This window comes from Jeotgalibacillus proteolyticus, assembly GCF_002926065.1.
In the GTDB taxonomy this organism is placed as follows: Bacteria; Bacillota; Bacilli; order Bacillales; family Jeotgalibacillaceae; genus Jeotgalibacillus; species Jeotgalibacillus proteolyticus.
On the sequence record NZ_PREZ01000006.1, the window covers coordinates 173,015 to 288,357 of the forward strand.

Sequence of the window (115,343 nt, forward strand, 5' to 3'; positions counted from 1 at the left end):
AAAAATACAGAACAATGATAATTTACTACCCTAAGTAAGCGTTTTCATATTGAATTGTGATGCTATATTTACCATGTGTTAGGTAATTACATTCTCGAAAGGGGTCTAATAACAATGGGGAAACGATCGAAAGCATTGGGGATGCTTGCTGCTGCGTGTTTAACAGTGGGGATGGCAGGCTGCGGAAATGATGGCGGATCAGGCAGCGGAGGGTTGGATGTAGGAATTGTCCTTCCGACGAAGGATGAAACGAGATGGGTCCAGGATGAAACGAGGTTCCAGGAAGCATTAGCTGATTCTGATTACTCAACCGAGATTTTATTCAGCCAGGGGTCATCAGCGAAAGAAAAAGAAAATGTAGAAACGCTTATCAGTAAAGGAATGGATGTCTTAATCATTGCACCTCATGATGGAGCTGCTGCCGGGGCTGCTGTAGAAGCAGCTAAAGATGAAGGAATTCCGGTCATTTCCTATGACAGACTCATAACCGATACTGACGCACTTGATTATTATGTCACTTTTGACAGTGTTGCGGTAGGAGAAGCTCAGGGGCAGTACCTAGTGGATAATGCTGAAGGAGACGGCATCCCGCTTTACCTGTATGCAGGAGCCGCTTCTGATAATAACGCCTTCCTATTTTTCGAAGGTGCCTGGAAAGCGCTTCAGCCAAAGATTGCTGATGGAACATTTGTCATCGCCAATTCAAGTGCTGCAGAAGGACTGAAGGATAAAGCGGAATTAGATCGTCAGGAAATTGGCAGCATCGTGGGTCAGCTGACAACGAACTGGGATCCAAACGAAGCAAAAAATAAAGCGGAAACGCATCTTACTTCTGCCGGTCCTGACCTAAAAGGTGATGTATCCGTTCTTGCACCAAACGATGGAACAGCGCGTGCGATCTCTGATGTTTTCGCTTCAGATGGTGCCGTTACAAGCTATACGATTACAGGTCAGGATGCAGATATGGCGTCAATTCAATACATTATTGACGGCAAGCAAACGATGACTGTATTTAAGGATGTTCGTACGCTTGTTGAAGATGCAATGGGCATGGCCGTTGATATCATCGACGGCAATACACCTGAGACAACTGCAACCTACGATAATGGCAGCATGGAAGTAAAAGCAAAACAAACTGACGTCATCGTCGTTGACCAGGATAACGTAAAAGCCGAGCTGATCGATTCAGGCTACTATGAAGCAAGTGATTTTACAGGGCTGGAGTAATTTCCTTTTATGATGGAGCAATCGTGCCGGTGATCCTGCTGTCACGATTGCTCTGCATTTCATTAAACTCTTGCCATAAGGAGGTAACAGGATGAGCGGAACGATTTTGGAGATGAAAAATATTTCAAAGGAGTTCACCGGCGTAAAGGCGCTCTCCAATGTCAATTTCAAAGTGGAAAAAGGAGAAATCCATTGTCTTGTCGGAGAAAATGGGGCCGGCAAATCAACACTGATGAAGGTGTTAAGCGGCGTCTACCCTTACGGAGAATATGACGGGGATATTATTTTTGAAAATCAGGTGCAAAAGTTCAGCAAAATCAGCGACAGCGTTGATACAGGGGTTGTCATCATTTATCAGGAATTAGCCCTATTCCCTGACCTCACCATTTATGAAAATATTTTTGCCGGAAATGAATTGCATCGCAAGGGCGTCGTGGATTGGAATGAAGCTGTCACACGATCAAAGGAATTGCTGGACAAAGTAAACCTCCACATTAATCCTGAGACTTTAATTAAAGACATCAGTATCGGAAAACAGCAATTGGTTGAAATCGCTAAAGCACTGAGTAAACGAGTGAAGCTGCTGATTTTAGATGAACCGACTGCTGCTTTAAATGATACAGACAGTGAAAATCTTCTTTCCCTTTTAAGAGAGCTGAAAAAACAGGGTATTACCTCGATCATGATTTCTCATAAATTAAATGAAGTCATTTCCATCGCAGATAAAGCCACCGTTCTTCGTGACGGCAAAACCATTTGTACACTGGACGGTGCGAAGGGTGAAATAACAGAAGGCGCCATCATTAAAAACATGGTCGGCCGGGCGATTGAAGACATCTACCCAAAACGAAAAGTGCCGGCTAAGGGCGACAAACTGCTTGAGCTGACTAACTGGACCGCACATGATCCAAGAATCGGCAGAAACGTAGCCGAGGATATTAATCTCCATGTGAACTACGGAGAAATCGTCGGCATCGCCGGATTAATGGGTGCAGGCAGAACTGAATTGGCGCTAAGCATTTTTGGCAATTCAAAGAAATATAAAACCGACGGAACGATTAAAGTGGATGGAAAGCCGGTAAAGCTTGCTCATACAAGTGATGCGATCAAAACAGGAATCGCCTACGTTACAGAGGATCGTAAGGGAGACGGATTATTTTTACTGCAGGATATTAAAAATAACATCTCCATTTCCAATCTGAAGGAGCTCTCAACCTATGGGGTTGTGAATCAAAACGAAGAAATACGGACAGCGGAGAAATACAGAATTTCTCTCGGCATTAAAACCCCTTCGATTCAGCAAAAGACAGGCAATTTAAGCGGCGGAAACCAGCAGAAGGTATCACTCGGTAAATGGCTGTTTGTTAATCCAAAGCTGCTAATTTTAGATGAACCGACCCGCGGGATTGATGTAGGGGCAAAGCTTGAAATTTATACAGTGATGAACAAACTCATTGAAAGCGGCATGAGTATTATTATGATTTCCTCAGAGCTTGGCGAAGTACTCGGCATGAGTGACCGGGTGTATGTGATGGCAAAAGGCCGGATTAGAGGCGAGCTTTCAGCCACAGATGCCAATCAGGAAAAAATAATGGAACTCGCAACGCAATAGGAGTGAAAAAAATGAATTTATTGAAAGAAGCGAAAGCGTTACTCAAACATAATATCCGTGATTACGGCATGTATATTGCTCTTCTTGTGATCATGCTGATCTTTACAGTGATGACAAATGGTTTATTTATGTCCTCACGAAATATCAGTAACTTAATTGACTCGGCCGGCTATATTGCTGTACTGGCTGTTGGGGTTATGCTTGTTATTATTATCCGTCACATTGACTTGTCTATCGGATTTCTTGCAGGTTTCCTTGGAGCAATTGCTGCGATATTATTAATGCAGTTTAGTATGCCTGTTTATCTTGTTATTCCAATCATTTTACTGCTTGGTATGCTTGCAGGCTCGGTTACTGGGTTTCTTGTGGCAAAGGTCGGGATTCCCGCTTTCGTTGCGACGCTTGCAGGTTGGCTGATTTACCGGGGTGCCCTGCTTCAGGCCACGGAAAAGTCAGGCACCATTAACGTCACCAATGACGCCTTTAACGCAATCGGCAATGGGTACATCCCTTCGATTGCTGAGGTTGGAGGCCTTCACCTGCTGACGCTGCTTCTAGGAGCAGCAGCCATCATCTACTATATTTTCAATGCGATCAAAAATCGCAAAAACAAAATCCGGTATAATTTTGATGTTGTCTCTTTTCCTCTTTTTATTATCCAGCTTGCTTTTGTATCCTTCCTAATGGGGTATATTACCTGGATTCTTGCAGGGTACAACGGCTTCTCCTGGACGTTGATTATTATTCTTCTTGTCTTAATTATTTATCATTTTGTCACGACCAAAACGGTGCTTGGCCGTCATATTTATGCGGTTGGGAGTAACCCTGAGGCTGCTCATCTATCCGGAATTAATGTCAGTAAAATCACTTTTATTGTTTTCGGTTCGATGGGAATGCTTTCAGCACTGTCAGGGATTCTTTTCACCTCCCGACTACAATCTGCCACGACAACAGCGGGTACGCTTTTTGAGCTTGATGCAATCGCTGCTGCCTTTGTCGGTGGTGTATCAGCTGCCGGCGGTGTTGGGAAAGTAACAGGTGCGGTTATTGGAGCGGTGGTAATGGCGACGCTTGTAAATGGGATGAACCTTTTAGGGGTTGGAATTGCGTCCCAGTACATGATCCGTGGAGGCGTACTGGCATTAGCAGTTATTTTTGATGTGATGACGAGAAGACAAAGAGCTTAATAATTTAACGCCCGGCTGAAAATAAAAGCCGGGTTTTTTGATTTTCGTCTCCCCCTCTAACTCCGTTAAATGAGTGCCCCCAGCAGTTTTCTCCCTATCATCCGTGACATGAATAAGCGGATATGTCATAATAAAAAGTGTTTTAATATGCAACAGGTTAGGAGTCGAACTGCATGAAAGCAATGTTAATTGCACCCTACAGCGGTATGGCGGAAGTAGTAAGACAGCTCACCCTGCCGCCTGATGTGACCCTTGAGATCAGGGTAGCAAATTTGGATGAAGGCGAAGAGTTTGCCCGGCAGGCGGAGCTTGAGGAATACGATGTGCTGATCAGCCGGGGAGGCACCGCGTTAACGATTGAAAAGACGGTCTCATTGCCCGTCATCCATATTGGCATTACCGGCTATGATATGCTCCGAATTTTTACATTAATTAAAAATATGAATAAAAAAGTTGCGATGGTGGGGTTTTCTTCTATTACACAAGGAGCCGCCACTCTTTGCAGCATTCTTGAATATGACATTGAAGTCAAAACGGTTCATACACGCGAGGAAGTAAAGCCGCTTCTAGAAGAGCTGAAATCACAGGGCTTTCAGGCAGTAATCGGGGATGTTATTACTGTACAGACAGCAGAGTCAAGCGGGATCCAGGGCGTTTTAATTACGTCAGGAAAAGAAGCCCTGCTAGAAGCTCTTGAAGAAGCAAGGCGTGCATTTATGCTCTCGAGAAAAGTGAAGCATGATTTTTCACTTCTTCATGAAACTTTTACTCAATTCCCTTACCCCATGTCGGTAATAGATCAGGAACTGAAGATACGGGAAAAGAATCATGCATTCACGCAACTGGTGGACGGAAATGAGCTTTCGTTTACGTCCATAAAACGGACGATTTTCAATACGGTCAATGATAAAAAAGCAAGATGGACGTCACTTTCCGTTGGCAGGCGCACTTATATGCTTCAGACTTTCAGGGTCAATTCCTATTTAGCCGGATTATTGTTTTACCCAATTGGAGGCTACGGAGATAACAAAGCCATATCCATCCACTATGATGTGAAGCCTATGGCTTTAATTGGCGACAGCACTTATACAAAATCTTTGAAAAATCAGCTGAAAAAGCTTGCTTCCCAGCACAAGCCAGTCCATATTATCGGCGCGCCCGGAACCGGAAGATCAGCAGCCGCTTTATTGTTGCATGCAGAACGATGTAAAGAAGCGCCGTTAATCTCGATTGATGGTGAATATATGGATGATAAAAGCCTTGAGACACTGGAGCATATCCTTCGACCACTTCACCAGGGAACCTTACTCATCAATCATTTACAGATAGCAGACGAGAAGATTACAAAGAAAATCGATCAACAGCTCAGATATTTATCTGCTGATATACAAATCCTTTATATTGATAACCCTCCCTACACAGAGCATAAGGAGGCTGAGGCCATCCACCTTCTGCCACTGACACAAAGAAAAGCGGATATCCCTGCTTTTGCGCATTATTTTTTAACCTCTTTTCATATGGAGGCCGGCAGTGACACGCTTGGGATAAAACCGGAAGCAATGGAGCTTCTCAAGCAGTACAACTGGCCGGGCAACCTGAATGAACTTAAGCAGACAATTCATGAACTAAGCCGGCAGGCATCCAGCTACTACATTGAAGAGGAAGCAGCTAAAAGTTTGCTTGAAGCGAAACAAGTACAAACCACCTCAAGCCCGCTTCAAACCGAAGGAACCTTAAAGGAAATTGAAAAGCGGATTATTGACCAGGTGCTCCAGGAAGAAAACGGAAACCAGTCACGGGCTGCAAAACGGCTTGGCATTAACCGTTCAACGTTATGGAGAAAATTAAATGATTAGCAGATGACTTTGGGACATATATCAATAATGTTTAAAACGTGAGGTGAACAAAGCGGATGTGGCGACTCCAGCGCAGTGAACCGAACGAAAGAGGATAAGACAAACAGTTGTCTTATCCTCTTTATTTTATGGTTTTTGTTTATTTATGCAACACTTTATAAAAATAAAATTTTTCCATCTAATTATCTGTTGCAAAAAAGCGCTTACAGGTTTAACATAAATAATTGAAAGCGCTATATAATTTAATTTTTCATAAAAAATGAACAAAGGGGATAGAAAAATGAAGATTAAAGCTACACTTGATCGTATTCCTGGTGGTATGATGGTAGTACCGTTGTTGCTTGCTGCAACACTTAATACCATCGCACCTGATTTATTGCGAATTGGAAATTTTACACAAGCATTGTTTGTGGATGGAGCAAGTACATTAATTGCCCTTTTCCTTTTATGTACCGGCGCCCAGATTAATTTTAGAAATGTCGGGGTCAGCCTTGGTAAAGGGGCCACACTTTTAACAGTCAAATGGATTGTCGGGGCAGCTGTTGGTTTGCTTGCCTATATGTTCGCCGGTGAAAATGGGCTTTGGCTCGGACTGGCGCCAATTGCCGTTATTGCTGCAATGACAAACAGCAACGGCGGACTTTATGTAGCACTTGTTGGCCAATACGGCGATAAAACCGACCGTGCAGCTTATTCACTTCTTGCATTAAACGACGGGCCATTCCTCACGATGGTCGCTTTATCAATCTTTGGGGCAATGGGCTTTGTAGACGGACTATTCTCCGTAACATCATTTATCTCTGTCCTGCTTCCAATTGTAATCGGGATGATTTTAGGAAATCTTGATGAAGAAATGAGAAGCTTTTTAAATAAAGGAAGCTCTATGCTGATTCCGTTCTTTGCCTTTGCTCTTGGGATGGGCATTAACTTCGGGGCCATTATTGAAGGCGGTCTTGCCGGAGTTGTGCTTGGACTGTTAACGGTTTTTGTTACAGGTACAGCAGGCTACTTTGTGTTTAAAGCGATGAAATGGAATCCGATCGTTGGAGCAGCGGAAGGATCAACAGCCGGGAATGCCGTGGCTACCCCTGCTGCGATTGCTGCAGCAAGTGCCGGATTTGCAGCGAATGTGGAAATTGCTACTGTTCAGGTCGCTGCATCTGTTGTAACAACTGCCATCCTCCTGCCTCTCTACGTGGCTTTCCTTGTGAAAACCCTTGAGAAAAAAGGAGTCAGACTGCCTGAGGATTATTTAACAGAAGAAGAACCGAAAAACGCATCTTAAACGTAGAACGAGGGATTTTAATGGAAAAAAGGATCGGAATTATAGCAGATGATTTAACAGGTGCGAACGACAGCGGTGTACAGCTGACGGAAAAAGGAATACCAACCTCCGTGCTGTTTGATCTGCCTGACCGGTCGCACCACCTTGACAGCGGTCTGGTCATTGATACCAATGCCAGAGCGCTGGTTCAGGAAAAAGCATATGAAGAGACAAAAAAAGCCGCTCTTTATTTAAAGGAAGCCGGCTATCAGACCATTTATAAAAAAATGGACTCCACACTAAGAGGGCATATTGGAACAGAGCTGAAAGCAGTGAAGGAAGTATTCAATCCGGAATTTGTATTCATCTCCCCTGCTTTCCCTGCTCTGCATCGCACAACAAAAGATGGTATACATTATATAAAAGGTCAGCCATTAGCCGAAACCGAGATTTCAAAAGACCCGAAGCACCCCGTCACAGAATCCTCTATTCCCTGCCTCATTAAGCAGGAAATCGGAGAAAAAGTCGGGCTGATAACAAAAACTGAGGCAGCAGATGAGCACTCTTTTACAGATCGGATTCGCTCTTTAAAAGAACAGGGTATTGATTACATTGTTTGCGATGCTGAAACGGAAGAAGATTTGCGTCTGTTCGCACAACGAATGAACAGCATTTCCTCAAATGTTATTTGGGCAGGGTCTGCAGGACTTGCAGAGGTGCTTCCTGAGGTGTTACATTTTCACACTAAGCCTGAGGTACGCCACATTCAGCCGGCAGATCAGGTAGTTACCGTCTGCGGCAGTCTGTCTGGTGTAACGCAGGAACAGGTTCGCTACGCTGCAGATCAGGAAGATGTCGTAGGAGTGGAAATTAATACACTGAGTATTTTCTCCTCTGAATGGAGAGAAACAAGGGTTCTTTATATAAAGCAATGTGAAGAAGCAATAAAAAGCAAGCTGCATCTGGCCATCTTTGTTCCTTCAAATTCCGATATTAGAGAAACGGTGAAAAAGCGCGGACAGGAGCTCGGGTTAACCAGCTATGAAATCGGTGAGCGTATCTCTACTGCTCTCGGGGAAATAGTAAAAGAGCTTGCCCTACGCTTCCCCCACCTCCAAAGTTTTGTTTTAACAGGCGGCGATACGGCTAAGGAAACAGCAAAGCTGCTTGGCGGAAATGGCATCAGGTTAATTAAGCAAATCGAAGCGGGCATTCCTGCCGGCGAACTAATTGGACCCGACAAAGCAATGACCATTGTGACAAAAGCCGGTGCGTTTGGCGATAAACAATCGATTTACCGAGCAATGCGTGAACTGAAAGGAGCAGCGATTTATGAGTAAAAAACCGATTATTGGCATTACAATGGGTGACGGCGCTGGAGTCGGACCTGAAATTATTATAAAAAGCCTGCAGCATAAACATTTGTACGAGGAGTCTCATCCGGTTGTAATTGGAGATGCATCACGTCTTGAAAAAGCGGCTGCATTACTTGATATGAACGTCACGATTAAAAAAATCAGTGAACAGGATTCGCTGACTTCAACCTCTTACGGGGAGATTCATTGTCTGGATCTCCATCTGCTGTCAGCTGACCTTCCATTTGGACAAGTATCTGCTGAAGCAGGAAATGCTGCTTTTCACTATTTAAAAAAAGCCATTGAACTTGCGAATGAAGGGAAAATTGATGCCATCTGCACAGCTCCTTTAAACAAAGAAGCGCTTCATAAAGGCGGCCACCAATACCCGGGTCACACAGAAATCCTAGCTGAGTTAACGGGCACGACTGATTTTTCGATGATGCTTTCTTCACCTAAGCTGAAGGTCATTCACGTTACGACGCATGTAGGGATCATCGATGCCATCAATATGATCAAACCGGAGCGTGTCCTGAAGGTCATTGAGCTTGCACACGAGACCCTTTCAAAATCAGGCATCCAATCACCAAAAATCGGTGTGTGCGGCATCAACCCGCATGCCGGAGAAAATGGTCTCTTTGGCTACGGCGAAGAAGAAGAAAAAATTATTCCAGCCGTTGAAAAAGCACAGGAAAACGGAATCAATGTAGAAGGTCCCCTTCCGGCTGATACCTTATTCTTCCGTGCCCAGCGCGGTGATTTTGATATCGTCGTCGCTATGTACCATGACCAGGGCCACGGCCCAATCAAGGTACTCGGTCTTGAAGCAGGTGTTAATATCACCGTCGGCCTGCCGATTATCCGCACAAGCGTGGACCACGGAACCGCCTTTGATATTGCAGGAAAAGGCATTGCTGATGAAGGAAGCATGCTGGAAGCTCTTCGTCAGGCAGTTGAACTGGCTCCTGAGAAGTAAGAATGAAGCACCCCGGGAATGAATACGGGGTGCTTTTCGTTTCACGTGAAACAGATGGGAAGACGATTAAAAAAATGATGGGTGCAAAAAAGCACCAAAGCCTTAGAAGCCCTAGTGCTTTTCCTATTGTGGTTTAAAGAATCTGAACTTCTCGGGCTTAACTACTATACCCTAAACCTGCTGCTCAGCCTCCCACAACTCAACCTCACTCCGAACAATCGGTGCTACTTCCTTCCCTAACAGCTCGATCGCTTTCATGACATCCTCATGCGGCATGCTGCCTACTGGAACGTGAAGCATAAAGCGGGTGATGCCGACTATTTTTCTGAGATGGATGATCTTTTCGGCGACTGTTTCAGCATCACCTACGTAAAGCGCTCCCTCGAAGCTGCGCGCTGAATCAAAGGTAGAACGGTCATAATGGCCCCAGCCCCGCTCTCTTCCCAGCACATTCATGACCTGCTGGGTTGGCGGGAAGAATTTATCCGCTGCGATTTCCGTGCTTTCTGCTACAAAGCCGTGGGAATGAGAAGCAACCGGCAATTTTGACACGTCGTGGCCAGCCTGTGCTGCTGCTCTTTTATACAGCTGAACGAGCGGAGCAAACTGACGCGGACTGCCGCCTATAATCGCAAGAACGAGCGGCAGACCAAGCAGACCTGCACGAACGACGGATTCACTGTTTCCGCCGCTTCCAATCCAAACCGGCAGCGGGTCCTGCACAGGACGAGGGTAAACACCGAGGTTAGTAATGGATGGACGGTGCTTTCCTGACCAGGTCACTTTTTCAGATTTTTGAAGCGTAAGAAGTAAATCAAGCTTTTCATCAAAAAGCTCATTATAATCCTGTAAATCGTAGCCAAACAACGGGAAGGATTCAATAAACGAACCACGCCCTGCCATGATTTCTGCCCGGCCGTTTGAAATGCCGTCAAGCGTGGCAAAGTCCTGAAATACACGAACAGGATCAGCAGATGAAAGAACCGTCACGGCGCTCGTCAGTCGAATCCTAGTTGTTTGAGCAGCCGCAGCAGCCAGTACAACAGCCGGTGAAGAGGCTGCAAAATCCTCACGGTGATGCTCTCCGACTCCAAATACGTCCAAGCCTACCTGATCTGCAAGCACAATCTCCTCTACAACCTCGCGTATTCGCTGCGCGTGGCTGATAACCTCTCCTGTTTTAACGTCAGGGGTTGTTTCCACAAAGGTACTGATGCCAATTTCCATTCCTGCTCACTCCCGGGTTTTATGTATGTAAGTAAATTTTATCAATCCGTTTTGTAAATAGCTAAAAAAGAGCCTCAAGGGCTCTATTTACTAACACAGCTTTAAATGTAAAATGTGCTGTGGACCCTTGGGCCCTATATAAATTTCGTTATGATCCACAAAACCTAATTTCTTGTAAAGATTGATAGCAGGACCGTTTCTTTTGTTCACGCCAAGAACAACTTCATTTACATCCGGGAGTATTCCTGTAATAAATCCAGGCAAAAGCTTGAGTGCTGCCTTTGCAATTCCTTTCCCTTGATATTTCGAATTGATTGAAAAAGAAGTGAGAAGGATCGCCCTCTGATTTTGACTGTACTTGGCAAGTTTTTCTCCTTCCTCCAAAGCAAAATAACCAACCGGTATACGATTGTCAAGAATGACGATATGCTTAGCGTTAGCTGAAAGCTTTGGATGGTTCAACTTCTCCAAAGGCATACTCGTAAATTGATGCTGCTCCTCATTTAAATGAAACGCTGCTAGTTGGTCGTCATATACGGGATTGTATTGGGCTAATTCCACCTGAACCTCTGTCTTCTTCAATTCCATTTCAGCACCTCGTTCTATCCTATTTACTGTTAAACAAACGTTTGATTACCTGGTTCTTTAATTGTAGTCCTAGGTTTAGAATAACTAATACGCTTCTTCATTTAATGCCTGCACGGTTGCACAACCCCTTCAACTAGATCAGAGGAACTCAGCCCCCTGATAACACGATCAAAATAGGTATTTCTTTCTTCAGAATTATACATATTTATCCACCCTCGGGAACCGTTCTTGGGTTCATTGGTATATTCCTTTCGATCGGTGCCTTGACTACTTCAAAGGAAAGCAAATCAAAAAAGATTTCCATAACGGCTTTGTCTACTTCACTAGCGCTAATCGTATTTAGTACGTTATTTATGCTCTTACTCGTAAATGTCAGTAACTAAAAAATAGACTGTGACAAAACAATTATTTTATAAACGTGAGGTGAACGGAGCGGAAGGGGGCGACTCCTGCTTAGAGGAAGCGGGAGCTTGAGATCCACTTGCTGTAAGCAAGTTAGCTCAAGCCCCGCCCCGCGGAAAGCGTCCCCCTGAAGCGCAGTGAACCGGGTTTAAGAGGGTGAGATACATTTGTCTCACCCCCAATTCTTCCTTATTTTTCGCTCCATTACCTTAAGTCAAACATCCCTTTTCCTGTATCCATATTAATGGGAAGTGAGGAGTGTTCATGTGAGATGAGCCATGAGTCATTTTGTTTTTTCAAACCGAACGTAAAGCGGTTTGTCATTTGACGGCTTTTCTCTCCGGACTGTTCAGTGTAACCGGCGAACGTAACCGCACAATGGACGAATGCGAGATCATTATTTTCTTCAATTGTTACATCAGTAAACTCTACTTTAAGCAAGTATCCTTCTTCCTTTAATCCATTAAACCACTCGACCACATTATCTTTCCACAAAGAAATACCCTTCCACTCCCAGTGTCCCCAGCTGTCATAAATATGTACATCATCACTATAAGAAGATATGAATTTCTCTACATCCCTTTCGTAAATGGCACTTTTATAATTTTCGAGAACGTCCTGAACTTTATTCATACCACTGTTCATAAAGTCATCTCCTTAATCTTGATATTTATAATTCTTTATTTATCATTTTTAAAGAAATGAACCGGACGGATTTCAGTGCGCCACCCAAACTCTTCTCCCTTATCTACTTGTGTGGTCGGATGGATGGAGGCAAGTTGGATCGCCTCTTCCATGTTCTCAGCTTCCAAAATAAACACGCTGCCAATCAACTCGTTCGTTGCTGCAGGCGGCCTGTCTGTTACCATCACTTTTTCTCCCACACGACGCAAGCTCTTAACCTCTGACTCCAGTCCCGCATCAAGGAGCACCTTACCGCTTTCATATAGTTTATCCGTGTACGGCTGGCATTCATTCATCAACGCTTCTACCTCTGCCCCTGGCAGTGCATGCATTTTTTCAGCGTTAAAATAACCCATACATAAAAATATCATTGTCATCTCTCCTCTATCATTTATAGAATTAACGGTAAACAAAGTTTGGTCAGTTCAATTAATACTTCGTTTTGATATTTGAATATTCAGTAAAATTATTGGAGTTTCCTTCCACCTGTCTTTAGTTAAATATAATCCATAAGAACAAGTGGTACAAGCTAAAAAGAAGCAGTTCAAATGTTTGTGTCAGCCTCTTTTGCCCGGTTCACTGCGCTTCAGGGGGATGCTTTCCGCGGGACGGGGCTTGAGCTAACTTGCTTTCAGCAAGTGGATCTCAAGCTCCCGCTTCCTCCCGCAGGAGTCACCCCCTTCCGCTCCGTTCACCTCACGTTTCTAAAATTATTATTATGTCCCAGCCTCCAAATCCTTACACACGCTCTCCCTTTTTTCCTAAAATGACAGCCAGTCCAAGAAAAATATATGGGTAGGCTAAGAGGATTAACTCCATCAAGCCCAAATTAAACAATACGGATGAGTATCCGTCTTCATGATATCCCCCATCTGAATAATAGCCTGCTCCGGTCATATACAGGGCGACAATTACATAACCAGCCAGTGAAATGGCAGCAAGGATGATGCCTATAAAGGTAAATTTGAATCTCATAAATGCTCCTGCAAACACTGGTATATAAAGTAATCCCAGTACCAGCAGGTAAAAGAATAAATACATTGGCTGGTAAACCCCCATAGCAAACTCCCCTTTTGATAACTTCAGTTTATATCCACTAGTTATCTCCACATCTACTATATAGGAATTCTTTCCATAAAAAAATACCAAAGGCTAAAACGCCTTTGGCAGATAGATTGTTAGCTGCATTAGTTAAATTTATGCAGTTCTTACGTTAAAGCTTACATCCACATTCCCGCGTGTAGCGTTTGAATACGGGCACATTTTATGCGCTTCGTTTACAAGGTTTTGGGCTGCATCCTGATCAAGGCCTTTTACAAGGACATCCATTTCAACCGATAGCACATAGCTTCTATCGTCTTTATTCAGCGATACATGCGCTGTGGTTTCAGAGCCGCCGTGCTCGACCTTGCTCATCATGGCCACCATATTAAGCGCTGAGTCAAAGCATGCTGCATAACCCGCTGCAAAAAGCTCTTCCGGATTGCTTGCCTCTTTACTTGCGTTTGGTCCCGGCATAGCAAGTGCTACGTCGACGACTCCGCTCTCTGAACGAACATGTCCTTCACGGCCGCCTACTGCTGTTGCTGTTGATGTAAATAGTTTTTTCATCATCCATTCCTCCTGTAAGTAAAATGTTTTTATGCTATAATTATGTTGTGCACAATTTAATTTTACACAATACAAACGAAAATACAATTTTTTTGACTCTCAGGGGGAGGAATTTTATGAACCCTTTACATTTATCCAGTCAGCTCTGCTTTCCGTTTTACGCAATTTCTAAGGAAATTATTAAGCGGTACCGACCTTTACTGGAGCCATTAAACCTTACGTATCCTCAGTATTTAGTCATGCTTGTTTTGTGGGAGAAGGATCATGTCACGCTAAAATCAATCGGCGAGCGGCTCAAGCTCGACTCAGGCACCCTGACCCCTGTTGTAAATAAGCTGATCTCGATTGGCTATATTGAAAAAACAAGAAACCCCGAGGATGAACGGCAGCTCGTGATCCGGCTTACAGAACGCGGACAGGCGCTTGAGAAAGAAGCTGAACAGATACCGGTCAAAACGCATGAAATTTACGGTCTGAGTGAGGAAGAGTATGAACAGTATAAAGGCATGCTTGATGCTTTGTCCTTAAAGCTTGGTATTTCTTCTGATGAGCGTGAGTGCAAAGAGCATTAAAAAATGCCATCACTGCGAATTGCAGAGATGGCTTTTTTAATTACTGTGCTTTCCTCTGCATAGAGCTGATATTTTCAATTTTCTGCTGCCTGTCCCTGTTCAATGCCTTCATGAGTGAAACGCTGATGAAAATTAAGATGAAGGTAAAAGGAAGTGCTGATACTAAGGATGCGGTCTGCAGACCCTGCAATCCGCTGCTTACGATTAAAACAGCTGTGATGGCGGCCATTAATACCCCCCAGATGATTTTGACCGTATTAGAAGGATTCTGACTTCCATCTGATGACATCATGCCAAGAACAAAGACGGCTGAGTCAGCTGACGTGACAAGGAAGATCACAATAAGAATAATCATGATAACAGATAATAATGTGTAGAAAGGAAATTCCTGCAATAAAACAAAGACAGCAGTTGTTGTATCCTGTGAAACCGCCTCTGAAATCGCGGTACCCGTAAATAAGTCCATGTACAGGCCGGTTCCTCCAAAAATGGCCATCCAAATAAATGCAATCACCGGCGGCACAATCATGACACCAAGGATAAATTCACGGATCGTTCTGCCTTTTGAAATACGTGCAACAAACGAGCCGACAAATGGAGACCAGGCAATAACCCAGGCCCAGTAAAATACGGTCCAATTATGAACCCATGCATCTCCTGTGTAAGGCGTTAGGAAAAAGCTCATTTCCACGAAGTTCTGAACGTAATCCCCGATTCCAAGCACAAAACTCTCCAAAATAAAAACAGTCGGTCCGCTAATGAGAAAAACAACCATTAAAATGGCAACGAGAAGCATATTCGTAAGACTCAAAAATTTTATTCCTTTATTAATTCCGGTAGTAGAAGAAATCAGGTAAAGCACCATAATGATACCGACAATCGCAATTTGCATCCAGGCATTATTGGGAGTTGCAAAAACATAGTTTAACCCCCCATTAATCTGCATAATGCCCATGCCAACGGAAGTGGACACGCCGATGACTGTAGCAATTACCGCAAGAATACTAACGGAAACCTTTAATGTACTTCGTCCTCTTTTAGGCATGACGCTTTCAAGCGTTTCACTGATCAGCCCTTTTTGTTTATGACGATATTGAAAGTAAGAAAGTGCTAACCCGACGATTGCAAAAACAGACCACTGATGAATCCCCCAGTTAAAAAATGAATAGCGCATCGCAACCCGGGCAGCTTCTGCCGACTGGGGCTCCACACCCTCAAGCGGCGGGACAGCAAAATGAGTGAGCGGCTCGGCAACACCCCAAAACACGATCCCGACCCCAAAGCCTGCACTGAATAACATACTAATCCATGAAAATAAGGAGAATTCCGCTTTTTCATTGTCTTTGCCAAGCCTGATGCTTCCATATTTACTAAAGGCCAAATACAAGCAGAAGAAAACGAAGATGGCTACACTAAATAAATAAAACCAACCGAAGGCATTACTCGTAAAATTAAAAACCACTCCGGCGTAGTTTGCGAGACTGGCAGGAGAAAATGCCCCCCAAATGGTGAATAAGCCAATAATTACTGCCGATACGATAAAAACTGTATTGGTAAACGACGCTTTCTCAGGCTTTTCTTTCATTACATGTCCCCCTATTAATCTATTTTTTCTCTTAGTCGCTTCATAGATTACGAGTCTTAAATAAATAGAAATTAAATGAGGCCGGAAGAAAAAAGCGCAGACAACAGCTTTTTCCCTCCTGGCAGAATGCCTTCTGTTTAATTTAATAAGTTGGAGCAATCCATCTTTGGCTCTGTCATTTCCTGAATGGAAAATTTGATTCCTTCATGCCCAAGCACTGATTGCTTTACTCCGCCAAATCACGATGCAGGGAGAATTCCCGCTTTAAACATTTAATTGCCGTTTGTGAGAGAACCGCTGTCCCAATTGGAAGACAGTCTTCATTGATATCAAAAATGGGTGTATGTAAATCCCGTTGAAGACCATCCTGCCGCGCACAGCCAAGAAAAAACATGGCACCGGGAAGCTTCTGCGTCACATAGCCAAAGTCTTCTCCACCTAATCCAAATGCACGATTTGTAAGATGAAATCCGGGATAAAGCTCAAGCATCGTTTCTGTTAACCATCTGTTAACCAGCGCGCTATTATTAAGGGCTGGTTCTCCACGTTTCATCGTCAATGAAAAATCTCCCCCAAGATGGTGAACGATTGAAAAGGCATTCCTTATTTCTACTTCAAGTAAATGCCGGACCTCCGGGGAGTAGCTGCGGAGAGTGCCTTCGATTAAAACCTCGGTCGGGATAATATTACTTGCTGTTCCGGCATGAATTTGTCCGATGCTCACAACCGCTGAGTCAAGTGCTGATATCTTTCGCGCAACGATTCCGTGAATAGCCTGCATCACAGGGCCAAGCATCCAGATCGGATCTGTTCCAAGCTCCGGATAGGCTCCATGTCCGCCTGTTCCAAAGATTTTTCCTTCAAACACATCTACATTTGCCATACTGAATCCGTCATTTACCTGAGCCTGGCCAACAGGAAGCCAGGGACACATATGAAGCGCAATTGCCGCCTCCACCCCGTTATAAACACCTGCCTGCAGGAGATAAGGAGAGCCGGAAAGACCCTTCTCATCTGTTTTTTCCTCTGCAGGCTGAAAGACAAATTTCACTGTTCCTTTGATTTCACCCTTTTTAAAGGCTTTAGAAAGGATTGCCGCCACTCCAAGCAAAATCGCAGCGTGAGCATCATGTCCGCAGGCATGCATAATGCCGTTATTTCTTGAGCGGTAGCTGATGGCGTTTTCTTCGTTGATCGGGAGGGCATCAATATCCGCTCTGATCGCTATTACCGGTCCTTCCCCTGAGGTTAAGGTCCCGACAACGCTTGTTTCCAGACCGATTCCTCTTTCGACGTTCACCCCGTCCATTTTTTCCAAAGCACCAGCAATAATGCGTGCTGTTTCATATTCCTGAAAGCTGAGCTCCGGACATTGGTGAAGTGTGCGCCGCCATTCTTTTAGCTGAGAGGCTAATTGGTCTGCCTGATGTTTGATCGGATGATCATTTGGCATTTATCGTTCACCTCTTGTCTAAACGTATCCATTACACCTCTAAAGCGCTGTTGATATGATTAAACGCCTGCTCAAAGTCAGCCAGTATATCCTCAATATCTTCAATTCCGCATGATACGCGGATCAGCCCTTCAGGAATTCCCATCGCTGCGCGCTCCTCAGGAGTGCACTCCACATGACTTGTCGTACGGGCAGGACCGACTGTCGTTTCAACCGCACCAAGATTTGCTGCCCGGTTTGCGTATTCAAGCTTAGGGAGCAGGTCTCTGACTGTGTCTACTCCACCCTTAACAGCGAAGCTCAGCATGCCGCCAAAATCCTTCATCTGTTTTTTGGCAATATCATGATTCGAATGGGTTTCAAGACCCGGGTAATAAACCGCCTCAACAAGTTCTTTTGTTTGCAGGTATTTAGCAAGTGCCATCGCATTTTTTCCCTGCTGGCGCACGCGCAAATGAAGGGTCTTCATGCCGCGAAGGGTCAGATACGCCGCCATTGGATCCATTGTGGCCCCGTTAATTTCGCGATAATGGTAGATTTTTTCTACAAGCTCCTCTGCCCCGCATACAACACCGCCCAATGCATCCGCGTGTCCGCCAAGGAACTTAGTCGCGCTGTGGATGACCAGGTCAGCCCCGAGTAAAAGCGGGTTTTGATTGATCGGTGTCCCGAATGTGTTATCGACAATGACGAGCGCTCCTGCCTCGTGTCCGGCTTTTGCCATCCGCTCAATATCTGTGATTTTCACAGTTGGGTTGGTTGGCGTTTCGAGGTACAGGATCTTACAGCCCTTTGCCACTTCTTCTTCAATTGCTTCGTGATTGCCTGTCTCACAAAGAGCTACCTCAATTTGCTGGCGGGGTAAAAACTCGGTGAAAATTTTATTTGTTCCGCCGTACGTATCCTTTATGGAGACGATTCGATCCCCCGGCAGCAGAAAAGTGGCGAGGGTATTGCTTATGGCAGCCATTCCCGTAGAAAAGCTTGTGGCTGCCTCTGCCTCCTCCATAATTTTCACTTTATCCTCAAAAGCCTGAACAGTAGGATTGGTATTTCGCCCGTAAATATGGCCTTTTTTCTTTCCAATTGCTACATCGTACCATTCGTCCATATCGTCATAGCCGTAGGCAACACTCAAAACGACCGGCACCTGTGTGGCTCCATGCGCCAGGTATTCTTTTTCTCCTGCCCATACTGCCTTTGTTCCTGCTTTAATGCTGTTGCCTGTCATCTGACCACTCCTCATCCGTTTTTTAGTGATAAAGATTTATTCTCTACATTTACACCTGAATTCCGCTTGACCATTTCGTCGTAGGCGTACAGGGCAATTGCTGTATCCTGAACGCCTGTACCGGTTAAATCACATACCGTAATCTGCTCCTCATTGTCCCGGCCGGCCATCTCACCTGATGTCAGCTGACCGAGCTCAATAACGGGGGTCGCTTCTGTTACAGCACCGGTTTTTAATGCGTGATGCAGCTCGCCAAGCCTTGCACATTGCGCCTTCGTATCACATACAAGCTTATCGGCCCGGGCAAGCACTTCGCCTTCAAGCTCCTGCTTATGCTCAGCATCCGAGCCCATGGCGGTGATATGAAGTCCCGGATGCAGCCATTTCGCTTTAATAAGCGGCTCTGTTGAAGGGGTTGTCGTGATGACAGCATCGCTGCCCCGTACGACCTCCTCTGCGCTTTCTGCCACCTGGACATCAATACCCAGCTCCTGTTCCATAGCCTCTGCGTATTTTTTGGCCCGGTCAGCGGAACGGGCATACACAAGAACCTTTTTAAAATCCCGAACGAGCTTTAAGGCCCTTATCTGGTATCGCGCCTGGCTTCCGGCTCCGATCACGCCTGCTGTTTCGATCTTTTTTTTAGCAAGAAGGTTTGCGGCAATGGCCCCTGCTGCTGCCGTTCGCACCTCTGTTAAATAACCATTGTCTAATAGGATGGCCTGAGGTACCCCCGTTTTCGTGCTAATTAAAAGCATCAGTCCATTCCCGCTTGGGAGCCCAAGCTCGTGATTATTAAAAAATCCAGATGATACCTTTATCGCAAACATGTCTTTTCCTATAACGTAGGCGGTTTTTACGTCCACTTCGCCATTTTGATCATGAACATCCACACGCATAATCGGAGGCATGACGGCTTCATTTTTTGCCAGCCTTGAAAACCCGTCCTCCACGATGTTTAGTGCTTCATGATTTAATTTCACATAGTGCTTCAGCTCCTGCTCTATCACAATAAGCATGAGATTACCAACCTCCCGTCATCCTGTTAACTTATTTGACATGCCGTCCTTAATGAATAATTCACGCGGAAGCACCGCAAAGGTTTCGCACCCTGTTTCTGTAATGCGAATCGATTCACTCGCTTCAAAGCCGTAATGATCCAGCCAAATGCCAGGGATGAGGTGGAAGGTCATATTAGGCTGCAGAATCGTTTTATCCCCTTTTCGAATGCTTGCGGTGTGCTCGCCCCAGTCAGGCGGATAGTTGAGTCCCGTTGGATAACCAAGCCGCGAGTCCTTAGTGATTACGCTTTTTTCAATAGATTTTTTCCAGGCTTCCTCAATCTCTTCACAGGCGATCCCCGGCTTAATCATATCGAGGCAGGCATTTAAGCCTTCAACCACTACTTTTGAAAGATGCTCCATTTGAGGAGACGGCTTCCCGATATTTACCGTTCTTGCAAGCGGTGAGTGATAGCGTTTATAGCACCCGGCTAATTCAAGGATTACCGTGTCTCCGTGTTTATAGCGCTCATCTGTCCATGTTAAGTGCGGTGTCGAGGTTTTCTCACCGGAAGGCAGCAGCGGCATTATAGCAGGATAATCACCGCCAAATGCTTCTGTTCCTGTTATTTGGGTATGGAGAACCTTCGCTGCGACATCACATTCACGTACACCTTCATTAATAATTTCAATGCCATCGAGCATCGCTTTTTCCACAAATAATGCAGCGCGCTTCATGTACTCGATTTCAGTACTCGATTTCACAAGCCGGACCCAATTCACTAAAAGAGTGGCATCGTGAAATACTGCATTAGGCAAGCCTTTTTTCAGCCTCTCGTAGCATTTTGCGGTGAAATAATAATTCTCCATCTCCACACCGATCGACCGCTTATCCTGACCGATCTGCCTTAAAATTTCAGCGACAAAGTCCATCGGATGCCTTTGATCCGTCTGAACGTAGCTTTCAGGGTAAGGAATGATATTTTCGTGATAAAGCCAGCTTGTCAGCTTTGCCCCGTTTGAATCCTGCTCTCTGCCAATCCAGATTGGCTGATCCTCATCATTAATGACCACAAGCATTTGATGCACATAAAAAGACCATCCGTCATACCCGGATAAATAGTTCATATTCGCCGGGTCCGTAATCAGAAGCACGTCAATTCCCCTGGCAGCCATTCTCTCCTTTGTTTTGCGGATTCTCTCTTTATACTCTGCCGTTGCAAAAAACATTGGACCATCACTCCCTGTTTTGCTTCTAATCCTTCCCTTTCATTTTTTTGGAAGGTTACAGCCATTATAAATCCATGTCAGAAAATCTATCATCTGCTAAAATGTATGAATATTCAAATAATTTTGTAGTCAATTTAGCTAAACCCTTTTACATATAGTAAAACCGCCAGGAAGATCCAGTACAGATGGATTTTCCTGGCGGTTTCGCTAAATGATGTACGTTCTCTCTTACACTATTTTATCGGACACACCCATTTTCCAGGTCTTCACGCTTAGGTCCAGTAAAAACAAATCATCCGGCTCAATAAGCGAAAGCCCTGTCAACGATTCAATTTTTCTCAGCCGGTACAAAAGCGACTGTCGGTGTAAATTCAGGGATCTGGCTGTCTGGCTTACATTTCCGTTGTATTGATTGTAGGCACTGAAGGTCCCGATCAAATCCATATTGCGCTGTTCATCGTACTTAATAAGCGGCTGGATCGTTGACATGATGACCTCCTTCATTTCCTCATTTTGAGCAAGTGTCAAAAGCACACGTTCAACCCTTGTGTTTTCATACAGCATTTTATACCCTTTTCCTTTTTTGCGCCGGCCGATCGCTAAAGCAGTCACAGCATTTTCACAGCTTTCTTTAAGCCCGATAAATCCTTCATGGCAGCCTCCAATCCCCCACGAAATGATCACCTCAGGCGGAAGGTTCCCAAGCCGCCGTTCAATGACATTAAGGAAATCTGCCGCATTTTCCATTTCATTTTCAGCGGAAACCTCAATAAAAATCATCAGCTGCACTCCCTGAAAGGTCATCATTACCTCCCTCTTCAGCGACTGGGCAGCGTAAAAAACTTCTTCTTCTATATATAAAAGCATGTTCTCGAGCCATTGCTCATAGGAATGAACGCTTTGATGCTGCTTTTCAAACAGTTCCTTTAAATTCTCAGGCATGCCTGCCACACAAACATAAGGCAGCTTTAAATTATACCCAAGTAATTTCGCCCGCGTGTAAGCCTGCTCATCTGAAACAAACGCTCCCTTAGCAAGCTCCTGTACAAAATCGCTTCGAAGACGCATCTTAGTTTCCTCGATGGCATTTTTTCTTGAAAGCCAAAGCGCAATCGTTGTGGCGGAATGCTCAAGCACATTCACACAAAACTGGGTTAAAAAATCGTTTACAGACGTATTGGCGGGAACCATCACAAACAAATACCCCTGCGGATCTCCAAGCACCTTTAAGACGGGAAGCTGCAAAATGGTTTGGTTTTCTACTTCAATCATTTGAAACTTCTGGAACATTGGATCACGTGTTAAAGGGGAGGAATCGTTTCTGGAAGGGAGGAGTCCCTGAAGAATATAGCTCTTCCATTGGGCGATAAATTTCTGGGAGTGCGAGGCTTTTTCCTGAATTGAGCCGGACCGGTCCGTAATAATAACAGAGCAGTTAATCTGTCTTTGGATAAACTTTGAAATATGAGTCAAATCCTTTTCCTTCAGGATCAGATTTAGCAGCTCCTGCTGGACCTTCTCAGACCGTTCCCGCTCTTTATAGTGAATATCGTTGATCTCTTTCATCACTTCTTCAATAATATTGGCAAAACGAATTTCCCAGGGAAGTTCTATAATCGTAAAATTAAATTTCTTCGCAAGCTCAATAACCTCTTTGGGGATATCGTAAATGTATCTCCCAAGCGCAACCATTAAAGCAGAGGCTTCAGAGTTAATAATATCCTGAACAAACGATTTGAAAGCACCTTCGTCATCGCATCCCATCGCTGTTGTTAAGACTACCTCATTTTTACGAACGAAATTTTCAACAGGCATCTCAATGACGGAGATCCATTGCACAACTCTGTTTTTGGCTTCCTCTTTTCCTGTAATGATTTTGGCGTTTTCCATAATCTCGTAGCCTAAAACACTCTCGATGGTTACTCTCATGCTCGTCCCCCCATCCCTGCTAAGCAGAATAAAATAGAAGAAACAGACTGATCCTTCCATTCTATTCATTTTTATATCATCCATTATACAATTTATATAGATTTTTTGTAGTCCGGTTTTTAAAACACATTAAAGTGTACGGATGATCGCGAAGGACCAATTTCGTAAAAAAACAGGGGGAATCGACAATAAAAAACTGATAAGGAAGCGTTTCCTGTCGGTTAATGAAGGGGAAGAGAGATAATTGTCACTTCATATGAAAATTGAATGACGTATTAAAAGAATTTTTTAGCGAATGAATAAATATTTAATTTAATAATTAAAAATTCATTTATTTCGAAAATACGTACGAAGCAGGGGGAGAAGCGCTGACAGATCCACATTGCTGCCGCTAATAATCACTGCGATGTCCCCGTCCTGATGAGGAAGCTTTTCTCCCAGAACTGCAGCGATGCCGGTAGCTGCAGCACCTTCCATGATCAGCTGATGCTTGTCCATCATATAAGCCATGCTATAGGCGATCTCTTCTTCCGGAATATGCAGCAGATCATCCATGAAGCGCTTAACCATAGTAAAGGTGTACTGGTTATCAAGACCAATTCCGCCAAGCAAGCTGTCTGCGAGTGTTTCACTTTCCTTCATTAATAAGGGTTTTCCTGCTTTTAAGCTTTCAGCCATGACAGCAGATCTTTCCATAGAAACTCCCGTGACTCTTATGTTTTGATCAGTTGATTTTAGCGCAAGTCCGATCCCTGAGAGCAGTCCGCCTCCTGAAAGCGGAATAACAACATCCTTCAGCTGCGGAAGCTCCTCTAAAAGCTCCAAGCCAATGGTTCCCTGACCGGTAATCACATGAGGATCATCAAACGGATGAACCACCGTCAGCCCCTTCTCTCTCTCAAGCTCATAGCATCGCTCACCCGCGTCGTCCTGACTATCGCCAACGATTTCAAGAGTGGCGCCAAGTCTTTGGAGTGCCTCGACCTTCGCTTTAGGTACGCGGCTTGAAATACAGACAAAAGCTGGAATGCCAAGCTTTTTCGCCACATACGAAACAGCCAGACCATGGTTTCCGGTTGAAAACGCAGCAACCCCTCTTCTTTTCTCGTCCTCACTTAAACTTAAGATCTTATTAGCGGCTCCTCTCACCTTAAACGCTCCGATGTCTTGAACATTTTCAAGCTTTAAATGAACCGGCCGCCCCGCTTTTTCTGAAAGAGTGGCAGAATGAATCAGCGGTGTTTTTTTTACAATGGAGGCAATTCGCTTCCTGGCCTCCCAAACGTCACGAATAGTTATTTCTTCAGCACCTTTTAGATGTGTCACCAGATCCGCCTCCTCTTACATTCTGTTCTACGTTAAATACTAGTTGCTTCTATTAACCGAATCAATTGTCAAAAATGTCGGGAGAATGGCGGTTTTATTCATACAAATTATCATAATAAACAGGTAAATTTCCTTTCACCAGCTGAATAAAAGAATAGATTTTAAGAATAACAGTTATTTGTTGACAAAGTCTGGAGGTTCCAGTAAATTCTTAATTGAGAACAATTTTTTGGATTATTTCCTTTTAATAGAACAAATATGTTCTCAACACTATGAAATGAGAGGGTGGAATACATGAAGAAAGTTTGGAAAAAACCTGAGTTTGACGTTTTAGATGTAAGCGAAACGATGAAGGGATGGAAAAATCCAAAGCCTCCAAAAGATCCTGGAACTCCTCCAGATCCTGTAGATCCTGATCCAATCGACAGCTAATCTTTAAGCAAGGAGGTTGAGACAAATGTATGTCTCAACCTCCTTTATCCGGTTCACTCCGCTTCAGGCGGACGCTTTCCGCGGGGCGGGGCCCTTCGCTAACTTGCTTCGCAAGTGGATCTCAAGCTCCCGCTTCATCCCGCAGGAGTCGCCACCTTCCGCTCCGCTCACCTCACGTTTCTAAAATTAGTATTATGTCCCAGACTCTTTTTATAATAAGTAAAATCGGGAGGGCTTCAAAATGTTTGAAATCGTAAAAACACTGAAACAGCAAAAAAAATTCCAGGAAACCTGGGAGAATGTATGTAAACAAAATGGCTGGGTCAACGATCCTTACGCAAAAGACGGTGTCCGCTACAATCTGCTTGCTCAGGCCAGGTTCCCCTTTTTAGCAAAAAATGTGATCGGAACAATTGAATTCACCCCCTATGACCCCGCCAACCCGAACAGCACGGTTGAGGGCCCTGAAAGATCCAAGTTTTCTATTTACGAAGACATTTTGCAGCATCAGTCCCGAACGTGGGAAATTGATAAACTATGCCTTCAGGAAGGCTACCAGCGAAAAGGGTACTTCCCTCAATTTCTGAACATTCTCCACGACCATGCGGTTACCTATTCCCCAAAATATTATATTGCCCTGATTGAAAAGAAGTTTTACCGAATGCTTAAAATCACTTATGGAGTCGCGATTGAACAAAGAGGAGAACCTTTGAAGGGACCAGGCACATCGCTTATTCCGATGGTTTTTGATGTTGAGAAAGTAATGGCCGATGCAGGGACAGTGGAGCGGTTGCTGCGTGAGGCAGGTGAAGGTCATCGTCCCTTGAGGAAGAATGGGTGAATAGTGAAGGCAGTAGTTAAAGTTATCTCCTGATCCCCGCGATTTAGGAGATTTTAGCATGCCTAAAAAAGGAACACTTGTAACAATAAGATGAACGATTTCTATTCGAACGATAAAAAAAGCCTGACTGTACTCAAAAACGGTCAGGCTTCTCTTTATTCGCAGTTAACAAATAGGCAGTGGATAGTACATACACATCCCTTCGATGTTAAGAGTGTAACAAAATCCCTAAAAAGCGACCCGTTCCAGAGTGGAACCGGGTCGCTTAACTTTATTTATATGTTCGCATCCTCGGTTGTCTTAAACCACTTACTCTTAAAGAACAGGAACGTCAGCCCGACTGTCAGGATAAACGTGATTCCCATTCCGGTGAAGTAGGAGCCCCAATGTTCCGGGAATACAGATAGGAAGGATAGAACGCCTCCTACACCTACTGATGTTGCTTTTACCCCCTGTGCAGCAAGAAACGCACTTCCGGCGGCGCTTGCGATCATAACGGCGATAAATGGGTACCTGAAGCGCAGGTTAATTCCGTAAATTGCAGGTTCGGTAACCCCAAGCCAGGCAGATAGCGTCGCTGTAAGTGACACACCTTTTAGCTTTTTATTTTGCTTAATAATAAAGAACATCGTGAGCGCTGCAGCACCCTGCGCGAGTGTAACGGTTTCACCGATTGGCCATAGCGTCACATAGCCCAGTGTACCGGCCATTTGCAGGTTAACGCCTAAGAAAATATGGTGCATTCCTGTAATAACAAGCGGTCCGGAAATAAATCCGTACACAGCGCCGGCAAAGGCAGGTGAGACTTCAAACAGATACAAAATACCGTCTGTGATCCACGCAGATCCTGTCATCGTGATTGGACCGACAATACCGAATGTCAGAAGACCCGTGAATACTAAGGCAAGCGGTGCAACAAAGATCATTTGTAAATTGTCGTGGATGAAACGCTTCAGCTGTTTTTCAGACCAGGTTAGAATCAGTGTCGCAAAAATAACAGGCAGCACCTGACCCTGATAGCCGATTCGTGCAATGTCCCAGCCAAATAAATTCCAGTACTCCACATCCCCTGGATTTCCTGCGTAATCATACGCAGACATTAAGGAAGGATGCACTAATAAAAGACCGAGTACGATGCCAAGCAGTGGACTGCCGCCAAATTTTCTCGCAGCAGACCAGGCGATTAGGACCGGGAGAAATGTAAACGCTGTATTGGCAATGACATTGATAAACTCCGCAAAGCCTGTCCAGCCTGTGTGTACATCTAGGATTGATTGCTCATCATAGAAGATTCCAGGGTTTGCAAGCAGATTATTTAACCCTAACAGAAGTCCGGCTGCTACAATCGCCGGCAAAATGGGAATGAAAATATCCGCAAGAATCCTTACACCCTTTTGAATGACATTCCCGTTTTTAGCGGTGATTTTTTTCATATCATCCTTTGATACTTCACCGGCACCAGTTTGTTCAATGAATTCCTTGTAAACCTTTTCAACTAACCCCGGACCAATGATGACCTGAAACTGTCCGCTTGCTGAGAAGGTTCCCTTCACCAGTTCATTTTCTTCTAATGCTTTTTTATTTACGAGGCTTTCATCTATCAGAATCAGACGCAGCCGGGTGACACAATGCGTAGCATTGCTGACATTTTCCGGTCCGCCGATCTGTTTTACGATATCAGCTACATTTTCTTTAAACCCCATCCTCGTGACCTCCTCATTAAATCGCTTTCAAAAATTGTAACTTGTTTAAACAAGTTCGATATAGTACAGTATAAATTGTTCTAATTGGATGTCAAGCAAAGTTTAAAAAGGAGTGTTTAATTTGGATATCAGCATCACGCCAATGAGCCATTACGGTTCCTACATGGCACTAACCTATCAAAATAGCGAAACCCCTCATAAAAAAGGCGTTTACCTTAACTCTGTACGAGGAAAATCCAAACAGCATCAAAATGCCCTCAAACTCATTCCTACTGTGAACGAAACTCCTGTTGACTACACCCACCAAGCAGATGGATTTACCATTTCCCTTATTTTCGATGAAGGAAAAGTAGACATTTGCTTTGAGGATTCTGAGAGAATTTTTGTTAAAGGCAGAGGAAAAGAGGTCGGACTGACACTTGATACGCAGCCCGTCTTTAATTTTGAATACAACTATCTATTAGGAAACAAGGATGAGGAATTCTGTATCGTCAATAGCTACAAGAATCTGACCAAGTACATGATCTTTGCTCCAAACGGAACGGTCAGCCTGCAGCAAAATGTCACGATGGATACAACCGGAAGCATGAATAAAGCCGATAATCGTTCAAGCATCGAAGTCACTTCGAAGGATTCGGAAGAATTTCTTTGCGTGATTGAGGATGTACCGACACATGGCGGCCTCCCGCAAAAAAGAGTGTACTCATTTGAAGCGGCACTTGAAAAAAGCACGAAGCATTTCGAAGACTTTTTATCTAAGCAGCCCTCTGTCCCTCCAGGATATGAACAGACGTTACGGGACGCGGCTTACCTGAACTGGAGCTGTATCGTCAATGAGCAGGGTCTTTTAAAACGAAAAGCACTGTATATGTCAAATGCCAATTTCCCCGGTGTCTGGAGCTGGGACAATGCATTTAATGGGCTTGCGCTTGCCGGCGTGGATGATCAGCTTGCGTGGGATCAAATCCAGCTGCTATTTGATCATCAGGATGAGTTGGGGCAAATACCAGGCTCCATCAGTGATTCAACGATCCGCTGGAATTTCTCCAAGCCGCCGGTTCAGGGGCTGTTTGTCTTAAAGATGATGGAGAAAATGACCCTTTCAACGGAGCAGCTTGAAACGATTTTTTCTCAAATTAAACGGCACGTCCAATTTTACCTTTCGTATAAGGATTACAATGGGGACGGGATTTGTGAGTATCATCACGGGAATGATTCCGGGCAGGATAACAGCACAGTGTTCCGGGATGCCAATATTATCGACTCCCCTGATTTAACTGCTTTTCTTATCAAATCAATGGACATGCTTTCCATTGTGGCAGGCAAACTGAACCGCAAGCAGGAGCAGGAGCATTGGAACGGGGAAGCTGCCCGTTACACAGAAAAATTCTGTGAATACTTCCTGATTGATGACCTGCCAGTCGCGCGTTTTACGAAGGATCAGCAGGTGATAGAAAGTCAGTCGATTCTTCCGCTGGTGTCGATTATCTTAGGGAACCGACTGCCTGAAAAGGCTAAAAGAAAAATGATCGATGTGTTAAAAAGCGACCGGTATTTAACGAAGTGGGGAATCGCTTCAGAAGCACTTGACAGTTCTTTCTATGAAGAGGATGCGTACTGGAGAGGACCAATCTGGGCGCCAACGACCCTTCTTTTTGCTGAAGCGTTTGAAGAATGCGGAGAGCAGGAGCTTGCAGATGAAGTAGCACAAAAATTCCTGGATCTTTGTAAAAAAAGCGGCTTCGCTGAAAACTTCCACGCAGAAACAGGAGAAGGACTGCGCGATCTTGCCCATACTTGGACCTCAAGTGTCTTTATTCATTTTGCTGGAAAGCTAGGAAACTAAAAAAAGAGTACAGGAATTCGTTCCTGTACTCTTTTTTTGTATATGGAAGAAGGTTCAATACGAGTCTTGGTGGAATGTTACTATTAAAGAGAAACGTTATTTTTTTGAAAACAAATGAAAAAGGCGGTGCAGGTAAAGATGGATGATACGATAAAGTGTCCTGAATGTAATAACGAGTTAAAGAATGGATATCTTTTCTCTTCCCGAAGAATTTCCTGGTCAGATTCACCTGAATCAATTTTTGTTGACTATGAGAGTGAAGTATTAGTAGGAACTCCATTTTTTAAAATGAAGAAAATGCCTGCATTAAGATGTGAGGATTGTCATGTGGTTATGTTTAAGCACAACTAATATTTAATTTAATAAAGCCCTACAGCATCAACTGCATACGTAGCATCATCGTTACTGAAGCCTTCAAATACCAATTGTTCTATCAGTCCTGCTCGTGAAAAAGACGTGTAATCAAGATAATTTTCAGCCGTTTTGACAGCCTGGTCTCTCCAGTCTACGATGATGTTTTCTGCTGCATAAGAAGCATCCTCGTAACTGAAACCCTCAAATTCTAATTGTTCGATCAGCCCTGTTTTCGAAAAAGACGTGTAATCAATATAGTTTTCAGCTGTTTTTACGGCCTGCTCTCTCCAGTCTACGATGATGTTTTCTACCGCGTAAGAAGCATCCGCATTAGTGAAGCCTTCAAATTCCAACTGATCGATTAATCCACTTTTTGAAAAAGAAGTATAGTTCAAATAATCCTCAGCCTTTCTGACTGCCTGCTGCTGTGAGCCTGAGACTGCCTGTTTTTCGGCCTCTTCTTTTGCCTTCGCTTCTTCCTCTGCCTTACGTTCTGCTTCTTCTTTCGCTTTCGCCTCTTCCTCTGCTTTGCGTTCTGCTTCCTCTTTTGCTTTCGCCTCTTCTTCCGCTTTACGGTCAGCTTCTTCTTTCGCTTTCGCATCTTCTTCTGCTTTACGGTCAGCTTCTTCTTTCGCTTTCGCATCTTCTTCTGCTTTACGGTCAGCCTCCTCTTTTACTTTTGCTTCTTCCTCTGCTTTACGATCTGCTTCTTCTTTTGCTTTTGTCTCTTCCTCCACTTTACGTGCCGTCTCTTCTTGCGCAGCAGCTGCTTCTGATTGCTCAACGCCAGCAACAATCTCTTCTACCGGTTCTACTGTTACGACAGATAGAATAAAGAACACCGCAATAGCGGAACCATAATAAAACAGCGTGTTTTTTCTATTTCTCTTAACTTCTGGAGCCCATCTTAATGCAAATCCCGGGTTGATTAAACCCATTATGAGCAGCAAAATAGATAATAGAAATAAAACCAAAAACAAATCAAACATTTTTACACCCTCCTTCTAATTATTTCCCACGAATGAAACAATAAATCTATTGACTGTTATATGATACTTTATTTGCCATAATTACATGACTTATATCTATTGTAAGTGTTTTCATATTTAAAGCAATTTAATTAGTTAAAATAAGAAAACAGAAACTCCACGAAATAGGAATTTCTGTTTTCAGGTTTACATTCATTTACGCTGGGTCTGATCAAAAAAGACAAAATTTCCTGGCGTGTGCCGCGACTGCGTATGCTCAAACATGATGCCGTCTGCATTAAAAATGTGACTCGTTACGACGACAACACTGTTAAAGCCATCGAGCTTAAGATACTTTTCATCCATATCTGTCGTTCGCTCCACCACCATTTTCCGCTTGGCGGTTACGGCCCGCTGATTCAGCTCCTTTGACAAATACTCATAGATTGAGTCCTCTGCGATCTCCACTGTCAGTCCTTTTGCTACGTCCTTGCGGAAATAGTTAACGTCCATAATGACCGGGCTGCCCTCTAAATGACGTACACGCTTAATATGGTAGACCTCAACGCCGATTGGCATCCGTGTGTGCTCATGAATCGTTTCATCCACCGTTAATTCTTCAAATGTGATGACCTTGGTTTCATGCTTCTTATGGTTTCTTTGTGCAAACTCCTTAAACGATTCCGTCTCGCCAAACATATATTCATTTTGCTTGAAGTCCTGATAAATAACTCTTGCTCCCTGGCCATGCTTTGTCTGGACGTAGCCGTCATTGATTAAGTTTGCAATCGCCCGCCGCACGGTATTTCTAGAGCATTCATATTCTTTCACGAGTGTATTTTCTGAAGGAAGCAGCTGCTGGTATTCGTAAAAGCTCTTTTCAATCTTCTGCTTAAGATCCTCATAAATTTCTATGTATTTTGTTTTAGGCATAATTCCTCCCGCGTTTACTTACTTTTATGTATTGCTGCAAACATTTTAGAGTCAGCCTGCCAGCATAGATCAATTTTTATGAATTAAATCGTACCATACTTTTATAGAAAATCGCGTTTTGAATAATTTAAAGAGGTGGATTTATATAGTAGATAGACATGATTAAAGCACCTATAGTAAGGTGCTTTAGAGATTTTATAACAATTTATATAGATAGTATTCATTTACGAATTCCCCTTCTATTTTTAACGAGTGAACCCTTTCTCCCTCTAAAACGAATCCCATCTTCTTATATAAATTAAATGCTTTATGGTTATGCTTGAGAACTGTCAGCCCTAACCTTAAAATCCCAGCTTCTTTAGCCCACTCAAAAGCCTTGTTGAATAGCTTGGTCGCAACGCCTTTTCCTTGATAGGTTTCCTGAACGCCCAAAACAATAGTTGCGGAATGTTGGTTTCGATTTAAACCACTTCCTAATACGCCAATATACCCGGCAAGCTCGTTTTCGATTTCTGCTACAAAGAAGATGGTGTTTGGTTGGGACAACATTCCTTCAATCGATTTTCTTTGTTGTTCAACACTCGTTTGTCGTTCTCCGGGGTCAAACAACATAAAGCCAGATTCATCGATTTTCTTACTTAGCTCCAAAAAATTTTCAGCATCGCCAGCTTCAATGAGTCTTATGTTCACATTTCTCTTCCCCTTCAGAATTCTTATTATAAGTATAAGTAATAGCAGCATGCTTATTGCTGCAGCATCCTCCTCTGTCTAACCTTCTCCACAATTTCCTAAAGCCTTACCTGCTCCGTTTCTGTCAGACCCGTCGGTTTTTTTGGAATGAAAGCAGCATTCATTTTCGAGAGCTAAAAATAATAGTTTTTCTCCTCATGTGTCACTCTGATAATGCCATCCCATGTTCTTTTTAGTTTATTATCTTATTCAACTAAAGCTCCTCGTTAGTTTAAGTGAAATTAATCACAATACCAAAATGAAAATAAGGTACCCCTCTCGTATGTAGCTTATTTTCGTTTCTTTGTTGAGGTTTTTGTTAGAATAATGCTCTTATTTTTTCTCTTATAGTGTTTATAACTTTTTGACCTGAGTTTACCTCTGTAAGAGTAATATCCCACATCACAGCATTCGTATTTGGATTTGGATCTTTGTTAATTACTTTTATAGTAAGGTCAGTTACGCCATCTAAAGGGATTTGAAATTTCTCCTTTCCTGTGATTGATAACCCTAACGAGTAAATGACTGTTCCGCTACTGATGAATTCTATGTCACTACCTTCTGTTCTTGCACCGTTAATTACATCGTCCGGTAGGGCGACATAGCCTGTTATGTTTTTATATTTGCCATCTAAGTGATACGTGAATTCATTGGTTTTCGTATTATCCCTACTATACAGATTTATATGAGGCGTGACCTCTTTTCGGTCTACTGTAAAGCTGGACAAGCTATCGTCCCACTTTACAGACCCATCTTTTACGATCAGTTCATTCAGAGCTGCGATTTCCCCTCCCCCTTTTTCTAAATAATTATTGATACCGCCAATAATTATAATAGTGCAAAGGGCAAGTACCGTAGCCGTTATGAATACTTTGTAAATCCCTTTTGGTTTATCAAGGTCACTGGTGACTATTTGCTGTGCCGCAAAACCTACCGAAGCGCCTATTAAATTAATTATGATATCGTCTATATCAAAAGCTCCCAAACCAGAAAACATTTGTAGGATTTCAAGTATGGTTATAGACAAAATAAAAAAGGTTATAAAGCGTCTAAAACTACATCGAAACAGGAGTGGAATGATAACCCCAAAAGGTATGAACGCTACAAAATTCCCAAACTGAAAAAACCAATTTTGAAAGTCTCTTCCCATTGGATAATGCAATTGAATCGCTCCAGGTATTGGGTTAAATCGTAAGCTAGAGTCTTGCCCCAGGGAACCTCTATTGAAACCAAGATACAAGAAATAGAGGATCAAAGCTGTATATAATATTAACAACACAATCGTTATTTTTCGCAACTTTCCTTGATACATCATTACAATCCTTCCTTTTCCGCAGAGACAATCATACTGAAACTCCATAACGACCCTCATGCACTCTCTAAATTTCCAATTACACCATTAATAAACAGTTCTGATTGTGGAGTTTCAGTTTTTTAACAACTCTATTTTACTAATTCTTGTTTAGCTACCCTGCCCCGTTTATTCAATAAGGAATTCAATGAAAAAGGCGGTTAATCCTTCCTGGTCTAACGCATTGAAACGGTCAATGTTAGTTTCTTCAGGATTGTATTGCATTCCCATTAATGCAAAACGCAATTCAGACAATGCAACTTGTTCGTGAGCTATAAAATGAGATAGAACATCTTTTACTATAAATTTAATACTTTCTTCAATTTTTTATTGAAGGAATGCCCCAGTTACGACAATAAGAAAGGACCAGCGAATGGTCCTTTCTTATAAAATCTTCTAGCGGATCACTCAGCTATATATTTGATAACTGCCATTTCCTTACCGAACTTATCCCCATTATCAATAAATCCCAAACTAGAGTATAAATTATGCGCTCCCTTGTTTTCAGGACGATAGCCTACAACAATTCTTTTTATATTAGGTAATTTAGCCATTTCTGAAATCATTAATTTAGTCGCGGCTTTACCTATTCCCTTACCTTGGAACTGCTTATCCACCATTATTCTATAAACCCAATAACCATCAAGTTCTTCTTGAACAGAATTATACATTAAGAAACCAACTATATTATCTCCTGCATAAATAGCATATGGCTTTAATGAAGGCTCAAATTTTGACTGAGCTATTGATATAGCATTTGGCTCGATGTATTTTTCCTGTTCAACTGATACCTCTAATTCACAACAGCCGTACCAGTTTTCTGTATTTAACTCTACGATTTTCACCTTTTCGGTACTCATAAATTTCCCCTTTCAAAATTAGGGGAAACGCTAAAAAAGTCACTTAGCTGTTATCCCCATATAGTCATTAATAGTGTAAATTTTAAAATTTGTCATAATGAACGCCTCCTTTACCACTATTTCTTTTCGATTTATAAAGTATTCTACTATTTCTCCTAAATTCCTTCTTACGATAATTTACTTCTTAATTGAACTAAACTGCCCCTTTACTACAATAAGCAAATGGCTAAACCAAATTTAAGAAAAGCACCCGTTAGTGAAAAGGTATTTTATCTATACTACTTCATTCGCATCATTTATTGGTGGATAATTTGTTCAGTACATGTTATTTCTATTGTATTATTCATAGGATCTAAAATAGGAAAACTCCAATACCCTTTCCATATGGGCTTATTATTATATTTTGTTACATCATTACTTAGGACGGAATTTACAACTTTATTGAAATCTTCTTTTCTGGATGTCTTTACCAAGAGGATAGGCTGGGTACCAGGGATTCCCCTCCTGAATGAGAATAACCATCGATTTTCGGGAATCTACTACCTTATTGAACAGGGAATCCTTCCCTCCGAAATCCGTCCCCTTGCACTTTTCACCAGATCCCAGTAAAGTATATACTGGTTAACATTACTTCTAAAATCAGCAGTCATTGAGATAAAAGCATTTATAATATACATTTCGGGAACATGTTTCCCTTTAAAGAAAGGGTTCAGATATACGATGAAAGATAATTTTTGGCATGAGCTGCCGCGGCCATTTTTTGTATTGGCGCCGATGGAGGCAGTGACGGATGTCGTGTTTCGTCATGTCGTGAGTGAAGCAGCAAGACCTGACGTATTTTTTACGGAGTTTACGAATTCAGAAAGCTACTGCCACCCAAGAGGAAAAGACAGTGTCAAAGGCCGCCTGACGTTTACAGAAGATGAGCAGCCAATCGTCGCTCATATTTGGGGAGATAAGCCTGAATACTTCCGCCAGATGAGCATTGGCATGGCTGAAATGGGCTTTCGCGGCGTGGACATTAATATGGGGTGCCCGGTGCAGAATGTTGCAGCTAACGGAAAAGGCTCTGGTCTGATCCGCCACCCGGAAAAAGCAGCGGAAATCATCCAGGCAGCTAAAGCCGGAGGACTTCCCGTCAGCGTGAAGACGCGTCTTGGGTATACCGAAGTGGACGAATGGCGCAATTGGCTGAAGCATATTCTCGAGCAGGATATCGCCAATCTTTCCATTCACCTGCGTACGAAAAAAGAGATGAGCAACGTCGAAGCTCACTGGGAACTGATTCCTGAGATCAAACAGCTTCGGGACGAAATCGCTCCTGACACATTGCTGACGATCAACGGGGATATTCTTGACCGTCAAATGGGCCTTGAGCTGGCTGAAAAGTACGGCATTGATGGCATTATGATTGGACGCGGGATATTCCAAAACCCATTTGCTTTTGAAAAAGAAAAGAAAGAGCACACAAGTGAAGAGCTTCTTGATCTCCTTCGCCTGCAGCTCGATCTGCATGATAAGTATTCTGAAGAGCTTGAGCCGCGTGCATTCAAGCCGCTCAGACGCTTCTTTAAAATCTATGTCCGCGGCTTCCGCGGCGCAGGCGAGCTGAGAAACCGCCTGATGGAAACAGAAAATACCGACGAAGTGCGCGCTCTGCTTGATGAGTTTACAGTGAAAGACGGAGTGAAGGCTGAGGAAGGTTTTTCTGTATCGTAACAACTGAATGATTTTAGGTAAAGAGAAGAGCCGAGTGGCTTTTCTCTTTTTTTATTTGATATAAGTTAACCTCATTTTAAATTACCAAAGCCCATTTAGGTTTATGCATGAAAATTTTAAGGAATTACCGTCTACATACAAATATATTCCATCAGACAACTAACAAAAATCATATTGCACTAAACTTTTTACCTTTAGGGGGCACACGATGAGATTTTCAGGGACAGGCCTGGTGATATTAGCCGCTATATGCTGGGGCATTAGTGGAGGAATTGCTGATATTTTAATGAATAAAGGCTGGGATCCGATTGTTATCTCCTTTTACCGGGGTGCTGTTGGGTTGCTATGCTTTTTACTTTGGTTTATTTTGCGCTTTAAACAAAATTTAGCTGCCTCTCCGCGCTTCTATATCTGGTCCGTGTTAGCAGGGATTGGTGTGGCCGGAAATTTCACTTTTTATTTTATAAGTATCCAGGCTTCAAGCGTGGCTGTTGCTGCTACGTTAATGTATACCGCACCAGTATTTGTTTTGTTAATCTCTTTTTTATTGCGCATCGAACGTTCGACCTGGTTTAAATGGGGGTGTATTGCCGGTGTGCTTATGGGGATCATCCTGCTCACAGGCGCATACAACACCGAATCGATTTCCGTGAGCTTTCTAGGTGCTGCAACAGGTCTTGCTGCTGGAATTTCCTACGCATTGTTTATATTCGGATTTAAAAACGCCTCTTCGATCGGCAAGCCGCAGACAATCTTAACGATTGCCTTTGTGTCCTTTTGTCTCATCCTATTTCTGTTTACCGACAAACAGGAAGCAGCAGCTGTGGCCACCTCAGGCGATATTGGATGGTTTCTTCTATTAGGGCTTGTGGGCGCAGGTATTTCATTTATCTTGTACTTGATTGGTATTCGATTGACTGCCGCATCAACTGCTTCAATGGTCGCGATGGTCGAACCGGTGACTGCCTCATTATTTGGTGTTGTGCTGCTTGGGGATCATTTAACCACGGTTCAAATTCTTGGAATGGTCCTTATCCTGGTGACGATCACTGTGCTTAGTGTAAAGCGTTCTGATTGATGAAGCTAAGAGTATAAAAAAGGCGGGCGAGGAAACAGAGGAAAGGTATATGCCCCTTCGCTTTTCCCCGCTTCAAAACAGTAAGGATGCAGCGAAATTGAATGGGAAGATTACTCATGGTCATTAATCAAAAATCGCTTCCTTATCAGGGTTTTGCAGAAATTCAAACAGCATTTTGATTTGAGCTTCTGTATTTCTGCCTACAGAAAGCTCCGGTAAATGAGTCTGATCATAAAAGTGAACCCCTTTTGTTTCTAAACCCAGCGTTTCTTGACCACCCACAATTTCACACTGGATAAACAGTTTATAGTAATGATAGGGCTGAGGAGGATGTGCGTGCTTATTCATGTCTAAAACAGCCAGTAATTTTACCGGCCGGAAGGGGGCGACTCCAGCTGGAAGAAGCGGGAGCTTGAGATCCACTTGCTGAAAGCAAGTTAGCGAAGGGCCCCGCCCCGCGGAAAGCGTCCCCCTGAAGCTCAGTGAACCGGGTTTAAGAGTGTGAGAAACATTTGTCCCACACTCTTTTTTCAGTTGGGTTCCCATTTCCTTTCAACTCTTCTCAGCTCCCTCCCCTCCAGCGTCACCCTATAAATATCCGGCATCGCAAGCTCACGCCAAAAAGAAAAATCGTATTGCTTATCAAAATAATTCATCATCAGCACCATACTATTCCCGTGAGTTCCAATCACTACATTTTTACCTCTGTACCGTTCTGCCACATCGAATACAGCTTTGATCCCTCTTTTTTGGGCCTCGCGATTGGACTCTCCACCTTCCAAGGAAAAATCAGGGTCCTCCCACACTTTTGTTATGGCAAGCATAAAATCTTCAGCAGGTCCTGTCGTCAGGGTCCGCTCCCTAAAACCATCTATTAATTCAATCTCTTTTTTTATGTAATCCGCGATCCCCTGGACCGTTTGAACCGCTCGCTTATATGGGCTTGAAAGCACTGTATCAATATTTTCTTTTTTTTAATAACTCCGTGACCTTTTTAGCATCGCGAAAGCCTTGCTGCGATAATGGTCTTTCTAACTCATCCGGCGTATAAATAGAGTGGGCATGTCTTACAAAATAGAGATTTGTCACTTTGTCTCCTCTCACCAATGCACCTGCAGCTGATTCCCACTTGGGTCATAAAAGTGGAAGTAGGCATGGCCCTTATCTTCAGTTATGTCCCCCACCTTTACGCCCTTCTCCTGTAAGTGCTGATGGAATTCCTTTAAGGCAGGACTGGTAAAACCAAGGCTGAATGCTGGTTTATTATCCGTTGTAAAATGTGAAAATGTGTCATCCTCCGCAGGGACTAAAACCAGTAATAGAGACCCTTCATTAATTCTCATAATCGCAAACGGATCATCTGTCATCGACACTAGCTGAAGTCCTACCACCTCCTCGTACCATTGCGCAGACTGCTCTAAATTTCTTACGGGAATTCTGCAATAATGAAGCTGTTCAATAAATGATTTTTTCATACTAGATCTCCCCCTTAGTTAGCTGAATGTAAATTTCGATATTTTTCTATAAAAATCCTTTATTTATTTTCCTGGTGTATACTTAAACTGGAACTAACATGAAAGGGGAATGAAGATGGACATTCAACGGATTGGACAAATTGGGGTGCCGGTGAAGGATATTCATCGGGCAATAGCGTTTTACAAAGAAAAATTGGGACTGTCTCTTCTATTTAATACAGATACCATGGCATTTTTTGAATGTGAGGGGCTTCGTCTGATGCTGACACTTCCTGAAAAGGAGGAATTTGCTCATCCAAGCTCGGTCTTATATTTTCAGGTCAGTACGATTCAAGATACATATGAACGCTTAGCGGAAAACGGTGTTGCGTTTATCGGCAATCCGCATGTCGTGTCGAAAATGGGGAATACGGAAACATGGATGGTGTTTTTTAAGGATACTGAGGAGAACACCCATGCATTGATGAGTGAAGTAGAAGTATAGGAAAATAATAAAGGAGCCCTTCAGGTGGTGAACGGTCTCCTTCAATTGCTGAAATATTAGTTTTTATGCGGAAGCTGTTTCTTCTTTCTTCAATTTTTTAAACGTATAATACAAATATAGACCGATGACGATATAGGTTATGATCATCCCGATGATTAGACGGGCGGATACTTCTAATGAAGTTAATCTAAGCAGGAGCTCCGGGATGTGAAGGGCTGCTAGTATGACTGGAAGAATCGCCGTTTTCGCCCAAAATGAGAAGCCTATCAAAAATAACAGGACGATTCCGCCGGTAATGATACTTGCTGTTACACCTAATTGGATTCCTGGCAGTGTGTAAAACATATCCCAGAAAATCAGCGCGCCAAATAACGCGATATTTAAAAAGCTGGGAATCATAATCATCAAAAGCTCTTTCGTTTTCGACACCTGTCTGCTTGCGGTGTATTTAAAGACGCCGAACACCAGCAGGATAAAAATAATACTGATGACAACTGTTCCCCCAAGGAACACATAGCTAAAATTTAGTCTTAAATCGTCAACAAGCTGGGCAATCACTGAAAATGAAATTGCTCCGAAGATGATAAGAGGAATGTACTTAAGCCACGCTTTCGTATCAACCTTCATTTCTTTAGAAATCATCTCCATGTATTCCTTCGGTGATTCCCCAACGATTTGTTCAATCGGCTTCCCGTTTTTCTCTGCCTCTGCAAAATGAACTTCAAGTTCTTCTGCGATTTCGCCTATTTCCGCTTCATTTTTGCCGGATGAAAATAAATACAGTCTCAGGTCATCAAGAAATCTTCGGCTTTCCTTTGATAAATTATCCACTGCCTTCGCTCCCCTCATTTGTCTCCTGTCGGATTGCATTGTTTACACTTTTCTCAAGCCTCTTCCATCGTGCAAGAAACTCTTCAAGCTCTTTATGTCCTTTGTCAGTAAGAGAGTAATACTTTCGTTTTGGCCCTGCTGTCGATTCCTTTTTAACCGAAGTGACCAGCCCTTCCCGCTGCATTCTCATGAGAAGCGGATAAATCGTCCCCTCACTTACTTCACCGAATCCATAATCACTGAGCCGTTCAGTCATTTCATAGCCGTACACTTCTTTCCCACGGATAATCGCCAGGAGGCAGCCATCAAGTATTCCTTTCATCATTTGTGTTTGTGACATTAGCATCCCGCCAATTCATTATCTTGTATTACAAGGTATAAATTTATTATAGGTTTGAATAACTTGCAATGCAAGGTATATTTTCATTTTTTTACTATAATTTAAGATAAACAAATAAATATATGAATCATCTCTCAATTTATCCTAAAACAGTCCCGATTTTTGCCGAAAAAGATAGTAAATAGGTTTATATTAGTCAACAAAAAGGAGCCGCTGCACTCATGGAAGATATCTCAACTTCGTATCACCTGCCGCTTGTGCTGTTATCGATCATGATTGCTATTATCGCATCACACGCAGCACTCGACCTCGGAGCGCAAGTCCGTAAAGCTGGATCATCAGCAAAATTGGCATGGGGAGGAGCAGGCGCTCTCGCAATGGGGGCCGGTATTTGGGCGATGCATTTTGTTGCCATGCTCGCCATTCATCTGAACATCCCTGTTCAATATGATGTTCATTTAGTTCTTCTATCCATCCTGCCTGCTGTTATTTCCTCGGGCATCGCATTATATATAATCAGCAGACAGAAGCTTGAGAAGCTGCATGTCTTCCTGGGAGCCTTCTTCATGGCTTTGGGTATTGCATTCATGCATTATATCGGAATGGAAGCGATGATAATGGATGCTGAAATCGTCTACAATCCTTATCTCTTTGTGCTGTCCATATTAGTCGCATTCTTTGCAGCTGTAGCAGCTATTTATCTTATCTCTTTTATTAGTAAAAATTATCAAAAGAAAAAAATTCTCTGGAGAAAAATGATTAGCTCGCTTATCATGGGTGCTGCCATTTCGGGCATGCACTATACAGGAATGACTGCAGCAAGCTATGAAATTCACCAGCACACTAATATGGCAGGATTAGACCCAGTTAATAAAACCTACTTAGCCTATGGCATAGGGATAATCGTCCTTATCTTACTCGGCATTGTTTCTTTAAGTATTATGATTGACCGGCGCTTTGAAAACCAATCAGTTATTTCTCAAAGAAGATTCTATTCTGTTATTGAATCCGCCAGTGACGCCATCATGTTATACGATGGACACGGGACCATTCTTTCCTGGAACAAAGGAGCAGAAGAGATCTTTGGCTTTGAGAAAAATGAAATGGTCGGGGAAAATGTGAAAAAAATTATCCCAAAAAGATACCACAAGGCACAGGAGCTGACGATGGAGGAATTTGCTTCTACCGGCGACATAGAGGTTATGGGGCAAATTGTCGAAATGGAAGCAATGAATAATGACGGCATCGAATTTCCAATTGAAATATCCGTAGCTGCCTGGAAGGAAGAGGACCAGATTTTCTTTAGCAGCATCATCCGTGATATCACGGAAAGAAAAAGAAACGAAAATAAAATGAATCAAATGGTCTACCTGGACCCGCTAACCGGACTGCCTAACCGCTTCCTGTTAAAGGACCGGCTGATGCTGGCAATTAATCAGGCAAAGCGCAATCACCATGCATTAAGCATCCTCTTCATTGATTTAGATCGTTTTAAATACATAAATGATACGCTTGGCCATGCAGTTGGGGACAAGCTTTTAATTCAGGTCGCCAAGCTTCTTCAATCCCTCTTAGGCAAGCATGATACGGTTTCAAGGCAGGGAGGCGATGAGTTTATCGTACTGCTTCCGCAAACAACAGACGTTAAAGTAACAAAACGGGCAAAAGCCATTGTTGATGCGCTTAACCATCCGCTGATTGTAGATGATCAGGAATTATATATTACTCCTTCCATCGGTATTGCCATGTACCCTGCAGATGGACAGGATAGTGAGACGCTGATTAAAAATGCAGACACAGCCATGTATCAGGTAAAGGAACTGGGGAAAAACAACTTTCAGTTTTATACACCGGAAATGAACGAAGCTGTCACCAGAAAAATGAAGCTTGAGATCGGGCTGCGTAAAGCATTGGAGCGGGAAGAGTTCACAGTTGCCTATCAGCCGCAAATAAACGTCATTTCCAATGAAATCATTGGCAGTGAAGCTCTTCTTCGCTGGAATCATCCGGAATGGGGACTTATATCTCCTTCTGAATTTATCCCAATCGCAGAAGAAACTGGCTTAATCCTTCCTATTGGAGAGTGGATTCTTAAAGAAGCGTGCTTACAAAATAAAGAATGGCAAAAGCAAGGGTTTGAGGACATGCGGATCGCTGTAAATATCTCCTCCCGCCAGTTTAAACAAAGCGACCTGATTGATCGGGTGAAAAAGATTCTGAAGGAAACAGGTCTTGCCCCACACCATCTAGAACTCGAGCTGACAGAAAGCATTATACAGGATTCAAAGCACGCAGTTGAAAAAATGCAGCAGCTAAAAGATATGGGAATTCACCTATCCATCGATGATTTTGGAACAGGCTATTCCTCCTTAAATTATTTAAAGACATTTCCTATACATACGCTAAAAATCGACCGAAGCTTCACACGTAATATCTTTACCGATTCAAAGGATGCTTCACTCGTTGAAACCATTATTACAATGGCCCATAACCTTAATTTAAAAGTAATTGCTGAAGGAGTCGAGACCATCGAACAGCTTCAATTCCTGCAGCAAAAGCAGTGCAATGAAGCGCAGGGGTATTATTTCAGCCATCCGATTTCTGCTGAGCTGATGAGCGGGGTTTTGGGCGGCAGGGCTGAGGGGGCCTGAATTCTTAAGGGTATGAATGGTGAGCAGCAATTGAAAAAACTGTGAGACGATAGGCAAATGAGTAACGTAAAAAAGAATGCAAAGGCCGCAGCCTTGCATTCTTCCTTTACGTACTTTAAAGACCTTTAATATCTCTAATTGATTAAAGGAAAGATCTTACTCAGCCTTTTGAGTAACCAGTAAATATAAGGCCTCTGACGGGAAAATGATTTCTTTTACATGAAATCCCGCTTCTTTCATTGCAAGCTTCATTCCCTCTGAAGTAATCCTTGGTGCTTTTCCAGAACTCCCTTTTGGTTCAAGCTCAAGGCAGATGAGATAGCCGTCTTTCTTCAGAACTTTTTTTAGCTGCTGTAAAAGTGGTGCCAGCGGCTGAATTTCGTGTAAGACAAGAGAAGCAATGACAACATCAATAGAGCTCTCTGATACAGGAAGTGCTTCAATACTGCCCTCGACCGGCACAATATTCTCAAGCTGTTCCTTCCGTGACTTTTCAATGATGATACCAAGCATTGAAGCATCGATATCCATTGCATATACATTCCCCTTCACCCTTTTTGCCGCAGGGATCGTAAAATAACCTGTTCCGGCTCCAAAGTCCAAAACATTGTCTGACTCCCTTAACCGGATTAGGTCGAGCAGCTGCTCGGGGGAAAATTCCTTTTTACGTTCCGGGCTTTCTAAATAAGATACTTTTCCTTTATGGGCATTTCCATGAGGCATTCTTATTCTCCTTTCTAAACTGTTACTTAGGCTTGCAGGTTAAACTTCTCTTCAATGAGTTCTGCATTTACAGCGATTGCGGCCATACTTCCTTCACTTGCGGCTAATATGAGCTGAGAAGGACCGGCAATTCTGGTGTCTCCACATGCAAACACCCCAGACGATTTCGTACGCTGCCAGCTGTCAGTCTCGATTCCTCCCTGGTCATTTACTTGATACCCGAGCTCAGATTGAAACGAGGCTGACTGCTCCCAATCTGAAGCGATAAAACCCCCTTCACAAAGCACTTCCGTTCCATCCTCCAGCTGAATCTTCTCAAGCATTCCCTCATCACCAATTAATGAAATGATTTTCTTTTCATTTATAATGATTCCTTTACTGTGTAATAATTCTTTTTCATCCTGTGAAATCACCTGACTGCCATTTGTAAATACAAGTAAATCACTCGTCCAGTTGGACACCAACTTTGCCATATGCACTGCCTTCTGACCATCTGCAATCACGGCAAGTGCGCGGTCCCTCAATTCCCACCCATCGCAGAAGGGACAGCCGAATAAACTTTTACCATAAAACTCTTTTACACGGGGGATAGCAGGAAGGGTTTCCTTAAAGCCGGTCGCAAGAATTACTTTTTTTGCGTAAAACAAACTTCCATCTTCTGCTTCCACCTTAAATTGTCCATTCTCTTTAACGATTCGTTGAACCCGCTGTTTTTCTATGCTCACATCAGGGTACCTTCTTATTTCCTCCTGACCGATCCTTTTAAATTCCTGCGGGTCTATCCCATCCCTGGTGATAAACCCGTGAGATTCTGACGTTACTGCGTTTCTCGGTTTGTTATCATCGAACAAAACCGTTTTACGTCTTGACCTGCCAAGCACCAAAGCTGCATTCAGTCCAGCCGGTCCACCGCCAATGACAGCACAATCCAATAACATATGCTTCACTCCTTTAAATAAAGTTATTTTCCCTTAAATTGTCTTGCTTCCGCTTCTCTGGCAATGTCAATCAAAAGCTTGGACTTCAGTTCTGTTTTCATATTCTCTTCCGCTTCTCTCATGACATTTTCGATTAGACAGCCTTCATGGTGAAGCGTGCAATCAAATAAACTTGTATCACCCTCAATCGCGTTGATCACATCGAGAAAAGATATCTCATGCTTTGTTCTTGAAATCTTATACCCCCCCTTTGCTCCAGGTGTAGACTCAATAAGACCACCCTTTGCAAGCTTGGTTAAAATCTTAGAAAGATACGTCGGAGAAAGACGCTGCATATCGGCCAGCTCCTGAACCCCTACCAGCTTCTCTCCCTCCTGGATTGTTAAATAAACCATTGTATGCAGGGCATAGTTTGTTGCATTTGAATATTTCATTATTGACCTCCTGTTAATAAACGACATTAAAGACTCTTAATGTCTGTAATTAAAATAAAGAATATCATCAGGAGGTAGGAAAGTCAATTATCCGGAATTGTTAAATCCGTACCAGGAACGCATGCTGCTGTTTCCCTGATACGGATTTTTCATGTATATTTACAAAACCCACAACAACCCGGTAATAGTTACAATACTTAAAAGTGTCGTAATCAACGTGATACTTGAGACAAGCTCAGGTTCACTATCATATTGCACAGCATAGATAACTGTATTTGCAGCTGATGGCATGGCTGCGATCAGGATTAAGATTTTTTCGATCAATGGGTCCACTTGAATAAAATAGAGAATGATAAAGGCAAGTAAAGGAGATAAAAATAATCGTGTAATAATAGCAAAGGAAAGAAGTTCAATTGAAAAGTTTTTCAGACTGATATTCGCCAGCTGCATCCCTAAAATTAACATAACCAATGGAATCGTTGCAGGCGCAAGTAAATCAACCATCAGCATCAGATTAGTTGGCATTTGCAGATTAAATGAATTCATAAAAATGGCTAACAGTGCAGCATATGTAGGAGGCATTTCAAGTAACGCTTTTAACGCAACCTTTATTCCCCCAGAACCTCTTGCAGCGTAATAGAGTCCAAAAGAATTCATCATAATTAAATGAATAACGAGTAACGAAACCGCATAGTCAAAAGCCACCTCACCGTAAGCAAACAAGACGATAGGTGCGCCGTAATTACCGGAATTCATAAACGCTGTTGAAAGAATCAGTCCACTTTCTGTAGAGCTCTTTGCATTTCTTATCTTTGTATAAATTTTCGTGATGATAATCATGAGGATCATTAAAAGTAACGAAAATACAACGAGTGTCAGGTAATCATTATTTAAATCGGCACTATACACATTTTGAAAGATTAACATGGGGGTGAAAATATAAATTGCCACTGTAGATAGCGGCTTAATATCTAAGCTCTTCCACTTTTGAAGTCCATAGCCTAACACCAGAATGATCAGCACTGGCAGCATAACCTGTATAAAAATACTCATTCCCTCATCCTCTCTCTTAATTTATTGTCCTTTCATTAACCACCACAAACTAAACCCTTATACCAATGGTGATTAACAGCTTGAGACGAGAGAATTCCACTCCTGCCAATCTTTTAGCTTCATAATTAAGCAGTATACTTTATTCGGGAGTCAAAAGAAAAGAATCGTTACAATTTCTATAACGATTCTTTTCTAAATATTATTTCTAAATAACTATTACGATTTATACTTCTTTAACAGTTTATCAGGAATATGACAATAATCATCCGGACATCTTTCTAACCGGTCCTGATGCTCCTCAGCACTTCGCACATAGTTTGCAAGAGGCAGGACTTCAACCACGATTCGGTCCGCATCGTCTCTTTTACTAATAAAATCTTTCGCTTCTTTTAGATGCTGCGGTTCTTCACTATACACACCCGTTCTGTATTTCTCTCCAACATCCTCCCCCTGCTGATTTAAGCTGTAAGGGTCAATGATTTCAAAGAAATAACTCATTAGGTTTTCCACTGTTACTGCATCTGGATCAAATTCTGTTTTGACACATTCCGCATATCCATCATACGGAGCATCAAGCGTCCTTCCTGATCCATTCGCTCTTCCGGCTTCTTTAGCAGTAACGCCTGGCAGTGTTTTAATAAAGGCCTGCACGCCCCAAAGACATCCTCCTGCGAAATAGATGGTTTCCATTTTTTTCACCTCTTTATATTGAAAGGAGGTAGATGTTGTCTTCCTCCTTAACGATCATCCACTCTAAACAATCATAACCTTTTAAATGATACTTGATTTTTCTTTTTACTTACCTAGATTACTCTCTCTCGAAAATTGACGCAGGTATCGGACAACCAACCATTTTTCTATAAATCCACACTTTAATCAGTTCTTTTTTCTGTACAGAAAATATCATAATCATAATAGGAATCATATGCGTTCATAGCTGATCAGAAGAAATAATGTTTACAACTCCTTGCCCTTATAAGCTCGCAAGGCTTTAGGAAAATCGATTCCTACTTAGATTACTAAATCTTAATAAAAAGGAGAGTTATATTTGGAAAATAGAGTGAACCCCTCTGATCCTGACAATATACCGAAGTTTGTCGACGAACTCGAAAAGCCATCTGTGGCAAGGCCGACATGCCATCGATCCTATCCCAAAAATTCCTATTATGAGCTGGAACTAAAACAAGCGATGCATCGTTTTCATAAGGACTTCCCCCTCACGAAGATTTGGGGGTATGACGGGCTGATTCCAGGGCCGACAATCGAGGCGAGAAAAGACAAATCTACCTATGTAAAATTTATTAACAGACTTCCATCCAAACATTTTCTGCCTGTTGACCGCACCCTTCATACAGCAAGCGATTCACCAGAGGTCCGCACGGTCACCCATCTTCATGGTGCGAATGTTTTTTGGGAAAGTGACGGTCATCCTGAATCCTGGTATACGAGAGGGTTTAAATATACAGGACCTAAATTCAGGAGAAAGGTTCATGAATATACGAATCACCAGCCTGCCGCTACCCTATGGTATCATGACCATGCCATGGCTTTAACACGATTAAATGTTTATGCAGGACTTGCCGGCTATTATCTTCTTCGGGATCATCTTGAAGATCGGTTAAATTTGCCTAAGGGAGACTATGAAATCCCTATGATAATTCAGGACCGATCATTTAATGAGGACGGTTCACTATTTTACCCTTCCGGCCCTCAACCGCCATTCCCGCCTGTTCCTGTAAACCCTTCCATCACCGTCGGCCACCTTGGCAATACGATTACGGTGAACGGGAAAGTATGGCCCTATTTAAATGTAGAACCACGAAAATACAGGTTCCGTATGCTGAATGCTTCAAATAGAAGAGGATACGTTTTAAGGCTGTCAAACAGTCAGCAACTGATTCAAATAGGGACAGACGGCGGATTTTTATCAAACTCGAATCCAATTGACAGTGTTGAGCTATTGCCGGCAGAAAGAACCGATCTCATTATTGACTTCACAAACCTTCAGGGACAGACCATTACGTTAATGAACGACGACACCGAATTTCCTGGTGAACATACCAGCGTTGTAATGGAGTTCCGGGTATCCCTTCCACTTAAAGGAGATGATACTAGCTCCATTCCGGAAGAGTTGGCGCCTCTCATGGATCTTCATACCCATCACGCTCATATAAAAAGGGATTTACCATTAACAACTACAAATGATCAGTACGGCAGGCTGATGCTTATGCTGAATGACAGGATGTATCATGACCCGGCAACAGAAAAACCATCTTTGGATTCCATCGAGATTTGGAATTTTATTAATACCACACCAATCCCACACCCGATTCACATTCATTTAATTCAGGGCAAAATAATTGGCCGAAGACCGTTTGATGTCGATAAGTATCTGAATGAAGGAGTACTTGAAATGGGACCGCTTGAGCTTCCCCGGGATTATGAAACCGGCTGGAAGGATGTATTCAAGGCAGACGTGGGTTACGTAACATCTGTCATCATGCACTGGAAAGACTTTGTTGGCAATTACATTTGGCACTGCCACTTCCTGGAACATGAGGATCATGATATGATGAGGCCAATCACTGTTATAAAAGACGCCCATCCGGTTCAGGTTCTTCATGCTGACGAAGATGATCATCACGAGGAACCCCCTGGGACAAATAATCCTCCAGCAGATACACCACCATCTGAGGAAGGTGAAACCCACTCCTAAATCCAACGAATTTTCGATTAGTGGGGTATTCTGCCCCCCACTGATTGTTCATCCCGTTTACTTTATCCCCGTCTAAGATAATAAGGCGGGGATCTTTTTCCTGTGAACCCGGAAAAAGACCACAATTCAGTGTTACATAAATAGCAGCAAGGATAAAACTCCCCCAGCCATTAAAAATGCTTCGGAGCTTGAGCCTGCAACGATCATTCCTGAAAATGCTCCGACAGACGCTATCGTATATAGGGCGCTATCACTAAATCTCTTATTGTTTAATTTATTGAAGATGAAACTCTAACCAAAAAAGAAATATATCAATCAAATCCTGCCAATGGTGGACCTGGCCAAATCAAAGGGCAAACGGTGCATTTTACATGTAGACTTAATCATCCGACAAAATTATCATTAGTATTATACGATTCCTTTATTTTCTTAACTTTTTCATAAAAAAGAGCCCTTTACTGGACTCTTCTTACATAAGCCTTACACCCGATCAAACTCATCCGGATCAGCAAACTGACGCTCATCCTGGTTTAAGGCATTGATGCTGTCCAGTTCTTCCTGCGTAAGCTCAAAGTCAAATACATCAGCGTTTTGAGCGATCCGTTCAGGGTTAACAGACTTTGGAATGGTAACAACACCCGTTTGGATATCCCAGCGGATAATGACCTGGGCAGTTGATTTATTGTGTTTCTCAGCAATTTCGACTAACGTCGGATGGTCAAGCAGCCCTCCCTGCATTAACGGGGACCAGGCTTCAAGCTGGATGTTGTGCTGTTTACAAAAATCATGCAATTCACGCTGATTAAATTGCGGGTGATATTCTACCTGATTAACCATCGGTACGATTTCTCCGTTTGAAATAATCTCTTCCAAATGATGCGGTTTAAAATTGCTGACGCCAATGGCACGAACGCGGCCATCCTTATACAGCTTTTCAAGCGCTCTCCATGTTTCAACGTATTTCCCCTGAGAAGGAAGAGGCCAGTGAATCAAATAAAGATCCAAATAGTCCAGCCCAAGCTTGTCCATACTCTCATCGAAAGCAGCAAGCGTTTTTTCATAGCCGTGATTTGAGTTCCATACCTTTGTTGTAATAAATAATTCTTCCCGTGGAACAGTAGATTCAGCAATCGCCTGGCCGACGCCTGCTTCATTTCCATAAATAGCAGCCGTATCAATGCTTCTGTAGCCGGTCTCTAATGCAGCCTTTACGGAATTGACCACTTCTTCCCCGTCTTTTACTTTAAATACACCAAAGCCAAGCCATGGCATCTTAACACCATTATGTAAGGTCGTTGTCTCTTGTAAACTCATTTTTTATCTCTCCTTTTTGTAAATAGTCGATTATACAGTTACGTAGTTTCTCCATTTATGAACAGGGGTCCAATTTAAAAGGTTTTTTGCCTTTTCATTGTTTAGAAGGGGCTCAAAGCCGTTTAACTCTTTTCTAAAATCCTTTACCTCAGGAAAGCATTCTTCCATCAGCTGCCTGCTTTCAATATCCATACTCGTTTCATCCGCTCCGATATTAAGCGCAACAGAACCAAGTCCGTCTGTGGCAACGGCCAGCCGGTAAGCAGTTGCTGCATCCCGTGTATCAATATAGCTCCACAAAATCGTTTTCCGCTGCTCAGGATCATGGATGAACCCAGGAAAATTGTTATACATTTCAGGCGAGATGACATTGCCTAAACGGAAGGAAACGACCTGCATGCCCGTTCTGCGGTGAATCATTTCAGCGGTGTTCTCATTCACAATCTTCGACAACCCGTAGCTTTCCTCCGGTAATTGCGGATGCTCCTCATCAATTGGTACATATTGAGGAGGTAAGTTCTGCTTCGAAAAACAGATCCCGTAGGAGGATTCACTGGAAGAAATAACAGCTTTTTTAATCCCTAACGTGCCTGCCGCCTCTAACACGTTATACGTAGACATGACGTTATTTTGGAAAGTTACCTCATTTGGATGGGAATAAGCCACCGGAATCGCTGCAAGATGAATGACGGCATCAGCTCCAGCCAATATGCCATAAACTTCTCCTAAATTCGTTAAGTCGGTAATGACGGTCCTGCAAAGTGCTTCCTTTGGATGCTTAACATCTGCATTTACGACCTCATACCCATGCGCTAAAAATTCCTCTATTACAGCTGAACCAAGTAAGCCGCTTCCACCTGTTATCACTGCCTTTTTCATTTCCAACCCTCCCTATCTTAAAACTGCTTAGAATGGTAATGTTCTCTTTGTTTATTAGACAAACTAAGTATATGTTAATAATTTGTAATTTTCAAGTAATTAATGTTCTGGCATTTCCTAAAGAAATTCTCCTCTACCTTTATATTTAAAAGCAAGGAGAATCTTTTATAGAAAAGCTGGTATAAATACATTAATGATTCTTTTTACTCCCAACCGACCAAACAACCACCGGAATAAGAATTAGGGATAAAACGCCGCCAGCTAGTGATAACGTTTCAAAACTTGAACCCGCTACAACCATTCCGGATAACGCTCCGCCTGAAGCTCCTGCCAGGGCGATTAACACATCCAGCGACCCTTGGGTTTTCGCGCGTGTGGAAATACCTGTTGAATCAACGATAAGCGCAGTGCCGCTTATTAAACCGAAATTCCACCCCAATCCGAGAAGGGAAAGAGCCAGTACGAGAAAAAACATGGAGTCTCCCGGTGCCATCGCAGCTGTTAAACCGGCAAGAAGCAATGTAATGCCGGAAGCCACAGCCATGAACGTCCTCCCAAGCTTATCAACCAGAACGCCTGTAATGAGGGAAGGAAGATACATCGCACCAATATGAAAGCCGATCACAAGACCCACAGCATCTAATCCATGTCCGTGATGCCTCATATGGACCGGTGTCATCGTCATAATCGCTACCATCACAATTTGAGTAAGAACCATGATCGTCGCACCAAGAATAATGCCTTTTTTATTATCCTGATGGACAGTTGTTTCTAAAAATCCATCGTCTCCAGACTTTTGATTTATTGCTTCAATTTTTCTAGCAATCACAAATGGATCCGGGCGAAGCAGGATAAATAGAACAGCCCCTGCCATGATATAAGCAGCTGAAGCTAAGAGGAAGGGTCCTGCAAGTGAAGGAATTCCAATGGAAAGAGCAAAATCCCCCATCACTCCCACTAAATTTGGACCAGCAACCGCACCAAGTGTAGTAGCTACCAGCGCGATACTGACAGAAGTCGCCCGCTGCTTACTCGTTGCCAGGTCGGTTCCTGCGTAACGGGCCTGGAGATTAGAAGCCGTACCTGCACCATAGATAAAAAGAGCGGCAAATAACAAAAAGACATTTCCTAAGACAGCAGCCAGTACAACACCTGCCGCTCCGAGGCCGCCTGTCAAAAAACCTGCTGCTAATCCGGTTCGTCTTCCAAAACGGTTGGAAAGCCTCCCAACCGCTAATGCTGCTCCCGCTGAGCCTAACGTAAACAAAGCAGTAGGCAAGCCTGCGAATGCGTTTGTTCCAAGCATCTGTTCTGCAAGCAAAGCGCCAACCGTAACACCTGCAGCCAGCCCTGCCCCGCCAAACATTTGCGAAATAACCACAATAAGTAAGGTTCGTTTATATAATTCTTTTATTTTTTCCGGATGATCTATGTATACCTGCGCTGCATTCGACATCGTAAAGCACCTGCTTCCCTACCTTGAAATGACTATGAGACAATTTCTAAAATGTTCCCATCCGGATCGATCACGTGGAATACGGATTCAGAATTGCTTCTTTTTACGTTAAAATTCTGTGCCTCTAAAAGCCGATAATAATAAAATATCAGCATCGCATTTGAGTCCTGTATAGCTTTTAATAGTGCCGGTATAATCTCGTGAGTTGGCGGTGGTTTTTCTATACCTGATTCTTGTGCGAGTTTTAGTTTTTTCCTTGAGCGATGCAGGGCTGTTTTGACCGATTCATTACTCACTCGCAGCACTTTTGAGGAATAACCAAATACATCCTTTAAGGTAATGAGCATCGACTGCTTCAAAGGCAGGTTCACAAGGAGGAGTTCGATTAAACCGGCGTATTCGATAGAACCATATTCTTTCCCGTACAGTTCTTCGTTATAAGGAACACTTTCTTGATACTTCCTTTTTTCATCGATAAAGTGGTTTTTAGCCACTGTACATAGATAGGAAAATGAAAACTCTTTACCCGGATCTGACCTCTTCATGCGATAAACCTTCAGCATCGCTTCCTGTACTAAGTCCTCGGCAGCCCAGGGAGAACCTGTAAGCGTTAAGCAATACCTATAAAGCTTCTTCATCGCATGCTCTACATCTTCAAAAACCATCTTTTCTCCCCTTTCGTTTAATTTTGTATGTAAGTGTAACTTTTAATCTATTATATTCGTTATAAGGATGAATTTCATTACGAGGAGGAAAAGTATGTTTAAAGTTGGGAGTATCTTCATTCCGGTAACAAATATCGAAAAATCGATAGAATGGTATGGAAATTTTCTTGGGGGAAAAATGATTGACCGCTGGGAAGACGGGGTTGGTTTATACCTTCCTGCCGGGTCCACACAGCTGGCTCTGATCAAAGTTGAATCCCCTCAACCAACTGAGTTCCGAACGAAGGGGGATCAGAAAAACAGCTATTTTAATTTTGTGGTAGAAAAGATCGAAACAGCCCATCAGCACTTCAAAGACAACAACATTCCTGTAACAGACATCGACGAATTTGGCGGAATGAAATTCTTCGACTTCTTCGACCTCGACGGCAACCCATTTAGTGTCGTGGATGAAGTAGAAGGCTCACCTTACCACTCTGATCAGGTTAGACAGATGCAGGAAAGGGATAGAGAGAATAAATAAAGGAAATCGACAGGTGCCAGGCACCTGTCGATTTTTGTCATTTATCTAATAAGCTTTCATAAGGACATACTCGACAAAAGAATTAATTAGAGCTGCGCCTTTACTAAAACTTCTACATTCTGTAGGTCTGGAGTATTGCGTAAATAAGCTTTCATGTATATTCTTTTACTAACAGGAGGTGGTACCTGATGACAATTGCGAGAAACATGCAGGCGTCAGAATTGGCATCGACTCATGCAAAGCCTGAATAAGTAGGCGATACTTTGCGTGGGTTAAGGATTGTATATTAATCGCCAATCAATGGATCCTTCTATTCAGGTTTTGCACTTATCTAATGAAATGAAAAGATAAGGAGCGAATAGAAAATGGATACATCTAAAATAACGGAACAAATGTTTATACGAAATGACCAATATAATTTTATTGCACAGCAGATCTATTTTGTCATTCACACTCAAAATACTGTAAATCATCAGGATACCCGGGACGCAGTAAAGCTTCATGCGATTTCAAAAGTGAAAGACACGATTCCTGGAATGACAGAGGATCAGGAATGCCTTCTGAACCGCATGATCGAATTGGAAAACGAGGCTGAAGCGAGGACTTTTCTAAATGAGTTAAAACGCAACTATGTGATCCCATTCCAGAAAGTCACGAAGAAACAAATAGAAAAGCTATTCCCGAAAGCGAAAAAGCTGCAAGTTCCCGATCTGGAAACACTGGATTTTCAGCGATTGTCTTACCTTGGATGGTTCGACACGCGCGCCCATAAGCAGTATTTAATCGTAAAATATCAGGGTAAGTTAAAGGGCATAACAGGTCACTTTGCCAATAGCAATAACAAAGGCATTTGCAGTATTTGTAATCACCTGGGTGAAGTGGCTTTGTTTATGACAAAGGTTAGAAGCGGAAAAGAAACCTATATCAGCAGAGGGAACTATATATGTAAAGATAGTCATGCGTGCAATGAAAACATGACAGACATAAAAAAATTAGAAGTGTTTTTGGATAATCTTTATCAATAGAATAGCGGGATATCTGATGTCCCCCTCAATAAGTAAGTCAGTTAAGTAGCTATGTGTCTCGATGAAAATGATAATAACATAATACTGGCTTGCTCAAACCCGTCATGTAATAGACATGACGGGTTTGTTTTTGCTGTGAAGATCGACAGGTGCCAGGCACTTGTCGAAGAGCTGTACGGCAGGTCTATTTTTATTGTAATACGTTTTAATTTTCTATCTCTCCCAAACCAATTCCCCACGATCTAAAACCGCTTCCCAGGAATCCTTTCCATCCGTAATTTTATATACATCAAACTCCGCATAATAAACGGCGTCAATTTTTTCACTTTCAGCAAAAGTCCAGCTATAATCCTGTTCATTATCATTTTTTTCTCTATTTAACAAACTTCTTGAGGGTGAATCAGCAATGGTTTTGGTGTAGTAGATGAAACTGACATTCCGTGTCTCACCGTCTATCTCAAGTCGCATGGGATGAGTTTCGTGTACCGTAGCATAGCTTTTACCGTAGTATTGAGAAACGAGCTGGTTATTATCTTCTAAGCCAATTTCAAATAGGTCGTCCGAGTAAGGAATAACTCTTTCAAAATAAAAAACATACGCAAATGCTCCAAATAAAACAATCGCTGTAGCCAAAACGGAAGCAATGGACACAATCACTTTTTTCCTGCGCCATTTTTTATTAATTTTATTGATCAAAGGCGCTTCATTTTGGGCTGGAATATACAACGTCCCTTTCATTGCTTCATATTCCTTTTGGCATTTCTCACAATGCTGTAAATGCTCATCGACCATTTCTTTTGTATCCAGGCTGACTACCTCATCAACATAAAGAGGCAAAACATCCTGAATAACGGTGCATTTAATCTCCTTCATTGTTCATCCCCTCCATATGCTTTAGAACCTGTTTTCTCGCTCTGTAATAGGTGACCCTTGCCCAACCTGCACTTTTTCCGAAAAGAAGACCGATTTTCTCAAATGATAATTCACCAAAGGAACGCAGTGAAAAGACCTCCTTGTATGGCTCCTTCATTGAGTGAAGAAACTGGTGAACGATGAAGGCATCCTCTTCATTCATTAAATGAGTAACAAATTTCACGTCCATCGCCGGTTCTTCAGCTGCATCCCTATGTATGTACCGTTTGCTTTTTTTGTAGTGAGAGTAATAGGTGTTTTTGGCGATGGTAAAAAGCCATGCCCGGATGTCCCTGGAGCCATCAAATTTTTCAATTGCCTTTACCGCTTTAAAAAATGCCTCCTGCGTAATTTCCTCGGCTATATGGTCATCATGACTAAGGGATTTGATGAACAAAAAAACCTCTTTAAAATACTTCCTGTAGATTTCCTCAAAGTCCACCCGTTTTCACCCCCTTCACTTATATAACTTTTGGACATTCAAAGCGTTACAATAAATTTTATTTATCTGGACTTTCTATTAAATTAAGTAAGAATGCCGTTTAGGAGAATTTCCTTTTGAATCATAAAGCATCTTAAGAATTCTTAAGAAATTCCATGAATGTTTCTTAATATGTTAAGTCTATTCTTTTCATAGAACTAAAATTCTAAGGAGTGAATAGACTTGCAATCAATAAAGTTTCTTCAACAATATTTTTTTGCTCCAAGAAAAATCGGAGCTATTTTACCAAGCTCTGGTTATCTAGCTAAAACAATGGTTGAGACCATTGATTTCTCCTCGGCTAACTATATCGTTGAACTTGGAGCAGGGACAGGTGTTTTTACTGATAAAATCCTTCAATATAGAGAATCAGATACGCTGGTTATATTATTCGAGAACAACACCATGTTTTACGAGATGTTAAATGAAAAATACAAGAGTGAAAGCAACTTTATCATCATAAACGATACCGCCGAGAGCATAGACAAATATATAAAAAAATACAAGATTCCATCTATTGATTATGTTATTTCCGGCTTGCCTTTTGCCAGTTTGCCGGAGAATGTCTCGAGTGTTATCTTAGATAAAACTCGAAGTTTATTGAAAAATGATGGTACGTTTATTACATTTCAATATACCCTGCTGAAAAAGGAAATGTTTAATCAGTATTTTGAACAGATTGACATCAAACGTGAATATCGAAATGCTCCACCCGCTTTTGTGTTGAGCTGCCAAAGTAAAAATGGGAATACTAAACGGAAAATAAAAGGATGGAAAAAAGATTGACGACAAAAATTTTAAATCGATGATGATAAAGAAATCAGAAACCTTATCTCTGTTTATTTAGAAAATGAAGGAATTCAAAAAAAAAGGCTGAGGATGCAATTGAAGGGTTAAAACTACTTGAAAAAGAGGATTTTGACCTCATAATTTTGGATATTATGATGCCTAAGATGAACGGGATTAAAGCCTGCATGAAGATTAGAGAAGAACGCCATATGCCTATTATTATGCTTTCAGCAAAATCAGAAGATATGGATAAAATTCAAGGACTTACATCCGGTGCAGATGATTATATTTCAAAGCCCTTTAACCCGTTGGAACTAATCGCAAGAATAAAGTCCCAGCTCCGGAGATATAAAAGGTATAATACCGAATTTGATAACGACAAAACCATCATTGAAATTGGCAATCTGATGATCAATACAGATACCCGCCAAATATGGGTGGATAAAAAAGAAATAAGGCTTACTCCAAAGGAATTCGACATACTTGAACTTCTTGCGGTTAATAAGGACATTGTATTAAACGTTAGAAAAATATACGAAGCTGTCTGGAAAGAAAATTTTTTCAAGTCAGATAATACGGTAATGGTACACATTACTAAAATAAGGGAGAAGATTGAGGAAGATCCAAAGCGTCCCATATATATCAAAACTGTGTGGGGAGTCGGTTATAAAATATGAAAGGGAATCGATTGAAGAGTTCATTGTTTGTAAAACTATTAGCAGCAGTGGCCATTAGTTTTTTGGTCTCGTTTCTTGTAATGATCATCCTCTCTCAAAGTATTTTGTATCTTTACAGCATTGAATATCTTTCAGCTGAAGAAATAGGGGTAACTTCTTATAATGTTATCGTATATTCTGTCTTTGCATTTGTTATCCTTTCTTTTATTGGCACGTTTTTAGCTATTATTCGAAAGAAAATATTATATATAAAACGCATTACAGAAAGTATTAATGAAATTGCAAATGGAAATTTGGGATTAACGATTGAAAGGAAAGGAAACGACGAAATAGGCAGACTTGCCGAGAACATTAATACCATGTCCATCGAATTGGCAAGTAAATTTGAATACGAACGACAACTGGAAACAGCAAAGAACGATCTTATTACAAACATATCCCATGATTTGCGTACACCTTTAACATCCATTATTGGATATTTGGATTTGTTAAGAACGAATAAATATTCTAACGGAAATCAATTAAAAGAATATCTTGAAACCTCCTACGCTAACTCCAAACGACTTGAATCTTTGATCAATGAACTTTTTGAATATTCGCGTTTATCAAGTCCTGATATCACACTAGAACTTAGTGAAGTGGACTTTTCAGGTTTATTAGAGCAGCTGCTTGGGGAATACGTTCCTATGTTTGAAAAAGAGAACCTCAAGATTGTAAAATCAATACCCGATCAAGAAATCACAGTGACATTGGATGTTAATAAAATCGTTCGTGTGTATGAAAATCTGTTTATCAATTCGATAAAATATAGCACAAAACCTTCTGATATACACATTAGTTTGAAAACGAATGATTCAATGACAATTGTAGAACTATCAAACCGGGTGGAAGCTCCGTCTATAGTCGATACGGAAAAGTTATTTGAGCGTTTCTTTGTTGGAGATCAGGCAAGACAGAACAATCAAGGCACTGGACTTGGACTTGCGATCGCAAAAAGAATTGTTGAGTTGCATAACGGATCCATACGAGCAGCATACAAAGAAGGCTGGATAACCTTTACCGTGGAACACCCGATAACAATGGACCAAATCCAACCGTCTCCACCTAATCGCAAGTTGACCCAGCGTTCAGATCATTAGTTATTAGCTCAAAGGTACCCTCTATAAGGTAACTGTATGTTTCAGTGCTGCTTTTGAAACGCCAGCTTGATAAGGGCTGCCCATTTTTTACGCCATTGCATTAATAATGCACGATCGTTCCAATCCCGGTTTTTAACCGTGAATCCATCTTTAGAAATTTCCCGGGTGGTTAGTAAGATATGCGCATGAGGGTTCTTGGGGTTTTCTCGGTGTATCGCAATATCAGCGATCATTCCGTTGCGGACAACTTCCGTTCGGACAAAGTCTTTGACAAGATCTGTCTGCTGAACCTCGGATAGCTCTAGTGGAAGCGTCATTTTGATTTCTCTGGCTAGTTGGGAATTTTTGCGTGTCTCTGAATTCTCAACTTCATTCCATAAACGGCTGCGATTTTGTACCCATTCAGGCGCATGTAATGGGGAAATGATCATTGTTTCCGGTTGCAGGGTCCGCCTGTAAATCTTTATTTCACCTGATCGTTGATCTAAAAGCCGTTCTCCTGATCGATGCGCAGCAGAAGCAACAGCCGATTGCCCGTTGCTTCTTGAAAGCACCTGGACAGAAAAGTGATAGGGGGCCATGATTTCATTTCTCCTTTCAAGAGCCTTTTATTCTGTTACGCTTTAAACGGTAAAAGGTTTCTGGTTGTATTCCTCCATTTACCTTCCATAACCGTAACTTTACTCCAAACTTGAAAGAAAAAATTCCACCTGGCGCCCTAGTTGAGCTCCTTCTTTTGAATGGGGTTAACTTTTAAAAATGTGGTTTTCTACTATACAACTTTCTGCCAGATCTTGATCAATGAAAAAGTATGAACTAGATGCATCAGGCAGTGGAATTTCGATTTTTCCTAATTTAAAAGTTGTTTCTATTGTTCTTCCCCTCCTTTAGGTTGAAAAATATTATTAACAAAAAAAGGTGCCATAGGGATTTCTGCTGCAACATTATATCGTAGAATTAAGCAGAATAACGCTAACCAGCATCAAATAAATCTTTTGTTACGTCAAGAAAATAAAACGATCCATTAACTCTTTAACGAGGAATTTCTTCTAACACGCTTTCACACAATGACTTAGTCTCATTTAAAAGGAGGGGAGCTTTAAATTTGTAGGCAATTGAACAAATGATGACTCAGTGCCACGGTAATTTTAATAACTGCTCTCATCTTTCTGAACAGATAGTGAAACTTTTTTATGAAAAAATAAGAATAATAAAACTAGCTTGTAAATATAGTGAGAAAGTAGAAAACTTCAGCAGGGGGGAGATTAAATTCGCTGATGCGATTGTAGCCAGATCTTTAGATGAAATTAAATTCTGGTCTAGGATTATGAAAGAGCATGCCTTATTTTTAAGCTTAGGGTTTACATACGAACAGACACAATTAATTGATGAGGCAAAGAAATTCATCTCATTGTTTGAAGGAATTGAAGAAAGGTTAGACCGGTTTACAGTAAATTCAGATATAAGTCAGGTTAAAGCCTTTAATGCCGAAGTTTACCAGGCTGCTGTGGCAATATGGTCTTATAAGCGAAAGGTATTAGGTTTAACTTTGCGCTGCGAGATCCGTACAAACAATTTCCCACTATTAGTAGATCATGTAAGCAGAGAAGCAGCTTACTTTGCTAATCGATTAAAAGAACTAAATGAAGGGAAGTTAGCTCCAACGCCTGATGCTGTCATTCAAGAAAATGTATTCTTCTTAAGGATTATGGCTGATCATGCTAAGTTTATTGGACATCTATTAGATCCTTCTGAGAGAAAGTTAGTGGCTCAGGCTAGGGAATTTAGTCATGATTTTGATCAACTTCTTTTTCAAGCAATTGATTTAGATTCAATGTGGCCTCAATCCGAAACAATTCCTCTTCAAAGTCAATTTCTTAACCAAAATAAAGTTTCGGTTGTTTCGTTAAGGGATTTTAAGAAGACTGCAAGGGATCTAATTGAAGCATGCAGAATTAAAAGTAATATTCATCCACTGTTGGCAGATCATACTTTTAGAGAAGCTGAAAGATTTTTGGAGATCATTGATCTATTTGAAACCAGCCTGACAGGCTAGCAAAGGTAAATAGCGCAGGCTGTATATGAAGAGCAAAATAAAAATGCCCCTACAGAACAGTTTGTTTTGGCGGGGCATTCTCGTTTAATCACCCGTTTTCTCCTAGCCTCTTTTAACACTTGAAGGGTAACAGTTAGAACATAATAAGATAATCGGAATTACGCAATTTTTATAAGTCCTAAGACACTAGCTTGTGACAGGCATTGCATATTCTAGTGGACTGCTTTAGCGGTGATCTTGTTCAGCATGAAATATGGCATACTTCTTGGAACGTAGGAAGCTCTTATGGAACAATAGCCCCCTTTACCTATAAGAGTTCTTCAAAATATTTGCTTTAGACTAGCATTCGAAGTTATTAGGTTTTAGATAGTGTTTTAAGGGTAGGACCTTGCGGTAAAAACTAATAATTAACAATTGAACAACCAAGATTGAACACTTCAGCAACTTGATAAGACTACACTTTTAATGTGCATCCAAGGTCTACTTTGATTGAACAAATATAACTTTAAAATAAATAAATAAAAACAAACCATTTTGATTGATCAAAATGGTTTGTTTTGCAGTAGAATTAATTCTTATAATAATTTCTTTCAGCAATCCTTATTCAACTAAAGCTACCCGTTAGTTGAATAAAAATTGTACTTATACAATTGAAAGAGTGTTATTAATAGGGTTTTCATACAACAATCGTTAAAACTATTATGACTATTCGTTGACCACTATTAAATCGAACGATGATGGTGGACACAGGACTGAGAAATAATAATCCTCAGCGGAGTCCCATCGAAGGTGCCAAGCCACATCGTCATTCCCCTCTCTGAGATTATGCCTATGGCGGCGAACATCGGGTAAGACATCCACAAGAACCTTATAGTCGACAACATCGGAAAGTTCAGGAAGTGAGGAATAAATTCCATCAAGTATAATTACCTCAGAAGGCTCTTTTGTGACCAAGTATGATGACAAACCGTTCCAAGACGAAAAGGAAAAAGGGTAATATTGAGCGTTTTTACCTACTATAAGTGGCAACAATGCCTCAGTACGCATACGCTGCAAATCGATGCAACGACTACACTTTTGTTCGGGTGTGTAGGTATCCCATTCATCGTCGGTAATAGTTGCTGCGAAGAAATCATCACACTGAATGACTGTTGCACCCAAATGCGAAGCCGCCTCAGCAGCCACCGTAGATTTGCCTGCACCACTCCCTCCGTCTAGGGACACCACCAAAGGACTCCTTCGTCCTTTCAGACGTTTGTTAATAGCTGATACAATAGACAGAACGGCTTCATTGGATATATTTATTAATTGGTACTTTTCCACGACTACCACTCCGAATCAAAGAATTTACTACTGCCTTTTAGACCGAATACCTAATCATCAATAGTTTAACATTAATTCCCTTTTGTTGGATAAAAAAAAAAGCACTCCTTATTGAAGGAATGCTTACCGTAATATAACAAGCTAATCTCTATAAAAGTTTTTTATTCACCAACAAATTCGCCGTCAATGTATAGCGAATCTCTTTTTGTTCCTTCAAAGTTTTTAGAGCTTGTTTCTACTTTTATTGTTTCAGCTTCGGACTTACTTTCAATGAAATTTAATAAGGTTACAAACTGTTTCCACTTGTTAATGGTTATGCTCATGCGACGGAATTTCAACTGGTTGTCTATGATTATTATTTTGCTTATTTAAATTCGAGTTCTCATGAAAAGCAGTAATTAACATCATAATCGTTAATAAAGTCATTACCAAAATCGAACCAGTTGATTTATTAAAGTTTGAACTTGAATTATTGATTGCTCTTCTCAATAAAAAAATTAAACAAAAAACGACAATGATATACAAGATAACCAGAAACGTTAACATAATTATGTAGTTAGCTGAAGGCAACATGTATCCCAACATTGCCCCCATCATACTTCCCATCAGTCCTGCTCCCATTGCTTCAATTATTCCGTATAACTTTAAAGGCTTTCCTAAAAAGTATCCCACAATCAAACTTACTATTATCCCATATATAGTTGAAGTTGTAAGGTTATCGTGGAATAGTACACCAAAAATTAACCCTATAATTAAACTGGAAACCATAGCCACTGACATAACTGCCATTAGTCCTTCCATTCCTGAGAAACGTTCCCTTTTAACATGAATTTCTTTAATAAAGTAAAGTGTATGAGCTAAAACAACTAATGTACTTATAGTCAATAACATACGATTACCTCCAAAAAAAACTCAAAAATACCTTCCGCCATAAAGAAAAAATTATTTAATCACAATTTTTAGCTTGAGGCACAATCGCATCCAGTGTCTCAACTGCAGCTTGGTCCGCATTTGCACTTTGTTCCGCGTGTACACTCTGGTCCACATTTGCACTTTGTTCCGCATTTGCACTCTTTTCCACATTTACACTCTGATCCGCATTTACACTTTGGTCCACATTTACACTCTGATCCGCATTTGCACTTTGGTCCACATTTACACTCTGATCCGCATTTACACTCTGATCCGCATTTACACTCTGATCCGCATTTACACTCTGATCCGCATTTACACTCTGATCCGCATTTACACTCTGATCCGCATTTACACTCTGATCCGCATTTACACTCTGATCCGCATTTACACTCTGATCCACATTTGCACTTTGTTCCACATTTACATTCTGATCCGCATGTACACTCTGGTCCACATTTACACTTTGGCCCGCATTTACCTTTAGATCTTCGTATTCCCACTTTTCTACCCCCAATCAAATTACTTTATACTATGTTAAATAAACTTTTAAGTTGCTTAAATAATGCAAATGAATATGGGAAACAGCACTGTAATTTTGTCTTAGCCCTCGAATATAATTGCAGTAAATCATCTACAAGGGAGGGCATTAGGTCAAAAAAGTCCAATAATAGAAAAGGCGGAGTGAATCATGAAGAGTATGATTAAAAAAGTATCTAATTTGCTTTTATTATCATTTTTGGGGATCTTTTTATTTTGCAGCATAGCCAGTGCACACGTGACGGTGACACCAGATGAATCCACTACTGGTGCCTGGGAAACATATACTATGAAGGTCCCTGTGGAAAAAGATGTGGCAACAACTAAGGTAACCTTAAAGGTACCAGAGGGATTGGAAGTAAAGTCTTATCAACCCGTTCCTGGATGGAACTTTACTTCCGAAAAGGATGCCAATGGAAAATTGGCGACAATCACCTATGAAACGACTGGAGAAGGAATTTTACCTGGTCAATTTCAACAATTTACGTTTGTAGCCAAAAATTCCGACACGGCTACTAAAGCTGTCTGGGATGCTTTTCAGTATTATAAAGATGGCACTGTTGTAGAATGGACGGGTGATGAGGGATCGGAAAAACCGCACGCCATCACAAATATCGTTGCGGGGGCTGCTGAAGGAAACAATCACGATGCCGATTCTGCAAAAGAAGAAACTAAAAATGACAAGTCGAATGATACACAATCAAATGGCCAATCCAATTCTCTTCCGTTAATACTATCTAGCCTTGCTGCTATCCTTTCATTGGCGGCTTTTGTGTTAGCAGTTCGCAAAAAATAATCTAGGTAAAAGCAGAATATTGCTTTTAAATCTTCTGCTTTTCTCTTTTCATGAAGAAAACAACGAATACTTTACAAAGAATTTTTTTCTTAACCCAATACCAGATACCCCTCTACTTCTCCCACCCAAGGAAATTCATCCACTTATTCCTCTTAACAACCCTATGAGATAAATAGTCCTATTAGAAAACCATATGAAATTTATTTTGTATTAAACGGGTTGATTCTTAATTTCAATAATTAGGAAAATTATTTTTTGGACTGAAAAAATGATGAAAGGAATGGACTAAGAATGAAACGATTATTGATCATGTTAGGGATTATACTAGTAATGCTGCCAGCAATAGCAAGTGCACATACACACTTAGAATCCTCCACCCCTGTATCGGGAGAGGTGGTAACGGAACATTTGAATAAAATCGTATTGAACTTTGGAGGGGAAATTGAGTCACTTAGTACAATGACACTAGTGAAGGACGACCAGAAGATTCCATTTAAAAGTGTTGAACCACAAGGAACCCAGATGGTTGGAGTATTTAAAGCTCCACCGGAAAATGGTTCATACGTTATTAAGTGGAAGATCATTGGTGAAGATGGCCATGTAATAACTGGAGAGATTCCATTCTCTGTTCAAGTTGAACAGGATGCTGGAGAAACCGGGAAAGAAGAGCTTATAACTGAAAACCCCAATAATAAAGAAGGCACAGATCCAGCAGTAAATGAAGAAGGGGAAGTAAGACAAAAGGATACAGCAAATCAGAAAGAATCAAACAATGAGCAATCTGAATCCAATCTCACAAAAATTGTCATCCCTGTTGTGGTTGTTTTGCTGTTGAGTGTTGGCTTGGCAATACTTTTTATAAGGAAGAAGTAGAATGGAGTTTCTAATTCCTATAAGTGAATTTGGCACTTATTTATGTTTTGCCATACTCGCGGGATATATTGCATTGCAGTATATCCCGGCAGAATACAAGCCGCAATCCACCGTTTCTAAAAGAACGATACTGTTATCTACCCTGGGAGTCTTTGTTTTTTCATTGGGCCCGGCTGCACTGGCCATTTCTTATTTTAGAGATACAGTTGGCTTTACAATGGCAGCCTATTCCGTAATTACTGATTCCCAAATAGGGAAAGTATGGGTAGTTATCGGTTTTTCATCTGTCCTTCTTTGGGTCACATGTTTGCTGAATGGCTCCAAACATGTACAAGGCCTCTTGTTAGTAATAATGGTTTTGGCTATTGGATATTCAGGTCATAGTGCTTCTTTATCTTTTTGGTTTGGGTTTGTTGCACATTCTGGCCATTTCTCAATGGTGATCCTTTGGAGCGGCATATTAATTCACGTAGCATGGTTTTCAAGAGATCAAACGAAATGGAAAAAGTTTTTACAGTGGTTTACTCCGTTTGCAATAGGCTGCATCATCATCATTGTCATTAGCGGGCTAACATTAATGTTTTTTGTTGTTAAACCTGATACGTATGTTAATTCCTGGCTCTTACCCTATGGACAAATGCTCCTATTAAAACATATCGGAATTATTCCTATTTTGGTATTTGCTTTTATCAATGGGGTATTGGCAAGAAGAGCTGTGAGCTCTCCATCCTTTAATCCCCGTCCATGGGTAAAAGCGGAAACGATTGTGATTTTAATTGTGTTCTTCTTTACAAGTATCTTAGGAACACTGCCACCGCCCCATGAGGTTGATTTTGCCGCTGATTCTCAAGGCTCCTCCAGCTGGGTGGAATGGATACTCGGCAAGGAAATCCTTCCTGCAGCCAATGTAACGTTAACCGCAAATACAATGTCAATTTTACTATTCGTAACTTCGCTGTTATTCCTTATCCTTATTATTTTAAGCTTCAAAAAAGTAAAGCCGGCAGTGGGCGTTTTCTTCGCAGGGAGTTTTATTGCCTCAATGTATTTAGGACTGATTTTGTCTCTAAGCTTATAATTTACAGAATAAAGGGTCTGGGACAAATAGGTCTCAGGCCCTTATACCCGGTTCACTGCGCTTCAGATTCGACAGGTGCCTATTCGACAAGTGCCTGGCACCTGTTAGTAAGGTTTATCGAATATTAACAGCTATTTAAAAGAATTAATACAAATTAAACCCTTATCAACTGAAGTCTCTATATACCCAATAATCTGGTCTAGAGTGAACACCATAAGCGGCTAAGCAAAAAACTTTAAATACCGACACTTCATTGACTTTCCAGCAAAAACAAAAGCTGGCTATTTTCTAAATGATTTAAACCATTTAGATACTAGCCAGCTTTGCTGCTATTCTAAGTTTCATTAGAATTTCATTATGATTTAAGTACATAATAATGGAAGTGGATGCTTTTTCGGCCCATTATTTGGTGTTTAGTTCGTTGATTAAAAAGTCGTGTAAAGAAGACTAAAAAGAATGGTTCATTTTTTAGGGGTATCTTTTTTACTCGTCATTTTTCATTTAACAAACTTCGGATGCCTGATTATTGCCCTTGGTGAAGAGGTGGCGGAACGAGCCAGCCTTTTTCTTTGCTTAGTCTTAAAAATTTAGCGCCAAGTGCTGCTTTTTGCATATGAAATTGGCCAAAAAGCAAAGCAATGTCTTCACGAATTGATTGACCGATGATTTGGCTGCAAGCAACTAGACCAGCTGCAATATCCATGGAGATTGATGCTGAAATTTCCACGTCATGAAACCTTGCACCAGTTGGAATTTCATCTAACTTAGCTACGGGACGGGAAGGAGGTGTTGGAGGTAAGCCAATGCCATTTTCTTTTAAAATCGTTTCCAGCTGTTCAACTTCCTGTTCCCCCAGCTTTATTGCTTCTTCGATTAACTCCTGCAAATCGCGGTCACCTGCATGATTAATTAACGTTTGGAATTTGGCTATTCCAGCTTTTGCAGTAGAAAGATATGACCAGGTGCCAAACACTTCACCATAATGCATGGGTTCAACTTTTGGATTGCCGCTCAAAATTCCCATTGTGATCCTCCTTAATAAATAAAATTTGTCACTTTTCTCCGGAAAATCCTCCGGTCATTGTGGACAAATTTATTATGTCCAACAATCTTGACTTTATAAAAAAAGCAAAGAAAAGGAAAAAAGAATTTTAAGAAGTCTGCACTGATCGTTATTATCTTACCCTCAACGTTATTGTATCATGGTGGGAGCCAACGACTTTCACTGTGATCAGCTGGGTTGGGAGCTGGTTTTATTCTTTAATGGGAGTGAGTACTTAAATATTTAACTGCTTAGTTTTATAAAGTATCCTCATAAATATCCCCTAAATAGAGGAAGCAGAAAATTTGTTCAATGTTTACGGCGAATGGTAACATGGACAAACTTAACTTAGGTAAAAATAGAGGAGGATCCTTAATGGTAAATGAAGTGATTTTGGACGATTATTCTTTGAAAGTAACTGGTTTTGAACAAGGAGCGGCCACAAACAGCTCCGGAAAAGAAGCAAAGACCATTCGGTTTGATTTCGAAGTAAGAGGCGGGACTGAGTACCACGACGTTACGGTCCATTTATACAAAAATACGTTTGATGTAAAGGTTCCTGAGCTTGATTTGAGCTTCAGAGGAACCATCAACAATTACTCTACTTCACGGACTGATTTCACGGATGAACATTCTTCATCCCTATTCAGCCTGGAGCTGATTGAAATTGGGTAGGAAAAATCCACTGAAATTAAGCATCCTGGATCAATCACCTGTATCCGCTGGCAAAACACCAGCCACGGCTTTGCAGGCTTCCATGGAGCTTGCAAAAAGCGGGGAACAGCTCGGGTACACGCGCTATTGGATTGCCGAGCATCACGATTTTTCCGGACTGTCCTGTTCTGCGCCCGAAGTGATGCTGGGCTACATTGGGGCACACACCAAAACAATCCGCATCGGGGCAGGGGCGGTATTGCTTCCGCATTATAAACCGTACAAGGTTGCTGAAGTCTATAATATGCTGGCGACTCTGTTTCCAGACAGAATTGATTTAGGGATCGGAAGGGCTCCCGGCGGATCAGCGGAAGTGACGATGGCTCTCTCGGATAATTTTTTACAAAATGTTTTCAAGATGCCGGAATCCTTTAAAGAACTTTTGCGTTTCCTCAAAGATGATTTTCCGGAAGAAGATATGTATTCAAAAGTATCTGCAGCGCCGCTTCCGGAAATTTCTCCTAAACCATGGCTTCTCGGGACTAGCATCAAAAGTGCCAAGCTTGCTGCAGAGAACGGAAGCGCCTATACATTCGGCCATTTCATGAGCGATAAAGATGGACCGGAAATCCTTAAAACCTATGAGGATAATTTTCAGCCGGGTTCATCCCAACGACCGGAATCGATCATAGCAGTGTCTGCCATTTGTGCAGAAACGACCGAAAAAGCTGAAGACTTGGCAAAGAGCGGTTTTCTCTGGAAATTAAAAATGGAAAAAGGAGAAGGCAGCGAAGGGGTTCCTTCACTAGAGGAAGCCGAACGCTATCCATATACAAGCGGAGAACAACAAGTAATTGATGAAATGCGACGCAAAATAATCATCGGCAATCCAAAAGAGGTACGGGAGCAGCTTGAACAGCTCCAATCAATCTACCACAATGATGAATTCATGATCGTTACTATCACTCATGACTATATGGATCGCTTACGGTCGTATAAATTGATTGCTGATGAACTCCTGTAATAAAACAACCAGTTACTATAGGATAACTGGTTGTTTTTGTATTTAGCTGATTGCATTTTTGAAGAAATATTTGAGTTAGGTTTCCGCGTTTCTATAATGAAGCGATTAATTGATAAAGGGTGTTAAAGGAAATTTGCTAAGTACAAACTAGATATCCAAGAATTAGAACAAGCATTAGAGGAAGTGACTAAACAAATGTCACAGCTTCGAAAAGACAACAAATGGCTGCCTGATGTAAGGCTTATCACCGGAAACCGGAAATCTCAATCTCTAAAAGGTTTTTCGGGTCTCGCCGTTGCATTTGATCTTTCCGCTTTTTCAGGTCATTATTTGATGAACAGGATGATCTTATTAAAAAGCGGCGTTAAGGTCTAAGTTCTTTTTTTATAGATAAATTCCTTTTTCCTCTCACCTGCCCCTTTAGTTTAACATTAATTTCCTTTTGATGGACAAAGAAAAAAGCACTCCTTATTAAAGGAAAACTCCCAATAGTTTAAGTACATTTAGTTACAAAGTTATGCGTTACCTTTTTTCTTTTTCAGGTTTTTCAATAGGTAGATTCCTCCTATTATAAGAATTAGAATGATAACTACTTGTAATAGCTCCAAATTGTAAAAATGCCAGCTGATAAGAAACTCATATTATCCCCCTTATTTAATTCAGCTAAATCGCTTCTTCACTGTAGATTATTCTTAAATTTACATATGCAGTAAAATTCTATATCCATTTTGATAAAAAATTTACAAGGTTATGTCATACGAGACGAAGTAAGCTTACAAATTATAACCAAGGAAATTTGAACGTATTCTCTATTTCCACTTCAAAGAAAAGGCCATCTTTCTGTAATCTAGAAAGATGGCTTTTAATGGTGAGAATAACGTAAACTTTATTATACAGCCGCTTCGAGTAATAACTCTAAATCTTGTTTAGAGAAATGGTAGTTTTCATTACAAAAATGACAGTTTGCGTCAGCTTGTCCGTCTGTCTGAATCATATCCTGAATCTCGACGCCACCCAGACTAATAATGGCATTCGTAATTCTCTCCTCGGAGCATTGGCACTGAAACTGAACTGGTATAGTCTCTAAAAACTTTACATTACCTGCACCTAGTACTTGTTCGAGTATTTGCTCAGGCATCATTCCCTGCTCCACCATTGATGAAATAGGCATGATATCTTTCAAACGTTCTTCAATCAGTTGGATGGTTTCATCATCTGTTCCAGGCATTAGTTGAATGATGAAGCCCCCCGCCGCCTGAATCGTTTGATCCGGATTAACTAAAACACCTACTCCTACAGATGAAGGTACTTGCTCTGAATTGACAATATATGATGTGAAATCCTCACCTAACTCACCTGACACAAGAGGAACATATCCAACAAAAGGCTGTTGTAAGCCAATATCCTTTGATACAGTCAACATACCGTCTGTTCCAACGGCTCTTTTCACATCTAGTTTACCTTGGTTATTTAAATCAAAATGAGTTTGAGGATTTGTTACGTAGCCCCTCACTTCCCCTTTTGTGTTTGCATCGACTAAAATGGTGCCAATTGGGCCGCCACCGTTAATTTTTATCGATATTTTCTCCTCACCCTTTAACATAGAGCCAAGTATCACGCCAGCTGTCATCGAACGTCCCAGAGCTGCAGAGGCAGTTGGCCATGTTTGATGACGACGCTCCGCTTCTCCGACAGTTTCTGTTGTGATTGCCGCATAGGCACGCACCTGATTGTTATAAGCAGTTGCTTTCACTAAATAATCCTTCATTTCCATACTTCCTTTCTTTACAGCAATTCCTGTGCTAATAAGCGATAGACATTCAAACGTTTCTCTTGTGAATGGGGTATACTGCAAATCATTGCTTCATCAAATCCATATTGTTGTTGTTCTTGTTGTAATCGCGCTGCAATTTCTTTTGCAGATCCTACTAAGTGGATTTTTCGGCTGTCTTGAATCATCATTCGATCCATTTCCGTCAACGGATAGTCACGGGCTTCTTCAGGCGTCAAAACTTGACCGATTTTGCCTTTCGTAAACTGTAATCGCCAAATATCTTGGGGCGCTGCTTCAAACTCAGCTTCTTCTGCTGTTTCGGCTGTTGTCACCATATAGGAAACATTGATTTCCGGCTTCTCCATAAACGCTGAAGGTTGAAAGTTCTTCTTATAAGCTTCCAAAATCGACTCGGATAACTGACCATTAAAAAACTGGGCAAACGAATAACCAACGCCCATACGCCCTGCCTGAATGGCGCTATTGCCACTCGAACCTAATAGCCAAGCTTCAGGCAACACAATTTTGGATGGCGTGGCTATCGTTTTATTGTATAGTCTATCGTCTGGTACTTCATCATTGATCAATTGCAGCGCTATATCGAATTTTTCATACATATTGTTGATCATCGGAGGGCGTCCTTCGGATAAAGCATAGATAGAATCATTATCTCCTCCTGGCGCTCGACCCACACCAAAATCAATTCGGCCTGGTGAAAATGCGCTCAGTGTTTTAAATACTTCAGCCAGTTTTAGCGGAGAATAGTGCATCATCATTGTACCACCGGTTCCGAGGTGGATTTGTTTCGTTTTGGCAGCTAAATGGGCTGCTGTCACCTCTGGAGCTGAACTTGCAAAAGTGTTTGTACCATGATGCTCTGCCATCCACATTCGACGGTAGCCTAATTCATCTGCCAAAATAGCGAGCTCTTCTGCTTTTTTCAATGCATCTGGTGAATTATTTCCCTTTGTTACGGGTGCCTGATCCAGAACACTTAACCTCATGTCGTTCACTTCCTCTTTTGCTGTAGTTTTTCGGGTGTTACATCATTGCCCAAAGGATCCAGTACCGTTATACCCGACACAGTATTGAGAACCTGCCCTCGAATTTCACGTAAATAATCTTGCTGCAAGACGGTTTGTTCAACCATTTCAGCATTGGTTAAACCCTCTTCACGCTGTTTTTTTGCTAATTTATTAATACGATCTAAACCTTTAATCATCTAACTTCCACTTCTTTCATTGTTTATTTGGAGAGAAATGAGGAACTATATATTCGCCTAGTTCTTGAATCACTTCTGCAGCTGGGCGCTTACTATTTTTTAAACCAAACATAACATGGTTAACACCAGCATCCGAATAAGCGTGTAAATAATCGATTAGAAATTTATAACCCGATCTAAACCCGCCCTTTATCGGCTTAGGTGCTTCATTTGAATTCTCTGATAAGTCAATTGCCAAACTTTGCGCAAATGGTTTGAACACGCCAGCTGCTTCTCGCCATTTTTTCACAAGTTCACGTTGCTCATTGACTCCTTGAGAATAAAAAAACCAACCATCTGTATGCTTAGCCAACCACTCAATCGTTTGGCCAGAATACCCTGTACCTAAAATCGGAATGTCCGAAAGAATTGGTTTGGGAACGACATCACCTTGAAGCATCTCAACACGCTCTGTCTGAATTTGTGGAAATGATTCTTTCCAGACTTTTTTCATTACCACGATAGATTCTCTGAATAACGCTGCCTTTTCATGATCATCCACTTTAAATACTGGGAATTCGATTGGCCTATCGCCAGATCCTACACCTAGTAACAATCGCTGTTTAGAGATTGTGTCCAATGAGGCAGCTGACTTTGCTACGTGAAGCGGGTGACGCAATGTCGTCACGATACTCGAAGTACCGAGAGCAATTTGATTCGTATGCGCCGCTACGTAAGAAAGAAACACCCATGGGTCGTATAGGGCCCCAACATCATCAAGTTTCGGATTATAAAGTGGCGAATCTCTAACAAACAAAGAAGCAAATCCTAGACTTTCTGACTTTTTCGCCAGTAGCATTTGCTCTTCCAAATCCATTTTAGGAAAGCTTCCTTCATATGATTCCAAAGGAAATCCTAATCCAATCGTTAATGTATTATCTTTAAATGTTTGTGCAAAACCCTGATGGGATTTTAAATTATCCATATCGTTACTCTCCTAGTATCTTATAAAACCATTCTTTCTCTTACCCATTCCCTTAAGCCTTCTATTTTTTCAGGAAAACGTTTCGTTGATTCTTCGTGTAGAGATTTAATCGTTTCACGCTCCAAAACTGTTTTCCAAGTCGATTCAGCTTCATCCATTAAATCGGTCAATAAACAACATTCATCTTCTTTTTCCAGGTCAAGCATGTCATCAAGAATACCACTTGGAGAATAAAGAGATTGTTGACCTTCTATAGCAAGATAAACGTCGTACACTCGAATCTCTTCAGGTTTTCTCTTTAATTTAAATCCACCCTTTACACCTGCAACAGAGGTAATGAGATCTGCGCTTACTAGTTTTCTCAACAGCTTTTGAAAATAAGTCGGTGAGCTCCCTAACTGTTGGCTTATTGCTTCTCCTGGTAATACCGCTCGATCTGGCAGCATATTCAGCATTAGAATAGCGTAGACCGATTGTTCAACCCCGGTTTTCATCTGCATGATGTGCAGCTCCTTTTTATAGTTGTTTTAGTGTTTTCTGTCTAACGTGGATATTCATTATCTGCTTTATCTTAAATTATCAAGATCTAAAAGTAAAACCTTTCGTCTTATTTGTTAGCAATTACCTTTCTAGGATTCTGTAAATTCTATACAAGAAAATCCCTTCGCTGAAATTTCACGAAGGGATGTACTGAACTTATTTTACTTGTGTCTTCTACAGTAGCCGTTTGAGCACCTAACGCACGCTTTGGCAATTTCCGCTACTTTTTCAAGGCCTTGTGCATCGATTTGCTTTGCTTGATCTGGCATTGTATTATGACCTAAAATGATGACTTATTCAATAGTTATACCGAACACGCCACCAAAAGCTACTGCCTTTTGAATTTGCAAAGATAACGTTCAACACTTGGATACCTTTCACCCAGACTTGTGATTTTGAAACCAAAATGCCGATAAAAATCTACTGCATCATTATCAGTTTCGGCTGAAACCAAAGAATGTTTTTTAAGTACATAATTAATCATTTTATTTCCTTTTTTATTCTTAAAGGAATGCTCCCGTTAGTTGAAAATGGATTTAATTATCTTTACCCAAAAACTTGTGCCGCAATAGCGAATAATTCTTTGTTTCTGAATGGCATATTAATAGAGTTTTTTATCATAATTGGAGGTTCACTAACTTTTACAAATCCGCTTTTCTCCAAGAATAACATTAACTCGTCATTATTGGATGTCACATCAATCCTTAACTTTCCTTGATGATTATGAGCCAATCCATCGATTATTAAAGCTGCTGTTTGCGGATCTGGTGCTACTATAGGTCCTAATATTAGATTTATTGGTCCTAATATGGATAATCCATATCCAGTAATCTTTCCCTTTTGATTTCTAACAACTAAACATTGTTTTGATTGATCTATCCGGTTAAGAAGAAATTTTCTTCTCTTATCACCAAACGCTGCCAAATCTAATTCAACAATTTCATTAAAATCATTCTCACTGTATTTCTCTAAGGTAATTTCTCGATTAATAAACATTTGAGTCTGATTATATCTATCACATAAATACTTATGTACATAGTCGACAGTAATAAAACCCAGGTTTTCATATAGGGGTTTCCCATCTTCAGTTGAAATTAACATTATTGAGGTGTCTTTAGAGACACTGTCTATACATTTGTTTGTGGCTTTTTTCCCCAAGCCTAAACCTCTATATTCTTTATTAACAATGACCATACCAATTGAAGCTAAATCAGTATCATATGGTATTATTGCTGCACTCGAGACAATTTTCCCCTCAGCATTTATATGTCCGAATATTTTACCTGATGACATAACAGTTCTAATCTCATATTCATCATAATCCCAGTTAACTGATGCAGAAAGTTTTATTAAATCTCTTACGTCATATTTATCAAACTGCACTAATTCTAGTACTGTTTTATTGTTTGTATGCATTTACAAATCCCCTTATTTTGGTACTATTCTTATAATACTTTAATTTCGTCCTTCCTTAACTAACCTGCCCCGATAGTTTAAGTTCATTTTTTCACAAATTTCAATATAGGATTCATTCTACAAATTCAGTTTACACCGAACCCCCCCTTCGTTGAAGATGTACAGAGGGCAAGGGTAACGCAAAGATGGCATTCCTTATAAGTCCTTCAGCTGCGCCACTAGCAGGGAAATAGTTTGCTGCAGAAAAAATTGCATCTAAGAGATTCATTACCGCCGTTCATCCTCTGATGCAGGGCTTAGCGAGTCATTGCCAGATATGAGATAGGGAGTCAATTCTGGCAGAGATGAATAAGCTAGTTTTTGGGACTGGAACGATACTTAACGTACTGAGATTGTTTTGTTGATTTTCTACTCAACTGGTACAGCTGACGCAAGTCAATCCAATCTATCGTACAGCAATCTATTTCGGAATGAACCGCACTTAGGTAGAGACAATAATTGGTGCAATACATGAAAAAGGTGTCAGCCCTCAAAGGTGTGATCTTTGGGGCTGACACCTTTTTTAATTCTTGCCTGTAAATGAAAATTCGCGTTATTTTCGGGCGGAGTCTGGTTACATCCCCGTCCATTGCCAGTAAGTGAAGTAAAAGAGCATCATCACGCCTATATATAACGGCATTAGTATCCTGCTGATTTTTAAAAGATCATTCGCATCAATGCCATCCTTGCCTTCCTCGTAAAATAACAGTAATGCTTTGGAGCTGACTGGAAAGGTAACGCAATAGTTCATTCCAATCAGGCTGATAAATACCATTGCGACCGGATCCACACCGACCGTTTGGCTGAATAGGATAATGCCCGGTATCAGGACGACAGCCCGAGTGGTGTGGGAGGTGATGTATAGATGACTTGTGACGGTTACGATCAAGATGGCAAGGACCAAAAGCCATTCGGGAGAAGATTCAAATACTGCCAGAAATGAAAGCATATGCTTTTGCGTCCAGCTGACTACCCCTGTATCCCCCAAAGCTTTTCCTAGCGCGGTGGCTGCTGCTACGAACAATACAAGATTCCAGGATACTGATTCAATCCCTTCCTTCCAGCTGATAACTCCATACCTGGGCATCATATAAATGAAAGCTCCGACCATTGTCACAAAGGCTATGTCATAGTGATGGATACTTTCTGTCATCCATCCCGCTACCAATAGAATGATGAACAGAATGGTCTGCTTTTCTTTTTTGCCTAATGTTTTTTGGGCGGCTGCAGGATCTGAACGTTCAGTGAAGTCTGATGCTTGTGTTTCCTCCTTTCCTTTTGGGCGAAGAGTCCATTTTATCGTGTAGAGAGATATGACCGAAATGGCGACTGCGAATGGTGTTCCCCATACAAACCATTGGATAAAAGATATGCCTTCCCCGACCGTGCTTTCCAAAAGACTGACCCCGATGATATGGGATCCTGCTCCGATCAATGTCGCAGAGGTACTCATCAATATGATGATCGGGACCAGAAGCGATAGGGTGGAGCGTTCCTTTGCTGACAAGTACTCACCAAATTTATCGATGAACGGCTTAGACAAAGCAGCCCGCCCTGAGGTCGAGGGGATGAAGAATGCCGTCAGTATTAAGATGGCACTCACCCCCTTAAATGCGGACGAGATACTCGTTGATCTGTCAATGACGTATGAAGACATTCTGTCTGTAAGGCCGGATTTTTTAAATGCCTCTCCAATGATAAATGCCCCAATCATCAGCCAGACTACTTCTTCTGAAAGAGATTGATATAACACCCCTGAAGGCTGTGCATTTAAAAGGATCATAAAAAGGATCAGGCCGATTGCCACATAGCCTGCAGGAAGGGAGGTCAAAATCCACAAAGCCATGGCAGAAAGGAAGGAGAATAGGGCTGCTTTTCCTTGATAGCTTAATTCCCCCGCCACAGTTAAGATGAACAATAAAAAAAATAGATGCAGACCTAAAAGGACTTTCATTTTCCCTTGAATATGCGGAAGCTTGTTCATGAGTTTGTGTTTTCTCTCATGTTTTTCGGTACGCGTTTTCATGATAGGGAGCCTTCCTTTTGTTTTTGGCAATGTTTAATCCAATGCTAACTTGCCTTAACACCATTTCGGTGCTTTCTGCAATCCACTCTGGTGCTTTTTGAATTGCATGCTCAAGGGAAATCGGCTTTTGAATAATGCTGAAATAGGCATCAATTCCGATAGTATAGTTCTGTTTTGCTCCTTTTCCAATTGTTCCGGTAAGCGCAATGACAGGAACCTGGTATTTCTTTGCAATTCGGGCCACTTCTGCAGGGATTTTTCCATTTGGAGTTTGAAAATCCAAGCTTCCTTCAGCAGTTAAAATAACGTCCGCTGTAGAAATTGCTTTCTCAATGTTTATGTATTTCTTGATGATGTCAAATCTTGAATGAAGTTTTGCCCCGGCAAACGCCACAAGACCTGCACCCAGTCCACCTGAAGCTCCTCCACCTGGAGTCGATCTTACATTAATGCCTTTTGTGTGCTGAATAAGGGACGCTAAATGCTCCAGTGCATCAGAAAGTTCTTCCACGTGCTTTGGTGATGCTCCTTTTTGTGGGCCAAACACCCTTGCCACGCCTTTTTCACCGCACAATACATTTGTCCAATTACATGCGACGTTTATGTTTACGTGCTCCAGGCGCGGGTCTGTCTCACTGACATCAATTTTAGCGACTCTCATCAAATCTTTTGCTCCTTGTATATTCAACAACCTTTCATCCTTATCGTAAAATTTAACCCCAAGCGCCTGTCCCATCCCTGCTCCGCCATCAGAGGTCCCCGAATCTCCACAGCCAATTAATACATCGGTAGCGCCTTGATTAATGGCTTCTATCATTAACTCTCCGACTCCTTTAGTGGTGGTGAGAAGAGGATTTCTTGAAGTGGGGGGCACAAGGCTCAAGCCAGCCACTGCAGCCATTTCAATGACGGCAAAAACTTTCCCATCTTCCCGATACATCCCAAAATGACTTGTAACAGTCTGACCCAGCGGTCCTGTCGCTTTGTGATTAAAAATCTTGCCTCCCTTTACTTCTGTGATCCTTTTTGCAAACCCTTCACCACCGTCTATCATCGGTATAACTTCCATATCAATGGATGGATCAAAAGCCTTTGCTCCTCTTTCCATTGCAGCTGCAACCTCACATGCATCTAAACATTCTTTAAATCCTGAGGGAATAACCACTATTTTCATCCTCTGTTCCTCCTTTGTGTTTTTACTAATTACTAATTACTAATGTAACTTTGAAAACGGTTTAGTGAATTAGAAGAACATTAGAAAAAGATTAAAATTGAGGAACTCCTTATGTAAAATGGATGACATACTGGTCGGATGAAAAGCTTAATTTGTAGAGTATTATGATCAGTTGGACATTGTAGGGCATATACACGAGATATGTACAAAATAATGAACAGCCTTCGGAAGACGTTATTGAATCCCGTCTTAAAGCTTTACTAATTGACTAAAAAAAGCCTCTGTTCCTGATGAACAGAGACTTTCCGAATAAATCTGACGATACTCCTCGTTGCACTAAACGACCCCTTTAGTGAAAAATCACGTTTACTGATGGATAACCTCATTCCAGCTTCTATTGCAGATGATTATTTTCATCGTTGGTTATTTTTAATCATTCCGTATTAACAAGCCGTGTCTTCACCTGCACGCCACATATCAACAGTTTTATGGATAAATTGTTCCAATCCTGTATCTTCAATCTTTATCGATTTTTTAACACGAATGCAGCCTTTACCATAGTTAAAGCCCGCTAATAGCGTTTCTGCATCGCCTATCTTATCGATTGTCCCTACATAGAGGCTGACATAATGCTTTTGCGCATTTAATGCAAAGACGTAGATATCATCTTTGCCAAAATTCAACATCTTATAGCGGATACCCTCTTCCAATTCGGGTGCATATGTAAAAATCATTTGGCGAATCGCGAGAAGTTTATCTTTTCGCCAATCATCTTCAAGCAATTCTAAATATTCTTCAGCATCTTTTGCATCATATTGCATGCTGAAATTCACCTCCTGCTTTTTACGATTTTTAACTAGTTTACAGAAAAATCTGTTTGTATAAGTTATCTTTTATTATATTTCAGAACACTAAAAAAATATATGCCAGTACCCTCCCCTTATGTCGAAGCCTTCCCCTCTTTTCTAAAACAAAAAGTAATAGAAAGCTTAAATTTTATACTCGATGCTTGTTCCACTTTATGCCCCACCGAATACTTTAATAATTTCTGCATTTATTATGTTCAGGGGAATAGATTTAACAAAAGAAAATACAAGTCCTCCATTAATGTTTTGCCAAGCACAGGTAAAACTCCAAATCATATATAGTTACGATCACTTCAAATCACGTGAAGGGGGATGAATTTTATGTTGCCTATGGAAAAATATTTCGGTAATTTTGAACTTGTTCATTCGTTTTATGGTGCTATGCCTACAGGGGTTACAGTGTCAGAAACCAGCAGAATTTTCGTCTGCTTTCCCAGATGGGGAGATGACGTGAGGTTTACGGTGGCAGAGATTGTGGAGGGTCAATTACGGCCCTATCCAAATGCAGCAATTAATTCGCCTAACCCGGCAAACGCTGCTATGTCCTTTATTAGTGTCCAAAGTGTAGTGGCTGATGGACGGGGAACACTTTGGATAGTGGATACAGCAGCGCCTAATTTCTCTGAACCCATTATAGGGGGAGCAAAACTGGTCGCCGTTGATTTAAAAACGAATACAATCAGCAGGGTCTATACATTTACTGAAGGAGTAGTTCTGCCAACCACCTATTTGAATGATGTTCGTTTTGATTTTCGGGTGGGAAAAGCCGGTTATGCTTATATAACAGATTCATCCTCCAATGGCCCTGGGGGGATCATTGTAGTCGATTTAGAAACCGGATACGCCTACAGACGGTTAAGTGGAACCCCACCTACATCACCCGATCCGTATTTCTTGCCAAAAGTAGAAGGTAACATACTGATGAATCGAAATAAGGACGGCTCCACTTCACCTTTCCGACTGGCCTCTGATGGTATTGCTATAGCAGCGGATGGTAAGACGCTGTTTTTTTGTCCATTAACGAGCCGGCAATTGTTCTCTATTTCTACAGACTCACTTAGAGACAGAACAATACCGGAGGAGGACTTACTTTCACAGGTGGAGTATTGGGGAGAAAAAGGGGCATCTGACGGAATGATTACTGGAGCAAAAGGAAACGTGTATGCAGGGGATTATGAAAACAACAGCATACGAAAGATCCTACCGAATGGGAACATGGAAACCATTGCACATGACCCGCGAATTTTATGGCCGGATACGTTTTCCATTGGCCCGGATCAATACTTATATCTAATTGTGAACCAATTACATCGGCAGGCCAGGTTTCATTATGGAAGGGATCTGCGGGAAAAGCCATATAGTTTGCTTCGCATAAAGATCAATGAATTACCTGCTCCTGCATTCTAACTAGATAAGAAGCGGAAAGCGTCCCCCTAAAAGCGCAGTGAACCGGAAAGGGGCTGAGACACATATGTCTCAACCCCTCAAATGTTCTATAGTGCTGGTAAATTCAATGCGGTCTTCATGTTTGTCAGGTTGAGTTGGATCTGCTCGTTCGTATCCCAAGGGTGATACCATCCCTTTTCCACTGCATAAGCGGAAACTTGCTCATGCATTTCTATGGCGTCGTCCAAATGCCGTGTTAACATTTCTTTGACTTCAGGTGTTCCCGCTTCTGTAACAGCCATGGCATAATTTCTAACTCCGCTTTTTGCTGCAATTAATAAATCCATCGCAACAACCTGGTCGGAAAGAGCATCCATTCCTGTTAAGTTTTCGATGATTGTATTCAATTTTACTCATCTCCTAACGATTGCTTTGCCTTAGATAAAACGGATGTGTATTCGTTTAATTGTTTGGTGGAACGATCAATGTCCTGCTGCATCAATTCTTTTAGCCTCGGGTCACTAACCAGTGCTTTCATGGTTTTAGACTTTGTTAAGCAATTTGTTTTAAAAGCGGCCATTTCTTGAACCTCAAGAATTTCATGTAGGGCATAATTCATGTTTTATCCTCCTTCGTTAAGGCTTTAAGATGACTTTTATACAATCATCCGTTTTCGTGTCAAAAATCTCATAGCCGCGCTTGGCTTCACTGAGTGGCAAGACATGGCTAATCACATCTCCAGGATCAATCGTTCCTTTAGTAACCAGCTCAAACATATAAGGCATATAGTGAATAACAGGTGCTTGCCCTGAACGGATATTTACATTGCGGTTCATAATATCTCCGAATGGGAAGCCGTTGTATTTCCCCCCATACACACCCGTCACCTGGATTGTGCCGCCTTTGCGGACAGCCTGGGTCGCCATGATAAAGGCGCCAAACGCACCACTTTGAAGTTTTAATCCACTGGCAAGAAACTCCATATCGGTCATTTTTGCGTCCATACCAACCGCATCAATGACTACGTCCGCACCACCCTTGGTAATCTCCTTCAAGTATTCTCCACAATTTTTATGATCCTCAAAGTTCACAATCTCAACTTTGTTTGTCCGCTTCGCATGCTGCAGGCGATAATTCACATAATCAACTGCAATTACCCGCTTTGCCCCTTTTAGCCAGCAAAACTTTTGTGCAAAAAGCCCCACAGGACCGCATCCCAAAACAATAACGGTATCCCCGCCTTTTACGCCCGCATTATCAACACTCCAAAAAGCAGTGGTCATGGCATCTGCAATAACCGTCAGCTTTTCATCAGGCTCTTCGCAGGTCTCGGGGATTTTAAAATGAGTAAAGTTTGCAAAAGGGACTCTCAAATATTCTGCTTGTCCGCCTGGGTAACCGCCAGTTGTGCCGGAATAGCCAAAATAGGCGCCCATATCTCCATTATCATTTGAATTGTCGCACTGACTTTCCAAATTGTCTTTACAGTAGCGGCATTCACCGCAAGCAATGTTAAATGGGATGATTACGCGGTCTCCCTTTTTTAGGTTCGTTACTTCAGGACCAACCTCTTCAACAATCCCCATCGGTTCATGTCCAATGACATAGTTCTCTTGCAGATTAGGAATCATACCATGAATTAAATGCAAATCAGAACCGCATATAGCAGTACTGGTTACTTTGATAATCATGTCATCCGGCTTTTCAATCTTTGGATCTGGCACTTCTTTCACAACAACATTTTTTATCCCTTGATAGGTTACCGCCTTCATCCTATAAAACCTCCAGTATTAATTTTCATCAGGTGTCCGATCGAACACACCTTTTCGGTTGGTCTCAATGGGAAACAGATTCATTTTGCCAATCTTAATCGTATTGTTGGCCGAAAGCTGATCCAATTTAAACTGTTCAGGTAATTCATATGGATGGAACCATTTTTTATTGATCATTAACTCAGTTATTTCCTGATGCAGCGCGATGCCCTGTTTCAATTGTTTTTTTAATGCAGCACGAACATCAGGTGATGCAGATTCAGTTAAGGCGACAGATAGGTTTCGAACACCTTCTTTGGCACGAAGCAGAAAGTCCATGGCAAATGTGGTGTCAGCCATTTCAGGCATATGCAGGGCGTTTATCGGGTCTAAATAATCATTATTCAATGTTCGGTTCCCTCCTTTTCACCAACGATGGGGGTTGGTCGATTTTGAGGAACAGGAGCCTGAAAAGGTGCCCGTTCATAAAGAGACTGCAATTCAGTCAGACCTTGTATGGATTGTTCAACATCTTTTTTCATTAAATTCCTAAGATCATCATCAAAAACCAGTCCTTGCATTAATTTAGACTTAGCAATACAAAGCGTTTTAAAGTTAATAGCTTCATGCAAGTCTAACGCTTCGTGGTCCGGTAATACTTTCTGTGGATCCATTTTTGATTCCCCTCCTTTGTATCGTAAATACATTGGTATTGTTCCAAATCGCGGAGCAAGTATGCTTTCTAAAATTTCCCACAGAGATCCTTACTGAAATTAAAACCTTAATTCAACCGGAAGTTTTACATAGAAATACGACCCTTGATGAAGGAAAATTGGAGCAAGTGTTGAATCAATTAGATGAAGCTGAAAAAAATTAGGAGAACAAGCCCTGAAATTGTTAAGCGAGCGATCAGTTGATTCGTGGAAAACACCATTTAAAAAAGGACTGAGGAAAATGAAACCAAAGGTAATTGAAAAGGAAAGCTTTCGCGTGGCTGGCTATCAGTTTGAAGCAAATTTACAGGAGATTATGGGCTCGGATTTGGTGAGCAGGACGGTGGCAAGGCTTGGGGAAGAAGCAGACTTATTTCAGAATAAGCTTGGGAATCACCTTTACCTGGTGCAGGTTTATCCGATGAAGGAAGCATTCGATGCAGCCAAGGATCCATTTACAACGATGGTCGGCTATGAAGTAACGGGGGAGGAAGCTCCAGATGGTGCCATTCTCCACACGGTGGAAAAAAACACGTATGTTGCTTACACGCATAAAGGACCTGAAAGTGATCTGCCTCACTCCTATGACTATTTATATGGCACATGGCTAAGGGAAAATGGCTATATGTCTCTTGGGTATGATTTTGAGCTCTGGGATGAACGGTATAAGCCCGAGGAGCGGGATAATGAGATTGATCTGTTTATTGCGGTAAGGAAGCTTTGATTTAAACGCCAAAAAGACTCTACTATCCATCCATGAGTTGAGTCTTATCTTATCTTTTCAGGCTGGTAACCACTACCTTACTTATCATCCAGCAGGAAGAAATAAATTTATGAACTGACAATTTAATTTTTAAATACGTACATTTTAAAAATTCAATTCTATTTCTTACTTTATAAAAGGCAAATGTTTAGTAAATACTATAACCATCTTGTTTTTGATGGAGTGAGTTAAATGCCACATAGAAAAAAGAATTCAATCCATTTTTTCTTATTATTTATCGTTCTCCTTGTTCTTATTTGGTCTCTGATTAAACCTGAGGAAGGCTATATGGTATGGCTAATGGAGACATCTCCTTCCTTATTGGCTTTGATAATTTTAGTGTTCACCTATAACAAATTTCGCCTTACCACTGTTTCCTATATCATCATTACTCTTCTTGTGATCTTAACGTTTATAGGAGGACATTATTCTTATTCCAAGGTTCCTCTCTTTACATGGCTCAAGGATTACTTTGAGTTACAGAGAAACCACTATGATCGGTTCGGTCATTTTCTTAAAGGGTCTATTGTGATCGTGATCATCGAACTATTAGTTAGGAAAACAGCTTTATCGATAAGCAAAACCACAATCTTTATTGCGCTGTGTATCACACTGGCGATTGGCGCTTTCTATGAAATCATTGAGTGGGCTAGTACGAAAATAGGGAAACAAGGGAAAGTCACAACCGATTTTTTAGGAATGCAAGGCGATCAATGGGATGCCCAGTGGGATATGTCACTTTTACTGGCAGGTTCCATTCTTTCGCTATTTTTGATAAAGGTTCTTTTTAAGCAGTTAGAAAAATTCAGGTGATGGCTTGGAATCTAGTTTAGCTATTTTAAAGATGTGTACCATGCAGCTGGTGATAAATAATTCTTCATGACCGGCTAACATCGTGTGACCTATGCCGCTTTTGCCACTGGCAGAAAATAATGCAGCTGGAGTAATTGCATAATTCCCACCCTTATGAACCAAAATGAATATACATATTCGTCTAATGATTGATATTGTACCTATTATTTTAAATGATTATGATGATTATAAGAGGAGATGGTGAAGATGAAAATTAAAGCCGCTGTTACAAATGCACAGGGTGAGGATTTTATTCTTAAAGAAGTAGATCTCGCAGCACCAAAAGCAAACGAAGTCCTAGTCAAAATCGTTGCGACTGGTGTTTGTCATACCGATGCGGTTGCACGTGATGCAGCTATTGCCCCGCTGCCGGCTGTACTTGGCCATGAAGGCTCAGGAATTGTCGAAGCTGTTGGTGCAGGCGTGACACGTCTTGAAAAAGGCGATCATGTCGTTTTATCCTTTGCTCACTGTGGTCACTGTGAAAATTGCTTAATCGGTCATCCAACCGTTTGTGAAACGTTTAATGACTTAAACTTTGGCGGAGTGAATGACGATCATACGCATCGCTTATCTCAGGACGGCCAGCCGCTTTCCACGTTCTTTGGCCAGTCATCATTTGGTACATTTGCCGTGGCACATGAGCGCAATGTCGTGAAAGTAGATAAAGATGTAGACTTAGCCCTGCTCGGACCTCTTGGCTGCGGAATCCAAACCGGAGCAGGAACCGTACTGAATAAATTGAAGCCTGAATTCGGTTCAACCATTGCGATTTATGGTGCCGGTGCTGTTGGACTAAGCGCCATCATGGCAGCAAAAATTGTCGGCTGCCAAACGATCATTGCCGTTGATGTACATGATTCACGCCTTGATATGGCTAAACAATTCGGCGCCACCCATGCCCTTAACGGCACACAGGTAGATGTCGTGAAGGAAATCAAAGAAATCACAAACGGCGGAACAAAATACGCTGTCGATACAACAGGCGTTCCTCCAGTCGTCCGTCAATCCCTGCAGGCACTGCGTCCACTTGGTGTCTCAGCGATTGTCGGGGTAACACCTGAAATGAACATCGACGTGCATAACGACCTGATGGCTGAAGGCAAAACCATGGTCGGTGTCATCGAAGGCGATGCCGTACCAAACGTCTTCATCCCGCAATTAATTGCCTACTTTAAAGCAGGTCAATTCCCGTTTGATAAACTCGTGACTTTCTATGAATTTGATCAAATTAATGAAGCGTTTGTGGATTCGAAGGCTGGGAGAACGATTAAGCCGGTTTTGCGGATTAGCTAATATAAAAACCTGCACCTCATAATGAGCTGCAGGTTTTTTACTTTTAATGGTTATTTCTTACTCGTCTCAAAGAATGTATCCGGCGGCATGATGACTACCTGCCCTTCCATGCCTGGATGTGATTTCAGGTACTCATACACTGCTTTCCTGTATGCAGGATTGGATTCTTCGATTTTTCCTGTTTTAATGGATTTCTGTTCATTTTGGAATACATTTTTAGGCCCCATTTCTTTGGCAACCTCGCTGATAAAATTCCCGCCTTTTTTTCCATTTTTATAAGAAGGCTTCAGATTATTATAGGAAAGAATCGTTTCAGCAACCTTAGGAGCAGGGACTGGTTTTACATAATAAGCGTCAACGCCCAGGTACCCTTCAGGATCCGATACCGCAAAGAATGCGTCCTTCGGTGAGAAATCACTGTTGAACATTAACGGATTGTGCCCTCTTCTCCAGCTTTGGATGTCGTTAAGACCCCAGAAGGTAACACGGTCGATGCTTGCTGCGTAGTTCTTATAGATTCTGAAGTATTCAGCATAAACCTCAGCCTGAACGACTTCAATCTCAGAACCGTTGGTAATCCCGCGGTTAATCCAGTAATTTCGCTGCTCTTCCGTGCCGTTTGAGGCAATGATGTCCTCAATCCCGCGATCTCTCAAATCCTTGTAGCCGGCAAGAGAACCGCCGGTAGGCTCACCGTTCCACGGGAACCAGGCGAACAGATCAAGCTCACTAATGATCAGATCAACACCAGCAGAAAGAAGATTAAGGATGCCTCTTTCCACACTTGAAGGCGGCGTATCCATAATGTAGTTGTGAGACTGCATGCCCACACCTTCGATTAACTGGCGAGGGTCGTTTGGATACTCTTTTTTGTAGCGTGCATTCAGCTCTTTTGCCATCATGGCCACAAGCTTCGACTTGCCATCCTGGTACATATTAAAGTCGTTGTAAAATAGCTTAGCGTCTGTATATTTACGGGCAAAGACAAATGCATCATAGATGAAGTCACTTGGATCTTCGCCGGCTTTCATGCCATTGCTGTAAGACTTGAACCAGGCGCTCTGATTGCTTTCACGAAGGTAGTCTTTCCAGTTTGCGCCTTCAGAAATGGTGTCCACCCCATCAACAAATGCCTCATTGACAACGTCCCAGCTTGTAACCACGCCAGGATAATTGGTGTCAAAATGCTCAACTGCCGTTTTAATATAGTGCTCCATATTTTTCTTCGCTTGTGCTCTTGTGTAATTGCCGCCTGTACCGCCATTAACCCAGTTAGGAGACTGGCCGTGCCACACAAGAACATGTCCGTGTACTGTTTTGCCTGTAGCCTGCGCTTCACGTACCAGCTGATCAGACACATGGTTTGACCCCTTAAAAATATTAAACTTACCTTCCTCCCCAGCATTTCCATAGGAAAGGTTGTCCGGCTTCATATGATTCTCAGCCGTAAGGGAGTTGAAATGGTCATTTGTTAATGCACCGCGAACGGTACTCGGGTCCAGATTGCCGGGACCGCTGTAGATATTCCCTATTTCAAAGTAATCCTCATAGGTTTGCCACAGGGACGCTGAACCATTTTGGACTTTCAGTTCTGCGATTCGTTGTTTCAAAGCATTAATTGCAGCATTGATTTCTTCCTTTGTGGCGTCAGGGTTGTCCGTTAACTCCTTTACTTTTTGATATTCCATGCTGGCAAGCCGATACGTGGCTGGTGTATAAACAGTTTCATCAAGCGCTTCGAATTTGTCTAAGACCGGCTGTGAGTGAACACCAGCGTTAGCAGACACCTGCGTCCCAAAAGGCTGCGCCAAAAGAGCAACCATCATCCCAAGAACCAAAAACTTTTTCGTTTTTTTCATATGTTTTATCCTTTCTCTATTAATATTTTTTAGATTTGTAAACGCTTTCAGATAACCATAAATAAAAAAGTTGATGTAAGTTCATCTAACCAACAAACAAAGTATATCGGACTTGTCCCTTTTCGAACTTCTTTCCTAGATTAGCTTCAACATGCCTCCTTTATCGTAAAATAACTTACGCAAATATAATTGTATAAAATTAACTGCCAAAAGAACACTATGAATATTAGCAATATTTAGACATGTGACTGTAAGTATTAATTTTAATTTGTATAAATTTATCGAAACGGTAATCCAATCGTATTAGTTATTACTCATATTAGCGTCGAATACTGTCGTACGAAATTCGAAAGATCATTCTTCTGGGAACCAACAGAATTGAAAAAGCGACCCCTGTAAGTAGAAATCGCTCTATTACTGTTCCAATTCAAACCTTTTCACTCAATAACAAGCTGCACCATTTCATCATTTTTGTCTACAGTAAAGCTGGCTTTCTTCCCTCCAACTAAAACGTCATATTCACCAAGGAATCCTTCAAACGATACGATTCCGTAATCATCGGTTTTAGCCGTTACATTCGTAGACCAGTCCTCTTTAATGAGCTTCTTTAACACCTCATAGGAAGGTTTCGGACTGTTATCCTGTCTGACAAAGCCAGCCGGCGCTCCAAGCCATGCCCCGTCGTCACTGAAGGACCATGTCGTGATGGATTCGACAAGCGGATGCTTAAACAAAGTCGAATACATTTCTTCTACTTCTCTTGCCTGGCGCTCTTCGAATTCCGGTGTAGACGGCCACTCAGAAAGCTGGTAGTCATTCAAATCAACAATATCTGCCGGCATCAGATGGCCCGATGTCAGCGTGTTCTCCGTAAAGTGGATTGGAAGACCAAAATGCGAGAAACGCTCCAGTACCTCCTCTAGCTTTTCACGTCCCCAATACCCCTGATGCTGGTGGGACTGAATGCCAATCGCATCAATCTGGATGCCTGCATTTAAGCAGCCGTCGATTAAGATTTCGTAGTTAATGGATGTATTAAAGTCATTTAATAGAAGCTTCGCATTGGGATTGAATTCACGTGTTTTTGCAAACATTTCCTTTATAATGCCCACACGACCAAGGTCTTTACTGATCCGCGTGATGCCATTATCGTACTTATCAAAGATCGGCATGATCACCACTTCATTGATTACATCCCATGTATCAATAAGCCCTTTAAAGTCACTTACATCCCGCTCGATTCGATCAAACTGCGCTTTCAGGATTTCTTCATTGCTAAGCTCAAGAAGCCACGGAGCCGTGACCGTATGCCAGCAAAGCGGATGTCCTTTAACAGCGATGTTTCTCTCCTTTAACCACCGGGCAGCTGCCTTTAATTCCTTTGTCAGCGGCTTTCCTCTCTCCGGCTCAAACGTTCCCCAGTAAAAAGGAAGTGTGGCAGAGTTAAATACGTCTAAGAACAGATCCAGTTTTTGTTCCTGAAACGCAAGTCTGTCTGCCGGTACGTTTTCGTTTGCGACTTCGATGACATCAAAGATGCCGCATCCGAATAGGAATTTGTGGTTGGTTTGTTTGATTTGGATTTCTTCGCTTGATAAAGGATTTCCGGTTCCGTCTACGATCTTAAGTTTTGGGTTTGCCTTCCTATGGACCAATTCGTTTGTGTGGCTTAGTGTTTGTCCCATGCTTTGCCTCCCTTTCAAATTACCTTGCATAACAAATTAAAGAAAGCGCTTTCTTATGACTGTCTAAATTTTAGCAAGGAAATTTTGACAAAAGTATGGGTAAACTAAACATTTTGTTGTAGAAATTAAAGATGTTGGTGTTCTCATTCCGGATTGGCGCATGGCGCATTTTCGTTTTCATCAAAATTTTCGTGCTACTTTGATTAGGAAAAACTACAAAAAATATGAATGGACTTCATCTCTTCTTCTCCTTAACTAGTCATCTATCCAGCTATGATATAATTACACCAAATAAAACCATATATCAGGGAAGGATCCCCATGACGCTAAAAGAAGGAATCTATGAAGAAATCATAACGAAGAAGCTTCAAGAAGAGCTATCTGGCTCCGACTTAAATTTTGATATAGGAAAGTCTCCTCTGGATGTGGAGGAAGCACGGAAAGTGCTTTCTTCTTACATCAGTTCGGTGACGAGAAATGCTCTTAATCACGTTCGCGACGAAGAGCGCAATGATCAGCAGGCCCTCCTTAAACAAATTGAGACCTGCAATGAAATCATTACCACTCTGAGCAAGCGATTGGACCGCCAAGAATTTGAAAAGCTTAAAATTGCTGAAGAAGGCGAAATTTTAACTCATATTTATTCTAAGATGAACTCCATACGAAGCATTGGAAGCCAGGAAGTCATCCGACCCGTAACACCTATATCTGAGAGCACCTTATTCACTGGCTCCAGCTACGAACCGAATATGCTTGGTGAACTGAAGAAGGAAATTGTGTCTTCTGATTCGATCGATATGCTTGTATCGTTTATCAAGTGGAGTGGACTTAGGATCATTTTAGAAGAACTGAAGACGTTTACTGAGAATAGCGGCAGGCTTCGTGTTATCACGACCTCTTACATGGAGGCGACGGATTATAAAGCAGTCCAGGAGCTAAGTAAGCTTTCTAACACCGAGATTCTTATTTCCTATGATGTACAACGGACAAGGCTGCATGCCAAGGCTTATCTTTTCAAACGAAACACTGGCTTCAGTACGGCTTATATCGGCTCTTCCAACCTCTCCAATCCCGCTCTTACTTCGGGGCTAGAGTGGAATGTGAAAGTAACGGAGAAGGATTCCTTTGACGTTCTTAAAAAATGCGAGGCGACCTTTGAAAGCTACTGGAATGATAAGGAGTTCAAAGCGTTTAATGGAGAAAATGAGGAGGACAACCTAACACTTAAGCTGGCTTTAGAAAAAAGTAAAGTTGCAGAGGAATCGGTTCAATATCTCTTTGACATCCAGCCCTATTACTATCAAAAAGAAATCCTGGAAAAGCTCCAGGCAGAACGGGAAGTTCACCACCGCTATAAAAATTTATTGGTCGCAGCAACTGGTGTTGGCAAGACGGTCATTTCTGCCTTTGATTACAAACGCTTCAGGAAAGCAAACAGCGGTAAGGCAAAGCTTCTTTTCGTCGCTCACCGGGAAGAAATTTTAAAACAGAGTCTGAACACCTTCCGTGCGATTTTACGGGAGCCAAACTTTGGGGACTTGCTTGTTGGGGCTCAACAGCCTTCTTCTCTTGATCATGTATTTGTCAGCATTCAGAGCTTTAACAGCAAGGAACTTGATCAGCATACCGAAATTGACTACTATGATTTTATTATCGTCGATGAATTCCACCATGCGGCAGCAGGGTCTTATCAAAAGCTGTTGAATCATTATCAGCCAAAAATTCTTTTGGGGTTGACTGCTACGCCTGAAAGGATGGATGGAAAAAGTATTCTTTCTTATTTTGATGACCATGTAGCAGCCGAAATGCGGTTAACCGAAGCGGTCAATCAAAAGCTGTTAAGTCCGTTTCAATACTTTTGTGTGACCGATACCGTCGACCTCTCAGATTTAAAATGGTCAAGAGGTGGTTACGATACTAAGCAATTAGAAAATGTCTATACGTCCAACCACCTCAGAAGCTCACAGATCGTCCAAAGCGTCCAGAAGTATGTCACCGCTATCAGCGATGTAAAAGGGCTGGGCTTTTGCGTGTCGATTGCCCATGCGCAGTATATGGCCGATTTCTTTAATAAGTCCGGCATTCCATCCATTTCATTACATGGAAAAACAGATCGTAGCTCTCGCCTGAAAGCTCAACAGCTGCTCGTCTCAGGAGAAATCAAGTTTATCTTCGTCGTCGACTTATACAATGAAGGAATCGACATACCTGAGATCAACACGGTTCTCTTCCTGAGACCAACGGAAAGCTTAACCGTCTTTCTGCAGCAGCTCGGACGCGGCCTTCGTCTATCAGAAGACAAGGAATGCCTGACGGTCCTGGATTTTGTTGGACAAGCTCACCGCAACTATTCATACGAAGAAAAACTGAGAGCTCTAATTGGCAACTCAAAGCACTCGGTCCAGTACTATGTGGAAAATGGATTCTTTAACCTCCCAAAAGGCTGTTTCATCCAACTGGAAAAACAAGCAAAGGAATACATTCTGCGAAACATCAAAGCAGGTGCGAATACGAAAGGAAACCTTGTAGCTAAACTGAGAACCTTCGAACAGGATACCGGAAAACCCGTTACGTTGAAAAACTTCCTGGATCACTACCACCTGGATGTCTATGACCTTTACGGAGGAAATAGGAATAGAAGCTTTTCCCGACTGCTAGTGGACGCAGGCATTGCAGAGGATTTCTCCTATGAAGAAGAACAGTGGCTGACAAGCCGCCTGCCAAACCTCTTTCATCTTAATTCAAGAAAGCTGCTAGCGTTTTTAAATGGTTATATAAAAATGAGGGAAGTAAGCGGGAAAGAAGAAGAATTGATGCTGAACATGTTCTACTACTCTTTTTATCAGGCCCACCCTGAAAAAGAAGGACTTTCTTCCATAAAAGAAGGAATTGAAAAAGTGTTAGAACATCCTGCATTCAAAGAGGAGATTAAGGAAATTATAGAGGTTCTTTATGATTCTTTAGAAACGATTGAATTACAGCCTGACTTTAGTTTCCCATGCCCGCTTCAAGTCCATAGCCGTTACTCAACTGCACAGGTGCTTGCCGGATTTGACTTCAATAACAATGAGCAAAGTCCAGCCTTCCGCGAAGGCGTTAAGTACTTCAAAGACAAGAATCTTGATATCTTTTTCATCACGCTAAACAAATCAGAAAAAGACTTTTCACCTTCAACACTTTACGAGGACTATGCGATAAACGATAAGCTATTCCACTGGCAAACACAAAGTAGAGTCAGTGAAAATAGCCCAACTGCCAAGCGGTATATCCATCACCGTCAAACCGGAAACAATATAGCTCTCTTCGTCAGAGAATACAAAAAAGAGAAAGGCAGCCTCCCTTCCCCTTTCGTCTTTCTTGGAACAGCAAATTACATTAAGCACTCAGGGAATAAACCGATGAGTTTTGTTTGGGAGCTTGATGTAGAGATGCCTTCTTATTTGGTGCCGAGGGCGAATAAGAATATATTGTAGATAGATAGAGTTTCAATTCCCATAAGAGTTTATCCGTATTATTTATTCATAAAAAAGTTGGCACACTGCTGTAATAAAAGGGTGCCGAGAATGCGGTGCCCTTATTTAATCACGAGATTTAGATAAAGGACTAGTAAAATGCCAAGTTTATATCACTAACTCGGCATTTTTGACTTGTGCTTTTTTTCTAACTTATAGAACCTCATTTACTTATGATACGGTTCACCGTAACGTTGGATAGGGTAAAATAGATTAAGATAAAAGGTAGTGGCTGTTTGTCCACTACCTTTCATATTGATAAGATTAACATCAGGAGTCCAGCTTAACGTCTCACAGTACAATTATATAAATTCTTGCAGGAATATTGGCTTTTAAACTAAGTTTTAAATTTCTAATGTAGGTAAATTATCGATTAAATCAATAGTTTGAATTGATACATTGATTACTTTTAACAATAAATTCAAAATATATTTTTCATCTGTCGAATATTGGTTAGGATCGAACAATATTTGGCTATTCTTCTTTACTTCATAAACATATTGATCCATAACCCATTCCATAGGTGTTCTTCCATTAAGTACATATCTCTGAGCTTTTTCAGGAATATCCTTAATCGTAATATCAGAATTATAAATAATCGCTGATTTATCACCTTTTTTTGCATATTTCATTTTAATTACTTCGTAAGAAGGAGCTGCATTTTTAAATTCAATTGTCGCTTCATAAGGTTCAATGTTTTCATAATTTACGTGTAATTTTACTAGTTTCTCACCCGTTTCAGCATAAACCCAAAAGTCCTTTACATACATAATCCGGGGACTTTCCTTCATTAAATCTGCTTTATAAATTTCTTGGTAGTCTTTAGAATTTAATAAAGCATAAATATAATAAAAAATGGATAACTTCGTTATTGAGTTATCACTATAATGCTTTTGGAAATCTAATAAAATCGAATCTCTAATATTTTCTATGCAATCTGCACTATTTTCAAAAATGTTGTTTTCACCCACGAAATATAACGGAATAGATTTATTATTAAATAACGTCTGATAATCCGTAATTTGATTAGTGACTAAAACTGAAAAGCCCTTATCCCCGCCCATAAAGTTTAAAAATAAATTTTTAGTTAATGACTCGCTAAATACTTTGTTCCACATACTTGGTCGTTTAATTAAAGGCTTGCTATTATACAAATAACGCTTAACAAAAGGTCGATATTGAATAGTTGTAAAAGCATTTTCCTCAAACTCAACTTTTTGTTTCTTTTCCCATCTCTTTTTTAGATCATCTTACCAATTAATTAGAGTAGGATTATTTAATAACTGATCTTTCTCGGTAATGTTTTCTACCTGATAATTAAAGTTTTCAATCAATTTTTTCACACTATTTGTTAACATATTTGATGAATAATTTGTCACCCACTCATCTCTACTACTACCAAATCCAATCCCTCTATCAATAAAAACACTATTTTCGTCATTTGTAATCGGCATATATTGCATGAATTTATCATCTCTTTGATTAATCCAGTTATTAAATGAATCAGGGATTATTTTTTTCCATTCTATATTAGATAACGTCTTCATATCTGAAAGTAGAGACAGCTTGTCATTCTTATTTAAGTAATCTCCAATATCATAATAAAATATTTCATGGTTATTACTGTTATCTCTAATTAAAAATGTGATGGCAACTCCTGTTCTACTGCCGGAATCGAATACGTTTCCACCTTCTTTTCTTCTTCGATCCCCCTGAGTTCTTGCGTCTCCTCGTAAATTCAATACGTAAATATAATTGAACTCTTCATGCCAACATTTTCTTAAACCGTCTGCTGTAATTCCATCAATAAAACCACTATTCGTAACAAATGAAATTAATCCTTTATCTCCAATTCTTTCTGAAGACCACTTAAATGCTCTAATATAAGAATCATATAAATTATTTTTATTTTGAGCTGTTGAGTATTTTGCATAACTATCACGAATCAAAGTATCTAAACTTGGGTATTTTTGATTTTGATTGTTATCATTCTCACTATTTTGCTTAGCAGAATAAGGCGGGTTCCCAACGATAGCAAAAACCGGTTCCTTTTGTTGACGTTTTAGACGTGAATTATTTTCATCAAATAACTCATCCATAAAGGAACTTTTATGCTCTGTACTCTCAAAAGTATCTGTTAAAACTATTCCTTCGAATGGTACATATTCTCCTCCATATAAACTATGGAACGTTTCTTCAATATTGATTGCAGCAATGTAATAGCTTAGAAGTACAATTTCATTTGCATGAATTTCTTGCGTATATTTACGTAATAAATCTTCTTTAAGAATTAAACCGCTTTGTAATAGTCGAGTAACGAATGTGCCTGTACCTGTAAACGGATCTAATACATGGACGCCTTCGCTAGCAAGCGATTTACCAAAATGTTTTTTCAATATGTCATCTACTGAATGGATAATAAAATCTACAACTTCAACAGGAGTGAAAACAATTCCTAAACGCTCTGTGGTTTCTTTGAACCCTACTTTAAAAAATTTATCGTACAGCTGGATAATAATATCTTGCTTTGCTTTTAAATTATCTACACCTTCAGCACGCACACGTACACTTTCATAAAATGACTCGAGCTTTTCCTGTTCTTTCATCAAGCCCTGATCATCGAGGATAGCTAAAATCGCATCTATCGCCTTCGAAACAGGGTTGTTATGCACAAAGCTATAAGAATCGAATAATGCTTCAAATACAGGTTTTGTAATTAAGTGTTGTGCTAACATTTCAATAGCTTGAGTTTCAGTAATTGAGTTGTTGATGTTATATCGTAAACTCTTAATAAACTTTTGAAATTCATTATAGGCTTTACTTTCTTTATCCTCTAGCATTACTCGTATACGCAGCATATGTTTTTGGGCAATCTCAGCTACATCTTTTGACCAATCTTCCCAATAACGCACATTACCTACTTTACGCACAATCTTTCCATAAATCGCACGTTCTAAATCCGATAAATCCTCGTCAGATAACATCAAAGAAGTTTGGTAAGAGGTTGGTTTTAATTCTCCTCCTTCAGGTGCATCTCCCACTCCTATAACTTGAATCTGATCTGGTTTCTTTTTGTTTAATTCAAGTTTATTAATCGTTGCATCAAATCGTTCATCTAACGAACGTAAAGCATTTAATACTTCCCAAACTACTCTATACTTATCATTATTATCTAAAACACTATTAGTATCTGCCCCTGCTGGAACCCCAATTGGTAAAATTACATAACCATAGTCTTTACCTGTAGATTTCCGCATAACACGTCCTACAGATTGAGCAATATCAATTTTTGATTTGCGTGGCTTCAAGAACATAATTGCATCTAAATCAGGAACGTCTACACCTTCAGTTAAGAAACGAGCATTAGAAAGAATCCTACATGTATTATTAGGTACTTCATCTTTTAACCAAGAGATCTTCTTGTTTTTCTCTAATGCATTCATTGATCCGTCCGCATGATCAATCTCAATTTCATATTGATGTTCAAACTCTTCTAAATCTTGGTACAGGTATTGATCAACCACATGAGTAAACATCTCTGTTATTAATTTTGATTCCCGAATAGTACCAGTAAATGCAATCGCTCTTTTCATAGCTGCGCCTAACGCTTCATCTGAATTGCTACCTCGGCGCACCAAACCATTCCAACAACCAATGATCTTTGTAACATCATCAAACTCTAACTCTAAATCATTGTTTGCAAGCATTTGCTGGAATCGACGGGCAATCATTTCTTCATCTACTGCTAGTACCATTACTTTATAATCTGTTAAAATACCTTGACTAATAGCATCACCGAATCCAATACGGTAAAACTCTTCACCATATAACTCAGTGTTATCCATATCTGCAATAACCACAGATAATTCGTCTGCTTTTTGCTTCGCTGCATCACCATAAACTCGTGGCGTAGCTGTCTGATATAAACGTTTAATTGTTTTGATATTTTCATCATAGTGAACTTTAGTAAAGCTACTATTTTCTTTACCTAATTCAGTTGATCCAGTAGTACGATGCGCTTCATCACACACGACTAAATCAAATTCATAGAAGCCTTTATTTTGAGCTTCGATAATTACATCAATGGATTGATATGTTGAAAATACTGTTAAAAAATCACCTTTACTATTACTATTTTCAATTCTCGATCGATACTCTAAAAGCTTATTGGTATCTGTAGTTGCTGGATAGCCAATATCTACAACGTTAATATCTGCAACATCATCATTACTCTCTTTTTTGGTTACTTTCCGGTCAGAACATACAGCAATTGCATCCATATTGTAGTTCGTATCTGCTGTCCAACTACGTAACGTTTGTGAAAGTAATTGAATACTTGGGACTAAATAAAGAACTCGAAAAACATCATTTTTCTTCTTTGCAAGTTCTTCAGCAATTGCCATAGAAGTATATGTTTTCCCTGTACCAGGAGCCATAATAAGCTTTCCGCGATCCATCGTTTCAAAGCCGTTCACAACCTCTTCAATAGCAGGGATTTGGTGGTCTCTTGGTGATTTCTTCTATTGAACTTTTACTTGTTCTGGTTTAGAAAAAGTGAATTCTGACCAATCAATTCTACTATCTTTAAGTTGCGTCAATGATATACGTGTAATTTCTTTATCTCGACCACTCAACGCTTCTTCTGCATTCTTCCCCCATCTGTCTGTTGATGTAATAATGATTCCTTTAGCATAAAACCTCTTACCGACCTCATTTAGAAATGAGTCAATATGTTGTTTCTGAATAATTGTATCTTCAGCATAATATTTACATTGAATCGCTACCAATAAACCTGTTTCACGTTCTTTAGCTACTAAATCTACACCCGTATCTGTTTTAGGAATACTATATTCAACTGGTACCTCATTTAATGTCCATACTTCATCAAATAAACGCTTATACATTGGTTCATTCTTAAAATATGTGCGTGATAATAATTCAAACATTGTTCCTCTATCACGTTGCGTTGTATAGTCTGCATCCATCTCTTTTACTAAAGATATAAAACTTTTTGAGCTTTTTAACTCTTTCACTAAATTCACCTTACTTTCAAATACTAATTTAAATTATTTTGCCCCAGTCGAGTACAAACATTTACTCCCACTAATAAATACCAATGAATAAGAGTAAAATTTCACACACATCTATAGTTATTTGCATTTCCTCAAAAATATAAAAATCGAAGAACCCTTATCATTCAATGATACTAGGGTTCTTTTTAATTTGTTAGAAGCAATATTATTTCTTGAGATAAATAAACCTATTGCCGTGTTCTAATTAATGTACGCAATCGGTCTTTCACCTCAGTGTATATAGGAATTTCTATACCTTCCGCCACTTCAAGTGTTACTGCTAGGGTATAGGGTATTTCAATCTGCCTTAACCCACCAGCATCCTCGCGACAACTAACTTTAATACTTAATGTATCTCCTTCAATAAAAGCTGCTGCAGTATCTCCTTCAAAAATTTCATGTTGCACTGTCCCTCTTTGAACAGCCCTTCCATCAGCCTCTTGTCTATTTACCTGAAGGATATCATTTTCTGAGTTAAACCACAGATGAGCTTGTCTATATTTTTGATTATTATTATTAAGCGGTGTAAACCAAGTTAGAGTAATTGTTAATCTCCTCTTAATTTTATTACTACTTAAAGAAGGAGGAAGTGGCACTTGATAAATATGCCCCTCTTCTTTTTTTAATCTACTAAATCCAATAAGAGTCACTTTTTGTTCAGAACCATTTAGTACTTTGTTTTCATCTACGAACCCATAACCTAAATACCTCGGTACTTGCTTATCTTTAAATGTAGAATCTCCTGGAGTTCTTAAAACTTGATTATAGAGATCATATGCTTGATTCCAACTTGCTCCATGTACTAATAAAGTTTTAAGCATCAGTACCCCATAATTTTTCATAATATCTGAGCCATTTTCATTACCACTTAATAAATCTTCAAGCATTTCATATATATTTGCAGCTGCTCTGGTAGCTAAAGCTGTCGCATTACTTGTTCCTCTTGTATATGCAACTTCGTTCAAATTCCCACTAGAACCAGGGATTGCAACTTTATGACCTGGAGCCAGTGTTGAATTTGCTAGCTCTAAAAGTGCGAAACCATTGTCTCCAATAACATTCTCTAAATATAATTGTTTACCACCTGAGAACAATACATCAGGTTTAATTGAATTTCTATAACCAAGTCCTACCCTACTATAAGGGCTCATTATTTCTGGATTTTTTATTAAATCAACACGCCTACCCAGAACTGAAACAGTAGATGCATCAGTATGACTTGCACCGATGCAAAGAGAATTTATCGATTCTGAAGGAGAGAGTATTCTTCTTTCAACTATACTATCAGATATAAACTTTATCAGTTGCTGTTCAACAAAAGGCTCATCTTTCACCTTCTGAAACTCGTCTCTTTCTATATCTAATCTAATTGCTCCAGTATGATTCCCTGCACTTACAATAAATAACACATTATATTTAAGTGATAAGAAATCCAATAATTTTGCCCAAGGACTTATTTGAAGATCAAAAGGTCTGGATAAATCTCCTATTGATATATTAATAACTTTAATATTAGGAGCTACAGGTTCTTCATCACCATCTCCCTCAAAAAGTCTTTTTACAGCCCTATGTATTAAATCCAATGGAAGAATATCTTCAGGTATATGCTCTGACCTTACTCCATAAGCATATGGGTTTGGTTTCATTATAGGTCTTACATATAGTGGCCTTTTTATCGGTAGATTTTGCGAATCAAGTTCCCCATGAATTATTAAGGATGCCATTGTGGTTCCATGTATCCTCTCACTAGCTTGGTAATCTTCTTCAAAATTATCAGGATCATCGATTATCAATCTATCTTTAAGTAACTGATGATTTTGTAGGGGTAACCCATCAAATAATGCTATAGCAGGGCTAAGAGAATCATCTATTTCATATGGATCAATATCTATCTCGTTTTCTTCTTCATTTATTGGAGGAAACTCTACAATAGTTTGTCCAACTGGACGAAAGTACATTATTGAATCTGCTTTAATTAACTTTATATTTGAGTCATTCTGCAAATCATCAAATATACTAATAGGTGTCTCAACTAGAATTGCATGATATGATATCTGTTCAATAGTACTTTCATAGATTACTTTACCTTGAGCAGTTTGTATTAATTGTTTTATATTGTTTGCAGCTTCTAATCTTTTACCTGAATTACTTCTAAACCATAACTCTATCTCAAACTTTATAGTTTCTTGTCCTATTTCTATCTTTTCATTTAAAACTTCAATTAGACCGGTATTGTAGAATCGATCTTGTACATCCCATAGCCTAATGTCTTTTAATTGCGAGAATAAATTTTTCCATTTACCGTAACCGTATTCAAATGGATCACCATCTTGATATTTCTCCCATAGAGATTTTAACTCTCTCATAGCCTGTTGATCAGACATCATTAAAAATAAACGACCATTTAATTGCTTATCCTCTACTTTTTCCCCATCTTTGACTTGATAAAAATCATCATCAGAATCAAAATACTCTTCAATCTCAGAGAGCCAATCTAAGCCTTCTATTTTCCTTACTGCATTAACAAAGTTTTCTATGGTTCCTACTGTTTCAAATACCAAAGCATATTCTGGATTTATTCCAGCCATACTTTCACTTATTTTTCCTCTTTCACTATCGAATGCACTTTCTAAACGTCTAAACTTAGGCAATATTCTACGTACTTGTTCATTATGTTCTGGATACCTTGTACTCCCTCTTCCTCCATTTCTTGTAGCCCTATCAACAGTTGTAGGATTTGGAAGCATTAAAATAGGCTTATCATTCAACATCTTCACCCCTTAACTCTGTTAATGAGAACTGACCTTTAAGACCATCCAACGCATTTTTGACTATTTTTCGCATATTAGAATTCGGTAGAGACAATACATACTTTCTTTTGATATCTAATCCAAAATCATTAAGGTTGGAAAAACTCAATCCGTTAAGATTATCCATTAATGTTCTTTTAGAATATTCTAATGACATTTGGTTATCCTGTTGAAATTTATCAATCCATTCTCCAACTTGTTTTTTACTTGGATTTTCTAACTCTAATTTTAATTGAAATCTTCGCCAGACTGCCCTGTCCAATAGTTCAGGGTGGTTTGTGGCGGTAATTACGATTACATGACTTGGGAGACGGTCAATTTGAAGAAGTAATGAACTAACAACCCTTTTTATTTCACCAGTTTCTTGAGTGTCGCCTCTTTCTTTACCTATTGTGTCGAATTCATCAAAAAAAAGTACACACTGCCTAGTCCGAACATATTCAAATAATGAATTTAACTTATTAGATGTTTCACCTAGGTAACTATCCATGATCCCTTCATACCTGACTGATATTAAAGGAACCATAAGTTCGTTAGCTATTGCTTCTGCTAATGAAGTTTTCCCATTTCCAGGGGGGCCGGCCAAAATTAACCTATTTCTAGGTTCTAAGTTATAAGACCTCAATAAATCACGCCTAAAATGTTCTTGTATTAACTCATTTATAGATTCCATAATCTTAGGTTCTAAAATTAAATCATTTAAGAATACATTTGGTGTAGTCTCAAAGAAAAGACTTTGGTTATTTTTATTCAGAGACAAAGTATTCGTTTTATTATCATTATTAAATAATTGAGACTTATTACTTTCTCTTAGTACATCCGTTAATCTATCAGCTAAAATGTTATGATTTTTGCTTCTTTCTTCAGCAATCATTGCCTCTACTGTCTTGTTAAAAAGTTTCATATTTCTTAATGAACCAGCTTCTACAAGCTTAATTATTAAGTCTGCACGTGCCACAACATACACCTCCTTTGAATTTTGTAATTAATCAATTTATTCTCGTTTAAATAATATACTCATACCCAATTATTTAGCCTACTCTATTCTCATGATAAAGCAGAGTCTTTAGATAATACACAAATGAATGGTTCTTGTTCCTTATATGGTAATTATTACTATTTATCCCTCAGACCTTAAGCCTTTTTGAGCACCAATCTTCTTCGGGATAATTCTTTTCTCAAGTTCTTGACTGATCTTCTCAGCACGCTTGTCAAAAAAAGCATCATAATCATCGTTCCAAATACCATAAGAATTTAAATCGTCAATAAGATGCGTTTTCATAGCTTTATCAAGGTCTTTATTTTCCTTTTCAAATGCTTTCATATATTTTGAAGGTGCTTGAGCACGGATTCTATTCTTATTTAAGAATGCATCTACAATAGTAATATTGACAATATGATTGATAAAAAATCCATCCTCACCCTTCTTCTGTAAAAAAGCCTTTGGAAAGAAGTGGTGATAATTTCGACTGTTAGCTTGCTTTAACCAATCATTGTTAATTCTTACAATTGAATTATCATTAAAGGATTTAGGTTCTTGGTATGCCATTAAACATAATATTGCTTTTATAAAGCTTCGGTTAGCACTGAACCAGCCGTTATTCTTTATGTTTTCTACACTAGTATCAACTTGAAAGTCATATCTAGGTAGCTCACTATTTATAATCTGATCTATTCTCTTTATGTCTTGTGCCAATTTTGTCTCTACCCCACTTGAATAACGCTCAGACAGTGAAACTCTCCAAAAGAAATCATCTAAATACTTTTTCATCTCATTAACCGGTTTATTTGGATGGTGATAGAAAAAATATGAAAATGGTACTACAAGAGCGTTGTAAGGTAGAATTTTTGAAACAGGGATACGAAAGTAGTCTCTAAAATAATCAACTGCCCTTTCGATAGCATCTACTGCTTTCTCCCATATATCTATAAAGGATTGCTTATTTAACTTAAGTATATTTTTCCTAGCACACTCTCCAACAAGTAGAATGGATATTGTTTGTAAGACTGTACTATCGGATATTGTCTCATAATCAACGTGCTCTAACCTGTTAATTAGCTTTTCAAATTTCTCTGCAAGGTCAAAATCCTGATCAGCATCATATGTTTTTGCCACCATTATTTCAAAAACTGTTAAGCTTTTACCACCAACGTTTAAGCGTGTAAACACTTCTGTTGCTACGTCAATAGATGCCTGCCTAAGTAAAATGGTAGAGAATCGATATGTATTTAATCTGTTCTTGTATTCTTCAAGTTTCTGATACATTGTTGTCGGATAGGCAGCAAGGACTGATATACCACCATGCAGTAAGTCTCTTAATGAAATAACATCTGTTTCATTACGCCCCTCTATATTTGTAATAATAATGGTCTCTTCCTCGTTCGCATTTAAATCTAAATAAATACCTGAAAAGTCATCAGATTTCTTATCTCTTTGAACCTGTAATCCTTTTAAGCTGGCATATAAGCTTGTCATACGCTGTTGACCGTCAAGGACATACTGAACCATTGATCCAGGAGGTGTGTCTGGAAGACTAGCTCCGCCAATATTCCTAACAGACCTTAACTTTTCTTGAGATTCCCAAAGTATAAAAGTCCCTATAGGGTAACCCTTGATGATACTATCTATTAACTTAGCAGATTGCTCCAAAGACCACACAAAGTCACGTTGAAATTGTGGTATCTTTATTATCCCTTTATCTATATCGTGTATTAGCGTCGAAAAAGTTATTGATTGTGGATCCGGTTGATACAAAATAATACCCCCTAAATTTACATTCTATCTTCTTTTTTAAGCATAACCCCTTCTTTTGTACAGGTATATAGTCTAACTACATTCTAAATGAACCTATAGATAAACAGAATGAATTTTACATAATTTGTAGTGTATCTTTGCTTGGCGAAGTCAGATATTCCTTATTATAGAATAAAAATGAGCATGTTTTTCTTTGGTACCACCATTTAAATATAACAATGGGGTACCCACCCGTTTCATGCCCCACCCCTTTTATACAAGTCGTTATTTATCCAATCGGATAGATAACGGCTTTTTTGTGTTTGACAGAGATGACTAGCGCGGTGAGAGGAGCGCAACTGAAAGGAGGTGGCAATGATGAATTCAGTACTAGCAACGATTTTAGTAGAGGCTAAAAAACGAAACAAGTGGGTTTCTGCTGCAGATTTAAAGAAGTATGGCTTAAACAAAATGGATCTTCACCAGTTAGAAGATGAAGGGTTACTTCTTATTTTTAATCATTTTGATGGTCACAAGGCTTTGAAACTTACATTGAAGGGATACCGTGTTTTCATGCAAGAAAATATGAGAGGAGAATGAAGATGTTTAAATCATTTAATAAAAGAATCGAAGAAGGAAGAGACTTATCTAAGAAAGAGATTCGTGAACTGATTGAATCACTACAGCAACAGTTGAATGAGGTTGATAGTGAGATACTGCTAACCATTGAGAAGAATGACTATGTGCAATTAACTCAGTTAATAAACAAACGGAAGAGGATCTATGATTTAAAAGCGGTTGTTGAAGACGCTTGTGAAGAGAAGAGCACTCATGGACTCACAAAAATAGTTCATGAAATCTTAAGGGATACTGCAAACTTGACTTCCATTAAAGGAGACGAGTGGGTTGATGCATGGCATGAGACGGTAGATAAGCTGAATAAGGGATCCCACCGAGCTTTGTCCAGCACTGTTGATTGGTCGCACAGTCTGCTTTCTAAAGGAAACAATCTGCAGCAGCGTATGAGTAAATCTACTATTCAATACACTGCAAAAGGTTTGAGCGCATTAGCAACTAAGCTCACTAATAAACATTAACCCATTGAAAAGAGGGGAAAAGATATGAAAAGAATTCAAGACAACATAGTTCGTTTCATAGATGGTGCAAATGATGATATCAAGTCACTGCCGAATATCGTATCATCTTCAACAGAGTCACAGAAGCGCATTGAACAGTTAAACACGTTTGTTGAGGATGTAATGGTTAAAGGCGTTGATTATGGCCTCATCAATGGCTTCTCTAAACCGACGCTGCTCAAACCCGGTGCAGAAAAGTTATGTGACGTGTTTGGCTTTTCTAAAACTGCAGAAGTTACTAATCGTCTTGAAGATTGGGATAGAGGCATATTCGCTTATGAAGTGAAGGTGACCCTCATTCAAAAAGAAAATCAGGTGATTGAAGCTGAAGGAATTGGTTCCTGCAATAGCAAAGAAGCATCCTTTCGTCAGCAGGATTCATTCACCATCGTTAATACGGTGTTGAAGATGGCTAAGAAGAGAGCGCTCATTGATGCCGTTCTGTCGGCAACACGGTCAAGCGGTATCTTCACTCAAGACATTGAAGATTTCCCTAAAAGCCAAAAGCCAACCGCAGATCGTAAAGTAACAAAAGATCAGCTGCAGTTGATCTTCAATATCGTTGATGAGATGAAGTTACCGACAGAAATTGCAAAAGAAATCCTGCAGAATGGCTTCAATGTCAATCGCAGTAAAGAACTGACACAGAATCAAGCATCAGACTTTATTCAGTTTCTGTTGATTTTTAAAGATATACACAAATGAACGAATGCCGTACCTGATAGCCATTGATTACAGATGCAATTGATGGCTTTTTTATTGCATAAAAAAATGAGTTCGTATTGGAAACAAACTCACCTAACTAATCTATTCAATTAACTTATGCCGAATACAATCGCTATAAAACTGTTCACTATGTATAAATCAATTACTAAGCATATTTGTTATATCGGAATGTAGTTATTATGATTATTTGTGATATGGCTCGTTTTTGCGTATTCTGAATGAGCGATACACTTGCTCTAACAAAATCAATTTCATCAACTGATGCGGAAACGTCATTTTAGAAAACGACAGGGCAAAATCACTTCTTTTAGTGACGTCTTCACTTAATCCCAGCGATCCCCCAATAACAAACGCAATCTTACTTTTCCCATAAGTCGCAAGCTGATCCATCTGCTTAGCCAGCTCCTCTGAAGTGAGCTGCTTTCCTTTGATTTCAAGGGTGATGACGTGGGTGTCTGGGGAGATTTTGGATAGGATGCGTTCGCCTTCTTTTTGTTTGACGATCTGCATGTCGGCTTCGCTTAGGTTTTCGGGTGCTTTTTCGTCCGGGACTTCGATGAGGTCGATGGTGGCGTAGGCGCTAAGGCGCTTGGTGTATTCGGCGATGCCTTGTTTTAGGTATTTTTCCTTTAGTTTTCCGACGGTGATGATTGAGATTTTCATGGTGATTCCTCCGATGGCTTGATGGGTTTATTGTACCATGATCGCTGCGTACGAAAACAGCCGCTCCTCCCAAATGGAAGAACGGCTGTTTTTGTATTCATTTTACTCAAGCAACATGGCTGCGAGCTCTTTTCGAAGCTTTGCTGGCTCGTCGGTGAAGATTCCTTCAATTGATGAAAGGGAGATGCCGTCAAGTTCTGACAGGTCGTTGATCGTATAGAGACGAATCGGAATGCCGGCCTGTGCTGCTTTTACGGCTTCCTTTGTGAACATGAAATCCTTTTTTGCATGAATGGCTTCAGCTTTTAGCTTTTGAGCAAGCTTTACCATGCCCTTCGTTTCATCCCACACAAGGACGGCAAGGCGGATGGTGCCATCAAGCTGTCTTACCCGCTTGAGAGTTTCCGGGTTGAAGGAAGAGATGACGGTGCGTTCCTTCAGGCCATAGCGGTCGAGCTGTTCGAGTACGATTTGTTCGATGCCTTCATACGGATACACATCTGTTTTTAATTCGACATTCAGCTTCATGTCCGTCCCCTTGATCCAGGCCAACACCTCTTCAAGGGTCGGGATTGTTTCTTCTTTGCAGGCGGCGTTCTGCCAGCTGCCTGCGTCGAGTGATTTCAGCTCGGCTAAGGTGAGATCCTTTACCTCTCCTGTGCCGTTTGTTGTGCGGTCAACGGCTTCATCGTGGATGACCACTGCTTTATGGTCCTTTGACAGCTGGACATCAAGTTCGATGCCATCTGCTTTTTCACGGACCGCCTGGCGAAAAGCGGCCATCGTATTTTCCGGGCACATTCTGCTTGCGCCGCGATGGGCATAAAGAGTCGTCATGAAGCTTCCTCCCTTGTGGTTAGTTTCCGTTTTTCAACGCATCGTTTTCGAGTGCGCGGTTGGTTTCCTCCACTGCTTTATCCAGTGCTTCCTGTGGGTCTGCTCCCTGGTACAGGCTTTCCATCGCATTCACAACGCGCTGACGTGCTTCAGGGAACACAGAGATCAGTGCGCCGCCTGTTGCAGTGTTGGCTTTCGTTTCTTTTAGCTGATCAACGGTTACTTTCAGCTGCGGGTATTCCTCCCACTGGTCGACAACCACCTGCTCATCGTAAGCTGCAGGGTTGATCGCAAAGTAGCCAGTATCAACATGCCACTGCGCCTGTACTTCGGCTGAAGATACGTACTTCATAAATTCCCACGCACCCTGCTTTTCTTCTTCTTCAATGTCACCAGCCATCCAAAGGGACGCGCCGCCAATAATGACTCCGTTGCGCTCAGCGTCATCCGGTACAGGAAGATAGCCTACTCCGACTTCAAACGGGGCATTATCAATCATTCCCTTTACGCCTGCAGAGGAATCAAGAATCATCGCTGCAGAGCCTGACTGGAACGCCGCTCTCATGTCATCCCAGTTTTGACCTGAATTATAAAAGGTTCCTTCGTCATACATATCCTTGATCAGGTTAAACACGTTCATTCCTTCTTCTCCGTTAAATACAGCTTCTGTTGCCTGGCCTGCGCGTCCGTTGTCTTCATTTACAAACAGTCCGCCCTGCGCTGCGACAAGCTCCTCAAAAAACCAGCCGTAATTTAAAATCGAAAAGCCTTTTTGCTCACCCTCTGTTAAAGCAGCTGCTGCTTCCTGAAGCTCGCTGTAGGTCATTGGAGCGTCCTCAGGGTTAAGCCCCGCTTCTTCAAATGCATCTTTGTTATAGATTAACACAGGCGTTGAGGAATTAAACGGCATGGAATACTGTACGCCGTCCACGCTGTAATAATTCGTAATGTTTTCTTCCCAAATGGACGTATCAAAGCCTTCTTCATCAATAAAGTCCTGCACCGGCTGAATATAGCCGGAATCGATCATAAATTTTGTTCCGACTTCAAATACCTGCATTAAAGCAGGTGATTCAGTCGTACCGGCAACGGTGTTCAGCTTCGTCAGTGCTTCCTCATACGTCCCCTGGAAAACAGGCTCAACCTCGTACTCATCCTGTGATTCGTTAAAGTCATCAACGAGGCTGTTCAGCGCCCCTTCAAGCTCTCCGCTCATCGCATGCCAGAAGATGACCTCTGTAGGCCCATCTGTTTCCTGAGGGGGTGAGGCGTTGGCTGAAGCGCCTTCCTCCGGTGTTTCCTCTGTTTCACTTCCACATGCGGCTAAAAGCAGTGCTAGTGCAGCTGATCCGATCCATAGCTTTTTCATATTGATTTCCTCCTTATTTTAGCGCCCCTTGTGTGAGGCCTTCCTGTAATCGTTTTTGTCCTGCAAATAAGAGAATAAGGGTTGGCAAAATGACAATCATGACACCGGCCATAACAACGCCCCAGTCGCTTGCGATTTCCTGGGTCTGCATTTGCTTAAGGCCGATCTGAACGGTGCGGTTTGCTTCATTGTTGGTGACAAGGAGCGGCCACAGATACATATTCCAGGCGGTTAAAAAGCTGTAAATGGCGAGTGTGGTCATCGTCGTTTTTGCGACTGGCAGTACGACTCCCGTGAAGAAACGGAGCTTGCTGATGCCGGCAATTTGTGAGGCTTCATACAGTTCTTTGGGAATGGTTTTAAACTGCTGGCGCAAAAGAAATGTTCCAAAGGCCATTGCAAAAAACGGGATGGAGAGGCCTGCATAGCTATTCAGCCAGCCAAGCGACTGCACGGTTTGAAAGTTTGGCACCATCGTCGCCTCCCACGGGATCATCATGGTGGAAATAAAGAGATAAAAAATCCATTCGCGTCCCCTAAATTCGATAAACACAAACGCAAAAGCGGCAAGGCTGCACAGGATGAGCTGACCGGCCATAATGAGCACCGAGACAAGGAGCGAGTTCCATAAATACATTAAAAGCGGTACACGCTCAAACGCAGCGGCGTAATTGACGAGTGAAAAGCTTTCCGGCCAGAATGAACCCTGAAGCAGCTCACCGCCCTGCATAAAGCTTATGAGAAAGGCGTAAAGAATGGGGAACACCATCACAAGTCCAGATACGGTGAGCGTTATATAAAGCAGAATCCTTTTTCCCGTGCTCACTGATAGTGCACCTTCCTTTCGCCGATTTTGAATTGAATCACCGTCACAATAAGTACAGCTGCAAAAAGAAGTACCGCCTGTGCACTCGCTGACCCGACGTTGTAATTAATGAAGGCATCCTTGTAAATGGAATAAACGATGACATTCGTTGACTCCATCGGCCCGCCTTTTGTTAAAAGATCAATCTGGCCAAAGGTCTGAAACGCGTTGATCAGGGTGACGGTTGTGACAAAAAATAAGGTCGGCGACAGCATCGGCAGGGTGATTTTTCGAAGCTGACAGGCATCGCTCACCCCGGCAATTTTTGCACTTTCATAAAGCGATGAATCAATATTTTGCAAACCGCCAAGCAGGATTAAAAATGCAAAGCCTGTATTCATCCAGATCGTGGCTATGGATACAGACAAAAGCGCATACTGCGGGTCAAGCAGCCACTGGATCCCCGGGATATTCAGGGCAGCAAGAATCCGGTTAAACAGCCCGATCGACGGGTTAAATAAAAACATCCAGATAACAGAAGATGCGGCGACACTCATCCCCATCGTGGCTGAAAACATCGTGCGGAAAAGGCCGATTCCTTTTAGCTTTTGATTCGCTAAAACAGCCAGTGCCGTTGCCAGCAGCACGCTTGCCGGGACGGTGTAGAGAACAAACAGCGCCGTTGCCTTTGCACTGAGCTGAAAGCTTGTTGATTGAAAAAGGGCAAAAAAGTTATCCCAGCCGACAAAGACGATCGGCACGCCTTGAGAACTGGTTAAAAATAAGCTAAGGTACACGGTTCTGACCATCGGGTAAAACAGAAAGACACCGAATAAAAGCAAAGACGGCAGAAGGAATAAAATTCCTGTTAGGAAATTGGACCATTCCCGTTTCCTCAGCTTTTTTTCATCAGAAGCCCTTACTTCCTGTGCCATCGTCATGACGACACCTTTTTCACCGCTGCAGGGATCGGACTGCGGTCCAGCCGTTTACCGTTTTTTACTGAGAAAAAGGCATAATGCTTGTTGTCTACGGTAATGCGGAGTTTTGTGCCAGGAAGAATATCATATTGCCCGCTCCATTTTGCGACCCACTGTGATTTTTCGCCAAAATCAAACGTGACGAGCGTTTCCGTCCCGAGCACCTCCACATTTGCCACCTGGACAAAAAAGCCGGGCTCGCTTTCTTTCGCGAGCTTGATATGCTCCGGTCTTATCCCAAGCATTACTTTATCTTCTCTAAGCAGCCATTTCTTTTCGTTTGGAATCGGCATCACCCAGTGGCCATCCGCTGTAAGCATGGAGTCTGATACCTCCGCTTCAATCAGGTTCATGGGCGGTGAGCCGATAAAGGAAGCAACAAATAGATTGTCAGGATGATTATAGACATCAAGCGGCCGCCCGATCTGCTGAACGCGCCCGTTTGACAGGATCATCATCCGGTCTGCCATCGTCATCGCTTCTGTCTGGTCATGCGTGACGTAAATCATCGTGAGCCCGAGCTTTCGCTGAAGCTGACGGATTTCTGAGCGCATTTTTGCCCGCAGCTTTGCATCTAAATTCGACAGCGGCTCATCCATTAAACAAAGCGGTGCTTCTGTCACGACTGCCCTTGCTAAAGCAACGCGCTGTCGCTGACCGCCTGAGAGCTCCTTTGGCTTTCGTTTCATGTAGGGAGTGAGACCGAGCATTTCGCACACTTCCTCGCAGCGCACCTTTTGCTCTTTTTTCGATATTTTTTTCACATGCAGTCCAAACGTGATGTTTTGTTCTACCGTTAAGTGAGGGTACAGGGCATAATTTTGAAAAACCATGGACAGGTCGCGCTCGCTTGGAGGGAGAGCATTCGCCCGTTTGCCGTCCAGCGCAAGCTCGCCTGACGTGATGGACTCAAGTCCTGCGATCATCCGGAGCATGGTGCTTTTCCCGCAGCCTGAAGGCCCGACCAGCACAAAAAATTCTCCCGGTTCGATCGTGACATCAATGGAACTTAAGACATCGATTTTTCCGTCATAGGTTTTTGTGATTTCCTTAAGCTCTACCTTTCTCATTGAACCACCTCCCGAAGCGGCTTCCATAAATGTGGTTTGCCGGTAGAAACAGCTGTTGCCCCGTGGTCGAGTGCTGCCTGCATTTGCGCCCGGTTTTGAATAAGTCCGCCTGTTATAATGGGAATTTCCGATTTTTGTTTGATTTTTCCGATCATATGCGGCACTACAGCAGGCATAAGCTCAAGACAGTCAGGCTGCGACTTCTCTGCGTTCTCAAGACCGTGCTCTACCGCATCTGAATCGATTAAAAACAGCCGCTGAATTGTGCTCAGCCCCTCTTTTTTGGCTGACTGGATCAGCGAGGATTTTGTGGTCACAATTCCAGTTGGCTTTACGTGTTTTGCGATAAATTTAAGTCCTTCCCGGTCATAGCTGATGCCCGGGATTTTTTCTATATGTAAAAATACATCGCGATTGTAGGCCTTTAAAAAATCCACATACCGCTTAATCACCGTCAGATCCCCGAGCAGTAAAAAGGCCGTTTTGATGTCCGTTTTACTAAACGCTTCAAGCTGCTTTGGCTCCTTAATCGAAGCAATCACCTGAGAATCCCGTACGTTATCTAAAAATAACTTCGCCACCATCTCACTCCTTATTTGGCCCTGAACATAAAAAATCCATAAAAACAAAAAGAGGCATCCTTGTCTCTCGTTTTTACGGTTCTCTGTTTGTCAGCCGATTTTCTATTCACTTGTCTTTCACACCTCTAACTCTAAAAGGAAATTATTAACTGGCTATTAAGCGGTTGTATAAAATTTGAAAAGGTTTGTAAATTCGGGTGGTGCCTTTCGAGTGGTGCCTGGCACGCCCCGGTTTTTGTCGATTTCAATTCGACGGGTGCCTGTCACGCCCCGAATTATGCCTTTTGAGCAGATTCAAACGACTGTTTATTGTTTCAATTAGTTAAAAGAGGGCTATATGCTACTAATGCATACTATTTAATGCAAAAGTACTATTTGTGTATTAATCTTTTGTTACTAGATAATAAGGCGGTGCTGACCATGCTGAATGAGTTGATTTTTCTTTTTTTCCCTTCTATAGTGGCTTCTTTTATTGTGTTTTTAGCATGGAGAAAGGATTTGCGCATCCTTCCTATTCTTTTATGGGTATTTGTCAGCACCATTCTTCTTACTGTATTCTTTATTGAGTCTATTTACCCAGATAGTTCCATTCCTGCTTCCGCTCTTTATGTAGGGCTGATGCTTACGATTCTGATGGGTTTTATTTTTAATAGGAAAATCAGTCGATCCTCTTCATCTGCTGAATTTAAAGCGCTCTATGAGGTAAACCCCTCTGCCATCCTGCTTATTTCTCATACAGGGGAAATCAAGGAGGCAAATCCTGCCGCCCATACTCTTTTTGATAAAGAGGCACTCGTGAAGCTGAATTTTAATAAGTTCTTACCTGAGAAGAGCCGCTTGAATTTCAATGCTCTTTTTAAAGCCCACGGAAAAATTCCTCAAACAGAAGCGAGCCTTACTACTGCCGAAGGAACAGAGAAGTTTATTATGATCGAAGGCAGCATGCTTACTAAAAAACAATTTGTTCTTTTTATCACGGATCTTACTTCTGTCAAAGAAAACGAAGAACGGCTCCGCCAGCTGGCATTTGAGGATCCGCTTACCGAGCTTGCCAACCGCCGCGCTTTTTATGAGCATACGGAAAAAGAAATGGCGCAATACGAGCATGTGGCAGTGGTGATTGTCGATCTGGATGACTTTAAGCAGGTAAATGACCGCTACGGGCATCAGATAGGAGATGCGTATTTAGTTCATACGGCAGGTATATTAAAAGCTTCTGTCATACAGGATGGTCTGGTGTCGCGGCCTGGCGGGGATGAGTTTTATTTGTTTCTCCCTTATACACTGGAAAGTGAAATCGAGCAGTACCTGGAAGCACTTCTTATCCAGCTGCAGCTGCAGCCGTTTTTACTAAATGGGCTGGAGGTTCCCATTTCAGCAAGCATAGGGGTAAGCTTCTCCATGCAGCATGGTAAGGATGTCGAAGCACTGGTGTTAAAGGCAGACCGCGCCATGTATAAGGTGAAGGGTGAGGGCAAAAACGGGTATTTTGTTTATGATGAGCTTGCGTTTGAAGGAGTGGAGCCTTCAAACGATAAAGAAGCCGGAGAGCTTTTTCCTCTTTAGGGAAGCTCCTCCGGCTTTTTTGTTAGTTTACTCTTGCAAAGCCAAACCCTGATGCGTAATCGTCACCTGTAGCAGCACCAATTCCGCCTTTAATATCAACCGCTCTTGCACGATTTTGAAGGTTTGTGCGAAGCTGTGCATTCGTCCAGCCTGGATTTGCTGCCCACACCTTCGCAGCAAGTCCTGCTACGTGAGGGGTTGCCATTGAAGTACCGCTGATCGTATTGTAGCCGCCATTTGGCCAGGTGGAATAAATGGATGCGCCTGGAGCTGAGATTTCAACATCGCCCTGCTGGATCACATAATCACCAGCTGTTGACCGGTAGCCGCGGGAAGAAAAGTCTGCAACGCGGTATGTACCGTTTTCCTGTCTGTTTTCAAGCGCTGCAACGGCAACAGCCTGAGTGAGGGCGCCAGGGTAGCCGATCGTGCCTTCTCTTGATCCGGAGTTTCCTGCAGCAGCTACAACAAGTACGCCTCTGCTGTAAGCATAGCTGACGGCACTTGAAATTAAGCTGTCATTTCCAGCTGAGCCAAGCGACATATTGATGACGGTTTTTGTACCGGTGCTTGCTGCCTGATCTGCTGCGTGACGAATTGCTGCTGCAATATCATCTGAATAGCCTGAGCCGTTATTGCCAAGCACCTTATACGCCCATAGGTTAGCACTAGGGGCAACACCATAAATGCCTCGTTTATCGCTTCCTGCATCCGCAAGAGCTGTTCCCGCTACGTGCGTTCCATGGCCGTTAACATCGGTACATGTCCCATTTACGAGAGGATTGCTTTGCGTAAAGTCCTTACATTGCTTCGCACGGTTTGATAGATCAGGGTGAGAGATCGCAACCCCTGTATCGAGCACTGCTACATTTATTCCCTGTCCGCCTGAAGTCGCTGTGAGATTGGCATTATTATAGATTGCTTTCATGCCCCAGGTGATCTGCTGCGTTGGAACCGCCATTGTTCCCACCTTTTTTGCCGAAGCACGTACATCGGTATCAATTGTTACCTCCTGTACCCTGGTAACACTCAGGTTTTTATTTTTCTGGAGTGCCTGAAATTGTTTTTCTGTCATTTCAGTTGAGAACCCGTTTTCCGTCAAATCCCACCGTGCCTTATACTGCTCTTTCACTGAGCTCTTCATCGTTTTATTCGGCGCTTCGACATAAACCCTGAACTTTTCAGCACTGTCCTTCGTCACGTCCTCAGCGCTTACAGATAAAGCAGGCATCACAAGACTAAAAGACAGCAGGATACTCATAAAGACTTTCTTCGACTTTCTCATTTTTAACACTCCTTTTTTACAAGTTTTTAAAGCTGAATTCATCCTATCAAATTAACTAGACTTTGGTTATCGGGAATTTTCATCACAAAACTATTAAGAAAAATCCTCTGACACCTATCACAACAGCTAATCAGAATAATATGCAGCCATAACGAAACGTGAAAAAAGCGTTTATTTATATCGGCAATGTTCATGTGTTAGGAAAACTAAAATAATACTGAAATAATTACTATTATTGGGAAAAAAGAAGGGAGAATCGGGTGGTGCCAGGCACTTGTCGAAAATCTTTTGCGGGGTGACACTTCGGGCGGTGCCAGGCACTTGTCGAATTGCACTTTCCCATGACACTCCCGCGCGGTGACAGGCACCTGCCAATCCTTGTCGAAACATAAAACATAAAAAAACCCACAGAGAGCTTCTCTCTGTGGGTTTATTTTGTGAAGTGGGTTTGGAGGACTTGCTTGAGGGATTGGTTGAATTCCATGAAGCCTTCCAGTGCGTATTTGTTTAGAGTTTTGGCTGTGTGTGGTTTTATGCCGATGATTTTGATGATTTTGCCGGTCATGACGTGAAGGGTTTTTAGGAGGCGGACGAATTGTTCAATGCCTTTGTCCTCTACGTTCCCAACTGCAGTAAAGTCGATAAGAACGTCTTCGTATTCTCCCGCAAAGACAGACTGTAGGCAGCTGTGGGAGATAACGTTGATTTTTTCCTCCGTCACATCACCAAATAGCGGGATCAGGCACATCTTATCGGTCAGCGGGATAAATGGACCCGACAGCTCATGAAGTCTGCTTAGGATCTGCTCAAGCTCTTCTCTTTGCTCATATAGCTCAAAGTCCGTTTCTGCCAGACGCTTTTGAAGAGACATCATTTTTTCGATCAATTGCATATTCGACTGGTCCTTCGGCAAAAGGATCATGCTTGCATGAAGTTCA

107 protein-coding genes and 4 pseudogenes (1 of these 111 cut by a window edge) are annotated in these 115,343 nt (G+C 41.3%); 38 read left to right on the plus strand and 73 right to left on the minus strand.

The window, feature by feature from the left end; all coding sequences use genetic code 11:
- The first annotated feature begins 171 nt into the window (after positions 1-171).
- From C4B60_RS16330 to pdxA, 7 genes are all read left to right on the plus strand, one after another.
- Positions 172-1,227 (plus strand): sugar ABC transporter substrate-binding protein, encoded by a 1,056-nt coding sequence (locus C4B60_RS16330; protein WP_245154033.1) that lies wholly within the window; start codon positions 172-174, stop codon positions 1,225-1,227.
- Between the two features lie 91 nt (positions 1,228-1,318).
- A complete protein-coding gene (locus tag C4B60_RS16335) occupies positions 1,319-2,839 on the plus strand; it encodes a sugar ABC transporter ATP-binding protein (RefSeq protein ID WP_104059100.1) in 1,521 nt (506 codons plus the stop codon).
- An 11-nt stretch (positions 2,840-2,850) separates the two neighbouring features.
- The gene (locus C4B60_RS16340; protein WP_104059101.1) at positions 2,851-4,026 is read left to right on the plus strand and encodes a sugar ABC transporter permease; all 1,176 of its coding nucleotides are present in this window, start codon (positions 2,851-2,853) and stop codon (positions 4,024-4,026) included.
- A 173-nt stretch (positions 4,027-4,199) separates the two neighbouring features.
- Positions 4,200-5,882: a sigma-54-dependent Fis family transcriptional regulator gene (locus tag C4B60_RS16345; protein ID WP_104059102.1), complete on the plus strand. Its 1,683-nt coding sequence runs from the start codon at positions 4,200-4,202 to the stop codon at positions 5,880-5,882.
- A gap of 280 nt (positions 5,883-6,162) precedes the next feature.
- Entirely contained in the window at positions 6,163-7,167 is a 1,005-nt protein-coding gene (locus C4B60_RS16350) for a 2-keto-3-deoxygluconate permease (protein WP_104059103.1), read from the plus strand.
- Positions 7,168-7,187: 20 nt separating this feature from the next.
- The gene (locus C4B60_RS16355) at positions 7,188-8,486 is read left to right on the plus strand and encodes a four-carbon acid sugar kinase family protein (RefSeq protein WP_104059104.1); all 1,299 of its coding nucleotides are present in this window, start codon (positions 7,188-7,190) and stop codon (positions 8,484-8,486) included.
- Entirely contained in the window at positions 8,479-9,477 is a 999-nt protein-coding gene (pdxA, locus tag C4B60_RS16360; RefSeq protein WP_104059105.1) for a 4-hydroxythreonine-4-phosphate dehydrogenase PdxA, read from the plus strand. The genes C4B60_RS16355 and pdxA overlap by 8 nt, the downstream gene beginning before the upstream one ends.
- Before the next feature lie 171 nt (positions 9,478-9,648).
- On the opposite strand, the gene C4B60_RS16365 is transcribed toward pdxA, so the two are convergent.
- From C4B60_RS16365 to C4B60_RS16390, 6 genes are all read right to left on the minus strand, one after another.
- Positions 9,649-10,704, minus strand: coding sequence for an LLM class flavin-dependent oxidoreductase (locus C4B60_RS16365; RefSeq protein ID WP_104059106.1), 1,056 nt, complete (start codon positions 10,702-10,704; stop codon positions 9,649-9,651).
- Positions 10,705-10,794: 90 nt separating this feature from the next.
- Positions 10,795-11,292 (minus strand): GNAT family N-acetyltransferase, encoded by a 498-nt coding sequence (locus C4B60_RS16370; RefSeq protein WP_104059107.1) that lies wholly within the window; start codon positions 11,290-11,292, stop codon positions 10,795-10,797.
- 606 nt (positions 11,293-11,898) lie between these two features.
- A complete protein-coding gene (locus tag C4B60_RS16375; RefSeq protein ID WP_104059108.1) occupies positions 11,899-12,339 on the minus strand; it encodes a YybH family protein in 441 nt (146 codons plus the stop codon).
- Between the two features lie 35 nt (positions 12,340-12,374).
- On the minus strand, positions 12,375-12,749 hold the full coding sequence (locus tag C4B60_RS16380) for a YciI family protein (RefSeq protein ID WP_104059109.1): 375 nt from the start codon (positions 12,747-12,749) through the stop codon (positions 12,375-12,377).
- Positions 12,750-13,116: 367 nt separating this feature from the next.
- Positions 13,117-13,437 carry a hypothetical protein gene (locus C4B60_RS16385; protein WP_104059110.1) on the minus strand — a complete coding sequence of 107 codons (321 nt, stop codon included), beginning with the start codon at positions 13,435-13,437 and terminating at the stop codon, positions 13,117-13,119.
- 138 nt (positions 13,438-13,575) lie between these two features.
- The gene (locus C4B60_RS16390; protein WP_104059111.1) at positions 13,576-13,989 is read right to left on the minus strand and encodes an organic hydroperoxide resistance protein; all 414 of its coding nucleotides are present in this window, start codon (positions 13,987-13,989) and stop codon (positions 13,576-13,578) included.
- A gap of 116 nt (positions 13,990-14,105) precedes the next feature.
- Here C4B60_RS16390 and C4B60_RS16395 point away from each other — a divergent pair, with 116 nt between their 5' ends.
- Positions 14,106-14,561 carry a MarR family winged helix-turn-helix transcriptional regulator gene (locus C4B60_RS16395; protein ID WP_104059112.1) on the plus strand — a complete coding sequence of 152 codons (456 nt, stop codon included), beginning with the start codon at positions 14,106-14,108 and terminating at the stop codon, positions 14,559-14,561.
- Positions 14,562-14,601: 40 nt separating this feature from the next.
- Here C4B60_RS16395 and C4B60_RS16400 read toward each other — a convergent pair whose 3' ends face one another.
- The 7 genes from C4B60_RS16400 to eutB form a co-directional block, all read right to left on the minus strand.
- The gene (locus tag C4B60_RS16400) at positions 14,602-16,146 is read right to left on the minus strand and encodes a BCCT family transporter (protein ID WP_104059113.1); all 1,545 of its coding nucleotides are present in this window, start codon (positions 16,144-16,146) and stop codon (positions 14,602-14,604) included.
- Positions 16,147-16,372: 226 nt separating this feature from the next.
- Positions 16,373-17,599, minus strand: coding sequence for a M20 metallopeptidase family protein (locus tag C4B60_RS16405; protein ID WP_104059114.1), 1,227 nt, complete (start codon positions 17,597-17,599; stop codon positions 16,373-16,375).
- 31 nt (positions 17,600-17,630) lie between these two features.
- Complete coding sequence (locus tag C4B60_RS16410; protein ID WP_104059115.1) at positions 17,631-18,830, minus strand: cystathionine gamma-synthase family protein; 1,200 nt, start codon at positions 18,828-18,830, stop codon at positions 17,631-17,633.
- 11 nt (positions 18,831-18,841) lie between these two features.
- A complete protein-coding gene (locus C4B60_RS16415) occupies positions 18,842-19,849 on the minus strand; it encodes a cyclodeaminase (protein WP_104059116.1) in 1,008 nt (335 codons plus the stop codon).
- Between the two features lie 18 nt (positions 19,850-19,867).
- Positions 19,868-21,061, minus strand: coding sequence for a M24 family metallopeptidase (locus tag C4B60_RS16420; protein WP_104059117.1), 1,194 nt, complete (start codon positions 21,059-21,061; stop codon positions 19,868-19,870).
- Between the two features lie 228 nt (positions 21,062-21,289).
- A complete protein-coding gene (locus tag C4B60_RS16425) occupies positions 21,290-22,990 on the minus strand; it encodes a PucR family transcriptional regulator (protein WP_104059118.1) in 1,701 nt (566 codons plus the stop codon).
- Positions 22,991-23,317: 327 nt separating this feature from the next.
- Positions 23,318-24,316: a hydroxyectoine utilization dehydratase EutB gene (gene eutB, locus C4B60_RS16430; protein ID WP_104059119.1), complete on the minus strand. Its 999-nt coding sequence runs from the start codon at positions 24,314-24,316 to the stop codon at positions 23,318-23,320.
- Positions 24,317-24,610: 294 nt separating this feature from the next.
- Here eutB and C4B60_RS21280 point away from each other — a divergent pair, with 294 nt between their 5' ends.
- Together C4B60_RS21280 and C4B60_RS16435 are read left to right on the plus strand one after the other, a co-directional pair.
- Entirely contained in the window at positions 24,611-24,748 is a 138-nt protein-coding gene (locus tag C4B60_RS21280; protein ID WP_135122134.1) for a paeninodin family lasso peptide, read from the plus strand.
- A gap of 241 nt (positions 24,749-24,989) precedes the next feature.
- Entirely contained in the window at positions 24,990-25,589 is a 600-nt protein-coding gene (locus C4B60_RS16435) for a hypothetical protein (protein WP_104059120.1), read from the plus strand.
- Positions 25,590-25,864: 275 nt separating this feature from the next.
- Here C4B60_RS16435 and C4B60_RS16440 read toward each other — a convergent pair whose 3' ends face one another.
- Entirely contained in the window at positions 25,865-27,292 is a 1,428-nt protein-coding gene (locus C4B60_RS16440; protein WP_104059121.1) for a PTS transporter subunit EIIC, read from the minus strand.
- A gap of 121 nt (positions 27,293-27,413) precedes the next feature.
- Here C4B60_RS16440 and C4B60_RS16445 point away from each other — a divergent pair, with 121 nt between their 5' ends.
- Together C4B60_RS16445 and C4B60_RS21625 are read left to right on the plus strand one after the other, a co-directional pair.
- Positions 27,414-29,138, plus strand: a complete 1,725-nt coding sequence (locus C4B60_RS16445; protein WP_104059122.1) for an amylo-alpha-1,6-glucosidase — start codon at positions 27,414-27,416, stop codon at positions 29,136-29,138.
- 138 nt (positions 29,139-29,276) lie between these two features.
- On the plus strand, positions 29,277-29,489 hold the full coding sequence (locus tag C4B60_RS21625) for a PF20097 family protein (RefSeq protein ID WP_104059215.1): 213 nt from the start codon (positions 29,277-29,279) through the stop codon (positions 29,487-29,489).
- A gap of 8 nt (positions 29,490-29,497) precedes the next feature.
- Here the strand turns inward: C4B60_RS21625 and tolA are convergent, their stop codons facing one another.
- The 6 genes from tolA to C4B60_RS16475 all read right to left on the minus strand — a co-directional run bounded on the left by tolA (position 29,498) and on the right by C4B60_RS16475 (position 34,333).
- A complete protein-coding gene (gene tolA / locus C4B60_RS16455) occupies positions 29,498-30,481 on the minus strand; it encodes a cell envelope integrity protein TolA (protein ID WP_104059123.1) in 984 nt (327 codons plus the stop codon).
- 192 nt (positions 30,482-30,673) lie between these two features.
- Positions 30,674-31,393, minus strand: coding sequence for a trehalose operon repressor (treR, locus tag C4B60_RS16460; RefSeq protein ID WP_104059124.1), 720 nt, complete (start codon positions 31,391-31,393; stop codon positions 30,674-30,676).
- A 195-nt stretch (positions 31,394-31,588) separates the two neighbouring features.
- Positions 31,589-32,083, minus strand: coding sequence for a GNAT family N-acetyltransferase (locus C4B60_RS16465; RefSeq protein ID WP_104059216.1), 495 nt, complete (start codon positions 32,081-32,083; stop codon positions 31,589-31,591).
- Positions 32,084-32,441: 358 nt separating this feature from the next.
- Complete coding sequence (locus tag C4B60_RS16470; protein WP_245154021.1) at positions 32,442-33,437, minus strand: VanZ family protein; 996 nt, start codon at positions 33,435-33,437, stop codon at positions 32,442-32,444.
- A 165-nt stretch (positions 33,438-33,602) separates the two neighbouring features.
- Complete coding sequence (locus tag C4B60_RS21900) at positions 33,603-33,728, minus strand: hypothetical protein (protein WP_280632284.1); 126 nt, start codon at positions 33,726-33,728, stop codon at positions 33,603-33,605.
- Between the two features lie 149 nt (positions 33,729-33,877).
- On the minus strand, positions 33,878-34,333 hold the full coding sequence (locus tag C4B60_RS16475; protein WP_104059125.1) for a GNAT family N-acetyltransferase: 456 nt from the start codon (positions 34,331-34,333) through the stop codon (positions 33,878-33,880).
- A 720-nt stretch (positions 34,334-35,053) separates the two neighbouring features.
- Between C4B60_RS16475 and C4B60_RS16480 the strand changes: the two genes are divergently transcribed.
- On the plus strand, positions 35,054-36,052 hold the full coding sequence (locus C4B60_RS16480) for a tRNA dihydrouridine synthase (RefSeq protein WP_104059126.1): 999 nt from the start codon (positions 35,054-35,056) through the stop codon (positions 36,050-36,052).
- A gap of 208 nt (positions 36,053-36,260) precedes the next feature.
- Positions 36,261-37,130, plus strand: coding sequence for a DMT family transporter (locus C4B60_RS16485; RefSeq protein ID WP_104059127.1), 870 nt, complete (start codon positions 36,261-36,263; stop codon positions 37,128-37,130).
- A gap of 123 nt (positions 37,131-37,253) precedes the next feature.
- Here C4B60_RS16485 and C4B60_RS16490 read toward each other — a convergent pair whose 3' ends face one another.
- The 3 genes and pseudogenes from C4B60_RS16490 to C4B60_RS16500 form a co-directional block, all read right to left on the minus strand.
- Complete coding sequence (locus tag C4B60_RS16490) at positions 37,254-37,553, minus strand: NUDIX hydrolase (protein WP_209020104.1); 300 nt, start codon at positions 37,551-37,553, stop codon at positions 37,254-37,256.
- A 107-nt stretch (positions 37,554-37,660) separates the two neighbouring features.
- A pseudogene (locus C4B60_RS16495) lies at positions 37,661-38,219 on the minus strand (histidine phosphatase family protein).
- An 11-nt stretch (positions 38,220-38,230) separates the two neighbouring features.
- The gene (locus tag C4B60_RS16500; RefSeq protein WP_104059128.1) at positions 38,231-38,605 is read right to left on the minus strand and encodes a VOC family protein; all 375 of its coding nucleotides are present in this window, start codon (positions 38,603-38,605) and stop codon (positions 38,231-38,233) included.
- A 115-nt stretch (positions 38,606-38,720) separates the two neighbouring features.
- Between C4B60_RS16500 and C4B60_RS16505 the strand changes: the two genes are divergently transcribed.
- On the plus strand, positions 38,721-39,089 hold the full coding sequence (locus tag C4B60_RS16505; RefSeq protein WP_425331174.1) for a VOC family protein: 369 nt from the start codon (positions 38,721-38,723) through the stop codon (positions 39,087-39,089).
- Between the two features lie 63 nt (positions 39,090-39,152).
- Here C4B60_RS16505 and C4B60_RS16510 read toward each other — a convergent pair whose 3' ends face one another.
- On the minus strand, positions 39,153-39,920 hold the full coding sequence (locus tag C4B60_RS16510; RefSeq protein ID WP_104059130.1) for an HAAS domain-containing protein: 768 nt from the start codon (positions 39,918-39,920) through the stop codon (positions 39,153-39,155).
- Positions 39,913-40,260 carry a PadR family transcriptional regulator gene (locus C4B60_RS16515; protein WP_104059131.1) on the minus strand — a complete coding sequence of 116 codons (348 nt, stop codon included), beginning with the start codon at positions 40,258-40,260 and terminating at the stop codon, positions 39,913-39,915. Before C4B60_RS16515 ends, C4B60_RS16510 begins: the two co-directional genes overlap by 8 nt.
- Positions 40,261-40,481: 221 nt before the next feature.
- Between C4B60_RS16515 and C4B60_RS16520 the strand changes: the two genes are divergently transcribed.
- Entirely contained in the window at positions 40,482-42,911 is a 2,430-nt protein-coding gene (locus tag C4B60_RS16520; protein WP_245154022.1) for an EAL domain-containing protein, read from the plus strand.
- A gap of 156 nt (positions 42,912-43,067) precedes the next feature.
- On the opposite strand, the gene C4B60_RS16525 is transcribed toward C4B60_RS16520, so the two are convergent.
- From C4B60_RS16525 to C4B60_RS16545, 5 genes are all read right to left on the minus strand, one after another.
- Positions 43,068-43,634, minus strand: coding sequence for a class I SAM-dependent methyltransferase (locus C4B60_RS16525; RefSeq protein WP_104059132.1), 567 nt, complete (start codon positions 43,632-43,634; stop codon positions 43,068-43,070).
- 26 nt (positions 43,635-43,660) lie between these two features.
- Positions 43,661-44,572, minus strand: coding sequence for an NAD(P)/FAD-dependent oxidoreductase (locus C4B60_RS16530; RefSeq protein WP_104059133.1), 912 nt, complete (start codon positions 44,570-44,572; stop codon positions 43,661-43,663).
- Positions 44,573-44,595: 23 nt separating this feature from the next.
- Positions 44,596-45,006, minus strand: a complete 411-nt coding sequence (locus tag C4B60_RS16535) for an RrF2 family transcriptional regulator (RefSeq protein WP_209020105.1) — start codon at positions 45,004-45,006, stop codon at positions 44,596-44,598.
- 159 nt (positions 45,007-45,165) lie between these two features.
- A complete protein-coding gene (locus C4B60_RS16540) occupies positions 45,166-46,059 on the minus strand; it encodes an AEC family transporter (RefSeq protein WP_104059134.1) in 894 nt (297 codons plus the stop codon).
- Between the two features lie 216 nt (positions 46,060-46,275).
- The gene (locus tag C4B60_RS16545; RefSeq protein ID WP_104059135.1) at positions 46,276-46,749 is read right to left on the minus strand and encodes a peptide-methionine (S)-S-oxide reductase; all 474 of its coding nucleotides are present in this window, start codon (positions 46,747-46,749) and stop codon (positions 46,276-46,278) included.
- A gap of 358 nt (positions 46,750-47,107) precedes the next feature.
- Here C4B60_RS16545 and C4B60_RS16550 point away from each other — a divergent pair, with 358 nt between their 5' ends.
- A complete protein-coding gene (locus C4B60_RS16550; RefSeq protein ID WP_104059136.1) occupies positions 47,108-48,775 on the plus strand; it encodes a multicopper oxidase family protein in 1,668 nt (555 codons plus the stop codon).
- Between the two features lie 480 nt (positions 48,776-49,255).
- Here the strand turns inward: C4B60_RS16550 and C4B60_RS16555 are convergent, their stop codons facing one another.
- The 4 genes from C4B60_RS16555 to C4B60_RS16570 form a co-directional block, all read right to left on the minus strand.
- On the minus strand, positions 49,256-50,089 hold the full coding sequence (locus tag C4B60_RS16555) for an aldo/keto reductase (protein ID WP_104059137.1): 834 nt from the start codon (positions 50,087-50,089) through the stop codon (positions 49,256-49,258).
- Between the two features lie 30 nt (positions 50,090-50,119).
- Positions 50,120-50,968, minus strand: coding sequence for an NAD-dependent epimerase/dehydratase family protein (locus C4B60_RS16560; RefSeq protein ID WP_104059138.1), 849 nt, complete (start codon positions 50,966-50,968; stop codon positions 50,120-50,122).
- Between the two features lie 190 nt (positions 50,969-51,158).
- A complete protein-coding gene (locus C4B60_RS16565) occupies positions 51,159-52,424 on the minus strand; it encodes an MFS transporter (protein ID WP_104059139.1) in 1,266 nt (421 codons plus the stop codon).
- A gap of 32 nt (positions 52,425-52,456) precedes the next feature.
- A complete protein-coding gene (locus C4B60_RS16570) occupies positions 52,457-53,089 on the minus strand; it encodes an RNA polymerase sigma factor (protein WP_104059140.1) in 633 nt (210 codons plus the stop codon).
- A gap of 94 nt (positions 53,090-53,183) precedes the next feature.
- Between C4B60_RS16570 and C4B60_RS16575 the strand changes: the two genes are divergently transcribed.
- Positions 53,184-53,612, plus strand: coding sequence for a VOC family protein (locus C4B60_RS16575; RefSeq protein ID WP_104059141.1), 429 nt, complete (start codon positions 53,184-53,186; stop codon positions 53,610-53,612).
- A gap of 365 nt (positions 53,613-53,977) precedes the next feature.
- On the plus strand, positions 53,978-54,637 hold the full coding sequence (locus C4B60_RS16580) for a FusB/FusC family EF-G-binding protein (RefSeq protein WP_104059142.1): 660 nt from the start codon (positions 53,978-53,980) through the stop codon (positions 54,635-54,637).
- Between the two features lie 213 nt (positions 54,638-54,850).
- Here C4B60_RS16580 and C4B60_RS16585 read toward each other — a convergent pair whose 3' ends face one another.
- A complete protein-coding gene (locus C4B60_RS16585; protein ID WP_104059143.1) occupies positions 54,851-55,510 on the minus strand; it encodes a zf-HC2 domain-containing protein in 660 nt (219 codons plus the stop codon).
- The gene (locus tag C4B60_RS16590) at positions 55,497-55,991 is read right to left on the minus strand and encodes an RNA polymerase sigma factor (RefSeq protein ID WP_104059144.1); all 495 of its coding nucleotides are present in this window, start codon (positions 55,989-55,991) and stop codon (positions 55,497-55,499) included. Before C4B60_RS16590 ends, C4B60_RS16585 begins: the two co-directional genes overlap by 14 nt.
- Before the next feature lie 222 nt (positions 55,992-56,213).
- Here C4B60_RS16590 and C4B60_RS16595 point away from each other — a divergent pair, with 222 nt between their 5' ends.
- From C4B60_RS16595 to C4B60_RS16605, 3 genes and pseudogenes are all read left to right on the plus strand, one after another.
- Entirely contained in the window at positions 56,214-56,816 is a 603-nt protein-coding gene (locus tag C4B60_RS16595; protein ID WP_104059145.1) for a class I SAM-dependent methyltransferase, read from the plus strand.
- Between the two features lie 15 nt (positions 56,817-56,831).
- Positions 56,832-57,496, plus strand: a pseudogene (locus tag C4B60_RS16600) (response regulator transcription factor).
- Positions 57,493-58,635 (plus strand): sensor histidine kinase, encoded by a 1,143-nt coding sequence (locus C4B60_RS16605; protein ID WP_104059146.1) that lies wholly within the window; start codon positions 57,493-57,495, stop codon positions 58,633-58,635. The pseudogene C4B60_RS16600 and the gene C4B60_RS16605 overlap by 4 nt, the downstream one beginning before the upstream one ends.
- 41 nt (positions 58,636-58,676) lie before the next feature.
- Here the strand turns inward: C4B60_RS16605 and mobQ are convergent, their stop codons facing one another.
- Positions 58,677-59,216: a MobQ family relaxase gene (mobQ, locus tag C4B60_RS16610; RefSeq protein ID WP_104059147.1), complete on the minus strand. Its 540-nt coding sequence runs from the start codon at positions 59,214-59,216 to the stop codon at positions 58,677-58,679.
- Between the two features lie 683 nt (positions 59,217-59,899).
- On the opposite strand from mobQ, the gene C4B60_RS16615 reads away from it, so the two are divergent.
- Positions 59,900-60,691, plus strand: coding sequence for a DUF2935 domain-containing protein (locus tag C4B60_RS16615; RefSeq protein WP_104059220.1), 792 nt, complete (start codon positions 59,900-59,902; stop codon positions 60,689-60,691).
- 705 nt (positions 60,692-61,396) lie between these two features.
- Here C4B60_RS16615 and C4B60_RS16620 read toward each other — a convergent pair.
- The 3 genes from C4B60_RS16620 to C4B60_RS16630 form a co-directional block, all read right to left on the minus strand.
- A complete protein-coding gene (locus tag C4B60_RS16620; protein WP_104059148.1) occupies positions 61,397-62,014 on the minus strand; it encodes a uridine kinase family protein in 618 nt (205 codons plus the stop codon).
- A 306-nt stretch (positions 62,015-62,320) separates the two neighbouring features.
- Positions 62,321-62,905, minus strand: coding sequence for a hypothetical protein (locus C4B60_RS16625; protein ID WP_104059149.1), 585 nt, complete (start codon positions 62,903-62,905; stop codon positions 62,321-62,323).
- Positions 62,906-62,960: 55 nt separating this feature from the next.
- Complete coding sequence (locus tag C4B60_RS16630) at positions 62,961-63,443, minus strand: hypothetical protein (protein ID WP_104059150.1); 483 nt, start codon at positions 63,441-63,443, stop codon at positions 62,961-62,963.
- A gap of 183 nt (positions 63,444-63,626) precedes the next feature.
- On the opposite strand from C4B60_RS16630, the gene C4B60_RS16635 reads away from it, so the two are divergent.
- The 3 genes from C4B60_RS16635 to C4B60_RS16645 all read left to right on the plus strand — a co-directional run bounded on the left by C4B60_RS16635 (position 63,627) and on the right by C4B60_RS16645 (position 66,213).
- Entirely contained in the window at positions 63,627-64,262 is a 636-nt protein-coding gene (locus C4B60_RS16635) for a YcnI family copper-binding membrane protein (protein WP_135122137.1), read from the plus strand.
- Between the two features lie 291 nt (positions 64,263-64,553).
- The gene (locus C4B60_RS16640; protein ID WP_104059152.1) at positions 64,554-65,135 is read left to right on the plus strand and encodes a copper resistance CopC family protein; all 582 of its coding nucleotides are present in this window, start codon (positions 64,554-64,556) and stop codon (positions 65,133-65,135) included.
- A 1-nt stretch (position 65,136) separates the two neighbouring features.
- On the plus strand, positions 65,137-66,213 hold the full coding sequence (locus C4B60_RS16645) for a copper resistance D family protein (RefSeq protein WP_104059153.1): 1,077 nt from the start codon (positions 65,137-65,139) through the stop codon (positions 66,211-66,213).
- 523 nt (positions 66,214-66,736) lie between these two features.
- On the opposite strand, the gene C4B60_RS16655 is transcribed toward C4B60_RS16645, so the two are convergent.
- On the minus strand, positions 66,737-67,237 hold the full coding sequence (locus C4B60_RS16655; RefSeq protein WP_104059154.1) for a DUF3231 family protein: 501 nt from the start codon (positions 67,235-67,237) through the stop codon (positions 66,737-66,739).
- Positions 67,238-67,630: 393 nt separating this feature from the next.
- Between C4B60_RS16655 and C4B60_RS16660 the strand changes: the two genes are divergently transcribed.
- From C4B60_RS16660 to C4B60_RS16670, 3 genes are all read left to right on the plus strand, one after another.
- Positions 67,631-67,930 carry a DUF3219 family protein gene (locus C4B60_RS16660; protein ID WP_104059155.1) on the plus strand — a complete coding sequence of 100 codons (300 nt, stop codon included), beginning with the start codon at positions 67,631-67,633 and terminating at the stop codon, positions 67,928-67,930.
- A 10-nt stretch (positions 67,931-67,940) separates the two neighbouring features.
- Positions 67,941-68,933: an LLM class flavin-dependent oxidoreductase gene (locus C4B60_RS16665; RefSeq protein ID WP_104059221.1), complete on the plus strand. Its 993-nt coding sequence runs from the start codon at positions 67,941-67,943 to the stop codon at positions 68,931-68,933.
- Between the two features lie 195 nt (positions 68,934-69,128).
- The gene (locus tag C4B60_RS16670) at positions 69,129-69,308 is read left to right on the plus strand and encodes a hypothetical protein (protein ID WP_104059156.1); all 180 of its coding nucleotides are present in this window, start codon (positions 69,129-69,131) and stop codon (positions 69,306-69,308) included.
- Positions 69,309-69,822: 514 nt separating this feature from the next.
- Here the strand turns inward: C4B60_RS16670 and hslO are convergent.
- The 9 genes from hslO to C4B60_RS16715 form a co-directional block, all read right to left on the minus strand.
- A complete protein-coding gene (gene hslO / locus C4B60_RS16675) occupies positions 69,823-70,701 on the minus strand; it encodes an Hsp33 family molecular chaperone HslO (RefSeq protein ID WP_104059157.1) in 879 nt (292 codons plus the stop codon).
- 17 nt (positions 70,702-70,718) lie between these two features.
- A complete protein-coding gene (locus C4B60_RS16680; protein ID WP_104059158.1) occupies positions 70,719-71,711 on the minus strand; it encodes an MsnO8 family LLM class oxidoreductase in 993 nt (330 codons plus the stop codon).
- A 5-nt stretch (positions 71,712-71,716) separates the two neighbouring features.
- Entirely contained in the window at positions 71,717-71,929 is a 213-nt protein-coding gene (locus tag C4B60_RS16685) for a DUF896 domain-containing protein (RefSeq protein ID WP_104059159.1), read from the minus strand.
- Between the two features lie 16 nt (positions 71,930-71,945).
- Entirely contained in the window at positions 71,946-72,893 is a 948-nt protein-coding gene (locus C4B60_RS16690) for an LLM class oxidoreductase (protein ID WP_104059160.1), read from the minus strand.
- 20 nt (positions 72,894-72,913) lie between these two features.
- Positions 72,914-73,393, minus strand: coding sequence for an Rrf2 family transcriptional regulator (locus C4B60_RS16695; protein ID WP_104059161.1), 480 nt, complete (start codon positions 73,391-73,393; stop codon positions 72,914-72,916).
- A 586-nt stretch (positions 73,394-73,979) separates the two neighbouring features.
- Complete coding sequence (locus tag C4B60_RS16700) at positions 73,980-74,849, minus strand: GNAT family N-acetyltransferase (protein WP_104059162.1); 870 nt, start codon at positions 74,847-74,849, stop codon at positions 73,980-73,982.
- A 613-nt stretch (positions 74,850-75,462) separates the two neighbouring features.
- The gene (locus C4B60_RS16705) at positions 75,463-76,914 is read right to left on the minus strand and encodes an SLC13 family permease (RefSeq protein ID WP_104059163.1); all 1,452 of its coding nucleotides are present in this window, start codon (positions 76,912-76,914) and stop codon (positions 75,463-75,465) included.
- Positions 76,889-78,088 (minus strand): glycerate kinase family protein, encoded by a 1,200-nt coding sequence (locus tag C4B60_RS16710; protein WP_104059164.1) that lies wholly within the window; start codon positions 78,086-78,088, stop codon positions 76,889-76,891. Before C4B60_RS16710 ends, C4B60_RS16705 begins: the two co-directional genes overlap by 26 nt.
- Positions 78,089-78,531: 443 nt before the next feature.
- Positions 78,532-78,909 (minus strand): iron chaperone, encoded by a 378-nt coding sequence (locus tag C4B60_RS16715; protein ID WP_104059165.1) that lies wholly within the window; start codon positions 78,907-78,909, stop codon positions 78,532-78,534.
- Positions 78,910-79,266: 357 nt separating this feature from the next.
- Here C4B60_RS16715 and C4B60_RS16720 point away from each other — a divergent pair, with 357 nt between their 5' ends.
- Complete coding sequence (locus tag C4B60_RS16720; RefSeq protein WP_104059166.1) at positions 79,267-80,361, plus strand: L-dopachrome tautomerase-related protein; 1,095 nt, start codon at positions 79,267-79,269, stop codon at positions 80,359-80,361.
- An 86-nt stretch (positions 80,362-80,447) separates the two neighbouring features.
- On the opposite strand, the gene C4B60_RS16725 is transcribed toward C4B60_RS16720, so the two are convergent.
- Genes C4B60_RS16725 through C4B60_RS16745 form a run of 5 tightly spaced genes read right to left on the minus strand, consistent with a single transcriptional unit; the run spans position 80,448 to position 82,765 of the window.
- On the minus strand, positions 80,448-80,747 hold the full coding sequence (locus C4B60_RS16725; protein WP_104059167.1) for a spore coat protein: 300 nt from the start codon (positions 80,745-80,747) through the stop codon (positions 80,448-80,450).
- Positions 80,748-80,749: 2 nt separating this feature from the next.
- Positions 80,750-80,959, minus strand: coding sequence for a hypothetical protein (locus C4B60_RS16730; RefSeq protein ID WP_104059168.1), 210 nt, complete (start codon positions 80,957-80,959; stop codon positions 80,750-80,752).
- 16 nt (positions 80,960-80,975) lie between these two features.
- On the minus strand, positions 80,976-82,112 hold the full coding sequence (locus C4B60_RS16735; RefSeq protein WP_104059169.1) for a zinc-dependent alcohol dehydrogenase: 1,137 nt from the start codon (positions 82,110-82,112) through the stop codon (positions 80,976-80,978).
- Positions 82,113-82,130: 18 nt separating this feature from the next.
- Entirely contained in the window at positions 82,131-82,499 is a 369-nt protein-coding gene (locus C4B60_RS16740) for a spore coat protein (RefSeq protein ID WP_104059170.1), read from the minus strand.
- On the minus strand, positions 82,496-82,765 hold the full coding sequence (locus C4B60_RS16745) for a spore gernimation protein GerQ (protein WP_104059171.1): 270 nt from the start codon (positions 82,763-82,765) through the stop codon (positions 82,496-82,498). The genes C4B60_RS16740 and C4B60_RS16745 overlap by 4 nt, the downstream gene beginning before the upstream one ends.
- Positions 82,766-82,985: 220 nt before the next feature.
- Here C4B60_RS16745 and C4B60_RS16755 point away from each other — a divergent pair, with 220 nt between their 5' ends.
- From C4B60_RS16755 to C4B60_RS16765, 3 genes are all read left to right on the plus strand, one after another.
- Positions 82,986-83,528, plus strand: a complete 543-nt coding sequence (locus C4B60_RS16755) for a GyrI-like domain-containing protein (protein ID WP_245154023.1) — start codon at positions 82,986-82,988, stop codon at positions 83,526-83,528.
- A 231-nt stretch (positions 83,529-83,759) separates the two neighbouring features.
- Positions 83,760-84,380: a DUF2238 domain-containing protein gene (locus C4B60_RS16760; RefSeq protein ID WP_104059172.1), complete on the plus strand. Its 621-nt coding sequence runs from the start codon at positions 83,760-83,762 to the stop codon at positions 84,378-84,380.
- Positions 84,381-84,626: 246 nt separating this feature from the next.
- Entirely contained in the window at positions 84,627-85,715 is a 1,089-nt protein-coding gene (locus C4B60_RS16765) for an NAD(P)-dependent alcohol dehydrogenase (protein ID WP_104059173.1), read from the plus strand.
- Between the two features lie 50 nt (positions 85,716-85,765).
- Here the strand turns inward: C4B60_RS16765 and C4B60_RS16770 are convergent, their stop codons facing one another.
- Together C4B60_RS16770 and C4B60_RS16775 are read right to left on the minus strand one after the other, a co-directional pair.
- Positions 85,766-87,574 (minus strand): endo-1,4-beta-xylanase, encoded by a 1,809-nt coding sequence (locus C4B60_RS16770; RefSeq protein ID WP_104059174.1) that lies wholly within the window; start codon positions 87,572-87,574, stop codon positions 85,766-85,768.
- 437 nt (positions 87,575-88,011) lie between these two features.
- The gene (locus tag C4B60_RS16775; RefSeq protein ID WP_104059175.1) at positions 88,012-89,259 is read right to left on the minus strand and encodes an endo-1,4-beta-xylanase; all 1,248 of its coding nucleotides are present in this window, start codon (positions 89,257-89,259) and stop codon (positions 88,012-88,014) included.
- Positions 89,260-89,579: 320 nt separating this feature from the next.
- Between C4B60_RS16775 and C4B60_RS16780 the strand changes: the two genes are divergently transcribed.
- Complete coding sequence (locus tag C4B60_RS16780; protein ID WP_104059176.1) at positions 89,580-92,732, plus strand: DEAD/DEAH box helicase; 3,153 nt, start codon at positions 89,580-89,582, stop codon at positions 92,730-92,732.
- A 383-nt stretch (positions 92,733-93,115) separates the two neighbouring features.
- On the opposite strand, the pseudogene C4B60_RS21755 reads toward C4B60_RS16780, so the two are convergent.
- The 7 genes and pseudogenes from C4B60_RS21755 to C4B60_RS16800 all read right to left on the minus strand — a co-directional run.
- A pseudogene (locus C4B60_RS21755) lies at positions 93,116-94,006 on the minus strand (type ISP restriction/modification enzyme); the annotation flags it as partial.
- Between the two features lie 15 nt (positions 94,007-94,021).
- Positions 94,022-96,616, minus strand: coding sequence for an N-6 DNA methylase (locus C4B60_RS16785; protein WP_342365048.1), 2,595 nt, complete (start codon positions 96,614-96,616; stop codon positions 94,022-94,024).
- Positions 96,617-96,685: 69 nt separating this feature from the next.
- Positions 96,686-97,276: pseudogene (locus tag C4B60_RS21905) on the minus strand (DEAD/DEAH box helicase family protein); the annotation flags it as partial.
- 15 nt (positions 97,277-97,291) lie between these two features.
- A complete protein-coding gene (locus tag C4B60_RS21760; RefSeq protein WP_245154026.1) occupies positions 97,292-97,804 on the minus strand; it encodes a restriction endonuclease in 513 nt (170 codons plus the stop codon).
- 227 nt (positions 97,805-98,031) lie between these two features.
- On the minus strand, positions 98,032-100,611 hold the full coding sequence (locus C4B60_RS16790; RefSeq protein ID WP_167578689.1) for a S8 family peptidase: 2,580 nt from the start codon (positions 100,609-100,611) through the stop codon (positions 98,032-98,034).
- The gene (locus C4B60_RS16795; RefSeq protein ID WP_104059178.1) at positions 100,604-101,611 is read right to left on the minus strand and encodes an AAA family ATPase; all 1,008 of its coding nucleotides are present in this window, start codon (positions 101,609-101,611) and stop codon (positions 100,604-100,606) included. Before C4B60_RS16795 ends, C4B60_RS16790 begins: the two co-directional genes overlap by 8 nt.
- Before the next feature lie 162 nt (positions 101,612-101,773).
- Entirely contained in the window at positions 101,774-103,408 is a 1,635-nt protein-coding gene (locus C4B60_RS16800) for a DUF262 domain-containing protein (RefSeq protein WP_104059179.1), read from the minus strand.
- A 357-nt stretch (positions 103,409-103,765) separates the two neighbouring features.
- On the opposite strand from C4B60_RS16800, the gene C4B60_RS16805 reads away from it, so the two are divergent.
- From C4B60_RS16805 to C4B60_RS16815, 3 genes are read left to right on the plus strand one after another with little or no spacing between them, the layout of a single operon-like run.
- Positions 103,766-103,987, plus strand: coding sequence for a hypothetical protein (locus C4B60_RS16805; RefSeq protein ID WP_104059180.1), 222 nt, complete (start codon positions 103,766-103,768; stop codon positions 103,985-103,987).
- Between the two features lie 2 nt (positions 103,988-103,989).
- A complete protein-coding gene (locus tag C4B60_RS16810) occupies positions 103,990-104,484 on the plus strand; it encodes a hypothetical protein (protein ID WP_104059181.1) in 495 nt (164 codons plus the stop codon).
- Positions 104,485-104,508: 24 nt separating this feature from the next.
- Positions 104,509-105,228: a hypothetical protein gene (locus tag C4B60_RS16815; protein ID WP_104059182.1), complete on the plus strand. Its 720-nt coding sequence runs from the start codon at positions 104,509-104,511 to the stop codon at positions 105,226-105,228.
- Between the two features lie 204 nt (positions 105,229-105,432).
- Here C4B60_RS16815 and rlmH read toward each other — a convergent pair whose 3' ends face one another.
- The 7 genes from rlmH to C4B60_RS16850 form a co-directional block, all read right to left on the minus strand.
- Entirely contained in the window at positions 105,433-105,912 is a 480-nt protein-coding gene (rlmH, locus tag C4B60_RS16820) for a 23S rRNA (pseudouridine(1915)-N(3))-methyltransferase RlmH (protein ID WP_104059183.1), read from the minus strand.
- Positions 105,913-106,014: 102 nt separating this feature from the next.
- Positions 106,015-106,749 carry a glycerophosphodiester phosphodiesterase gene (locus tag C4B60_RS16825; RefSeq protein ID WP_104059184.1) on the minus strand — a complete coding sequence of 245 codons (735 nt, stop codon included), beginning with the start codon at positions 106,747-106,749 and terminating at the stop codon, positions 106,015-106,017.
- A 19-nt stretch (positions 106,750-106,768) separates the two neighbouring features.
- Positions 106,769-108,118, minus strand: coding sequence for an ABC transporter substrate-binding protein (locus tag C4B60_RS16830; protein WP_104059185.1), 1,350 nt, complete (start codon positions 108,116-108,118; stop codon positions 106,769-106,771).
- Between the two features lie 13 nt (positions 108,119-108,131).
- Complete coding sequence (locus C4B60_RS16835; RefSeq protein WP_104059223.1) at positions 108,132-108,887, minus strand: carbohydrate ABC transporter permease; 756 nt, start codon at positions 108,885-108,887, stop codon at positions 108,132-108,134.
- A gap of 53 nt (positions 108,888-108,940) precedes the next feature.
- Positions 108,941-109,858, minus strand: coding sequence for a carbohydrate ABC transporter permease (locus C4B60_RS16840; protein ID WP_245154036.1), 918 nt, complete (start codon positions 109,856-109,858; stop codon positions 108,941-108,943).
- A gap of 2 nt (positions 109,859-109,860) precedes the next feature.
- Positions 109,861-110,973: an ABC transporter ATP-binding protein gene (locus tag C4B60_RS16845; protein ID WP_104059187.1), complete on the minus strand. Its 1,113-nt coding sequence runs from the start codon at positions 110,971-110,973 to the stop codon at positions 109,861-109,863.
- Positions 110,970-111,557: a glycerol-3-phosphate responsive antiterminator gene (locus C4B60_RS16850; RefSeq protein ID WP_104059224.1), complete on the minus strand. Its 588-nt coding sequence runs from the start codon at positions 111,555-111,557 to the stop codon at positions 110,970-110,972. Before C4B60_RS16850 ends, C4B60_RS16845 begins: the two co-directional genes overlap by 4 nt.
- 357 nt (positions 111,558-111,914) lie before the next feature.
- On the opposite strand from C4B60_RS16850, the gene C4B60_RS16855 reads away from it, so the two are divergent.
- The gene (locus C4B60_RS16855; RefSeq protein WP_104059188.1) at positions 111,915-113,120 is read left to right on the plus strand and encodes a sensor domain-containing diguanylate cyclase; all 1,206 of its coding nucleotides are present in this window, start codon (positions 111,915-111,917) and stop codon (positions 113,118-113,120) included.
- A gap of 22 nt (positions 113,121-113,142) precedes the next feature.
- Here the strand turns inward: C4B60_RS16855 and C4B60_RS16860 are convergent, their stop codons facing one another.
- Positions 113,143-114,405 (minus strand): S8 family peptidase, encoded by a 1,263-nt coding sequence (locus C4B60_RS16860; RefSeq protein WP_104059189.1) that lies wholly within the window; start codon positions 114,403-114,405, stop codon positions 113,143-113,145.
- Between the two features lie 430 nt (positions 114,406-114,835).
- Positions 114,836-115,343: the 3' portion of an STAS domain-containing protein gene (locus tag C4B60_RS16865; RefSeq protein ID WP_245154027.1), read on the minus strand. 284 nt of this gene lie beyond the right edge of the window; only the last 508 of its 792 coding nucleotides appear in the window; its start codon lies off the right edge, out of view — the gene reads right to left on this strand; it ends in the stop codon at positions 114,836-114,838.

Bases quoted from the DNA above. Each gene is read 5' to 3' on its own strand.
- C4B60_RS16330 (WP_245154033.1), top strand. From the start codon at position 172: ATGGCAGGCTGCGGAAATGATGGCGGATCAGGCAGCGGAGGGTTGGAT.
- C4B60_RS16335 (WP_104059100.1), top strand. From the start codon at position 1,319: ATGAGCGGAACGATTTTGGAGATGAAAAATATTTCAAAGGAGTTCACC.
- C4B60_RS16340 (WP_104059101.1), top strand. From the start codon at position 2,851: ATGAATTTATTGAAAGAAGCGAAAGCGTTACTCAAACATAATATCCGT.
- C4B60_RS16345 (WP_104059102.1), top strand. From the start codon at position 4,200: ATGAAAGCAATGTTAATTGCACCCTACAGCGGTATGGCGGAAGTAGTA.
- C4B60_RS16350 (WP_104059103.1), top strand. From the start codon at position 6,163: ATGAAGATTAAAGCTACACTTGATCGTATTCCTGGTGGTATGATGGTA.
- C4B60_RS16355 (WP_104059104.1), top strand. From the start codon at position 7,188: ATGGAAAAAAGGATCGGAATTATAGCAGATGATTTAACAGGTGCGAAC.
- pdxA (WP_104059105.1), top strand. From the start codon at position 8,479: ATGAGTAAAAAACCGATTATTGGCATTACAATGGGTGACGGCGCTGGA.
- C4B60_RS16365 (WP_104059106.1), bottom strand. From the start codon at position 10,704: ATGGAAATTGGCATCAGTACCTTTGTGGAAACAACCCCTGACGTTAAA.
- C4B60_RS16370 (WP_104059107.1), bottom strand. From the start codon at position 11,292: ATGGAATTGAAGAAGACAGAGGTTCAGGTGGAATTAGCCCAATACAAT.
- C4B60_RS16375 (WP_104059108.1), bottom strand. From the start codon at position 12,339: ATGAACAGTGGTATGAATAAAGTTCAGGACGTTCTCGAAAATTATAAA.
- C4B60_RS16380 (WP_104059109.1), bottom strand. From the start codon at position 12,749: ATGATATTTTTATGTATGGGTTATTTTAACGCTGAAAAAATGCATGCA.
- C4B60_RS16385 (WP_104059110.1), bottom strand. From the start codon at position 13,437: ATGGGGGTTTACCAGCCAATGTATTTATTCTTTTACCTGCTGGTACTG.
- C4B60_RS16390 (WP_104059111.1), bottom strand. From the start codon at position 13,989: ATGAAAAAACTATTTACATCAACAGCAACAGCAGTAGGCGGCCGTGAA.
- C4B60_RS16395 (WP_104059112.1), top strand. From the start codon at position 14,106: ATGAACCCTTTACATTTATCCAGTCAGCTCTGCTTTCCGTTTTACGCA.
- C4B60_RS16400 (WP_104059113.1), bottom strand. From the start codon at position 16,146: ATGAAAGAAAAGCCTGAGAAAGCGTCGTTTACCAATACAGTTTTTATC.
- C4B60_RS16405 (WP_104059114.1), bottom strand. From the start codon at position 17,599: ATGCCAAATGATCATCCGATCAAACATCAGGCAGACCAATTAGCCTCT.
- C4B60_RS16410 (WP_104059115.1), bottom strand. From the start codon at position 18,830: ATGACAGGCAACAGCATTAAAGCAGGAACAAAGGCAGTATGGGCAGGA.
- C4B60_RS16415 (WP_104059116.1), bottom strand. From the start codon at position 19,849: ATGCTTATTGTGATAGAGCAGGAGCTGAAGCACTATGTGAAATTAAAT.
- C4B60_RS16420 (WP_104059117.1), bottom strand. From the start codon at position 21,061: ATGTTTTTTGCAACGGCAGAGTATAAAGAGAGAATCCGCAAAACAAAG.
- C4B60_RS16425 (WP_104059118.1), bottom strand. From the start codon at position 22,990: ATGAGAGTAACCATCGAGAGTGTTTTAGGCTACGAGATTATGGAAAAC.
- C4B60_RS21280 (WP_135122134.1), top strand. From the start codon at position 24,611: ATGAAGAAAGTTTGGAAAAAACCTGAGTTTGACGTTTTAGATGTAAGC.
- C4B60_RS16435 (WP_104059120.1), top strand. From the start codon at position 24,990: ATGTTTGAAATCGTAAAAACACTGAAACAGCAAAAAAAATTCCAGGAA.
- C4B60_RS16440 (WP_104059121.1), bottom strand. From the start codon at position 27,292: ATGGGGTTTAAAGAAAATGTAGCTGATATCGTAAAACAGATCGGCGGA.
- C4B60_RS21625 (WP_104059215.1), top strand. From the start codon at position 29,277: ATGGATGATACGATAAAGTGTCCTGAATGTAATAACGAGTTAAAGAAT.
- tolA (WP_104059123.1), bottom strand. From the start codon at position 30,481: ATGTTTGATTTGTTTTTGGTTTTATTTCTATTATCTATTTTGCTGCTC.
- treR (WP_104059124.1), bottom strand. From the start codon at position 31,393: ATGCCTAAAACAAAATACATAGAAATTTATGAGGATCTTAAGCAGAAG.
- C4B60_RS16470 (WP_245154021.1), bottom strand. From the start codon at position 33,437: ATGATGTATCAAGGAAAGTTGCGAAAAATAACGATTGTGTTGTTAATA.
- C4B60_RS16475 (WP_104059125.1), bottom strand. From the start codon at position 34,333: ATGAGTACCGAAAAGGTGAAAATCGTAGAGTTAAATACAGAAAACTGG.
- C4B60_RS16480 (WP_104059126.1), top strand. From the start codon at position 35,054: ATGAAAGATAATTTTTGGCATGAGCTGCCGCGGCCATTTTTTGTATTG.
- C4B60_RS16485 (WP_104059127.1), top strand. From the start codon at position 36,261: ATGAGATTTTCAGGGACAGGCCTGGTGATATTAGCCGCTATATGCTGG.
- C4B60_RS16500 (WP_104059128.1), bottom strand. From the start codon at position 38,605: ATGAAAAAATCATTTATTGAACAGCTTCATTATTGCAGAATTCCCGTA.
- C4B60_RS16505 (WP_425331174.1), top strand. From the start codon at position 38,721: ATGGACATTCAACGGATTGGACAAATTGGGGTGCCGGTGAAGGATATT.
- C4B60_RS16515 (WP_104059131.1), bottom strand. From the start codon at position 40,260: ATGTCACAAACACAAATGATGAAAGGAATACTTGATGGCTGCCTCCTG.
- C4B60_RS16520 (WP_245154022.1), top strand. From the start codon at position 40,482: ATGGAAGATATCTCAACTTCGTATCACCTGCCGCTTGTGCTGTTATCG.
- C4B60_RS16525 (WP_104059132.1), bottom strand. From the start codon at position 43,634: ATGCCTCATGGAAATGCCCATAAAGGAAAAGTATCTTATTTAGAAAGC.
- C4B60_RS16530 (WP_104059133.1), bottom strand. From the start codon at position 44,572: ATGTTATTGGATTGTGCTGTCATTGGCGGTGGACCGGCTGGACTGAAT.
- C4B60_RS16535 (WP_209020105.1), bottom strand. From the start codon at position 45,006: ATGAAATATTCAAATGCAACAAACTATGCCCTGCATACAATGGTTTAT.
- C4B60_RS16540 (WP_104059134.1), bottom strand. From the start codon at position 46,059: ATGAGTATTTTTATACAGGTTATGCTGCCAGTGCTGATCATTCTGGTG.
- C4B60_RS16545 (WP_104059135.1), bottom strand. From the start codon at position 46,749: ATGGAAACCATCTATTTCGCAGGAGGATGTCTTTGGGGCGTGCAGGCC.
- C4B60_RS16555 (WP_104059137.1), bottom strand. From the start codon at position 50,089: ATGAGTTTACAAGAGACAACGACCTTACATAATGGTGTTAAGATGCCA.
- C4B60_RS16560 (WP_104059138.1), bottom strand. From the start codon at position 50,968: ATGAAAAAGGCAGTGATAACAGGTGGAAGCGGCTTACTTGGTTCAGCT.
- C4B60_RS16565 (WP_104059139.1), bottom strand. From the start codon at position 52,424: ATGTCGAATGCAGCGCAGGTATACATAGATCATCCGGAAAAAATAAAA.
- C4B60_RS16570 (WP_104059140.1), bottom strand. From the start codon at position 53,089: ATGGTTTTTGAAGATGTAGAGCATGCGATGAAGAAGCTTTATAGGTAT.
- C4B60_RS16575 (WP_104059141.1), top strand. From the start codon at position 53,184: ATGTTTAAAGTTGGGAGTATCTTCATTCCGGTAACAAATATCGAAAAA.
- C4B60_RS16580 (WP_104059142.1), top strand. From the start codon at position 53,978: ATGGATACATCTAAAATAACGGAACAAATGTTTATACGAAATGACCAA.
- C4B60_RS16585 (WP_104059143.1), bottom strand. From the start codon at position 55,510: ATGAAGGAGATTAAATGCACCGTTATTCAGGATGTTTTGCCTCTTTAT.
- C4B60_RS16605 (WP_104059146.1), top strand. From the start codon at position 57,493: ATGAAAGGGAATCGATTGAAGAGTTCATTGTTTGTAAAACTATTAGCA.
- mobQ (WP_104059147.1), bottom strand. From the start codon at position 59,216: ATGGCCCCCTATCACTTTTCTGTCCAGGTGCTTTCAAGAAGCAACGGG.
- C4B60_RS16625 (WP_104059149.1), bottom strand. From the start codon at position 62,905: ATGTTATTGACTATAAGTACATTAGTTGTTTTAGCTCATACACTTTAC.
- C4B60_RS16635 (WP_135122137.1), top strand. From the start codon at position 63,627: ATGATTAAAAAAGTATCTAATTTGCTTTTATTATCATTTTTGGGGATC.
- C4B60_RS16640 (WP_104059152.1), top strand. From the start codon at position 64,554: ATGAAACGATTATTGATCATGTTAGGGATTATACTAGTAATGCTGCCA.
- C4B60_RS16645 (WP_104059153.1), top strand. From the start codon at position 65,137: ATGGAGTTTCTAATTCCTATAAGTGAATTTGGCACTTATTTATGTTTT.
- C4B60_RS16655 (WP_104059154.1), bottom strand. From the start codon at position 67,237: ATGGGAATTTTGAGCGGCAATCCAAAAGTTGAACCCATGCATTATGGT.
- C4B60_RS16660 (WP_104059155.1), top strand. From the start codon at position 67,631: ATGGTAAATGAAGTGATTTTGGACGATTATTCTTTGAAAGTAACTGGT.
- C4B60_RS16670 (WP_104059156.1), top strand. From the start codon at position 69,129: ATGTCACAGCTTCGAAAAGACAACAAATGGCTGCCTGATGTAAGGCTT.
- hslO (WP_104059157.1), bottom strand. From the start codon at position 70,701: ATGAAGGATTATTTAGTGAAAGCAACTGCTTATAACAATCAGGTGCGT.
- C4B60_RS16680 (WP_104059158.1), bottom strand. From the start codon at position 71,711: ATGAGGTTAAGTGTTCTGGATCAGGCACCCGTAACAAAGGGAAATAAT.
- C4B60_RS16685 (WP_104059159.1), bottom strand. From the start codon at position 71,929: ATGATTAAAGGTTTAGATCGTATTAATAAATTAGCAAAAAAACAGCGT.
- C4B60_RS16690 (WP_104059160.1), bottom strand. From the start codon at position 72,893: ATGGATAATTTAAAATCCCATCAGGGTTTTGCACAAACATTTAAAGAT.
- C4B60_RS16695 (WP_104059161.1), bottom strand. From the start codon at position 73,393: ATGCAGATGAAAACCGGGGTTGAACAATCGGTCTACGCTATTCTAATG.
- C4B60_RS16700 (WP_104059162.1), bottom strand. From the start codon at position 74,849: ATGCATACAAACAATAAAACAGTACTAGAATTAGTGCAGTTTGATAAA.
- C4B60_RS16705 (WP_104059163.1), bottom strand. From the start codon at position 76,914: ATGAAAACGCGTACCGAAAAACATGAGAGAAAACACAAACTCATGAAC.
- C4B60_RS16710 (WP_104059164.1), bottom strand. From the start codon at position 78,088: ATGAAAATAGTGGTTATTCCCTCAGGATTTAAAGAATGTTTAGATGCA.
- C4B60_RS16715 (WP_104059165.1), bottom strand. From the start codon at position 78,909: ATGCAATATGATGCAAAAGATGCTGAAGAATATTTAGAATTGCTTGAA.
- C4B60_RS16720 (WP_104059166.1), top strand. From the start codon at position 79,267: ATGAATTTTATGTTGCCTATGGAAAAATATTTCGGTAATTTTGAACTT.
- C4B60_RS16730 (WP_104059168.1), bottom strand. From the start codon at position 80,959: ATGAATTATGCCCTACATGAAATTCTTGAGGTTCAAGAAATGGCCGCT.
- C4B60_RS16735 (WP_104059169.1), bottom strand. From the start codon at position 82,112: ATGAAGGCGGTAACCTATCAAGGGATAAAAAATGTTGTTGTGAAAGAA.
- C4B60_RS16745 (WP_104059171.1), bottom strand. From the start codon at position 82,765: ATGGATCCACAGAAAGTATTACCGGACCACGAAGCGTTAGACTTGCAT.
- C4B60_RS16760 (WP_104059172.1), top strand. From the start codon at position 83,760: ATGCCACATAGAAAAAAGAATTCAATCCATTTTTTCTTATTATTTATC.
- C4B60_RS16765 (WP_104059173.1), top strand. From the start codon at position 84,627: ATGAAAATTAAAGCCGCTGTTACAAATGCACAGGGTGAGGATTTTATT.
- C4B60_RS16770 (WP_104059174.1), bottom strand. From the start codon at position 87,574: ATGAAAAAAACGAAAAAGTTTTTGGTTCTTGGGATGATGGTTGCTCTT.
- C4B60_RS16775 (WP_104059175.1), bottom strand. From the start codon at position 89,259: ATGGGACAAACACTAAGCCACACAAACGAATTGGTCCATAGGAAGGCA.
- C4B60_RS16780 (WP_104059176.1), top strand. From the start codon at position 89,580: ATGACGCTAAAAGAAGGAATCTATGAAGAAATCATAACGAAGAAGCTT.
- C4B60_RS16785 (WP_342365048.1), bottom strand. From the start codon at position 96,616: ATGGATAACACTGAGTTATATGGTGAAGAGTTTTACCGTATTGGATTC.
- C4B60_RS16805 (WP_104059180.1), top strand. From the start codon at position 103,766: ATGAATTCAGTACTAGCAACGATTTTAGTAGAGGCTAAAAAACGAAAC.
- C4B60_RS16810 (WP_104059181.1), top strand. From the start codon at position 103,990: ATGTTTAAATCATTTAATAAAAGAATCGAAGAAGGAAGAGACTTATCT.
- C4B60_RS16815 (WP_104059182.1), top strand. From the start codon at position 104,509: ATGAAAAGAATTCAAGACAACATAGTTCGTTTCATAGATGGTGCAAAT.
- rlmH (WP_104059183.1), bottom strand. From the start codon at position 105,912: ATGAAAATCTCAATCATCACCGTCGGAAAACTAAAGGAAAAATACCTA.
- C4B60_RS16825 (WP_104059184.1), bottom strand. From the start codon at position 106,749: ATGACGACTCTTTATGCCCATCGCGGCGCAAGCAGAATGTGCCCGGAA.
- C4B60_RS16830 (WP_104059185.1), bottom strand. From the start codon at position 108,118: ATGAAAAAGCTATGGATCGGATCAGCTGCACTAGCACTGCTTTTAGCC.
- C4B60_RS16835 (WP_104059223.1), bottom strand. From the start codon at position 108,887: ATGGTGTTCCCCATTCTTTACGCCTTTCTCATAAGCTTTATGCAGGGC.
- C4B60_RS16840 (WP_245154036.1), bottom strand. From the start codon at position 109,858: ATGGCACAGGAAGTAAGGGCTTCTGATGAAAAAAAGCTGAGGAAACGG.
- C4B60_RS16845 (WP_104059187.1), bottom strand. From the start codon at position 110,973: ATGAGAAAGGTAGAGCTTAAGGAAATCACAAAAACCTATGACGGAAAA.
- C4B60_RS16850 (WP_104059224.1), bottom strand. From the start codon at position 111,557: ATGGTGGCGAAGTTATTTTTAGATAACGTACGGGATTCTCAGGTGATT.
- C4B60_RS16855 (WP_104059188.1), top strand. From the start codon at position 111,915: ATGCAAAAGTACTATTTGTGTATTAATCTTTTGTTACTAGATAATAAG.
- C4B60_RS16860 (WP_104059189.1), bottom strand. From the start codon at position 114,405: ATGAGAAAGTCGAAGAAAGTCTTTATGAGTATCCTGCTGTCTTTTAGT.